At 58.3% G+C, this 112,176-nt stretch carries 98 protein-coding genes, 2 tRNA genes and 1 riboswitch (1 of these 101 cut by a window edge); of the genes, 53 read left to right on the plus strand and 47 right to left on the minus strand.

Going from position 1 to position 112,176, the window contains the following annotated elements:
• Nucleotides 1–1,615 carry the 3' portion of a glycoside hydrolase gene (locus tag ACUTQW_RS08435; RefSeq protein WP_445654836.1) on the plus strand. The gene continues 569 nt to the left of window position 1, outside the view, so the window shows 1,615 of its 2,184 coding nt (coding positions 570–2,184); its start codon lies beyond the left edge, outside the window; the stop codon is at nt 1,613–1,615.
• Nucleotides 1,616–1,679: 64 nt separating this feature from the next.
• Nucleotides 1,680–3,065: a CoA transferase gene (locus ACUTQW_RS08440; RefSeq protein WP_064799892.1), complete on the plus strand. Its 1,386-nt coding sequence runs from the start codon at nt 1,680–1,682 to the stop codon at nt 3,063–3,065.
• 1 nt (nt 3,066) lies between these two features.
• On the opposite strand, the gene ACUTQW_RS08445 is transcribed toward ACUTQW_RS08440, so the two are convergent.
• Nucleotides 3,067–3,939, minus strand: coding sequence for a LysR substrate-binding domain-containing protein (locus ACUTQW_RS08445; RefSeq protein ID WP_037431168.1), 873 nt, complete (start codon nt 3,937–3,939; stop codon nt 3,067–3,069).
• 101 nt (nt 3,940–4,040) lie between these two features.
• On the opposite strand from ACUTQW_RS08445, the gene ACUTQW_RS08450 reads away from it, so the two are divergent.
• Both ACUTQW_RS08450 and rcsA read left to right on the plus strand, forming a co-directional pair.
• Complete coding sequence (locus ACUTQW_RS08450) at nt 4,041–5,456, plus strand: pyridoxal phosphate-dependent decarboxylase family protein (protein WP_062792479.1); 1,416 nt, start codon at nt 4,041–4,043, stop codon at nt 5,454–5,456.
• 765 nt (nt 5,457–6,221) lie between these two features.
• Entirely contained in the window at nt 6,222–6,851 is a 630-nt protein-coding gene (gene rcsA, locus ACUTQW_RS08455) for a transcriptional regulator RcsA (protein ID WP_004946270.1), read from the plus strand.
• Nucleotides 6,852–7,082: 231 nt separating this feature from the next.
• Here the strand turns inward: rcsA and dsrB are convergent, their stop codons facing one another.
• Together dsrB and cspE are read right to left on the minus strand one after the other, a co-directional pair.
• Nucleotides 7,083–7,283 (minus strand): protein DsrB, encoded by a 201-nt coding sequence (gene dsrB / locus ACUTQW_RS08460; RefSeq protein ID WP_004946272.1) that lies wholly within the window; start codon nt 7,281–7,283, stop codon nt 7,083–7,085.
• 346 nt (nt 7,284–7,629) lie between these two features.
• Entirely contained in the window at nt 7,630–7,842 is a 213-nt protein-coding gene (gene cspE, locus ACUTQW_RS08465) for a transcription antiterminator/RNA stability regulator CspE (RefSeq protein WP_004946278.1), read from the minus strand.
• A 548-nt stretch (nt 7,843–8,390) separates the two neighbouring features.
• On the opposite strand from cspE, the gene ACUTQW_RS08470 reads away from it, so the two are divergent.
• From ACUTQW_RS08470 to ACUTQW_RS08485, 4 genes are all read left to right on the plus strand, one after another.
• Nucleotides 8,391–8,762, plus strand: a complete 372-nt coding sequence (locus ACUTQW_RS08470; protein ID WP_004946281.1) for a hypothetical protein — start codon at nt 8,391–8,393, stop codon at nt 8,760–8,762.
• A 249-nt stretch (nt 8,763–9,011) separates the two neighbouring features.
• A complete protein-coding gene (locus tag ACUTQW_RS08475; protein ID WP_006326216.1) occupies nt 9,012–9,128 on the plus strand; it encodes a FeoB-associated Cys-rich membrane protein in 117 nt (38 codons plus the stop codon).
• 142 nt (nt 9,129–9,270) lie between these two features.
• Entirely contained in the window at nt 9,271–9,480 is a 210-nt protein-coding gene (locus ACUTQW_RS08480) for a hypothetical protein (protein WP_006319262.1), read from the plus strand.
• A gap of 160 nt (nt 9,481–9,640) precedes the next feature.
• Complete coding sequence (locus ACUTQW_RS08485; protein ID WP_006326218.1) at nt 9,641–10,648, plus strand: NAD(P)H-quinone oxidoreductase; 1,008 nt, start codon at nt 9,641–9,643, stop codon at nt 10,646–10,648.
• Nucleotides 10,649–10,686: 38 nt separating this feature from the next.
• On the opposite strand, the gene ACUTQW_RS08490 is transcribed toward ACUTQW_RS08485, so the two are convergent.
• Both ACUTQW_RS08490 and ACUTQW_RS08495 read right to left on the minus strand, forming a co-directional pair.
• The gene (locus tag ACUTQW_RS08490) at nt 10,687–11,769 is read right to left on the minus strand and encodes an endonuclease/exonuclease/phosphatase family protein (protein WP_006326219.1); all 1,083 of its coding nucleotides are present in this window, start codon (nt 11,767–11,769) and stop codon (nt 10,687–10,689) included.
• Nucleotides 11,770–11,879: 110 nt separating this feature from the next.
• Nucleotides 11,880–12,932 (minus strand): SDR family oxidoreductase, encoded by a 1,053-nt coding sequence (locus tag ACUTQW_RS08495; RefSeq protein WP_020439277.1) that lies wholly within the window; start codon nt 12,930–12,932, stop codon nt 11,880–11,882.
• Between the two features lie 111 nt (nt 12,933–13,043).
• Between ACUTQW_RS08495 and ACUTQW_RS08500 the strand changes: the two genes are divergently transcribed.
• The gene (locus ACUTQW_RS08500) at nt 13,044–13,976 is read left to right on the plus strand and encodes a LysR family transcriptional regulator (protein ID WP_198640660.1); all 933 of its coding nucleotides are present in this window, start codon (nt 13,044–13,046) and stop codon (nt 13,974–13,976) included.
• A gap of 3 nt (nt 13,977–13,979) precedes the next feature.
• Here the strand turns inward: ACUTQW_RS08500 and ACUTQW_RS08505 are convergent, their stop codons facing one another.
• The 5 genes from ACUTQW_RS08505 to ACUTQW_RS08525 all read right to left on the minus strand — a co-directional run bounded on the left by ACUTQW_RS08505 (nt 13,980) and on the right by ACUTQW_RS08525 (nt 17,005).
• Nucleotides 13,980–14,372: a YidB family protein gene (locus tag ACUTQW_RS08505; RefSeq protein ID WP_020439279.1), complete on the minus strand. Its 393-nt coding sequence runs from the start codon at nt 14,370–14,372 to the stop codon at nt 13,980–13,982.
• 93 nt (nt 14,373–14,465) lie between these two features.
• Nucleotides 14,466–14,714, minus strand: coding sequence for a GlsB/YeaQ/YmgE family stress response membrane protein (locus ACUTQW_RS08510; RefSeq protein ID WP_020439280.1), 249 nt, complete (start codon nt 14,712–14,714; stop codon nt 14,466–14,468).
• A 15-nt stretch (nt 14,715–14,729) separates the two neighbouring features.
• Nucleotides 14,730–14,927, minus strand: a complete 198-nt coding sequence (locus ACUTQW_RS08515) for a glycine zipper domain-containing protein (RefSeq protein WP_020439281.1) — start codon at nt 14,925–14,927, stop codon at nt 14,730–14,732.
• Between the two features lie 350 nt (nt 14,928–15,277).
• Nucleotides 15,278–16,180: a LysR family transcriptional regulator gene (locus ACUTQW_RS08520; RefSeq protein WP_006326223.1), complete on the minus strand. Its 903-nt coding sequence runs from the start codon at nt 16,178–16,180 to the stop codon at nt 15,278–15,280.
• Nucleotides 16,181–16,231: 51 nt separating this feature from the next.
• A complete protein-coding gene (locus ACUTQW_RS08525) occupies nt 16,232–17,005 on the minus strand; it encodes an SDR family oxidoreductase (protein WP_004946306.1) in 774 nt (257 codons plus the stop codon).
• A 268-nt stretch (nt 17,006–17,273) separates the two neighbouring features.
• Between ACUTQW_RS08525 and ACUTQW_RS08530 the strand changes: the two genes are divergently transcribed.
• Nucleotides 17,274–17,690, plus strand: coding sequence for a VOC family protein (locus tag ACUTQW_RS08530; protein ID WP_006326224.1), 417 nt, complete (start codon nt 17,274–17,276; stop codon nt 17,688–17,690).
• A gap of 53 nt (nt 17,691–17,743) precedes the next feature.
• On the opposite strand, the gene ACUTQW_RS08535 is transcribed toward ACUTQW_RS08530, so the two are convergent.
• Nucleotides 17,744–17,938, minus strand: coding sequence for a hypothetical protein (locus ACUTQW_RS08535; protein WP_064799890.1), 195 nt, complete (start codon nt 17,936–17,938; stop codon nt 17,744–17,746).
• A gap of 153 nt (nt 17,939–18,091) precedes the next feature.
• On the opposite strand from ACUTQW_RS08535, the gene ACUTQW_RS08540 reads away from it, so the two are divergent.
• Nucleotides 18,092–19,654 (plus strand): sensor domain-containing diguanylate cyclase, encoded by a 1,563-nt coding sequence (locus ACUTQW_RS08540; RefSeq protein WP_006326226.1) that lies wholly within the window; start codon nt 18,092–18,094, stop codon nt 19,652–19,654.
• A gap of 41 nt (nt 19,655–19,695) precedes the next feature.
• Here the strand turns inward: ACUTQW_RS08540 and paaZ are convergent, their stop codons facing one another.
• Nucleotides 19,696–21,768 carry a phenylacetic acid degradation bifunctional protein PaaZ gene (paaZ, locus tag ACUTQW_RS08545; protein WP_445654837.1) on the minus strand — a complete coding sequence of 691 codons (2,073 nt, stop codon included), beginning with the start codon at nt 21,766–21,768 and terminating at the stop codon, nt 19,696–19,698.
• 318 nt (nt 21,769–22,086) lie between these two features.
• On the opposite strand from paaZ, the gene paaA reads away from it, so the two are divergent.
• The 13 genes from paaA to pdxR all read left to right on the plus strand — a co-directional run bounded on the left by paaA (nt 22,087) and on the right by pdxR (nt 33,885).
• Entirely contained in the window at nt 22,087–23,025 is a 939-nt protein-coding gene (gene paaA, locus ACUTQW_RS08550) for a 1,2-phenylacetyl-CoA epoxidase subunit PaaA (protein ID WP_004946318.1), read from the plus strand.
• A gap of 15 nt (nt 23,026–23,040) precedes the next feature.
• A complete protein-coding gene (paaB, locus tag ACUTQW_RS08555) occupies nt 23,041–23,328 on the plus strand; it encodes a 1,2-phenylacetyl-CoA epoxidase subunit PaaB (protein ID WP_004946321.1) in 288 nt (95 codons plus the stop codon).
• A gap of 8 nt (nt 23,329–23,336) precedes the next feature.
• On the plus strand, nt 23,337–24,095 hold the full coding sequence (gene paaC / locus ACUTQW_RS08560) for a 1,2-phenylacetyl-CoA epoxidase subunit PaaC (RefSeq protein ID WP_004946325.1): 759 nt from the start codon (nt 23,337–23,339) through the stop codon (nt 24,093–24,095).
• Between the two features lie 10 nt (nt 24,096–24,105).
• Nucleotides 24,106–24,603, plus strand: coding sequence for a 1,2-phenylacetyl-CoA epoxidase subunit PaaD (paaD, locus tag ACUTQW_RS08565; protein ID WP_020439286.1), 498 nt, complete (start codon nt 24,106–24,108; stop codon nt 24,601–24,603).
• A 63-nt stretch (nt 24,604–24,666) separates the two neighbouring features.
• Entirely contained in the window at nt 24,667–25,725 is a 1,059-nt protein-coding gene (gene paaE / locus ACUTQW_RS08570) for a 1,2-phenylacetyl-CoA epoxidase subunit PaaE (protein WP_261149369.1), read from the plus strand.
• A gap of 9 nt (nt 25,726–25,734) precedes the next feature.
• Nucleotides 25,735–26,508, plus strand: coding sequence for a 2,3-dehydroadipyl-CoA hydratase PaaF (paaF, locus tag ACUTQW_RS08575; protein ID WP_020439288.1), 774 nt, complete (start codon nt 25,735–25,737; stop codon nt 26,506–26,508).
• A gap of 3 nt (nt 26,509–26,511) precedes the next feature.
• Nucleotides 26,512–27,303: a 2-(1,2-epoxy-1,2-dihydrophenyl)acetyl-CoA isomerase PaaG gene (gene paaG, locus ACUTQW_RS08580; protein WP_020439289.1), complete on the plus strand. Its 792-nt coding sequence runs from the start codon at nt 26,512–26,514 to the stop codon at nt 27,301–27,303.
• Nucleotides 27,304–27,305: 2 nt separating this feature from the next.
• Nucleotides 27,306–28,826 (plus strand): 3-hydroxyacyl-CoA dehydrogenase, encoded by a 1,521-nt coding sequence (locus ACUTQW_RS08585; RefSeq protein WP_235195884.1) that lies wholly within the window; start codon nt 27,306–27,308, stop codon nt 28,824–28,826.
• On the plus strand, nt 28,826–29,266 hold the full coding sequence (gene paaI, locus ACUTQW_RS08590) for a hydroxyphenylacetyl-CoA thioesterase PaaI (protein WP_006326239.1): 441 nt from the start codon (nt 28,826–28,828) through the stop codon (nt 29,264–29,266). The genes ACUTQW_RS08585 and paaI overlap by 1 nt, the downstream gene beginning before the upstream one ends.
• A gap of 126 nt (nt 29,267–29,392) precedes the next feature.
• On the plus strand, nt 29,393–30,700 hold the full coding sequence (paaK, locus tag ACUTQW_RS08595; RefSeq protein ID WP_006326243.1) for a phenylacetate--CoA ligase PaaK: 1,308 nt from the start codon (nt 29,393–29,395) through the stop codon (nt 30,698–30,700).
• Between the two features lie 78 nt (nt 30,701–30,778).
• Nucleotides 30,779–31,723, plus strand: a complete 945-nt coding sequence (paaX, locus tag ACUTQW_RS08600) for a phenylacetic acid degradation operon negative regulatory protein PaaX (RefSeq protein WP_006326257.1) — start codon at nt 30,779–30,781, stop codon at nt 31,721–31,723.
• A gap of 2 nt (nt 31,724–31,725) precedes the next feature.
• Complete coding sequence (paaY, locus tag ACUTQW_RS08605; protein ID WP_037433106.1) at nt 31,726–32,322, plus strand: phenylacetic acid degradation protein PaaY; 597 nt, start codon at nt 31,726–31,728, stop codon at nt 32,320–32,322.
• A gap of 81 nt (nt 32,323–32,403) precedes the next feature.
• Nucleotides 32,404–33,885 (plus strand): MocR-like pyridoxine biosynthesis transcription factor PdxR, encoded by a 1,482-nt coding sequence (gene pdxR / locus ACUTQW_RS08610; RefSeq protein ID WP_020439293.1) that lies wholly within the window; start codon nt 32,404–32,406, stop codon nt 33,883–33,885.
• A gap of 57 nt (nt 33,886–33,942) precedes the next feature.
• On the opposite strand, the gene ACUTQW_RS08615 is transcribed toward pdxR, so the two are convergent.
• The 8 genes from ACUTQW_RS08615 to ACUTQW_RS08650 all read right to left on the minus strand — a co-directional run bounded on the left by ACUTQW_RS08615 (nt 33,943) and on the right by ACUTQW_RS08650 (nt 41,888).
• Nucleotides 33,943–34,905 carry a GlxA family transcriptional regulator gene (locus ACUTQW_RS08615; protein WP_006326260.1) on the minus strand — a complete coding sequence of 321 codons (963 nt, stop codon included), beginning with the start codon at nt 34,903–34,905 and terminating at the stop codon, nt 33,943–33,945.
• Between the two features lie 104 nt (nt 34,906–35,009).
• The gene (locus ACUTQW_RS08620) at nt 35,010–35,786 is read right to left on the minus strand and encodes an MBL fold metallo-hydrolase (protein WP_006326267.1); all 777 of its coding nucleotides are present in this window, start codon (nt 35,784–35,786) and stop codon (nt 35,010–35,012) included.
• A gap of 187 nt (nt 35,787–35,973) precedes the next feature.
• A complete protein-coding gene (locus ACUTQW_RS08625) occupies nt 35,974–36,891 on the minus strand; it encodes a DMT family transporter (RefSeq protein ID WP_020439294.1) in 918 nt (305 codons plus the stop codon).
• 94 nt (nt 36,892–36,985) lie between these two features.
• Nucleotides 36,986–38,386, minus strand: coding sequence for an amino acid permease (locus tag ACUTQW_RS08630; protein WP_037433110.1), 1,401 nt, complete (start codon nt 38,384–38,386; stop codon nt 36,986–36,988).
• Nucleotides 38,387–38,404: 18 nt separating this feature from the next.
• The gene (locus ACUTQW_RS08635) at nt 38,405–39,592 is read right to left on the minus strand and encodes an amino acid aminotransferase (protein ID WP_006326270.1); all 1,188 of its coding nucleotides are present in this window, start codon (nt 39,590–39,592) and stop codon (nt 38,405–38,407) included.
• 60 nt (nt 39,593–39,652) lie between these two features.
• Entirely contained in the window at nt 39,653–40,024 is a 372-nt protein-coding gene (locus ACUTQW_RS08640) for a RidA family protein (protein WP_006326271.1), read from the minus strand.
• Between the two features lie 3 nt (nt 40,025–40,027).
• Complete coding sequence (locus tag ACUTQW_RS08645; protein ID WP_006326278.1) at nt 40,028–40,822, minus strand: alpha/beta hydrolase; 795 nt, start codon at nt 40,820–40,822, stop codon at nt 40,028–40,030.
• Between the two features lie 166 nt (nt 40,823–40,988).
• Nucleotides 40,989–41,888: a LysR family transcriptional regulator gene (locus tag ACUTQW_RS08650; RefSeq protein ID WP_064799883.1), complete on the minus strand. Its 900-nt coding sequence runs from the start codon at nt 41,886–41,888 to the stop codon at nt 40,989–40,991.
• 98 nt (nt 41,889–41,986) lie between these two features.
• Between ACUTQW_RS08650 and ACUTQW_RS08655 the strand changes: the two genes are divergently transcribed.
• Both ACUTQW_RS08655 and ACUTQW_RS08660 read left to right on the plus strand, forming a co-directional pair.
• The gene (locus ACUTQW_RS08655) at nt 41,987–42,604 is read left to right on the plus strand and encodes a glutathione S-transferase family protein (RefSeq protein ID WP_064799882.1); all 618 of its coding nucleotides are present in this window, start codon (nt 41,987–41,989) and stop codon (nt 42,602–42,604) included.
• A gap of 5 nt (nt 42,605–42,609) precedes the next feature.
• Nucleotides 42,610–43,524, plus strand: coding sequence for a pyridoxamine 5'-phosphate oxidase family protein (locus ACUTQW_RS08660; protein WP_064799881.1), 915 nt, complete (start codon nt 42,610–42,612; stop codon nt 43,522–43,524).
• 47 nt (nt 43,525–43,571) lie between these two features.
• Here the strand turns inward: ACUTQW_RS08660 and ACUTQW_RS08665 are convergent, their stop codons facing one another.
• Nucleotides 43,572–43,787, minus strand: coding sequence for a glycogen synthase (locus ACUTQW_RS08665; RefSeq protein ID WP_037433119.1), 216 nt, complete (start codon nt 43,785–43,787; stop codon nt 43,572–43,574).
• A 190-nt stretch (nt 43,788–43,977) separates the two neighbouring features.
• Between ACUTQW_RS08665 and gabD the strand changes: the two genes are divergently transcribed.
• The gene (gene gabD / locus ACUTQW_RS08670) at nt 43,978–45,453 is read left to right on the plus strand and encodes an NADP-dependent succinate-semialdehyde dehydrogenase (RefSeq protein WP_004946385.1); all 1,476 of its coding nucleotides are present in this window, start codon (nt 43,978–43,980) and stop codon (nt 45,451–45,453) included.
• Nucleotides 45,454–45,552: 99 nt separating this feature from the next.
• Nucleotides 45,553–45,921 (plus strand): glyoxalase superfamily protein, encoded by a 369-nt coding sequence (locus ACUTQW_RS08675; protein ID WP_020439298.1) that lies wholly within the window; start codon nt 45,553–45,555, stop codon nt 45,919–45,921.
• Nucleotides 45,922–45,984: 63 nt separating this feature from the next.
• Here the strand turns inward: ACUTQW_RS08675 and ACUTQW_RS08680 are convergent, their stop codons facing one another.
• From ACUTQW_RS08680 to ACUTQW_RS08690, 3 genes are all read right to left on the minus strand, one after another.
• Nucleotides 45,985–46,380, minus strand: coding sequence for a (R)-mandelonitrile lyase (locus tag ACUTQW_RS08680; protein WP_006326302.1), 396 nt, complete (start codon nt 46,378–46,380; stop codon nt 45,985–45,987).
• Nucleotides 46,381–47,318: 938 nt separating this feature from the next.
• Nucleotides 47,319–57,356 carry an amino acid adenylation domain-containing protein gene (locus ACUTQW_RS08685; protein WP_445654838.1) on the minus strand — a complete coding sequence of 3,346 codons (10,038 nt, stop codon included), beginning with the start codon at nt 57,354–57,356 and terminating at the stop codon, nt 47,319–47,321.
• Between the two features lie 227 nt (nt 57,357–57,583).
• A complete protein-coding gene (locus ACUTQW_RS08690) occupies nt 57,584–58,000 on the minus strand; it encodes a hypothetical protein (protein WP_144080241.1) in 417 nt (138 codons plus the stop codon).
• An 89-nt stretch (nt 58,001–58,089) separates the two neighbouring features.
• On the opposite strand from ACUTQW_RS08690, the gene ACUTQW_RS08695 reads away from it, so the two are divergent.
• Together ACUTQW_RS08695 and ACUTQW_RS08700 are read left to right on the plus strand one after the other, a co-directional pair.
• A complete protein-coding gene (locus tag ACUTQW_RS08695) occupies nt 58,090–60,465 on the plus strand; it encodes a glucose/quinate/shikimate family membrane-bound PQQ-dependent dehydrogenase (RefSeq protein WP_006326305.1) in 2,376 nt (791 codons plus the stop codon).
• Nucleotides 60,466–60,661: 196 nt separating this feature from the next.
• On the plus strand, nt 60,662–61,234 hold the full coding sequence (locus ACUTQW_RS08700; protein ID WP_006326306.1) for a hypothetical protein: 573 nt from the start codon (nt 60,662–60,664) through the stop codon (nt 61,232–61,234).
• 79 nt (nt 61,235–61,313) lie between these two features.
• Here ACUTQW_RS08700 and ACUTQW_RS08705 read toward each other — a convergent pair whose 3' ends face one another.
• Both ACUTQW_RS08705 and ACUTQW_RS08710 read right to left on the minus strand, forming a co-directional pair.
• Complete coding sequence (locus ACUTQW_RS08705) at nt 61,314–62,570, minus strand: MFS transporter (protein ID WP_020439301.1); 1,257 nt, start codon at nt 62,568–62,570, stop codon at nt 61,314–61,316.
• A 79-nt stretch (nt 62,571–62,649) separates the two neighbouring features.
• On the minus strand, nt 62,650–63,957 hold the full coding sequence (locus ACUTQW_RS08710; RefSeq protein WP_006326308.1) for an alpha-glucosidase/alpha-galactosidase: 1,308 nt from the start codon (nt 63,955–63,957) through the stop codon (nt 62,650–62,652).
• Between the two features lie 199 nt (nt 63,958–64,156).
• Between ACUTQW_RS08710 and ACUTQW_RS08715 the strand changes: the two genes are divergently transcribed.
• Entirely contained in the window at nt 64,157–64,996 is an 840-nt protein-coding gene (locus tag ACUTQW_RS08715; protein WP_004946410.1) for an AraC family transcriptional regulator, read from the plus strand.
• Nucleotides 64,997–64,999: 3 nt separating this feature from the next.
• Here the strand turns inward: ACUTQW_RS08715 and ACUTQW_RS08720 are convergent, their stop codons facing one another.
• Entirely contained in the window at nt 65,000–66,469 is a 1,470-nt protein-coding gene (locus ACUTQW_RS08720) for an EmmdR/YeeO family multidrug/toxin efflux MATE transporter (protein WP_062792451.1), read from the minus strand.
• A gap of 275 nt (nt 66,470–66,744) precedes the next feature.
• On the opposite strand from ACUTQW_RS08720, the gene iolE reads away from it, so the two are divergent.
• The 3 genes from iolE to ACUTQW_RS08735 are packed head-to-tail and all read left to right on the plus strand — an operon-like array spanning nt 66,745 to nt 69,875.
• On the plus strand, nt 66,745–67,665 hold the full coding sequence (gene iolE / locus ACUTQW_RS08725) for a myo-inosose-2 dehydratase (RefSeq protein ID WP_064799876.1): 921 nt from the start codon (nt 66,745–66,747) through the stop codon (nt 67,663–67,665).
• The gene (locus ACUTQW_RS08730; protein WP_006326312.1) at nt 67,662–68,834 is read left to right on the plus strand and encodes a Gfo/Idh/MocA family protein; all 1,173 of its coding nucleotides are present in this window, start codon (nt 67,662–67,664) and stop codon (nt 68,832–68,834) included. Before iolE ends, ACUTQW_RS08730 begins: the two co-directional genes overlap by 4 nt.
• A gap of 9 nt (nt 68,835–68,843) precedes the next feature.
• Nucleotides 68,844–69,875: a Gfo/Idh/MocA family protein gene (locus ACUTQW_RS08735; RefSeq protein WP_006326313.1), complete on the plus strand. Its 1,032-nt coding sequence runs from the start codon at nt 68,844–68,846 to the stop codon at nt 69,873–69,875.
• Between the two features lie 34 nt (nt 69,876–69,909).
• Here ACUTQW_RS08735 and ACUTQW_RS08740 read toward each other — a convergent pair whose 3' ends face one another.
• Nucleotides 69,910–70,917, minus strand: coding sequence for a Gfo/Idh/MocA family oxidoreductase (locus ACUTQW_RS08740; protein ID WP_006326314.1), 1,008 nt, complete (start codon nt 70,915–70,917; stop codon nt 69,910–69,912).
• Nucleotides 70,918–71,021: 104 nt separating this feature from the next.
• Here ACUTQW_RS08740 and ACUTQW_RS08745 point away from each other — a divergent pair, with 104 nt between their 5' ends.
• From ACUTQW_RS08745 to ACUTQW_RS08760, 4 genes are all read left to right on the plus strand, one after another.
• Entirely contained in the window at nt 71,022–72,041 is a 1,020-nt protein-coding gene (locus ACUTQW_RS08745) for a LacI family DNA-binding transcriptional regulator (protein ID WP_004946422.1), read from the plus strand.
• A 268-nt stretch (nt 72,042–72,309) separates the two neighbouring features.
• Entirely contained in the window at nt 72,310–72,690 is a 381-nt protein-coding gene (locus ACUTQW_RS08750) for a hypothetical protein (RefSeq protein WP_020439305.1), read from the plus strand.
• A gap of 198 nt (nt 72,691–72,888) precedes the next feature.
• A complete protein-coding gene (locus ACUTQW_RS08755) occupies nt 72,889–73,569 on the plus strand; it encodes a Crp/Fnr family transcriptional regulator (protein WP_020439306.1) in 681 nt (226 codons plus the stop codon).
• 163 nt (nt 73,570–73,732) lie between these two features.
• Nucleotides 73,733–74,359, plus strand: a complete 627-nt coding sequence (locus tag ACUTQW_RS08760; RefSeq protein WP_020439307.1) for a Crp/Fnr family transcriptional regulator — start codon at nt 73,733–73,735, stop codon at nt 74,357–74,359.
• Between the two features lie 399 nt (nt 74,360–74,758).
• Here ACUTQW_RS08760 and ACUTQW_RS08765 read toward each other — a convergent pair.
• Nucleotides 74,759–74,848, minus strand: a tRNA-Ser gene (locus tag ACUTQW_RS08765).
• Between the two features lie 92 nt (nt 74,849–74,940).
• Between ACUTQW_RS08765 and mtfA the strand changes: the two genes are divergently transcribed.
• Both mtfA and ACUTQW_RS08775 read left to right on the plus strand, forming a co-directional pair.
• Entirely contained in the window at nt 74,941–75,729 is a 789-nt protein-coding gene (gene mtfA, locus ACUTQW_RS08770) for a DgsA anti-repressor MtfA (RefSeq protein ID WP_006326322.1), read from the plus strand.
• A gap of 102 nt (nt 75,730–75,831) precedes the next feature.
• Nucleotides 75,832–75,907 (plus strand) — tRNA-Asn (locus tag ACUTQW_RS08775).
• Nucleotides 75,908–76,080: 173 nt separating this feature from the next.
• Here the strand turns inward: ACUTQW_RS08775 and ACUTQW_RS08780 are convergent.
• The 4 genes from ACUTQW_RS08780 to ACUTQW_RS08795 all read right to left on the minus strand — a co-directional run bounded on the left by ACUTQW_RS08780 (nt 76,081) and on the right by ACUTQW_RS08795 (nt 80,178).
• Nucleotides 76,081–77,100, minus strand: coding sequence for an NADP-dependent oxidoreductase (locus ACUTQW_RS08780; RefSeq protein ID WP_020439308.1), 1,020 nt, complete (start codon nt 77,098–77,100; stop codon nt 76,081–76,083).
• 167 nt (nt 77,101–77,267) lie between these two features.
• A complete protein-coding gene (locus ACUTQW_RS08785) occupies nt 77,268–78,086 on the minus strand; it encodes an oxidoreductase (RefSeq protein ID WP_006326326.1) in 819 nt (272 codons plus the stop codon).
• 142 nt (nt 78,087–78,228) lie between these two features.
• Nucleotides 78,229–79,011 (minus strand): SDR family NAD(P)-dependent oxidoreductase, encoded by a 783-nt coding sequence (locus tag ACUTQW_RS08790; protein WP_020439309.1) that lies wholly within the window; start codon nt 79,009–79,011, stop codon nt 78,229–78,231.
• Nucleotides 79,012–79,086: 75 nt separating this feature from the next.
• Complete coding sequence (locus tag ACUTQW_RS08795) at nt 79,087–80,178, minus strand: alkene reductase (protein WP_004946443.1); 1,092 nt, start codon at nt 80,176–80,178, stop codon at nt 79,087–79,089.
• Between the two features lie 138 nt (nt 80,179–80,316).
• On the opposite strand from ACUTQW_RS08795, the gene ACUTQW_RS08800 reads away from it, so the two are divergent.
• Nucleotides 80,317–80,877 (plus strand): TetR/AcrR family transcriptional regulator, encoded by a 561-nt coding sequence (locus ACUTQW_RS08800; RefSeq protein WP_006326329.1) that lies wholly within the window; start codon nt 80,317–80,319, stop codon nt 80,875–80,877.
• 59 nt (nt 80,878–80,936) lie between these two features.
• Here the strand turns inward: ACUTQW_RS08800 and ACUTQW_RS08805 are convergent, their stop codons facing one another.
• From ACUTQW_RS08805 to ACUTQW_RS08825, 5 genes are all read right to left on the minus strand, one after another.
• On the minus strand, nt 80,937–81,896 hold the full coding sequence (locus tag ACUTQW_RS08805) for a GGDEF domain-containing protein (protein WP_006326333.1): 960 nt from the start codon (nt 81,894–81,896) through the stop codon (nt 80,937–80,939).
• Between the two features lie 407 nt (nt 81,897–82,303).
• Nucleotides 82,304–83,104, minus strand: coding sequence for a hypothetical protein (locus tag ACUTQW_RS08810; RefSeq protein WP_231106911.1), 801 nt, complete (start codon nt 83,102–83,104; stop codon nt 82,304–82,306).
• Nucleotides 83,105–83,117: 13 nt separating this feature from the next.
• Nucleotides 83,118–83,945, minus strand: a complete 828-nt coding sequence (locus ACUTQW_RS08815; RefSeq protein ID WP_004946461.1) for an acid phosphatase — start codon at nt 83,943–83,945, stop codon at nt 83,118–83,120.
• A 55-nt stretch (nt 83,946–84,000) separates the two neighbouring features.
• Nucleotides 84,001–84,834 carry a MipA/OmpV family protein gene (locus tag ACUTQW_RS08820; RefSeq protein ID WP_020439312.1) on the minus strand — a complete coding sequence of 278 codons (834 nt, stop codon included), beginning with the start codon at nt 84,832–84,834 and terminating at the stop codon, nt 84,001–84,003.
• Nucleotides 84,835–85,349: 515 nt separating this feature from the next.
• A complete protein-coding gene (locus ACUTQW_RS08825; protein ID WP_037431182.1) occupies nt 85,350–86,372 on the minus strand; it encodes a DUF1254 domain-containing protein in 1,023 nt (340 codons plus the stop codon).
• A 407-nt stretch (nt 86,373–86,779) separates the two neighbouring features.
• On the opposite strand from ACUTQW_RS08825, the gene ACUTQW_RS08830 reads away from it, so the two are divergent.
• Both ACUTQW_RS08830 and ACUTQW_RS08835 read left to right on the plus strand, forming a co-directional pair.
• Nucleotides 86,780–87,346 carry a hypothetical protein gene (locus ACUTQW_RS08830; RefSeq protein ID WP_445654839.1) on the plus strand — a complete coding sequence of 189 codons (567 nt, stop codon included), beginning with the start codon at nt 86,780–86,782 and terminating at the stop codon, nt 87,344–87,346.
• A 218-nt stretch (nt 87,347–87,564) separates the two neighbouring features.
• On the plus strand, nt 87,565–88,620 hold the full coding sequence (locus tag ACUTQW_RS08835; RefSeq protein WP_004946469.1) for a 2,3-butanediol dehydrogenase: 1,056 nt from the start codon (nt 87,565–87,567) through the stop codon (nt 88,618–88,620).
• A gap of 81 nt (nt 88,621–88,701) precedes the next feature.
• Here the strand turns inward: ACUTQW_RS08835 and ACUTQW_RS08840 are convergent, their stop codons facing one another.
• The 3 genes from ACUTQW_RS08840 to ACUTQW_RS08850 all read right to left on the minus strand — a co-directional run bounded on the left by ACUTQW_RS08840 (nt 88,702) and on the right by ACUTQW_RS08850 (nt 92,752).
• A complete protein-coding gene (locus tag ACUTQW_RS08840; protein ID WP_198640651.1) occupies nt 88,702–89,475 on the minus strand; it encodes a lipoyl protein ligase domain-containing protein in 774 nt (257 codons plus the stop codon).
• A gap of 32 nt (nt 89,476–89,507) precedes the next feature.
• Entirely contained in the window at nt 89,508–91,451 is a 1,944-nt protein-coding gene (locus ACUTQW_RS08845) for a sigma-54-dependent Fis family transcriptional regulator (protein WP_020439317.1), read from the minus strand.
• A 260-nt stretch (nt 91,452–91,711) separates the two neighbouring features.
• Nucleotides 91,712–92,752, minus strand: coding sequence for a LacI family DNA-binding transcriptional regulator (locus ACUTQW_RS08850; protein ID WP_006326356.1), 1,041 nt, complete (start codon nt 92,750–92,752; stop codon nt 91,712–91,714).
• Between the two features lie 217 nt (nt 92,753–92,969).
• Here ACUTQW_RS08850 and ACUTQW_RS08855 point away from each other — a divergent pair, with 217 nt between their 5' ends.
• The 4 genes from ACUTQW_RS08855 (at nt 92,970) to ACUTQW_RS08870 (ending at nt 98,206) form a co-directional block, all read left to right on the plus strand.
• Nucleotides 92,970–93,998 (plus strand): ABC transporter substrate-binding protein, encoded by a 1,029-nt coding sequence (locus ACUTQW_RS08855; protein ID WP_020439318.1) that lies wholly within the window; start codon nt 92,970–92,972, stop codon nt 93,996–93,998.
• A gap of 107 nt (nt 93,999–94,105) precedes the next feature.
• Nucleotides 94,106–96,334, plus strand: coding sequence for an ABC transporter permease (locus ACUTQW_RS08860; protein WP_020439319.1), 2,229 nt, complete (start codon nt 94,106–94,108; stop codon nt 96,332–96,334).
• Entirely contained in the window at nt 96,331–97,392 is a 1,062-nt protein-coding gene (locus tag ACUTQW_RS08865) for an ABC transporter ATP-binding protein (protein ID WP_004946487.1), read from the plus strand. Before ACUTQW_RS08860 ends, ACUTQW_RS08865 begins: the two co-directional genes overlap by 4 nt.
• Nucleotides 97,393–97,417: 25 nt before the next feature.
• The gene (locus tag ACUTQW_RS08870) at nt 97,418–98,206 is read left to right on the plus strand and encodes an inositol monophosphatase family protein (RefSeq protein ID WP_020439320.1); all 789 of its coding nucleotides are present in this window, start codon (nt 97,418–97,420) and stop codon (nt 98,204–98,206) included.
• Nucleotides 98,207–98,299: 93 nt separating this feature from the next.
• Here ACUTQW_RS08870 and gap read toward each other — a convergent pair whose 3' ends face one another.
• From gap to ACUTQW_RS08890, 4 genes are all read right to left on the minus strand, one after another.
• Nucleotides 98,300–99,310, minus strand: a complete 1,011-nt coding sequence (gene gap, locus ACUTQW_RS08875; RefSeq protein WP_020439321.1) for a type I glyceraldehyde-3-phosphate dehydrogenase — start codon at nt 99,308–99,310, stop codon at nt 98,300–98,302.
• Between the two features lie 80 nt (nt 99,311–99,390).
• Nucleotides 99,391–100,365 (minus strand): GlxA family transcriptional regulator, encoded by a 975-nt coding sequence (locus tag ACUTQW_RS08880; RefSeq protein ID WP_041417737.1) that lies wholly within the window; start codon nt 100,363–100,365, stop codon nt 99,391–99,393.
• Nucleotides 100,366–100,442: 77 nt separating this feature from the next.
• On the minus strand, nt 100,443–101,177 hold the full coding sequence (locus ACUTQW_RS08885; RefSeq protein WP_020439323.1) for an SDR family NAD(P)-dependent oxidoreductase: 735 nt from the start codon (nt 101,175–101,177) through the stop codon (nt 100,443–100,445).
• 27 nt (nt 101,178–101,204) lie between these two features.
• Nucleotides 101,205–102,227: an LLM class flavin-dependent oxidoreductase gene (locus ACUTQW_RS08890; RefSeq protein WP_006326363.1), complete on the minus strand. Its 1,023-nt coding sequence runs from the start codon at nt 102,225–102,227 to the stop codon at nt 101,205–101,207.
• 159 nt (nt 102,228–102,386) lie between these two features.
• Nucleotides 102,387–102,489: riboswitch (TPP riboswitch) on the plus strand.
• Nucleotides 102,490–102,551: 62 nt separating this feature from the next.
• Here ACUTQW_RS08890 and ACUTQW_RS08895 point away from each other — a divergent pair.
• From ACUTQW_RS08895 to ACUTQW_RS08910, 4 genes are read left to right on the plus strand one after another with little or no spacing between them, the layout of a single operon-like run.
• Nucleotides 102,552–103,232 (plus strand): TenA family protein, encoded by a 681-nt coding sequence (locus ACUTQW_RS08895; RefSeq protein ID WP_020439324.1) that lies wholly within the window; start codon nt 102,552–102,554, stop codon nt 103,230–103,232.
• Nucleotides 103,229–103,969: an ABC transporter ATP-binding protein gene (locus ACUTQW_RS08900; RefSeq protein WP_020439325.1), complete on the plus strand. Its 741-nt coding sequence runs from the start codon at nt 103,229–103,231 to the stop codon at nt 103,967–103,969. The genes ACUTQW_RS08895 and ACUTQW_RS08900 overlap by 4 nt, the downstream gene beginning before the upstream one ends.
• Complete coding sequence (locus ACUTQW_RS08905; RefSeq protein WP_004946512.1) at nt 103,966–104,733, plus strand: ABC transporter permease; 768 nt, start codon at nt 103,966–103,968, stop codon at nt 104,731–104,733. Before ACUTQW_RS08900 ends, ACUTQW_RS08905 begins: the two co-directional genes overlap by 4 nt.
• A 26-nt stretch (nt 104,734–104,759) precedes the next feature.
• Nucleotides 104,760–105,695: an ABC transporter substrate-binding protein gene (locus ACUTQW_RS08910; RefSeq protein ID WP_198640649.1), complete on the plus strand. Its 936-nt coding sequence runs from the start codon at nt 104,760–104,762 to the stop codon at nt 105,693–105,695.
• A 69-nt stretch (nt 105,696–105,764) separates the two neighbouring features.
• Here the strand turns inward: ACUTQW_RS08910 and ACUTQW_RS08915 are convergent, their stop codons facing one another.
• Nucleotides 105,765–106,496: an ABC transporter substrate-binding protein gene (locus ACUTQW_RS08915; protein ID WP_445654840.1), complete on the minus strand. Its 732-nt coding sequence runs from the start codon at nt 106,494–106,496 to the stop codon at nt 105,765–105,767.
• Between the two features lie 298 nt (nt 106,497–106,794).
• Here ACUTQW_RS08915 and opgB point away from each other — a divergent pair, with 298 nt between their 5' ends.
• Together opgB and ACUTQW_RS08925 are read left to right on the plus strand one after the other, a co-directional pair.
• Nucleotides 106,795–109,098 carry a phosphatidylglycerol--membrane-oligosaccharide glycerophosphotransferase gene (opgB, locus tag ACUTQW_RS08920; RefSeq protein ID WP_202291872.1) on the plus strand — a complete coding sequence of 768 codons (2,304 nt, stop codon included), beginning with the start codon at nt 106,795–106,797 and terminating at the stop codon, nt 109,096–109,098.
• Nucleotides 109,099–109,376: 278 nt separating this feature from the next.
• Complete coding sequence (locus ACUTQW_RS08925) at nt 109,377–110,837, plus strand: AMP nucleosidase (RefSeq protein ID WP_004946522.1); 1,461 nt, start codon at nt 109,377–109,379, stop codon at nt 110,835–110,837.
• Nucleotides 110,838–110,878: 41 nt separating this feature from the next.
• On the opposite strand, the gene nac is transcribed toward ACUTQW_RS08925, so the two are convergent.
• On the minus strand, nt 110,879–111,802 hold the full coding sequence (gene nac / locus ACUTQW_RS08930; RefSeq protein ID WP_004946527.1) for a nitrogen assimilation transcriptional regulator NAC: 924 nt from the start codon (nt 111,800–111,802) through the stop codon (nt 110,879–110,881).
• Nucleotides 111,803–112,176 lie beyond the last annotated feature (374 nt).

A 112,176-nucleotide genomic window follows, 5' to 3' on the forward strand; every position in this document is an offset into this window, starting at 1 on the left:
TCAGCAACAGACTTTCGACGTGTTGCTGCATGTGGGTGAAACGCCATTATCCGGGGCGCGTCGTTATCGCCAGTATTTGCAGCAAAGCGGCCAGTTCAGCAGTCTTCGCGATAAAATCCGCTCGGCCCCGGAGGGCGAAAAACTGATTGGCGCCACGCATATCTATCTGTGGGGCGACAAACTGCTGGCACCCGCTGACGTGAAAAACTGGCCGGGCTTGCTGTCCTGGCTTATCTCCCCGCCTGGCGAAGCGCTGCGGCAAAAAATGGATGCCGAAAACCAGCAAACACTGCGCCAACTGGCGGGAAAAACGCCGGAAGGCTGGCAACAACTGACGCTGATCGACGCCCTGAACCAGGCGCTGGTCGCGCTGACGCCGCTCAACGCTACGCCGGATGACCCAGACTTCCTGGAAGCGCAACATCGGCAGGCCGCCAGCCTGCGTGAACTGGCGCAGCGGCAGCTTGGCGCCTATCTGGCTACGGCAGATAGCTGGGGCCAGGGGTTGGCGAAACCACTGATCGAGGCGCTGCATCAGGCCGGGTTGCCGCGCCTGTGGTTGGGCACCGATAATTGGACCGCCGAGTTTCTGCATCCGCAGGCGGTGGAGAGCGCCAAGACATTGGGCTATCTCATCGCCAGTTACGACTCTTACGACACGGCGATTCCCCGCGGAGTCAACGACAGCTGGCTGACGGCCCAGTTGCCGGCAGCGCTGCGTGAAGACTGCGCCATCGTACGCGCCGACGGCACTAAAAAACCCGGTTTCGGCAAGCAAGGCTACTATCTGAATCCCGGTTGCGTACTGCCCTATTCCCAACAGCGCATGCGCAGCCTGGTACAACTGGCCGGGCTGAACAGCCTGTTCCTTGACGTTGACGGCACGGGAATGGTGTCTGATGACTATCAGCCCAATCATCCTACCGGCACTGCGCAAATGGCGCAGGCGCGCAACGCGCGGCTGGCCTGGTTCAGCGACACGCTAAAACTGCCGCTTGGTTCTGAGGATGGCAATGCGGTGACCGCCCGCCACATCATGTTTGCCCACGGCATGGAAACCTGGGGCTTCGGCTGGGGTGATAAGCAAATGAATCAGGATAAATCCTCGCCCTACTATCTGGGTGCCTGGTGGCCAAACGCGCAACCGGCCTTTTTCTTCAGCCCGGCCAAGGTAAAAGAACCCTACCGAACGGTGGAGTTTGACCCGCGCTATCGCCTGCCGCTTTATCAGGCGGTATTTCACGATGCGATTATCAGCAGCCACCACTGGAATTACGACAACCTGAAGTTCAGCGATGTCAAAACCCTTCGCAGCCTGCTCAGCCAGTTGTACAACACCGCGCCGATGTTCCACCTCAGCCGTGCCACCCTGCAGGCACGCCTGCCGGAGATCAAACGGAGCGATGCGGCGTTCCGCCCGCTGCATCAGGCGTTGTGGGATAAGGCGCTGACGGACTTCCGCTGGCTGGATACGGCGGGTTGGGTACAGCAAACCACCTTCAGCGACGGCTCAACGTTAACCGCCAACTTTGGCAACCAGCCGTTCGAGGGCATCGCCGCCCATAGCCTGCGTGCCAAACTGGCGGACGGTCGCACCCTGAACATCACGCAATAGCAACTCCGGCCGGGGTGAACTACGCTAGGCTCAGTCCCCCGATCGGCAACGATGGAGTTTACTGATGCCTACCCTTACCCAAAAGCTGCTCGAAGAAATCTGGCAAAGCCTGAGCCACACCCCTCCTCCTGTGAGCCAATTGGCGGTCAGCGGCGAAGGTGAACTGGCCAGCGCATTCCCGGTGACCGAACTGGCTACGGCCTGTTGGGGCGCCGCCGGCCTGGCCTGCGCCGGGCTGTTGCAACAAAGCAAAGGCGGTATGCAGCAGGCATTGGTCGATCGTCGGCTGGCTTCGCTGTGGTTCGGTTGGACCTTACGGCCGCTGGGGTGGCAACTGCCTGCCGCCTGGGATGCGCTGGCGGGCGATTATGCCACTCGCGACGGCTGGATCCGTCTGCATACCAATGCGCCGCATCACCGCAAAGCGGTCGAGCGGGTGCTGGGGCCGCATCAGAATAAAGGCACGCTGGCGCAACGGGTGCTGGGGTGGCAAAAAAGCGAATTGGAACAGGCAGTGATAGAAGCCGGTGGCTGTGCGGCGGAAATGCGTTCGGTCGAGGCGTGGCGGCAGCATATTCAAGGCAAAAGCGTCGCACAAGAGCCGTTAATCCATCAAACGCGGCAACCTGAAGCCCCGCCCCCTGCCTGGACGTTGCCGGCCGCCAGACCGCTACACGGAGTGCGGGTGTTGGACCTGACGCGGATTATCGCCGGGCCGATCGCCACCCGCTTTCTGGCCGGGTTGGGTGCAGACGTATTGCGTATCGATCCCTACGGCTGGGATGAACCGGGCGTCGAGCATGAAGTACTCCTCGGCAAACGCTGCGCGCGCCTGAATCTGAATAACGCCCACGATCGCCACACCTTTGAGCATCTACTGCAAAACGCCGATGTCATCGTTCATGGCTACCGCGCCGGCGCGCTGGAAAAATTGGGCTATGGCGCGGAACAACGGCGTACGTTGTCACCGGGGTTGATCGACGTCTGTCTGAACGCTTACGGCTGGAGCGGCCCGTGGCGTGGGCGACGCGGTTTCGATAGCCTGGTGCAAATGAGTTGCGGGTTGGCGGCATCAGGTATGACGTGGAAAAACGCCGCCATGCCGGTGCCATTGCCGGTACAGGCACTGGATCACGCTACCGGTTACCTGATGGCGACGGCGGTGCTGCATGGCATGCGCGAGCGGCTGGCGCGCGGCACCGGTTACAGTGCACGGCTTTCCCTGGCCCGCACCGCACAGATGCTGTTCGATAATCCTTATCCGCTGGAGCACCTGTCAAAGCCGCTGGCACCGGTCACCGAGGCCGATGAAAACCCGGAAACCGAGTTGACCCATTGGGGTGCTGCGCTGCGCCTTTGCGCCCCGCTGCATCTGAACGGGACTGCGCTGCAATGGGCCCTGCCCGCTACCGCTCTGGGCACTTCCCAGCCGGAGTGGCTGCGTCGCTGATTCAGGCCAGTTGGCGTTGTAACCAGTGTAATAACTCTTCGACCGCCGGCGTCAATCCTGCGGTCTGTGGCCAAACCAGGTAAAAATCGCCATTATCCAGATGCCTGGCCTCGGCCAGCGCCACCAGCCGCCCCTCCGCCAGGGCATCACTGACCAGCAGCCTTTTCACCAACGCAATGCCGAATCCCTGCTCTGCCGCACGGATCAGCAAACCGGCATCATTGAACAACGCCATTTGCTGGCCGCACTCCCCCCGTTGGTGCGCCGCGAACCACCTGCGCCACGGCGTAACATCATGCTCCAGCAGCGGCGTGCGCGGTGAACCCTTGTCGAATGCCGCCTGCCACTGTCGCGCCAACTCAGGGGTGGCCACCGGTACCACCTCTCCGGAAGCGATACGCTGTGCCTGCAAGTTCGGCCATTGGCCCTCGCCAATACGGATAGCCGCATCAAACCCCTTACGCGACAGATCCTGCACCGCCAGAGAAGCGTCGATATCCAGCGCAATGCCGGCGCAGGCCTCGCGGAAAGCGGGCAGTCGCGGCATTAACCAATAGTGTGCGAAGGAAGGCAGTACGCTGATGTGCAGCCTGTGGCTTTGCGCAATACGCCTGACGCGACCAATCCCCTGTTGCAGCGCCTGCAGCGCCGGTTCCGCCACCGCCAACAGTTCGCGGCCGGCGGCGTTCAAACGCAACCCGCGCCCGTGTCGTTCAAACAACGGGCAGCCGATCGCCTGTTCGAGCTGCTGGATCTGTTGACTAACCGCTCCGTGGGTCAGATGTACCTGCTGCGCGGTGGCGCGCAAATTCTCCAGTTTGGCGGCAATCACAAAAGTCGGCAGGGTATGCAAAGGAACACGCTCATTAAGCATTGGTTAGTCCAGCTATCCAAAAGGGTCATTTTTCATCGATTTTCGCACTAAAGCAAATGGTCTAAGGTGTCACCCTTATCCTCTTCTCTCCGGAGCCACAGATGCACCCTCGCTTACAACAGGATCTTGACCAATTTCCACAGATACTCGACCGGACCCGCCAGTTGGCAGAGGGGTTTCTTGCCGGGTTGAAACAGCGTCCGGTTTACCCTCCTCTTGAGGCCCAACAGCTGCAGTTGGGCGACGACCAACTGGCGGACAGTGGCAACGGCGCTTTGGCGACGCTGGAGGATTTCTGGTTACGCTATGCCGAGGGCCTCTCAGGCAGCGCCGGGCCGCGTTATTTTGGCTTTGTCACCGGCGGCGCTACTCCGGCCGCGCTGGCGGCGGATTGGCTGGTTAGTGCCATAGACCAAAACAGCCTACTGAGCCACGACACCGTGGCCGCAGCGATTGAGCTGGCCACTATTGAGCAATTGAAGTCGTTGCTAGGTTTACCGAAAGCATTTAGCGGCAGCTTTGTCAGCGGGGCGACCATGGCCAACTTTGTCGGCATCGCTATTGGCCGCCAGTGGCTAGGGCAACAACGAGGAATTGATGTCGCCGAACAGGGATTGGCGGCATTAGGGCCAATACAGGTGCTGTCGGCGAATGCCCATTCCAGCAGCGTGAAGGCACTCAGCATGCTCGGGATCGGCCGCGATGCGCTGAAAATCGTCGATTGTCTGCCGGATTCCGAAGCCATGGACACCGCAGCGCTGGAACGGCACCTGGCCGCCAGCAATGGCGCGCCTGTCATCGTGCTGGCCAGCGCCGGCACGGTCAACACCGTGATCTTCGACGATTTGCCGCGTCTGCTGGCACTGCGCGAGCGCTACCCGTTCTGGTTGCACGTTGATGCCGCGTTTGGCGGTGTCGCCGCCTGTTCACCGCACTACTCCCCGCTGTTGACCGGCTGGGAGCAAGCGGATTCAATCACCGTTGACGCACATAAATGGTTGAATGTGCCCTATGACAGCGCCATTCAATTCACTCGTCATTTGGAACTGCAGATGCAGGTTTTCCAAAACCATTCGGTCTATATGGAAGCGCCGACGTTGCGCCCGGACGACTACCTGCACCTGACGCCGGAAAACTCACGGCGTTTCCGCGCCCTGCCGTTATGGATGGCGCTTAAGGCCTATGGCCGCAGCGGCATGCAAGACATGGTTGAGCGTAATATCCAGTTGGCGCGCCGGTTGGGCGCAGGGTTGGATGCCAGCGAGGGTTTTCATCTGCTGGCGCCGGTCAATTTGAACGTGGTGTGTTTCGCTCTCAGTAACGTTGAAGGGGATGCCGCGGCCGCGCGGGATCGCTTTATCGACCGGCTCGATCGACATGGCATAGTGCGCTGCACCCCCACGCATTATAACGGACAACCCGGGATCCGCGCCGCCTTGGTCAATTGGATGACGGAAGAAGAAGATATCCTCATGGCGCTGGAATCGTTGCGGCACTGCCTGCCTGAAGCGCTTTAATCACAGAGTTTAAGGGCGCTCCTTGCGGCGTCCTGCTTTTATTGTTATTGCTACCAACAGGCGGCAAGCAGCAGGCCCGGCGCATTGTCCCCTAATCGCCCCTCTTCGGCACCATACTAGCCACAATGGACAAAACAGTTCAGAGAAACCAATTAATCACTCTCTGACATTTCTCACATTTTGTGGAATAGCACATATAGCTACATCAACTCGTTGTTATAACGCCCGTTTCCTTAACAAAGAACCGATTCCATGTTAACTCAATGTGACTATCGGATATCGCAACTGATAAAAAAAGAAAAAATTCTTATTATCAAATATGAAAATAAGACAAATAAGAAATTGATATATAACGATAAAATCACACAAGCAAAGATTTGATAGCCCTCGATGTGTTGAAAAATTAGACTGAAAAATGTTAAAAAAACAACACATGAATTTTTTTTAAGAATTTTCCTAGCAATTTAAAATTTCATTTCGTGACATGATGCGCAGATTCAATCATAACGATGCCCACAGGCACGCAGCTCAAGCATAAGTTAGCGTTCTAGACTGGCTATTTGTCGGTTAGCAGATTATTCTGACTTAAGCTAAACTTATAGGTTCATGCAATTAATTAGTTTAGAAAGAAAATATCGTTGAGTGCCGCCGTGTTTATTGATAGAACACTGGCTATACGTGAAATTTTGTTCCATTTTTTGCCTTTAGGCTTCAGGCTTTTTCTCTTTGTTACCGCGGTAAAACGGATTTAAGTGGGGGTGCGATATGCCAACGATCATTATGGATTCATGCAGCTATACCAGATTGGGTTTAACAGACTACCTGACAACACATGGAGTAAAAAAACGCCAAATTAATGCCATCAACGATATCGACGATCTGCATGAAAAATGCAGCAAGTTGAAACCCAGCCTGGTGTTTATTAACGAAGATTGCTTTATACACGAAGCCGACGCGACGGAACGTATAAAACGGGTGATTTCACTGCACCCGGACACCTTATTCTTCATCTTTATGGCTATCACCAACGTACATTTTGACGATTATTTATATGTTCGTAAAAATGTCATCATCTCGTCAAAATCCATCAAGCCAGAGACTATGAATCAGCTACTTAGTCACTATCTTGAGAAAAAAGCCACTCGTACGGAAAAGACCTCATTTGACCAAACGCCCGTTACGCTGAGTCAAACAGAATCAAACATGTTGCGCATGTGGATGTCGGGTCAGGGAACCATCCAGATATCCGACCAGATGCAAATTAAAGCCAAGACCGTCTCTTCCCACAAGGGAAATATCAAAAGAAAAATTAAAACGCACAACAAGCAAATTATTTATCATGTTGTCCGTTTAACCGACACCTTAACCAGTGGGATATTTGTCAATAGCCGCTAGGTAAAGAGATTTACCGTGTATTCTGCTCAGCCTTGGTTTTAAATGTCTTACAACCAGTCATCCTCGATATAAAACATTTAAATAACCTCATACCTGCTCGCGACGACATTTTCGGCCGCGGCGGGTATTCCCGCAGCAAAAATAGCCCCTACCCTCCGAAATAGTAACCTTGCGAAAAACTTGCTGATTAAATTAATCCGTTGGAGAGATATTGGCTCTTTGCCGAGCGGCCTACCGGGTTCCGCCCTGTCTCAGCTCGACGAAGGTGCCGTCCCGGCTGTCAATCTCGTTGAAAAACCAGACGCCGGCAGGATAGTCATCCAACGCGACCAGGTACATTATCCCTTCATTGAATTCTTCTACCGCCAGTATCACCCCTTCACGCCTCAGTTCACCGTCAGTTTTAACCGTTACCAGATCGTTAACTTTCATACTGTGCCCCATCATTTATCATTGATGTCAGTGTATTACAGAATAAGGTGCGAAAAACACTGTGCAGTGCCGGTAAACCCGCAGCTCGCCCGTTTTAGTGCTTTTCTAAAGCGTAGCAGGCCACCGCACCAACCTGTTTTTTCACTTTCTTAACGTTTTGACCGCAGAATCTTAAGACCGTAAAGGATAGGCTGTTCACAGGTGCTTCCCCCCAGAGAGGTGCCTGCAAATGAAGAAGTAACAAGGAACTTTTGCCCGCAGACTTGCGGGCTTTTTTTTGCCTTCGGCAAATTGCAGGCACAAAAAAACCCGCCTTGGCGGGTTTTTGTTAATCAGCAGAAGCCGATTAGATAGCGGTAACGTTAGCCGCTGACGGACCTTTAGCACCGTTCTCGATAGAGAACTGTACGTTCTGGCCTTCAGCCAGGGTCTTGAAGCCTTGATCCTGGATAGCAGAGAAGTGTACGAACACATCTTTGCTGCCGTCTGCTGGAGTGATGAAACCAAAACCTTTAGACTCGTTGAACCACTTCACTTGACCTTTGATCATGTTAGACATGTCTAATTCCTTCAATATTAAATGTAAGCCACCATGGGCATATGATATAGCCGGTCATCAGTTACTTATGGAGGCACTAGAAAGGAAATTCGTCAGAGAAGAGCTATCTAGGATAACGCTTTAAATTTGAACTACTTTACTCAAAATGTCGTGCATAAATAGGTCTGTACCACAGGCCGAGAAGCATTAACTCATGACAGGACTTTAATAGCAACTCTTTTTATCAGCCCCTCTGTAGAAACGGGGTTAAACGCACAGAATTTAACCCAATTTGTTTAATTTATCAGCGTTATCTGCCGTATTTGCCCGATAATGACGGCCAGGCACAGCCAAAAATTTTTTTAAATTTCGCCCAGGCCAAGTAGCCACCTTGTTGAGATTGAACACAATTTCGCCTTTCAGGCCGTCAACGAACCTGGTCCGATGCCTGATAAAGAGAAATTGTTTATGGCGCAGCCTCAAAAGAAGGCATCCGCCCCCATAAATGATAGTCATTCTCGTTGAGCTGTTTTATAGTTGCGCCGCGTAATTATGAAGGGAGATCGACCATGCTTAGAAAGCGTACGCTGGCAGCATCCTGCTGCACTGCCCTGTTGATGCTGAGCACCTACTCAGCCCAGGCGCTCGATTTATCTTATACCGCGCCGGAGCCGAGCCCCACTCCTGCGCCCGTGCCGCAGAGCGCGCTTGGCCCGGCAGCTAAAACGGCCAAGCCACCGGTATCCTGGTCTGAGTCCGAAGACAAAACCGGTTTTCGCGTTCAAATAGAATGCGATCACCCCGGTTGCAGCCGTCCGCTTACCAAACCCTATTCGGCACTTAGCGGCCCGGTGAAAAAAACCGATCGCCTCCGCCAGTCCGATCCTTACTCCACCAATCAGGATCCCGATTACAGCCTGAATATGGGCTATCAGTGGTAGCTGAGCTTTAAGAGTTATCCCTATATCTGCCGCTGCGGGGAGTTCATACAATGGCCCCGTGTTCACCACTCCTCCTGGTGCTGGGCATGACAAGCTGTGTTGTAAATTTTTATGCGCCTTCCTATAGGCGCTTTTTTTATGTCTAAATATCAACACCCTGCTGCGTTACAGAATGGTCTCATTGCGCGATAACGTGATAACTGTCACAAATAGCGGCTCCTTAGCCACTCTTTATCGGAGGTTAGTCTCATGGCGACAGAATATATGTCTTTACTGGCGGTTTTGGCCGGCATTGCAGGATATGCGCTGTACAAACACTTTAAATCGCAGAAGAAAAGCACGCTGATTCGTCCGCACGATCGTTGACAGAACAGAGGGGAGCATAACCGCCGTGTTATGCTCCAGGCCACACAACCGTTCACTGTCATGCTTCCATCACAAAATTGTCACAATTCAGCCATATGATGGTCCACGATTATCCGCACTGGCTTACACCAAGGATTTCGTTATGACCACCATTAAAGCAACAAACCACCAGGAAGCAGAAAAGCTGATCCGTTATGGAACAGCCAAGAAAATCGAACTGGCTTATGACATCGACAGCGACGACTTTTTCCAGCTCGCCAGTCTGTGGTGTGATAAAGGCGCCAAGATCTCCAAAGGGAAAGAGCACTTCATCGTCTCACTCAAAGGTTTCCGCATTCCGCCAAACGACTGATACCATGCCGCCCCTGCGGCGGCTCCCCTCCTCTCCCCCTAAAAACCGCCCTATGATCCACATTCTCCCGTCGGCATTTCTGTAAGATAAAATATGAATTACAGCAGGTGCTTATCTACACTGTTCACTGTGCCTGAACGCCAATCGGAGGAGAATGACCATGTCAGCAAACCCGCCACTGCCCAACACCATGAAAGCGATCGAAATCAGCCAGCCGGGCGAACCGGAGGTGCTGGTTGTCGCCGAGCGGCCATTGCCGACGCTGCAACAAGGTGAGATTTTGGTGAAGGTCGCCGCCGCCGGGGTTAATCGGCCCGACGTTATGCAACGCCGTGGCCAATACGCGCCGCCACCCGGTGCATCGGATATTCCCGGCCTCGAAATAGCCGGTGAAGTGGTTGCCATCGGCGTTGGGGTGAAAAATTACGCCATCGGCGATCGCGTGTGCGCCCTGATTGCCGGCGGCGGCTACGCCGAATACTGCAAAGTGCATGAAAGCAATGCGCTGCCGGTGCCTCAGGGCATGAGCCTGACGGAGGCGGCAGCCATCCCTGAGACCTTCTTTACCGTCTGGGTCAACGTGTTCCAGCGCGGGCATCTAAAGGCCGGTGAAACCGTGCTGATCCACGGTGGCACGTCAGGTATTGGTACCGTCGCCACCCTGCTGGCGAAAGCGTTCTGCGCCCGCGTGATCACCACCGTCGGCTCCGAGGAAAAACGTCAGGCCAGCCTGGCGCTGGGCGCCGACGTAGCGATTAACTACCGTAACGAAGACTTCGTCGAGCAGACCAAACACGCGACCAACGGCAAGGGCGCAGACGTGATTGTCGATCTGATCGCCGGGGATTACGTGGCGAAGAACTACCAGGCGGCGGCGATGGATGGACGCATTGTGCAAATCGGCACCCAGAACGGCGTGGCCAAGGAATTGAACCTGATGCCGCTGCTGCTCAAACGTCTGACTCACACAGGTTCCACGTTGCGCGCGCGCAGCGTGGAAGATAAAGCGCTAATTGCCGCCGATTTGCAGCAAAAAGTGTGGCCGCTGCTGGAGCGCGGCGCGTTAAAACCGCAGATATTCAAAACGTTCCCGCTGGAACAAGCGGCCGCAGCGCATGCGTTGATGGAGTCCAGCATGCATATCGGCAAGATTATGCTGACCCTCTAAAGAGAGACACCCCGCAGCCGATGCCGCGGGGTGATGTTTCAAGCGCCCGGCGTATGCACGTCCTCTGGCGAAGAACCGGTGTTGGCCAGTTTTTCTTGCGCCAACGCCTCATCTTCGCCGTCTTTCTCCAGGCTTTCCTGTTCAGCCCCCTGCTTGGGCGCGTACACCAGTTCCACCAGAATCGGGAAGTGATCCGAACCGACGTGGGTTAAACGACGCAGCGAGCCGAGCACAAAATCATCGCTGTGGAACACATGATCCAGCGGCCAGCGCAGGAACGGATAGCCGGCATGAAAGGTGCTGAACATGCCGCGACCGCGACGCGGATCCAACAGACCGCTGACTTTAAGGAACAAGCGGGTCGTGGTCGACCAAGCTACATCGTTCAGATCGCCGGTCACAATCGCCGGGAACGCCGATTTGGCAACGCTTTTTCCCACCATGACCAGCTCGGCGTCACGATCTTCCGACTCGTCATTCTCGGTGGGGCTTGGCGGCATCGGATGCACGCAGTGCAAGCGCACCTTCTGCCCTTGCGGCAAATGCACCATCATGTGCATCGACGGAATCTCTTTATCCACCAGGTACTGAATTTCCGCATCGCTGAGTTTCAGTCGCGAATAAACATGCATGCCGTAAAGATTATCCTGCGGACATTTCAAACTGTGAGGATAATCCTGTTCCAGCGGCGCCAGCCGCTGCTCCCACCAACTGTCGGTTTCCACCACCACCAGCACGTCCGGCCGTTCGGTCGCCACCAACGCCAGCAGTTTATCCGCCTGCCGATTGGGGGTTAACACATTGCACACCAGAAGGCGCAAACGCGGCTTGTGCCGGTAGCCGGTAAAGTCCACTACCTGGGGTTTGCTCAGTCGGGTATAAGGGAAGATCCATGCCCCCTGATACGCTACGCAGACCAGATTCACCGCTATCATGCCCCACACCAGCGGCGAGGACAGAGGCAGAAAAAGCAGGTTAAGCAATAACACCGATAATGACAGCGCCAGTATTTGCAGGCGCGGAAAATCCCACACCCGAATCCACCAGGCTGCATGCTTTGAGAGTGGCGCAATGGTCACCAGCGCCAGCAAAAGCGTCAGTATGGCGGTAATCCCTGTCACGTTTATTTCCTCATCATCCCCCGGGCCGATCGGGCTGACGGCCTCTCTGGCCGCCCGACCGGGCGGCAGCCAAAGAGTGCCATAAAAAGCGCCCGCCCCGCCAGCAGGCGCTAGGGAATAATCCTTCTCCGCCGGAACTCGTCAAACAGCGTGAAGAACATCGCCTCGGTTTCGACGAATTGGGTGAAACCAAAACGCCTCGCCTTGCTGCCGTCGGCAAACATGTCGTAATCCCACGAGAAAACAAAATCGGCAAAGCGCCAGCCGGTCACCGCACGGTAATCAGTCACCGCCAAATCATGCTGCTGCGCGAGGGCCTGCCACAACGCGGTTTTATCCGCCATCATCTGTTCCAGCGGCATCGGCAGCGGCGGCGCCGTCTCCAGGCCAAAATAATCGGCAATTTTCGGCCACATCTCGCTCCAACGGAACAGATCGCCATTATTGATGTTAAACGCCTGATTGGCCGCTGCAGGCTCGGTCGCCGCCCACAGCGTAGCCCGCGCCAGCAGGCCGGCATCGGTCATTTCCAACAGGCTGTGGTAAGCCCCCGGTTTGCCGGGAAAACGCAGCGGCAGCCCCAGTGCCTTGCTGATTGAGGCATAAACGGCAACGGTCAGCGCCAGGTTCATTGGATTGCCGAGCGAAAACCCGCCGACCACGCTGGGGCGAATCGCGCTCCAGCGCCAACGTTTGCCCTGCTGTCGCCGCTCAAGGTAGCGCTGCTGATCCACGTTGAACTCCGGCGGCATATGCCCGGCGTCACTTTCACGAGCCGGGGTTTTAAATGGCCCCAGATGCGCGCCATAAACCTTGTAGCCCTGCATCAGGCTGATGTGCTCCAGCCCTTGCGCTACCGGCTCCATCGCATCCACCACGTTCGTCAACATCGCCAGATTCGGTACCACCAGCCCCGCCCAGTCCGGCGCGTCCTGATAAGCGGCATAGAAAATGTGGCTGACCTGCGTTAGAGGTTGCAGCGCCTCGCGCGTCGCCTGCGCATCCAGCAGATCAACCGCCAGATAACGCACTTGCGGTCGGTCCACGCCCCCGCGCCGCGACAGGCCGACCACTTGCCACCCCTGCACGACCAGTTCCTCAATCAGTTTATGGCCGATGACGCCATTAGCGCCGACCACCAGCGCCAGTTTGCCGCTTTGCATGTTATCTCTCCTGCCAGGTATGGATGCACCTACTGTGATCGATTAGCAAAACTTGCGGTAGACGCCATTTTTAACTAACACTTATAAGCAAAACCTATAAATGGATCATCGATGGACAAGCTTAGCGCCATGAAGACTTTCGTCCGCGTAGCGGAGCTGGGCAGCCTCTCGGCGGCGGCCCGCGATCTTGGGCTCACGCAACCGGCGGTCAGTCAGCAGATCGCCGGGCTGGAGCAGCAATTGGGCACGCAGTTGCTGTTTCGCAGCACCCGCGCCGTCTCCCTGACCGATGCCGGCGGTGGTTATTACCGGCAAATCAAACCGATTTTAGCGGCGGTAGACGAAGCGGAAGAGGCGCTGCACGGTCTGAACCGGCGGTTGCAAGGAAACTTACGCATTCATGCACCAACGGGGTTCGGCCAACAACATCTGACGCCGCTGGCGATCGCCTTTCAACAGCGCCATCCGGAGCTGAATATTGAGTTACTGCTGGACGATCGTCGGGCAGATGTCATCGGCGAAGGCATTGACGTAGCGATTCGCTTTGGCGAACTGAGCGCGCCGGGCACAGTGGCGCGGCGGTTGGGGGAATTGCAGCGTATTCTCGTGGCTTCGCCGGCTTATCTGGCGGCGCATGGCATGCCGCAAACGCCGGCCGCATTGACGGCCCATGCACATATTCGCTACAGCGGCCTTAGCGATGGCGATGCGCTGACGTTAATCGGCCCTCAGGGCGCCGAGATGGTGAACGTACGGCCGGTATTCCGCGCCAACAACACCTTCTCGCTGCTGGCCGCCATCGAGTCTGGTTTGGGTATCGGCGGTGCGCAACGGCCGCTGATTGGCCGGCAGTTGGCGGCCGGTACGCTGGTACAGGTATTGCCTGCCTGGCACTACCCGCCGATGGCGCTGCATGCCGTTTACCCCGCCGCGCGGTTTATTCCCGGCAAAGTACGGGCATGGGTAGATTATTTGCTGGGAGCGTTGGAGGGCATTGAAGGCATTAGAGTAAACAAGGCCCCCGACCAGCCGCCGGGGGCCTAAGCGTTATTTGAACAACTTACCGACCATATCGCCCAGCTCGTTGCTGTCCTGCTGCACTTCGCCATTTGGCGATGCGGCGTCAGTCACCGACGGCAGGAACTGCGCGATGGCGCTGGAAGCCTCGGCAGGATCGATCCCCAGTTTTTCGGCCAACTGGTTGATGGCATCGCTGCCCAGCGCCTGCTGAACGTGATCGCCGCTGATCGGCTGGTTTTCACCGTTGCCCAACCATGAGCCGACCACATCGCCGAATTGCCCCTGGCGGAATTTGTCCAAAATCGCCTGCAGGCCGCCTTGTTGCTCGACCCATTGCAGGATCGCGACGTAATCCAGGCCTTTGCCGCCGTTAGCGCCGCCACCCAGAATACTGCCCAATACGTTATCAAACAGACCCATGCTCATCCCCTTCTGGCCGCCGGCCCAGGCCGCGCGACCGCTATGATTTAACGAAAAAGGGTCGCCTCAGCGACCCTGTTGATCAGCATCTGACTAGTTTCTGATCTTTCTGTAGACAAAAAGTACCACCAGGGCACCGATTATTGCGACAACGAAGCTGCCCAGGTTAAAGCCATCTACGCGACCCATACCGAAGAAGGTACTGATATAGCCGCCAACTACCGCACCGATGACCCCGAGGATAACAGTCACGATAAAGCCACCGCCGTCCTTGCCCGGCATGATCCATTTAGCCAGGATACCGGCGATTAAACCAAAAATGATCCAGGAAATGATGCCCATTTTTACTCTCCCTATTTACTTTTTGCCTAAAAGAAAACCTACCACCAGGCCCACAACGGCGCCGGCGCCAACCCCAGCCCAGGGGTTGTCCTTAATGTAAGAACAGGAGTGACCGGCAACGTCTTTCAAACCGGCCCGCACTTCGCATGCAGCAGATTTTGCACTGCCGCACAGCTGTTCCACATTGTCTTTAACGTCATTTTTAACTGACATTTCATATCCTTAAGTTAACATAGCCGAAAAGTTCACACCTATGTTTCCCTATGCTTGCCGTCACCGGCAGCGCGATACAGGGTGATTCGCGACAAACACGCAGCTTCACACTGTTACTATAGTCAAATATCAGCAGTTTACACATTTCCGTCTGTCTGAATTTGGCTGTACAAAAAACGATCTAATTCATCTGACTGTCATTTCCGCGGGCTATACTTGAAGTGAATATTTCCGCAGGAGATAGGCAATGAACAATATGCCATTCATGCTGATACTGGCTGTCATCTATACCTTTGCCGCCGTCTGGGATGGGTCTGCCGCGCAGTTGTTGATGTAATCCCGCGCCCCGCTCAGCTTTCGCAAAACGGTTTGATTAAACGGCCGAACCACTCGGCAAACGCCGTGAAACGCGCCGAACGCTGTCGCCGGTGGGGATAAAGCAGCGCAATGCTCATCGCCGATGGCCGGGCCTGCGGCAGTATCTCTCGCAGGCTGCCATCATCCAGATGATGCTGGAGATCGAACCGCGGGTTCTGAATCATTCCCAACCCTGCCAGGCAGCAGCCGATATAATTCTCCGCATTGTTGACCGTCACCCGGCTACGCAGCGTTTTTTCAACCGATTGCCCTTCCTGCTCCCACTGCCAGGTCTCCGCGCCCGCCAGATTGGGCTGCGCGTACCCCACCACCCAGTGCTCGTCCAGTTGATCGGTATGCTCCGGCGTCCCGTAGCGCCGCAAATAATCCGGGCTGGCGCAATTGACCATGCTCAAACGGCCAAGCGGCTGGCTGACCAGGCTACTGTCGCTGAGGCTGCCGACACGCACCACGCAGTCTACCCCCTCCTGAATCAAATCGATCGAGCGGTCGCTGGCGCTAAGGAAGAGTTGAATATCGGGGTATTGCAGGAAAAAATCAGGCAGCGCCGGCACGATGATTCGCCGGGCAATGCGGCTTGGCACATCGACCGTCAAGCGGCCGCCTATCGGCCCGTTTTTCTGCTGAAACAGCGTGTCCAGCACATTCACGTCGAACAGCAGGCTGCGCGCTTTGTCGAGCAGCAGCTCGCCGTCGCTGGTCAACTGTACCTTGCGGGTAGTGCGATGAAACAGGCGCGCGCCCATTTCATGTTCCAACTGTTGGATCGCCGCCGACACCGTGGTTTTTGGCATCAGCAGGATGTGTGAAGCGCGGATAAAACTGCCCACCTCGGCAACCTGGATAAAAACCCGTAATCTCCCTATCTTGTCCACCGGCTGTGCATCCTGAAAAAAGCTGCGGCGCTTTGCCGCAGCAAATTGATATTAACGGGTAGTATAGCCACCGTTGGCGAACAACGTCTGCCCGGTGATCCACCAGCCGTCGGTGACCAAAAACTTGACGATAGGCGCGATGTCCTCAATATCCGTCAGACCGGTTTTCGAGAACTTGCTCAACGCGGCGGCACTGCTATGGTATTCCACCGCCTCCTTGCTTTCCTGCCCATAGAAGAACGGCGTATCCATCGGGCCGGGGCCGATGGCGTTCACGCTGATGCCACGCTCGCCAAACTCCTTGGAAGCCGCGCGGGTAAAGTGTTCCACCGGTGCCTTGCTGCCGGGGTACACCGCATAAAACGGCGTATAGGCCGCCAGCAGCGAACTGACGATGGTCACGATACGGCCATTGTCCGCCAGGTGTTTGCCTGCTTGCTGAATGAAAAAGAATGCCGCTTTGGCATTGACGTCAAAACTGGTGTCGTAATCCGCCTCAGTCACCTCGGCGATCGGCTTTTTGATCACCAGACCGGCGGTATTGATCGCAATATCCACCTTACCGAACGCCTTAATCCCCTCCTCAAACAGATGCGCCACGTTGGCCGGCCGGGTCAGATCGCCCTGCACCGCTATCGCCTGCGCCCCCGCCGCTTTCACCGCGGCCAGGGTTTCTTCCGCCGCCGCACGGGTCGCGTCGCTGTTGTAATGCACCACTATGGCCGCCGCGCCGTTGGCCGCCAAATCGCGTGCTACCAGGCCGCCCAGGTTCTTCGCGCCGCCGGCGATCAACACCACTTTTCCATTCAAAGATTGCTTACTCATGACCATGACTCCGTTAGTGAAAGTTGCAATGAGTATAGGAAGCCTGACCGCTCAGATAATCTGTCCAAATTGGGATGAACCATCCCACTTTTTCGCTCAATTCGTTTGGCCGCGTACCAAAGCGCCAGAGCGTGATCGTCCACCGGGCATTCACTGCGAATCGCACTACACTTGTAAGTCACCTGCGGCAATAGTTGCCCAGAGAAATTATTTATCCCCGCCCTCGGGCCGGTTTACAGCCTGACGGGCCATAACCGAGGTCAATGTCATGTTGATTCAACCTTATTTATTTTTTAACGGTAATTGCGAGCAAGCGGTGAATTTCTACGCGCAGCAACTGGGCGGTAAAATTGAAGTCATCATGCGTTACAAGGAAATGCCCGAGGAAGCAAAACAAGGTGGCCCACAGGATGCCGATCCGGAATCCATCATGCATGCAAGATTGCTGATTGGTGAAAGCGCGCTGATGGCTTCCGACAGTTGCCCGCAGGATGGCGCCGACGCGTCACATAAAGGGTTTTCCCTGTCGCTCAACCCAAAAGACGTGGAACAAGGGCGTGAACTGTTTGAAAAGCTGTCGCAGGGCGGACAGGTAACCCTGCCTTATGGGCCCACTTTTTGGGCCAAAGGGTTTGGCATGCTGACCGACCAATTTGGCGTCAATTGGATGATTAACGTTGAATAATGCCACCTTATCGCGGTGCCCACGGCCTCTGACGGACACCGCGCCTTCGGCAATCAGCTATAGTGATGCCAGTCGTAGGCTGCCATGGCGAACAGTGCAAACAGCACCGCCAGCAGCACCAGCCCCAAGCGCCAGTAAGGCGATTTACGTCGCCGCCAGGCAAAAAACATCATCACCGCCAGCACGCCCAACGTGACCGGGTAATACACCGCCAGCGTCAGTAAAGTAATAATGATGGTGTCAGACACACTCGCGATCCTCTGGTTTTCGGGCGGTTTTGAACGAATCGTAACATCTGCCGAGGGTAACTTGTTTAAGGAAGTAGTGGTCAGCAGAATTAACGAATAAGATGTAAGATAGTTCTTAACTTTATTTAAAAATCACACAGTAAAAAGGGTTACATGACACAGCAGCAACCGCAGGATGCCGATCTGCCGCGCAACGGTAAAAATTCCCCGTTATTATTTCAGGCTGGCGTGTTTGTCATCATCGTTGCCGCCACGCTGATTCTGTTTAACGTTTGGCAAATTTGGAATGCACATCAGCGCGATCTGAAAAGCGCCGAATATGAATCCGCCAATCTGGCACGCTCGCTGGCGCAACATGCCGATGACACTTTCTTGCAAGTGGACAGTACGCTGTCCGATCTGACCGAACGCATTCAAACCGACGGTCTGGGCCAACCGCAGCAATTGCGGCTGCAAAAGTTGATGCAAGGACAGGTCGGCAATCTGCCTCAATTACATGGCCTGTTTATTTATGATTCGCACGGCAGTTGGATAGTCACCTCTTCAGGCAGGTTCGTGCAGGGCGCCAACAATGCCGATCGCGAGTATTTTAAATACCACCTCGAGCACAACAGCAACGCGATTTATATCGGCAAGGTGGTGCGCAGCCGTTCAACCGGCGATTTGATCATCCCGGTGTCACGCCGTTTAAATCACCCGGACGGTAGCTTTGCCGGCGTGGTGCTGGCGACGCTGTACGTCGATTATTTCCGCCAATTTTACGATACCTTTGCGCTTAACAGCGACGCCGCGCTCAGCCTGCTGCTGGCGGATGGCACCATTCTCTACCGCCGCCCTTATTCCGCCGCGTCGATCGGCAAAAATATCTCTCAGGGTGTGCTGTTCCGCGAAATCCTGCCGCATTCCGAATTCGGTAATGCCACCATCACCTCGCTGTACGACAAGGTGGAAAGGATTTATGGCTATTCAAGGGTCAGCCGCTATCCGTTGGTGATCACCGCCGGGCTGTCGAAGGAAGACGCGCTGGCCGACTGGCGCAACGATTCCGGCCTGTTTGTAGCCGGAGGCGCCACGCTGCTGGCCATTCTGTTGGCGTTGGGGTTGGTGTTGATGCGGCAGATAAACCACAGCGTGCGCACCGAAGCTGAACTGATGCGCACCCGCGATCAGCTCACCAGCATCAACCTGCGGCTTGAAGAGCTGGCGTTGCTGGACGGCCTGACCGGGCTGGCCAATCGCCGCCAGTTTGATATCGCCTTAAAGAACGAACTGGCGCGCGCGGCACGAAACTACCGCAGCGTGGCGCTGCTGATGCTGGATATCGACTATTTCAAGCAGTACAACGATATCTACGGCCACGTCGCCGGCGACCAATGCTTGCAGCAGATCGGACAAATGCTCAAGGGGCTGGCCAGCCGCAGCAATGACATCATGGCCCGCTATGGCGGCGAAGAAATGAGCATCATACTGCCGGACACCGACGCCCAGGGGGCGCTGATTTTCGCCGAACGCGTGATGCAGGCGGTGCGTGAACTGAAGATACCGCATCAGGGGAATCCGCACGGCGTTATCACTCTCAGCATTGGCATCTGCGCCAAAGTGCCGCATATGTACAACGACACGCCAATTGGTTTTATCAATATGGCGGACAGCGCGCTGTATCAGGCCAAAAAAGAGGGTAAAAACCGCATCGTCTGCAACAGCGCGGCGGTTTAACCCAGCCCCATAGTGATACATGACCGGCAACCTGTTGCCGGTCAGCTTACCACCCCAACGTCGCCTTCCTGACGCGCCACCAGCGTCAAAATGCTGTACAGCGCCACCGCCTGCTGATGCTGATTCAACACCTGAACATCCCACACCACGACCCCATGCGGGCGATCCTCTGCGGTTTTCTGCGGCTTGCGGATTTTCTTTTTGCAGGTCAGGCGCACCTGGAGCGTATCGCCGATTTTCACCGGTTCGATAAAGCGCAGGTTTTCCATGCCATAGTTGGCGATCACCGGCCCCACGCCAGGGTCGACAAACAGCCCGGCGGCGGCTGAAACCACAAAATAGCCGTGCGCCACCCGCTCGCCAAACAGCGACTCGGCAGCGCCGATCTTGTCCATGTGGGCGTAGAAATGATCGCCGCTCAGGCAGGCAAAATTCACGATATCGGCTTCGGTCACGGTGCGGCGGGCGGTCAGCAGGCTTTCGCCCAGTTGCAGCTGTTCAAAGTATTTGCGGAACGGATGAACCGGCTCCTCTATCACCGGCGCTCCGCGCACCCACTCACGACCAATCGCCGCCAGCATCGCCGGGCTGCCCTGGAGGGCGGTGCGTTGCATATAGTGTTTCACCGCACGCAACCCGCCCAACTCCTCGCCCCCCCCGGCACGCCCCGGCCCGCCGTGCATCAGCATCGGCAGCGGTGAGCCGTGGCCGGTGGATTCCACGGCCGCGTGGCGATCCAGGATCAGCATACGGCCGTGGGAACAGGCGGTAGCGCGGATAAAGCGCGTTGCCAACGCCTCATCGGCAGTCACCAATGATCCCACCAGGCTACCCTGGCCCAGCAGCGCCAGCTCAATCGCCTGCTCGGACTGTTGATACGGCATCAGCGTCGCCACCGGCCCGAAAGCTTCGGTGCCATGTACCGCCTGGTGCGAAAACGGATCGGGGCAATACAGCAGCGTGGCCGGATAAAACGCGCCGTTCTGCACGCCCTCACCGACCAAATCCAGTTTATCGAGCGCCGCACCGCACAGCGGTTCGCAGCCGTGGTGCAGCAGGAATTCCACCTTTTGCTGCACGTCATCGCGCTGCTCGCGGCTGACCAGCGCCCCCATTCGCACCTGTTCCAGCTTGGGATCGCCCACCGTTACCCCGGCCAGCCGTTGCAGTAGCGCCTGTTGCACCTCAACCACCCGCTTCGCCGGCACGATAATCCGCCGGATGGCGGTGCATTTCTGCCCGGCCTTGGCGGTCATTTCACGGCACACCTCCTTGATGAACAGCGCGAACTCCGGCATTTGCGGCGTGACGTCCTCCCCCAGCACGCAGCAGTTGAGCGAATCGGCCTCCATCGTGAAAGCGATAGATTTTGCCAGCAGGCGCGGGTGCGCGCGCAGGTGTTGGCCGGTCTGCGCCGAGCCGGTGAAGGTCACCGCGTCCTGATAATCCAGGTGATCGAACATGTCGCCGATGCCGCCGCACACCAACTGCAAAGCCCCCTCCGGCACCAGCCCGCTGTCGATAATCAACCTGACCATCGCCTGCGTCAGTTGCGCGGTGGCCGTCGCCGGTTTAATGATGGCCGGCATGCCCGCCAGCCAGGTCGGCGCCAGTTTTTCCAGCATCCCCCAGCAGGGGAAGTTAAAGGCGTTGATATGCAGCGCCACGCCCGGCCGCGAGGTCAACACGTGGCGAGCGGCGAACTGCGCCTGTTTGGATAACGAAATCGGCTCGTCCTCCGGCCACAGGGTATCGTCCGGCAGTTCACGCCCCGCCAGGCCGGCATAGGCGAACAGCGTCGCGATACCGCCTTCGATGTCCACCCAGCCGTCGCTGCGCGTGGCGCCGGTCTGGTATGAAATCTCATACAACGCCTCTTTGTGCGCCAGCAGGTGTTTGGCCACGGCCTTCATCATTTGCGCGCGCTGCTGGAATGTCATCTGCGCCAGCGCCCTGCCGCCTTTATGGCGCGCATAGTCCAGGCTGGCGGCCAGCGGCAGGCCGTCGGAGCAAACCTGATACAGCGGTTCGCCGGTAATGGCGTGATGGATTTCGCGGGCTTGCCCCTGGCCGAACACCCAGCCGCCAGAAAGGTAACTGTGTAACTGCTGCATGTGCATCTCCGGAATTCATAAATTTACATTAGATAGCTTAATTACGTATCACATATTGTCCAGTTTATGCCCGGTCAAAATTTAACAAAAACCAAACAACGCTACCGCGGCGCGAACTAAATACATCGAAAACACGCCAAAATTGATTTTATAAAAACCTATAAAACAATTAATTAACAAAACCCATTGTGAGTGGCATCGCAAAATCACATACAGGTCCTTTGATCTTTTTGTTATCAGTTTGTAGCCTTAAGGTGAATAAACGTGATTCACATTTTTATATTTAATGTGAAAAATACGAATCACCAAGAGGCAAGCATGACAACTGACGCGCAACATCAGCAGCACTTCGACGCCAAGATTGCGGCGGATACCGCCATCGAAGCCAAAGACTGGATGCCGGACGCCTATCGCCAAAATCTGATCCGCCAGATTGGCCAACACGCCCATTCCGAAGTGGTCGGCATGCTGCCGGAAGCCAACTGGCTGACGCGGGCACCGACCCTGCGCCGCAAGGCGGTGCTGCTGGCCAAGGTGCAGGACGAAGCCGGACACGGTCTGTACCTGTACAGCGCCGCCGAAACCCTGGGCTGCTCGCGCCAGGAGATCTACCGAAAAATGCTCGACGGCAAGATGAAGTATTCCTCCATCTTCAATTACCCGACGCTCAACTGGGCGGATATCGGGGTGATTGGCTGGCTGGTCGACGGCGCAGCCATCGTCAATCAGGTGGCGTTGTGCCGTGCCTCTTACGGCCCCTATGCGCGGGCGATGGTGAAAATCTGCAAAGAAGAAAGTTTCCACCAGCGCCAGGGTTACGAAGCGGCGATGGCGATGGCTAACGGCAGCGAGCAGCAAAAAGCCATGCTGCAGGACGCCATTAACCGCTTTTGGTGGCCGGTGCTGATGATGTTCGGCCCGAGCGACACCGACTCACCGCACAGCGCGCAAAGCATGGCGTGGAAGATCAAACGCCACAGCAATGACGAGCTGCGGCAGAAATTTGTCGACAACACCGTGCCGCAATTGGAAGCGCTGGGCATGACCGCCCCCGATGCCGATTTGGCCTGGGATGAGGCCGCCGGTCACTACCGTTTCGGCGCTATCGACTGGAGCGAGTTGCATGAGGTGATCAAGGGGCGCGGGCAATGCAACCACGAACGCCTGCAGGCCAAGCGCCGCGCCTGGGACGACGGCGCCTGGGTGCGTGAAGGCGCGCTGGCCCACGCGACGAAAAATGCCGCCACCGCCGCATAGATGAAGGAATCGAAAATGACTCACGCTGAATGGCCGCTGTATGAAGTGTTTATTCGCAGCAAACAAGGGTTGGCGCACCGCCATGTCGGCAGCCTGCATGCCGCCGATGACCAAATGGCGCTGGAGAATGCCCGCGATGCCTATACCCGACGCAGCGAAGGCTGCTCAATCTGGGTGGTGCAATCGAGCCATCTGATCGCTTCGCAGCCGGAAGATCGCGGGGCGTTCTTCGATCCGTCCGATGACAAGATCTACCGTCATCCGACGTTCTACACCATTCCCGACGGCATCAAGAACATGTAGAGGCGGCCATGACCTTTAACGATCCGCGAATCACCTATGTCCTGCGTCAGAGCGATACGCCGCTGATCCTCGCCCAACGACTGTGTGCCTGGTGCGGCCACGCGCCGGAGCTGGAAATCGATCTGGCGCTGGCGAATATCGGCCTGGATCTGCTCGGGCAGGCACGTCACTTTCTCGGTTATGCCGCCGAACTGGCCGGGCCGCAATACGGCGAAGATCGCCTGGCCTTTGGCCGCGACGAGCGTGAATTCCACAACCTGCTGCTGGCGGAACAGCCGAACGGCGGTTTCAACGACACCCTGGTGCGGCAGTTTTTGCTCGACGCTTACCACGTGCAGTTGCACCAGGCACTAAGCCGCAGCCGTGACCCACAGCTGGCCGCCATCGCCGCCAAATCGCTGAAGGAAGCGGATTATCACCTGCGCTTCAGCCGCGGCTGGATGATCCGCCTGGGCGATGGCAATGCGGTCAGCCATCAAAAAATCCAGCAGGCGCTGGATAACCTGTGGCGCTTTACCGCCGAACTGTTCCACGCCGATGACCTTGAGCTGGCGTTGGCGGAACAGGGCATCGCCGCCGATCCGCGTCAGCTTGAGGCCCCCTGGCGGGCGCTGGTGGACGACACCCTGCGCCTGGCCACCCTGACGTTGCCGGAGGAACAGGCGTTCCGTCACGGCGGCAAACAGGGGCGGCACAGCGAACATCTCGGCCCGCTGCTGGCAGAAATGCAGTTTCTGCAGCGCGCCTATCCCAACAGCACCTGGTAAAGAGGCCGCCATGAACATCACCCGGCTGCAGGCCGCCGAAATCCCGCAAATCTGGCACTGTCTGCAACAGATCAGCGATCCGGAACTGCCGGTACTGTCGATCACCGATCTGGGTATGGTGCGCGACGTAGAGCCGGACGGCGCAGGCTGGCGCATTACCTTTACGCCGACCTACTCCGGCTGCCCCGCCACCGAATTTCTGCTCAACGCCATCGAGCAGCGGCTGGCCGAAGCCGGTTTCAGCCCGGTGAAGGTGGCAATCCGCCTCAGCCCGGCCTGGACCACCGACTGGATGAATGCGGCTGCGCGTGCGCGGTTGCGGGACTACGGCGTCGCGCCGCCGCAGGGCCACACCTGCGATAAACCCGAAGCCCACGGACCGGTGCCCTGCCCGCGCTGCGGCAGCACCCGCAGCGAAAAAATCAGCGAGTTCGGCTCCACCGCCTGCAAGGCACTTTACCGCTGCTGCGAGTGCCGGGAACCGTTCGACTATTTCAAATGCATATAGGCTGCGTCCTGCAAGAGTTCGCGAGCGCCCCAAATATTACAGGGCACAGCCCAGGAGAACACCATGACGCTCTTCCATCGCCTTAACGTCGCCGCCATCGAGCGCGAAACGCCGGACGCCGTGGCCATTACGCTGCGCGTGCCCGATGAGCTGAAAAGCCATTATCGCTACACCCCCGGCCAGCATCTGACGTTAAAGGCGTGGGTCAACGGCGAAGAGCTGCGCCGCTGCTATTCCATTTGCAGCGCCCCGCAGGAAGGGGTGCTGCAGATCGGCGTCAAAGCGATTCATCAGGGGCGTTTCTCCTCGTTCGTCAATCAAATGCTACAGGTCGGCGACGCGCTGGAGGTGATGGTGCCGCAGGGGCGTTTCAGCTATCAGCCGCAGGCGGAAAACTGCGGCAACTATCTGGCGATTGCCGCCGGTTCCGGCATCACGCCGATGCTGTCGATCATCAAAGCCACGCTGCAGCTGGAAGCCAACAGCCGCTTCACGCTGATCTACGGCAACCGCAGCAGCCGTTCGGTGATGTTCAAAGAGGCCTTGTGCGACCTGAAAAACCGCTATCCGCAGCGCTTTCAGCCGCTGTACCTGTTCAGCCAGGAGAGCCTCGACAGCCCGCTGCTCAGCGGCCGCATCGATCGCGAACGCCTGACGGCTATCGGGGGTGCGCTACTGGATTACCGCGACTACGACCACGCCTTTATCTGCGGGCCGGAGGCGATGATGGACGACGCGCAAACCGTGCTTGAACAAGCCGGCGTACCGGCTGCCCATATCCACAGCGAACGTTTTAACACCAGCGGCATTGCCGCCCGCCCGCTCAACGACGGCAGCCGCAACGCCACCCAGGTAGAGATCCTGCTCGATGGCCGCCGCTTGAATATCGAGGTTGGCGCACAAGACGACAGCATTCTGGACGCGGCGCTGCGCCAGGGCGCGGACCTGCCCTACGCCTGCAAAGGCGGGGTATGTGCTACCTGTAAATGCCGGCTGAAGGCCGGCCAGGTGGAGATGGCCGTCAACTACAGCCTGGAGCCGGATCAACTGGCCGCCGGCTACGTATTGAGTTGCCAGTCGTGGCCGCGCGGCGACGGCGTGGTGTTGGACTTTGACGTCTAGGAGACGGTAATGGAAACCCCTTTGATCTTGCAACAACAGCAGCGACGCGTGGTCACCCTGACGCTGCATCGCCCGGAGGCGCGTAACGCTCTGAGCACCCCGTGCCTGGAACAGTTGGTGTATCGGCTGGAACAAGCCGATGCCGACGCAGGCGTGGGCGCGGTGGTGATAGCCGGTGCCGCGCGCTTCTTTGCTGCAGGTGCCGATCTGCGGGAGCTGCAACAGCAGGACCTGCCCACGGCACTGGCGGATCGCCGACCGTTGCTGTGGCAGCGGCTGGCGCAGTTCAGTAAACCGCTGCTGGCGGCGGTAAACGGCTACGCGCTCGGTGCCGGCTGCGAGCTGGCGCTGGCCTGCGATCTCATTATCTGCGGCGAAAGCGCCCGCTTTGGTCTGCCGGAAATCACCCTTGGCCTGATACCGGGAGCGGGTGGCACCCAGCGTTTAATTCGCTGTGTCGGGAAATCCCTGGCCGGCCAGATGGTGTTGACCGGTGAGGCCATCAACGCCACTCGCGCGCTGCAAGCCGGGCTGGTCAGTGAAGTGTGCGTCGACGCGCTGACGCTGGAACGCGCTCAGCAGATCGCCGAGCGCATCAGCTTACAGGCCCCGCTGGCGCTGCGTGCCGCCAAGCAGGTGCTGAAACAGGCGGAAGAAGTCGGCCTCAGCCAGGGTCTGGCCTTTGAGCGCCAGCAGTTTGTCGCGCTGGCCGCCACCGACGATCGCCGTGAAGGCATCGCCGCCTTCTTCGAAAAACGTACGCCAAACTATCAGGGGCGCTGATTTATGGATAACGCATTGATTCTCACCCACCTCGACGCCGGGGTTCTGACCCTGACCCTCAACCGGCCGGACCGGCTGAACAGCTTTAACGACGAGATGCACCACCAGCTCAGCGAGGCGTTGACCCGTGCCGAACGTGACGACCAGGTGCGCTGCTTGCTGATCACCGGGGCAGGACGCGGTTTTTGCGCCGGGCAAGATCTGAGCGATCGTAACGTCAGCATTGAGCAACAGGCGCCGGATCTCGGCCTGTCGGTCGAACGTTTCTATAACCCGCTGATCCGCCGCCTGACCGCCTTGCCCAAGCCTGTGGTGTGCGCCGTCAACGGCGTGGCGGCGGGTGCCGGGGCCGCGTTGGCATTGGCCTGCGATATCGTGATCGCCGCCGACAACGCCAGCTTTATCCAGTCGTTCTGCCGCCTGGGGCTGGTGCCGGACTCCGGCGGCAGCTGGTTCCTGCCGCGTCTGGCGGGCCATGCCCGCGCCATGGGCATGGTGCTGCTCGGCGACAAAGTCAGCGCACAGCAGGCGTTGGAATGGGGCATGATCTGGCAGGTAGTGGCCGCAGGCGAATTGACCGACCACACCCAAACGCTGGCGCGGCATCTGGCTACCCAGCCGACCTACGGGCTGGGGCTGATAAAAAAAGCCCTCTACAGTTCGGCGACCAACAGCCTCGATCAACAGCTTGAGCTGGAGCGGGATCTTCAGCGCCTCGGCGGCCGCAGCGACGATTATCGCGAAGGCGTCAGCGCCTTCTTCGCCAAACGCACACCCAATTTCAGCGGGAAATAACCATGAGCCTGCCGAACTTCAACGGAACCGTGGCGGTGATTGGCGCGGGCACCATGGGCATCGGCATTGCCCAGGTGGCGGCCCATGCCGGGCATCAGGTGAAACTGTTTGATATCGCCGCAACCGCTGCCCAAAACGCGCTGGACGCCTTAAGCCTGCGATTGCGCCGGCGTGTGGCGGCCGGCAAGGCCGATGCGAAAACCACCGAGGCATTGCTGGCGCGCATCCAGCCGGTGGATACGCTTGAACAACTGGCCGACAGCGCACTGATCATAGAGGCGGTAGCCGAAAAACTGGCGATCAAGCAAAGCCTGTTTCGCGAGCTGGAAACCCTGTGTTCACCCGCCACGCTGTTTGCCAGCAACACCTCGTCGCTGTCGATTACCGCCATCGGGGGGGCGCTGCGGCATCCGCAACGCCTGGCCGGACTGCACTTCTTTAACCCGGCACCGCTGATGAAGCTGGTGGAGATCGTCAGTGGGCTGGACACCGGCGCCGATACCGTCGCCACCCTGCAAACGCTGGCCCGGCAATGGGGCAAACAGAGCGTGCTGTGCCGTTCCACGCCGGGGTTTATCGTCAACCGCGTGGCGCGGCCTTTTTACGCCGAAACCCTGCGCGCGCTGGAAGAACGGGTGGCCGATGTCGCCACGCTCGATGCGGTGATGCGCGATGCCGGCGGTTTCACCATGGGGCCGCTGCAACTGACCGATCTGATTGGCCAGGATATTAACTATGCCGTCACCGAGTCGGTGTTCCAGGCCTTTTTCCAGGACTCGCGCTTTACGCCGTCGCTGATGCAGCAAGAATTGGTGGCCGCCGGGCGGCTGGGCCGCAAAAGCGGCTGCGGCTTTTATCGTTATGATGGCGAACAAACGTCGTCGACCGCCGTCTGCCTGCCCCTCTCGCAGGCGGAGCCGCCACGCAGCGTCCAACTGCACGGCGACGAAGCGGGCGTGGCGTTTTTGGCCGGATTGCTGACGGGAAATGCGGAGGCGATCATACAACCTGGCCAGACCAGCGCCTTTGCCCGGATCGACGAAGTTACATTTATGTTAACCAATGGTAAAACAGCCAGCCAGATTGCCGAGGAAACCGGAACCCCCGTGGTGCTGTTTGATCTGTCCGCCAACTATTCGCAAGCCCCCTGCGTCGCCATCAGCTGCGCAATGCAAAACGACGCACGGCACAACGACAAGGTAGTGCGCCTGCTGCAATCGTTCGGTAAGCAATTGATTTTGCTGCCGGATTACCCTGGCCTGTTGGTGATGCGAACCCTCGCCATGCTGAGCAACGAGGCGCTGGACGCGGTAAATAAAGCCGTCGCCAGCGCCGAAGATATCGATAGCGCCCTGCGTTGCGGCGTCAACTACCCGCGCGGCCCGCTGGAATGGGGGGCTGCGCTCGGCTGGCGGCAAATCCTCGCTACGCTGGAAAACCTGTATCGCTACTACGGCGAACCGCGCTATCGGCCAATGCCGTTGCTGCGCCACTACGCTTTCCTCTCTTCAGGAGCCGAATGATGAACGCCAATACGCCCCATGCGCTGGCGCAGCGCTGCGCCGAACGGATGTTTCAACAAGATACCTGCGCGCAGGCGATGGGTATGCAGGTAGAAGATGTCGACGCCGGTTTCGCCAGGGTCAGCATGACCGTTGGCCCGCAGATGCTCAACGGCCACCGGACCTGCCACGGCGGCCAACTGTTCAGCCTGGCCGATACCGCCTTCGCCTATGCCTGCAACAGCCAGGGGTTGGCTGCGGTGGCATCCGGTTGCAGCATCGATTTTATCCGCCCGGCGTTGGCGGGCGATCGCCTCACCGCCAGCGCCGAGCTGCGTCATCAGGGCAAAACCACCGGGCTGTATGACGTAGAGATAGTCAACCAGCAGGGCAAAACCGTCGCCTGGTTCCGCGGCCGCGCGCACCGCCTCGGCTACCCTGTGTTAGGGGAGCAGCCATGAGTCAGGCATTTATTTGCGACGGCGTCCGCACGCCGATGAGCCGCGACGCGCTCTACCCCCAGCGTATCGACGCCGGTCAGGGTATTGCTATGATCATTGAACGGGCATGACACTCCGAGGCTAACTATGACAACCCTTCCACGGCCACTCGACACCATTGAGTTCGCCTCGCGCGATGAAATAGAAACGTTGCAGCTGGAACGCCTGAAATGGACGCTGCATCACGCCTACAACAACGTGCCGATGTATAAACGCAAGTTCGATCAGGCAGGCGTACATCCTGACGACCTCAGGCAACTTAGCGATATAAGCCGCTTCCCCTATACCACCAAGCAGGATCTGCGCGACAACTACCCGTTTGACACCTTCGCCGTTCCGATGGAACAGGTGGTACGCATTCACGCCTCGTCGGGCACCACCGGGCGACCGACGGTGGTCGGCTATACCCAACGGGATATCGATAACTGGGCCGATATCGTCGCCCGCAGCCTGCGCGCCGCGGGCGCCACCGCCAAAGACAAGGTGCATGTGGCCTACGGCTATGGCCTGTTCACCGGCGGCCTGGGCGCCCATTACGGCGCGGAGCGGCTCGGGGCGACGGTGATCCCGGTGTCCGGCGGGCAAACCGAAAGGCAGGCGCAGTTGATCCTCGACTTCAAACCCGATGTCATCATGGTGACGCCGTCTTATTGCCTGACGCTGATCGACGAACTGGAACGCAAAATGGGCGGCAATGCCCGCAGCTGTTCGCTGCGCCTCGGGGTGTTTGGCGCCGAACCCTGGACCGAAGCATTGCGCCACGAGATTGAATCCCGTCTGGGCATCAGGGCGCTGGATATTTACGGCCTGTCCGAAGTGATGGGGCCGGGCGTTGCGATGGAGTGCGCCGAAAGCGGCGGCGGTTCGACCATCTGGGAAGACCACTTCCTGCCGGAGATCATCTGCCCGGAGAGCGGCGAAGTCCTGCCGGACGGCCAGCACGGCGAACTGGTGTTCACCACCCTGACCAAAGAGGCGCTGCCGGTGATCCGCTACCGCACCCGCGACCTCACCCGCCTGCTGCCGGGCGATGCGCGCCAGATGCGGCGCATGGGGAAAATCACCGGCCGTTCGGACGACATGCTGATCATTCGCGGCGTCAACGTGTTCCCATCGCAGGTGGAAGAGCAAATTATGCAGTTCGAACAGCTGTCGCCGCACTACCAGTTGCAGGTCAGCCGCAGCGGGCATCTGGATACCCTGGCGGTACGCGTTGAGCTGAAAGAGTCGGCGCTCAGTCTCAGCCACCAGCAGCGCTGCGAGATCTGCCACCAGTTGCGTCACCATATCAAATCGATTATCGGCGTCAGCACCGACGTCAGCATCGCCAACTGCGGCGATATCCCGCGTTCGGAAGGCAAGGCCCAGCGCGTGGTCGATCTGCGACCGCGTTAATTCAGCCGGCGTCACGGATGACGCCTCAATGAATTGTGTTAATGTTGTGTCTCATCGACGGCTAACCCATGGAAAAATATGGAACATAAACTGGATGAGTTTATCCGCCATGCTGTAGACGCCCAGCCGATCAGCGGCACTTCACTGATTATCTCCCTGTATGGCGATGCGCTCAGCCATCGCGGCGGCGAGGTATGGCTCGGCAGTCTGAGCGCGCTGCTGGAGGCGCTGGGTTTCGGCGATCGCTTCGTGCGTACCTCGGTGTTCCGTCTGCAAAAAGAGGGTTGGTTGGCGGTGGAGAAAATAGGCCGACGCAGTTTTTATCGGGTGACCGATCAGGGCATGCGCCAGTTCCGCCATGCCGAGTCGAAAATCTATCTCAGCGAACCGCCGGCCTGGGACGGCAAATGGGATTTATTGCTGCTGGAAAGCGCGGAAAAAAGCGAGCGGGCGCGGCTGAAAAAAGAACTGGGCTGGCTGGGTTTCGGCCAGATCGCCAATAACCTGATGGCGGCGCCCACCCACGCGCAAACCGACGTGACGGCACTGCTCGGCGAGCTTAACGCCAGCGAGCAGGTGATCTATTTCCGCGCCGACTACCCGTACAACCGCTCCGAACCTACCCTGCAACAGTTGGTGGCCACCTGCTGGTCTCTGGCAGACGTGGCGGCCGGTTATCACGAGTTTATCGTCTCCTTCCGCCCGCTGATGCAACTGCTGCGCGAAGCCGACGACGCCCTGCTGACGCCCCAGCGGTGCTTCCAGATTAAGCTATTATTGATCCACTTCTTTCGCCGCGTGGCGCTGAAAGATCCGCTGCTGCCGGATGCCCTGTTACCGGCGCAGTGGGAGGGGCAAATCGCCCGCAATTTGTGCATCAACATTTATCAGCGGGTAGACCGCGCCGCGACCGACTATGTCAGTGCGCTGGCGGAAACCACTATCGGTTCCCTGCCCGCCCCGGCAGCAAGTTATTACCGGCGCTTTGGCGGCCTGCCACGCGATACTCTCAAGGAGATTTAACTATGCCCGTGTATCAGATTGACGGCCTGACGCCGGTGGTAGATCCGAGCAGCTATGTGCATCCGACGGCGGTGCTGATTGGCGACGTGATTATCGGCAAGCAGGTCTATATTGGCCCGAACGCCAGCCTGCGCGGCGATTTTGGCCGGCTGGTTATCTGCGACGGCGCCAACATTCAGGACAATTGCGTGATGCACGGCTTTCCGCAACAAGACACCGTAGTCGAGGAAGACGGCCACATCGGTCACGGCGCAATCCTGCACGGTTGCCGCATCCGCCGCAACGCCATGGTCGGCATGAACGCGGTGATCATGGACGGCGCAGAGATTGGCGAGAACAGCATCGTCGGCGCAATGGCTTTCGTGAAGGCGGCGGCGGTGATCGAGGCCAATAAACTGGTGGTCGGCAGCCCGGCGCGGGTCCTGCGCGACCTGACCGAACAGGAGCTGGCGTGGAAAGTGACCGGCACGCGTGAATATCATGATCTGGTGCTGCGCTGCAAATCCACGCTGAACGAGGTCGAACCGCTGGCCGAAGTGGAGCCCGGCCGCCAGCGCCTGAGCTTTGGCGATCACCTGCTCCCCAAAAGCCGACTTTAAGCGGGACGGGCTACCGCATTCCGATCAAAAGTGGTTTACAGTTAATACCCTGTATCGCCACTGACTTCTGGACCGGAATCCATGCCAAGAACCGCCAAAACCGTTGAAATCCCCGCCATCGGCGAACTTGACCGAAACGCGGGGCAGCTCAGCCGCCAACTTGCCCAGGCGTTGCGGGCCGCCATTCATAAAGGCGAGCTGAAAGCAGGCGATCTGCTGCCCTCGACGCGGGTGCTGTCGGGCGCCTTGCAGCTCGCCAGAGGAACGGTGCTGGCCGCCTTTGAGCAGCTAACCGCAGAAGGGTTTCTGGAAGCGTTGCCCGGTTCGGGTACCCGCGTGGCCCTGTCGCTCAATCGCAAAACCCCGCCACCGGCCAAAAAACCGCAGACCTGCGACATTCCCCTGACCGCCCAGGCGCAGGCGCTGGCACAATTCTCCGCCCAACGGGCGCCCTTGCCACCGGTCCCTTTCACCGTCTCGGTACCGATCAATGATACTGCCCCCGATGACGTCTGGCGCCGGCTCGGCAACCGGATCCGCGCCCGGGGGCCTGGCGCCCCATCAGGCTACGGTGATCCTCTTGGCGAGTTGCCGCTGCGCAAAGCGATTTGTGAATACGTGCGAAAATCACGTTCGGTGCTCTGTACGCCAGAGCAGGTGATCATCACCTCCGGCACCCAGCAAGGGCTTTATCTCGCCACGCAAATCCTGCTGGACGCCGGCGACGCCGCCTGGGTTGAGAACCCCGCCTATCGCGGTATCACCGCTATCTTTGACAGCCTGCTCAGGGACCGGCACATGGCGCGGGTGCCGGTCGATGACCAAGGCATCGACGTGGCGGCGGGCCGAAGAATAGCGCCACGGGCCAGGGCCGCTTTTGTCACCCCGTCTCACCAGTATCCGCTGTGCATGCCGATGAGCATGTCGCGCCGGCTTGAGCTGCTGGCCTGGGCGAAAGAGCAAAAAGCCTGGATTGTCGAAGACGATTACGACAGTGAAATGCGCTACGCCGGCCACCCTTTTCCCTCTCTGCAAGGGTTGGATCCCGCCAGAGTCGTCTACCTCGGCACCTTCAGCAAGATCCTGTTCCCGTCATTGCGGCTGGGTTACGCCATCGTCCCGGAACCGCTGCTGGCCGCCTTCTGCGGTGCGCGTGTGCTGATGGACCGCCACCCACCCACCGCCGACCAGCACGTACTGGCCAGCTTTATGGCGCAAGGGCATCTGGATCGTCATATCCGCAGAATGCGCGGCGTCTATGCGGAAAAGCGGCGCGTGCTGACCGACGCCGTCAACGCGCATATTTCGCCGCATCTGGCTACCTTGCTCCCCAGTGACCAGGGGATGCACCGGGTATTGTGGTTGAAAGCGGGACTGGATGACCGGCAAGTGACCGCCGGTGCCGCCGAGGCCGGAGTGGCGGTCAGTGCGCTGTCGCCAATGTACGCCCCCGGCAGCGGAAAAAGCGGGTTGATCCTGGGGCTGGGAGGTTACGACGACGAGGCTATCCACCGCGCCGCCCAAAAGTTGAATCAGGTACTGGTGTCGATAGCGGCCTCCTGAGCATCAGGCTTAAAAGGGCTGCATTGAATTGAAAGGTAATGCAACCCTGCCACTGACTCATTTCTCTTTTCGTGTACCGCGAAACGCCCGGCGCCATTCGCTGGGGCTAATATCGAACCGCGACCGAAAGCGCTGGCGGAAGGAAACCGGGGACTGAAAACCCGACAATTCCGCCACGGTCTCTACGCTGTGATCGGTACTTTCAAGCAGTTCCTGACTGCGATGCAACCGTTCGGCATTTAGCCACTCACCGACGGGGACACCGGTGGCTTTGATAAAATGGCGGGTAAAGGTACGCCGGCTCATATTGACAAATCCCGCCAGCGAATCGAGGTCGTGGGGTTTATCGAGATTGCGGCGCAAATAATCCAGCAGTTCGTTGATTTTGTTATCGCGCGTGGTTTCCGGTACCGCACGTTCAATATATTGCGCCTGCCCCCCTTCGCGATAAGGAGGCGTTACCATGCGTCTGGCCACCCGGTTAGCCAGCGTGCTGCCGTAATGTTTACGAACAATGTACAGGCAACAGTCTATCCCCGCCGCGGTTCCGGCCGAGGTAATAAGACGATCGTCATGGGTATAAAGCGCATTGCTATCCAGATGCACTGCGGGGAAACGGCGGGTAAAGTCCCGTTCAAATTCCCAGTGGGTTGCCGCACGACGATGATCCAGCAACCCCGCGTAGGCCAATACGTAGGTTCCCAGACACAGACCCACAACGTCTGCGCCGCGCCGCCACGCGGCTACCAGAGAGGCAAGCAAGGCTTCGGAAGGTTTGCTTTCTGGGTGGTTCCAGAACGGAACAACGACAATATCCGCCGAATCGAGCGCCTCCAGTCCTTCACCAACGTTGATTGATACCCCAATATCAGAATGCACTACGCCAGGATGCTCCGCACAAATGTGCAGATCAAACAGCCCCGGCTCCGGCATTGCCTGACCAAAAATGATGCAGGGTACCGAAAAATGGAACGGGCTAAAACCATGGGTGGCAATGACAGCGACGGAAAGTACAGACATAGATTTGGTTCTCGTTTCTCGTCGGCCTATTTTGTTTACCGGCACACCGCGCCCCCCTTTTCAGCATCAAAGGGCGTTGCGCGGTTACTGGGCCGAGAATGTTATCAGAACGTACAGGTTTCACCGTCTGCCGGGATCAGCACGCTGTCCTGAATACCTTTTTCAATGGCATACTCGCGCAGCTCATCACGGCTAAGGATACAGTGGTTAACGGCTTCCATGTGGGAGGCCACGATCATAGCCTGCGGCATAAGCTCATGCGTACGCAGCACATCTTCTTTACCCATAATAATCGCGCCGATCCCGTCAACCTGAGCAAAACCGGTATTTAACACCACCACATCAGGCTTCCAGACGCTCAGGCTGTCCACGTAAGGCTTAACCCAGACGGTATCGCCTGCAATATATAACGTTTTTTCATCGGCGTGCTTGAATACCAGACCACAGGCATCACCCAGCCGAGCAGCGATATCGGGATTAGCATAAGCCTCATCGCTTCCGTGCTGACCGCCAGTTTTGATAATGGTCATGCCCGCAAACTCATTGCTGTCTTCAAGAACGCGCACATTACTGAAACCCTGAGCGCGGATCAATTCGGCATCGCTGTCGTTTTGAGTCAGGATGAGGCTATCTTTTGCCACTTTATCCTGTGCGGCTTCATCCCAGTGATCCCTATGAGTATGGGTCACAATGATGGCATCGACATTCAGCAGTACATCAATCGATAGCGGTAGCGCCACCAGAGGATTACGCAGATGAGAACGCGCCGTACCGGCAAAACCGTCCCAAGCCTCTTTGTCAGACAGCATAGGGTCAATCAGAAATTTAGTACCGGCGTATTCAAGCAACAGCGTGGCATTGCGAATTTGGGTCAGTTTCATGCTTTCGGCTCCGAATGGGGGTCGTCTCGACAGGTCGAATGCGGGTTGCTCGGCAATCAAGCACTCTGCTGTAGGTAGAGAAGCCAGTATAGGGAGTACCTGAAAAGAAGGTGAGTAGCCCGAAGGCCAAATAGCGGTGAAATCGGGTCAACCCTCTCGTCCGGCATGGGGCATGACCTGGCCGGATTTAGCGCGAAAAACGCTTGGCGCCGAACACGCAAACCACGACGCCGGCCATCACCGCGATCATCGAAGGCTGGACGGTTTCATGCAGCACCAGCCCCGCCAGCGCCAGGCCAAAGAACGGTTGCAGCAATTGCAGTTGCCCCACCGCGGCAATACCGCCCTGCGCCAGGCCGCGATACCAGAAAATAAAACCTATCCACATGCTGAACAGCGAAATATAACCCAGCGCGAACCAGGCCCCGGCGCTCACCCCTGTCCAGGCTGCGGGTGCCGTCCAGGCCGCGACCGCCGCCGCCAGCGGCAACGCGATCACCAGCGCCCAGGAGATCACCTGCCAGCCGCCAAGCCGGCGCGACAGCACCGCCCCTTCGGCATAGCCCAATCCGCAAAGCAGCACCGCGACCACCATCAGCGCATCACCTGCCCAGGAACCGCCAGAACCCTGGCTCAGTGCGAAAGCGCCAACCAACAGGCCGCCTACCAGCGAAAAGCCCCAGAAGGCCGCTCTCGGGCGCTCCCCGCCGCGCAAAACGCCGAAACAGGCCGTCGCCAGCGGCAGCAGGCCGATGTAAACCATTGAATGCGCCGAGGTGGTGTGTTGCAAGGCTAATGCCGTCAGCAACGGAAAACCGATCACCACCCCGACGGCGACAAAAATCAGCGGCGCAATATCAGCGCGCCGAGGCCAACGCTGGCGCATCAACAACAGCGCGCTCAGGGCCAGCAGCGCGGCAATCGTCGCCCTCATCGCCGTCAGGAATACCGGATCAAACTCCAGCACCGCCACCCGGGTGGCGGGCAAGGAGCCGCTGAAAATCAACATCCCCAAAAAACCGTTGACCCAACCCTGCGCCGAACGCGTGGCGCCAGCATGCACTCCGCCAACCTTAACCCCGGTTTTTGCTGTCTGACTTGTCATTCCAATAAGGCTCCACACGCTTCAAAGAGGGGTCATTCTCCGGATAAAGTGGTTTATTGCCAGAGCCACATAGACACATTTTCAACAGACCGGTTTACTCTGCGCCCGTCGTTTCCACCCGGCCCGGCACGGGCTGGTGACGGCTATAGAAGAAATAGACCGCCGCCAGCAGCAAAGTGAACGGAATGCCAAACCACAGCGTCATTTTGAAAAACTCGGTGAACGCCGTCGAGATCAGCAACGCGGCCATCAACCCGGCCCCTGCCAGCGTAGTGTACGGGAAGCCCCACATGCGGAATTTCAGGTGGGTTTTGCGGTGCCGGCGGCGGAAAAACAGATGAGTGACAAAGATCATCAACCAGGTGAAGCAGGCGCCATACACCGAGATCGACATCATGGCGGCGAACGATTTTTCCGGATAAACCAGGCTCAGCACGATCGACACCACAATGCCGATACAGGACATTGCCAGCGCGCTCACCGGTATGCCGCGTTGGCTGACGCGGCCCAGCGCAGCGGGAGCCTGCCCGGCGCGGGAAAGTGAAAACATCATGCGGGTGGTGATGTACAGTTGGCTGTTCATCGCCGACAGCGCGGCCACCAGTACGATGAAGTTGAAGATACCGGCAGCGGCGGGCAGATGGATCACGTTCATCGCCACCAGGAACGGGCTTTCGCCGGTACCGGACTGCCGCCAGGGTACGATCGCCAGCATCAGCGCAATCGACAGCATGTAAAAGATGAACAACCGCAAAATGGTGCCCTTGAAGGCGGTTTTGACCGCAATCACCGGGTTTTTGGCTTCCCCGGCGGCCACCGCAATCATCTCAATGCTCAGGTAACTGAAAATGGAGACGATCACCGCGAACCACATGCCTTTGACGCCAAACGGGAAGAAGCCGCCGTTGTCGGTAAAGTTTTTAAAGCCAAAGGCTGGGTTGGTGGAAAAGGCCAAGATGCCGATGCCAATGGCGATAAAGGCTGCAATCGCCACCACCTTGATGGTCGACAGCGCATACTCCACCTGGCCGAACGACTTGACGCCAATCACATTGATGGCGATCACCGCCGCAGAAAACAGCAGCACCCAGGGCCAGATTGGCGTGCCGGGGAACCAGAACTGCATGTACATGCCGATGGCGGTCACTTCGGTGCCTACCGCCAGCACCACGCAAGACCAATAGGAATAGCGCACCAAAAAACCGAACAGCGGGCTGATATAAAACTCGGCGTAGTCGCCAAAAGAACCGGGCGTCGGGTGTTCGGATGTCATCTCCGCCAGACATCCCATCAGTAATAAAGCCACCACGCCGCCGATAAAATAGCTCAGCAACACGCTGGGGCCGGCCATTTGTATGGCGTAGGCGCTGCCGAGAAACAGCCCGGTGCCGATCGCGCCGCCTATCGCCAGCATCGACATCTGCCCGGCGGTGAGCTGCTTTTTCAACCCGCCCTGCCGCCGGGCTATTTCGTCAAAACCTTTCATCTCTTTCATGGCAATGTCCTACCTTGTTCACACAGCGCGGGTGACGTCCAGAATGGCGGCAGTAACGTAATCGACATTATTTTGGTTCAGGCCAGGCAGGCACATGCGGCCGGGCGCGACCAGATAAATGGCATACTCTTGCCGCAGCCGGGCAAGTTGCTGTTGGTTCAGCCCGGTATAGCTGAACATGCCTTTCTGATCGCGGATGCGACGGTGATCCAGCCGTGAACCGCCCTGCTCCAGCCCTGCGGCCAGAATTTGGCGCATCTGCTTAATGCGCTGGCGCATACCGGCCAGTTCACTCTCCCACTGATGCCGCAGCGCCGCGTCCGCCAACAGGGTCTCCACAATTCGGCTGCCGTGGGTCGGCGGGCAGGAGTAGCTGCGACGGATCAGCGTTTTCAGAGCGCCCTTCACGTTCACCGCGCTTTGCGGGCTGCCACAGCGCACCGACAAGCCCCCCAACCGCTGGCCGTACAGCGCGACATTTTTAGAAAACGAGTTGGCGACCAAAAATTCCAGATCGGTTTTCAGCGCCTCCTTCAACGCAAAACCATCTTCTGCCAGGCCGTCGCCAAACCCCTGATAAGCGATATCGAAGAACGGCAGCAACCGGCGGCGTTGCAGCACCTCGATCGTGGCGCGCCACTGCGCCTGAGTGAGATCGGTGCCGGTCGGGTTGTGGCAACAAGGGTGCAGCAGCACCACGCTGCCTTCCGGCAGGCTGGCGAGCGTATCGAGCATGGCGTCAAAACGCAGACCCCCGCTGGCCTCATCAAAGTACGGATAGGTGTGAACCTTCAGCCCGGCCCCCTCGAAGATGGCCCAATGGTTGGCCCAGGTCGGGTCAGATACCCAGATATCGCGGCGGGACAAATAGTGGTGGATAAAGTCCGCCGCCAGCTTCAAGGCGCCGGAGCCGCCGAGGGTCTGTACCGTGGCGATAGCGGAGGTCTCCTGTTCGCCAAACAACAAGCTTTGCACCTGTTGGGTAAACAGCGGCGAACCTTCTATCGGCGGGTAACCGTGGGGAGTGCGCTGTTCAAGCAAGCGCCGTTCGGCCGCTTCAACCGCCTGCATCAACGGGATCCTGCCCTGCTGATCATAATAAAGACCAATACCCAGATTCACTTTCTGCGTATTTTCATCCTGTAAATAAGCTTCCATCAACGACATAATAGGATCGGGCGCAGACGCGCCGATATGATTAAACATAGCGATACCTTAATTCATTATTTAATGAATTTACTGGTGAAGGTGATAATTAAATGCGACTCAGGCCATGGCGCTGACGGTTATTTCTATTTTCATTCCCGGCACTACCAATTTATCGACAATCACGGTTGAGCGATTGGGGTAAGGATAATTAAAGTATTTTTTATAAATCTCATCGAGCAATTTAACGTCATTCACATCGGTGAGATAAACAATCACCTGCAATACGTTATCGCTGTGGCTATTGGCCGCTTTCAGCGTTTGCGCCAGATTATCGAACGTCAGGGTAATCTGGCTTTCCGGCGCACCGGTTTCAATACTGCCGTCTGGCCTGACCGGGCCGTGGGCAGTGAACAACATGCCCCCGCCTTTGGTGGCCCAGGAAAAGGGTTGCCCAATCTCCGGCAGGCCGGTATCAACGATGCTGCGCATGGTTTATTTCCCCGTGGTGATTAACTGCCGGATCAGCGCCCCGTCAGCGGCGAACAGCTGATCCAGTACGTTGTAATGATTGGCTCCCGCTACGGCAACCAGCTCAGCCGGCAGGTTTTTCTCCCGCAGCGCAGCGTAATAATGAAGCGACTGCCCTATCAGCTCCGGCAGCTCGGCTGCACCGTAAAACAGCGTCATGGGTTTTAGCTGTTCAGGAATATGGCGCGCCGGACTCAGCTGCGTGATTTGCCGCCGGGTCAGTTGCAATTGCCGATTTACGTAAGTGCTTAACAGCGGTTCCAGTTCAAAAATGCCGCTGATGGGCAATACTGCGTCAACAACCGCATGCTGTTGCCAATAACTGGCCAAATGCCCGCCGGCGGAATGGCCGCACAAATAGACCGGCGCGTTTTTTTGCGCTGCCAGCCGCAGTTCAATGGCATCCAGCGCCGTGCCGATTTGCCGGCAAATATCCTCCAGTGTCGCCACCGGCGCCAACGTATATTCCAGCAACACCACGTCAAAGCCCAGCGCCAATGGCACCTCGGCAATAAAAGCGAAGTCGTCTTTACGGCAAAATTGCCAATAACCGCCGTGAATAAATATTAATGTTCCTTTAGAGGGCGCATCGGAATATAACCAATCAAAAACTTCCCGTTCCGAATAACCATAGGCAATATTAAGTTCGCTGCGTACTTTCTGATAAACGGCCTGACTGCGGGTTTGAAATGAGTTCAGGATCTCATCTTCATTGTCTACCGTCGAACCGTTATCGTAACTTCCCGGGACAAGTTTCATATATTAAACTTCGTTTATTATTTAAGATAAGATATGCGTTAACTATTAGCACCGGCCAAAATATTGTCAAGAAGGGAACCGCAGCAATGCGTGCGCGGTAAAATAAATCTTATTTTTGCGCCAAATAAGTTTAACCAGTGAAACTTATCGGTATTGATTCGCCGGTTTATGCCGGCTGAATTTGCGCCAACCGGCTTAATTCTTGCCAGGCGTAGTCCCAGAAGGTACGCACCTTCAACGGCATGCGCTGCACGTTCTGCGCCACCAGTTGCACCGGCATCGGCAAGGGTTCATACGCCGGCAGCAAACGCACCAGCGTGCCCGCCGCCAGATCGTCCGCCACCTGATACGACAATAATCGGGCGATGCCCTTGCCCGCCCGCACCGCCAGCAGTTGGGTTTCCACCTCGTTGATCAACAGCCTGGGCGTCAGCCGTACCCGCTCGCCATTTTCCTGCGGGCCAAAACGCCATTCGCGCAGCGACGCACGTTGGGTACCGACAATGGTATCGTGATCGGTCAACTGCGCCGGGTGTTTCGGTTCACCGCGCCGCGCCAGATAAGCCGGGCTGGCGACCGTGACCCGCGACACCTGCCCCAACCGGCGCGCCACCCGGGAAGAATCCTGCTGATGACCAATACGCACCGCCACATCCAGCCCTTCGTCGATCAAATCCAGGTTGCGATCGTTGAGCACCATTTCAATCTGCATCTGCGGATAGCGGTCAAGAAACGCCATCACCAGCGGCGCCACGTGTTTGCGCCCGAACTGCACCGGCGAGGTGACGCGCAACATGCCGGAGAGCTGGCTGTCCGCCGTGTCCAGCACCGCCGAGTCATAGTCATGCAGCAGCAGGCGCGCACGCTCCGCCAGCCGCAAACCCGCCTCGGTCGGAGCCAGCCGCCGGGTGGTTCGCTCCACCAAGCGGGCACCAAAACGCTGCTCCAGCGAGGCAATCGCACGGGTGATCGCCGGCGCGGAACGCCGCAGCTTGCGCCCGGCCGCAGCCAGGCTGCCGTGCTGAATCACCGCCACAAAGATAGCCAGTTCGTCCAACCTATCCATAGATTCTTCCAAAATGTGAAATTATCAATTTCTACATTGCCGGATTCCGCTCGCTGCCCGCAAGAGTATGCTGATAAAAATTATTCAGGAGCCTCATTATGCAAACCCTCAAACTGTACGGTACCCCGCTTTCCGGCCACGTTCATCGCGTGGCGTTGCTGCTGCGTATGCTTGACCTGCCCTACGAATTTATCGAGGCTCCCGCCGGCGTGCGCCAGAGCGAGGCTTTCCGCCGCCTCAATCCGCTTGGCCAAATCCCGGTGCTGGTGGATGGCGACTTGGCGCTCGCCGACAGCAACGCCATTTTGGTGTATCTGGTCAAACGCTACGCGCCGGGCAGCCACTGGCTACCGGAAACCCCGCAGGCTTCGGCGCAGGTGCAAGTATGGTTGTCCAAAGCTGCCGGAGAGGTCCGCTACGGCCCGGCCTCCAGCAGGCTGATCGCCCAATTTTCCGCTCCGGAGGATTATCAGGCTGCGCTGGCGATCGCGGCGCGCTTCCTGTCGCAGATGGAACAGCATCTGGCGGAACGTGATTTTCTGGCGACGGAACACGCCACCATCGGTGATTTGGCCTGCTACAGTTACGTGGCAGTAGCGCCGGAAGGCGGCATCTCGCTGGCGCCCTATCCGGCGATCCGGCGTTGGGTTGCGCGCATCGCCGCTCTGCCTGGTTTCTTCGCCATGCCGGCGCTGCCGGAACCCACCGCGAGGTAACGCTGATGACACAGCCGCTGTTCCACCCCGATGAAGTACGCGCCCAGGCATTGGCCGGTTTTGACCGCGTGGGCGCAGGTATTTATGCCGCCATGCCCGACCAGCACCGCGAGTTTTTCGCCGCGCTGCCCTACCTGTTCGTCGCCACGCTGGACGATCAGGGCTGGCCGGTCGCTACGCTGTTCAGCGGCCCGCCCGGTTTTCTGCGCACGCCGGATGACACCCACCTGCGGATCAGCGCGCCGCGCCGCAACGACGATCCGGCGCAGGCCGCATTGCAAAGCGGCAAACTGGTTGGCGCGTTGGGGCTGGATTTCAGCAACCGCAGGCGCAACCGCGCCAACGGCGTGATTGGCCGCACCGACAAGAACCGCATTGAAATCGAGGTCCGGCAAAGCTTTGGCAACTGCCCGCAATATATCCAGCGGCGCGAGCTTTACCCGGTGGCCGCTGAATCTGCGCCGATTGAATATCTTCCTGTGTTGGATGCTGGTGCGCAGGCGCTGATCCGGCGGGCGGACACCTTTTTCGTCGCCAGTTGCGCTCACACCGGGCTGGCGCAGGGCGGCATGGATATGTCGCACCGTGGCGGCAAGCCGGGGTTTATCCATCTGGCGGACAACCGCCTGTGGATCCCGGACTTTCGCGGCAACCGCTATATGAACACCCTCGGTAATCTGCTGGCCCAACCCCGGGCGGCGCTGTTGTTTGTCGATTTCGACAATGGCGATATTTTGCATCTGCAAGGGGAAACGCAGATCCTCTGGCAAACGGATATCGACCACGGGGTGGAGGGGGCGGAACGTTACTGGCGGTTTGATATGCACAGTGCGTGGCGCTTCCCGCAGGCTTTGCCCTGGCGCGGCCGCAACCTGGAATACTCCCCGGCCACGCTGAACACCGGGGTGTGGCCGGTGTAAATCGCCATAAAAAACCCCGCGTTGGCGGGGTCGGGTTCAATGAGGATTTATAGGCTGTGTTCCGCCATCGAGGTGGCCTGATAAAGCTGGCGAAAATAGTTCAGGCGCTCGAAAAACAAACGACTTTGCGAATCCGACATATTACCGGCCACCTTGCCGGCGTCGATTTCGCGTCCCTGCCACTCCATCAGCGCAATGCTGGAAGCGAGAAAATCCATGTTGCTGCTGTAAGCCGCAAGGTGCCGATTCACTGAATTTACCATTCTGCACACTCCTTTTTGTTATCTCGAAAAGGGTCATATGCTCACTGAGTTCAGTATCGTCCCGGCGACGACTGTTTTTTGTACAGAAGGTGCGCATGGCAGCAAATGGATGCGAAAAAGTTTGCTAGGGTAAAGAGGACTATTTGGGACAGGCCATACTGTTTGGAATTCTGAAAAAGGAAGATAACCGATGAGCACGACCTTCTCCGCCACCCTCAAAGATCCCGCGCTATTTCGCGAAGCAAACTACATCGATGGGCAATGGCTGCAGGCCAAAGACGGGCAAACCATCAAGATCCATAACCCGGCCACCGGCGAGTTGGTCGGCCAGGTGCCGGCCTTTGGCGCCGAAGAAACCGCACAGGCGATAGCCGCCGCCAAAAAAGCCCAGCCGGCCTGGCGCGCGCTGACCGCCAAAGAGCGTGCCGGCAAGCTGCGCCGCCTGTTCGAACTGATGATGGAACACCAGGACGATCTGGCGCGCATCATGACCGCAGAACAGGGCAAACCTCTGGCCGAAAGCCGCGGTGAGATTGCCTATGCGGCTTCGTTTATCGAGTGGTTCGCCGAAGAGGGAAAACGCGTTTACGGCGACACCATTCCGCAAAACCTGCCCGGCCGGCGCATTATCGTGCAAAAAGAACCCATCGGGGTATTTGCCGCCATTACGCCGTGGAATTTCCCGGCGGCGATGATCACCCGCAAAGCCGGCCCCGGCTGGGCCGCGGGATGCACCGGGGTGATCCGCCCCGCCAGCCAGACCCCGTTCTCGGCGCTGGCGATTGCAGTGCTGGCCGAACGCGCCGGTTTACCGGCGGGCGTCTGCAACGTGATTACCGGGCCCAGCAAAGCGATCGGCGGCGAACTGACCGCGAACCCGGACGTACGCAAGCTCTCCTTTACCGGCAGCACAGAGGTAGGCGCGCAGTTGCTGGCGCAGTGTGCGCCCACCATCAAAAAGACCAGCATGGAACTGGGTGGCAACGCGCCCTTTATCGTGTTTGACGATGCCGATCTGGACGCCGCCGTCGCCGGGGCGGTAGCCTCCAAATACCGTAATGCCGGCCAGACCTGCGTGTGCACCAATCGCTTTCTGGTGCAGGACGGCGTCTACGACGCTTTTGCGGAAAAGCTGAAAACCGCGGTGGCGAAGCTGAAAGTGGGCAATGGCATGGACGAGGGCGTCACTATCGGCCCATTGATTAACCGGGAGGCGGTGGAAAAAGTCAGCGAGCATATCGCCGATGCCGTGAAACGCGGTGCTTCGGTGCTGCTGGGTGGCCAACCCCATGCACTGGGCAATAACTTTTATACGCCGACCATCCTGACCGACGTACCGAGGCAGGCCAAAATTTTCCATGAGGAAACCTTTGGCCCGGTGGCGCCCTTGATCCGTTTTGAGCACGAAGCCGAAGCCATCGAACTGGCGAACGACACGCCGTTCGGCCTGGCCTCGTACTTCTACAGCCGCGACATCGGCCGGGTGATGCGCGTGGCCGAAGCGCTGGAATACGGCATTGTCGGCATCAATGAAGGGCTGATCTCTACCGAGGTCGCCCCCTTTGGCGGGGTTAAAAACTCCGGCCTGGGGCGCGAAGGATCGAAGTACGGCATCGAAGATTATCTCGAGATCAAATATCTGTGCCTTGGCGGGCTGGATATCTGAATCTGTCGCCGGCCCCCGCAAGGGGGCTGAGCGCTGGCTAATCCGCTGCCATTTCTGCTAATTTTGCTTTCCCGTCAGGGGGCTTACAAGGACTCTCACATGGAACTCTCCGCCGCCATTCCCATTATCCGTATCTTCTCGGTCGAAAAAGCCAAAGAATTTTATCTGGATTTTCTCGGCTTCACGCTGGATTGGGAGCACCGCTTTAGCGAAGACCTGCCGCTTTATGCCCAGATATCGCGCTCAGGTCTGACCCTGCATCTCAGCGAGCATTACGGCGACAGTACGCCCGGCTCAGCGGTGTTTATTCCGACCCGCGATATCGATGCCCTGCAGCAGGAGTTAATGGCGAAACAGTACCGTTACGCCCGTCCGGGGGTTGAAACCCTTGACTGGGGAAGACAGTTGAACCTCACCGATCCCTTCGGCAATTGCCTGCGCTTTTGCGAGCAAGCCGACAATGCGTAACCGCCGTTAAACAGGCGTTTATCGCTTCAGCACGCGGGCAATTCGCCGGTAATACCGCCGCTCTTATTGCCGGTATTGCTCGTCGCTAACCTTCTCCATCCAGTCAACCGGGCTGCCGTTGAGGGATTCGGCAATCGCGATATGGGTCATGGCCGTTTCCGGGGTAGCGCCGTGCCAATGCTTGACCCCTTCGGGGATCCAAACGATATCGCCCTGATTCATCTCCTGGATTGGGTCGCCCCACACCTGGATCCAGCCGCGCCCCTGGGTGACGATCAACGTCTGCCCCAGCGGATGGGTATGCCAGGCGGTGCGGGCACCGGGTTCGAAGGTCACGGTGGCGCCGCCCACGCGGGCCGGTTCAGTACCGGCAAAAGGCGCATCAATCCGTACTTGGCCGGTAAAGTAATCCTCGGGACCCGGCCGGGATGGCAGGGAACCGCTGCGTTGAATTTTCAATTTTTCCTCCGTTTCGGCAATGGCTGCCGGTGCTGACATGGACAAGATAAGGGTAGACGCTGCGAGTCATTTCACTGACTGCTCCCGTTAAGATAGCGCGAAAGAGAAAGATAACGCCGCACCGCTACCGGGACTAGATAGCAAAATACGCAAGGACCTATGAGTTGAATTCATGAGTGATCGGGTGTGATGGCACGGACAAGCATATACAAAGGATTTGAGGTTCAATCGCGCGTGCAACAAACCACAATAAGAACATAGTTTGCTGTTTTTATTGATTTAACTGCTCTCAATTTAAAAGGGTCCCAGAAAGACCCTTTACATGCTCTGAGGATATCAGACGCTACTCTGTGTAAGGGCTGCGGTAGACCTGAACCACTAGGCTATCTGGCGAAGTGTATTGAATGACTGTCACAACATCCTTAGAACGCTGAGCTCTCCAGCATTCTGCTTCAACATCACATTGAGCTTGCACTTTATAACCCACAGAAGTCAGGTAGTTGCGAACCTTACTCGTATCAGGAGTGCCATAAAATCTCACAGTAAAAACATGAGCCTGTGGGCCGCTAACATTTCCGAATTCAAACTTGTAAGTGCCGGCTATTACCTCTATTACCCCAGCCGCAAACAGCACACCGCCACTGCACCGAGGTTTTCGGTCAGATGAGGGAGTTAGTGGTGCCGGGCCGTAACCAAAGCTCAGGCCCATGCAACCCAGCCCTAACGCCGAGACTTCCAGGCCGCCGTTGCCCAATTTGCGTGTTTGCATTTCATTCCTCCGGGTGAATCGCACAGGCCCCCGACGTGCTTGCCGGAGGCCGATTATCGTGTGATGACTGTAGAAGAGCGGGATGGCGGTGACTATGGAGCGAATCCGCTTGAGTTTATGAGTTTGGCTCATAAATCAGACGATGGCGCCTACCGTCTTCCCCATAGCGTCATTGCTCCGCGTTAAGCGCCGCCTTTATCTCCTCCCCGCATCGCAGAATGTTGTGGTGGTGGCAGGCCAGCGGGATCACCGTCAACTGTTCGCAAGCGGCGCTCAGGCCGTTGTCCGCTACCGCCAGCAGCGGCTCCATCACGCCTTGCGGCAGTTGCGGATTCACCTGCATCGCCTTGAACAGGGTCACCTGAGTGGTTTGCAGCCTGCGGCTGAGCCTTCCCCCCGCCAGGCGCTGTTCAGCCTGCGCCACCGCCGTAGCGCGCCGGGCCGCATCGCCCTCAATGCCCAACGCCGACAGCAGTTGCTCAAGCGGCAGCTCAGCCGACGTTTGCCGATAGAAGCTGTCCAGCAGACAGAGACGGACGCCGCAGTGCCCGCGCGCCTCCAGCCTGGCGGCGATCTCCAAGGCAATGATGCCCCCCAATGACCACCCCAAAATGCGTATCGGCCCCGCCGGGTTCAACAGGCCGTTGGCGGTCATTTCACTCAGATACAGCTCGGCGATGTTACCGAGAGAATCTATGGTCTGACTGTGGTAAAGATTATAGTTATCAACACCATAACAGTTTATTTCCCCCTGCAATTCCTGAGCCAGGGAGTGAAAGGCTTCCGCACCCACCAGCGCCGGGTGAATCATCCACAGCGCAGGCGCATCGCCGGCCGGCCGATTGAGCGGCATCACCAAAGGCTGCTCACCCGCCGCCAGCAGGTTCTTCAACGTACGGTGCTGGAACAGCCTGACCACCGGAACCGGCGTGCCCAGCAGTTCCGCCATGCTGAGGCACAGCGAGATCGCCCGAATTGAGGTGCCGCCCAGTTGGAAGAAGTCGTCCGTCATGCCGACACGATCGCACTGCAATGCCTGTTGCCACAGCGCGCACAGCCCTTGTTCCAGCGCATTTCCCGGCGCAACATAGTCATTGAGTTCACGCGCCGCCGGCGCAGGCAGCGCTTTACGATCCAGCTTGCCGCTGGAGTTGTACGGCAAGGCCTCCAGGCGCATCAGCGCGGTAGGGATCATGTACAACGGCAAACGCTGGCTCATAAACGCCAGCAGCGCCGGTTCCGCCAGCGCTTCATCGCTGACGTAGTACAGCGCCAGCCGATGCTGTGACGCCTCCTGCAACACCATGGCGCAACAGGACTTTATCGGGCCAAACGCCAGCGCCCGCTGTTCGACCTCTGCCAGTTCCACCCGGTAACCGTTGATTTTGACCTGGAAATCCATCCGCCCCAAAAACTCCAGATTGCCGTCCGGCAGGTAGCGGCCTGCGTCGCCGGTGCGATACAACCGCTCCCCCAGTTCAGGATGATAAATAAACTTTTCGTCGGTCAGCGACGGGTTGCGATAATAGCCGCGAGCCACACCGGCCCCGCCGATGTATTGTTCGCCCGGCAGGCAAGGCGGCAGCAGCCGCAGATGGCGATCCAGCACATAGAAGCGCTGGTGCGCCATCGCCTGTCCATAGGGCACGCTGGGCGCGGTTATCGGCGTTTCCGGGATGTCATACAGGATCGACCAAATAGAGCTTTCGGTGGCGCCACCGGCGCTGATCACCCGGCAACCCGGTCGCCACTGGCGAATGCGGGCAGGCAGTTGCCGGGAAATAACCTCGCCCACCAGCACCACGTTGCGCAGCGCTGGCCAACAGGCCTCTGCGGCCCCGGCTTCAAGCTCCTCGACCAGCAGGGTCATCACCGAAGGCGCCGAATTCCAGAAGGTCACGCCCTGGGTCATCAGCAAACGATGCCAGGCCTGCGGCTGATAGCGTTCGGCTTCGGACGGCATCACCAGGGTGCCGCCCACCGACAGCAGGCCAAAGAGATCGAACACCGAGATATCAAAACTCAAGGCACTGAGCGCCAGCGCCCGATCTTCCGCTCCGAGATCCAGTTGGCGCAGGGTATCGATAATGCTGTTCACCGCGCCGCGATGCTCTACCGCCACCCCTTTCGGCGCACCGGTGGAACCTGAGGTGAAGATCACATAGGCCAGCGCGGAAGGTGGCGGCAACAACGGCGCCCCCGGCGACGCAGGCGGCAATTCGGCCACCGCGCCCTGCGGATCGACCACCAGCACTCTGGCCCCGCCGGTCTCCCGCCACGGCCTGCTGCTGAGGATCACCCGGGTCTGCGACTGGTCGATAATGTCCAGGCAACGGCGTTCCGGCCAGGCGCCGTCCAGCGGCAGGTAGGCCTTGCCGGACATGACCACCGCCAGCACCGCGATAATTTGCGCCCGCCCTTTGTCGACCATTACCGCCAAGGTTTCGGCCGTCATATCCGCGTGTTCACGCAGTTGCAGCGACAGAGTCAACGCCGCCCGGTACAGTTCGCCATAACTCAGTTCGCCCAGGCTGTCGACGATCGCCACTCGCTGCGGATACCGGACGGCCTGCTGGATAAAATCATGATGGATGGCGCGTTCAAAATCATAGTGCGGCAGGCAGGACTGGCGGAGAGCCCGTTGGTGCGCCACCTCCTCTTCCGACACCAGCGCCAGTTGGCTGACGAGCAGTTCGCCTCGTTCGACGATTTGCCGCAGGATTGCCAGATAATAGCCGGACAGCCGCTCCAGCGTGGCCGGGCTGAACAACGCGGTGGCGTAGTTGAATACCGCTTGCCCGGTGCCCTTCGCCAATTGGATGCTCAACGTCAGGTCAAACTTCGCCGCCTGATAATGTTCCATCAGGCTTTGCGGCTTCAGCCATTCCGGCGGCGACGGCTGCGCGCCGTCATCCTCCAGCACGAACAGCACCTGGAACAGCGGGTGACGCGAAAGATCGCGCGGCACCTGCAGCAGATCGATCAGGTGATCCAGCGGCAGGTTCTGGTATTTCTGCACCTGTAGCACGCCATCGAATACCTGATGCACGTAGCCGGCCAACGGCTGGCCGTCGTCGATCTGCGAACGCAGCGGCAGCGTGTTGACGAAGAAGCCGATCGCCGAGCGAGTTTCCTCCGTCGGGCGATTGGCGACCGGCGTGCCGACCAGAATGTCCTGCTGACCGCTGAAACAGCCGAGCAACAGGTTGAACGCCGCCAGATACAGCGCAAAAGGCGTTACCCCTTCACGTTGCGCAAAATTTTCCGCCTGCGCGATCAACGCCTCGGGCAGGCTGATGGCGTGATTGGCACCCTGGTGGTCGAACTGGGCCGGGCGCACAAAATCGAGCGGCATCTCCAGCGTTTGCCACCCCGCCAGCCGTTGCCGCCAATAGGACCTCAGCCCTTCGGCCTGCGTCGATGCCAGGTACTCCTGCTGCCAGACGGCATAATCGCCATACTGCAGCGCCAGCGCCGGCAACGCCGCCGGTCGCCCCTGCCGCTGCGCCTGATACAGGCCGTCCAGCTCTTGCACAAATAGCCGCTGCGACCAGCCGTCGAACGCCAGGTGGTGCACCAGGATCAGGCTGTAACGTTCGCGGCCCCCCTCGGGGTGCGTGAGCTCATAGATAAAGGCTCGGATCGGCAACTCGGTATCCAGCGCGAACGGCCGGTCGATATCCTGCTTCAGCCGATCCCGCCAGCGCGGTGCGTCGATCGTCAATCGCTCCACGCACAGCGTCTGCGTGCAAGAGTGAGAAACGGCAGTGTGGGAGTGCGTTCGGTCAATCAGGCTGTGCAGCACCTGATGGCGGGCGACGATCGCCTGCAGGCTGTCGGTATAGGCCGTCAAGCAGACATCCTCGTCGAGGCGAAACTGCATCGGCACATGATAGAGATTGCTGCTGCCGTTCAGATTTTCGATAAACCACAGCTGCATCTGCGCAGACGACAGCGGGTAAGCCTGCCGCTGCAACGCCGGTATCGATAGCGGCGCTTCGCCGCCGCCGAGCCGGCGCAGGGCCTGGCACAGGGAGCGAATGGTCGGGAACTGCCCCAGTTCGCTCAGCGTGACCTCACGCTGCAAGCGTCGGCCGATCTGATAGCAAGCCTGGATCGCCAGAATCGAATTGCCGCCCAGCGAGAAGAAGTTATCCTCCACGCTGATGTCCGGCCGTTGCAGCAGTTCGCGCCAGATGGCAACGCAGGCGCTCTCCCAGGCATTTTCCGCCGCGGCGAATTCGCGCGCTTCCACCTCCGGCAGCGGCAGCGCCTGGCGGGCAATTTTACCGTTCTCGGTCAGCGGTAACCGCTCCAACTGGATAAACGCCTGCGGCATCATATACTGCGGCAGTTGGCTGCTCAGATGCTGCGCCAGCATTCGGGTATCTGTCGCTTCGTCGGCGACAAAATAGGCGGCCAGATAGGGCTGCGGCTGGGTAATCAATGCCACGCAGCAGGCGGTGACGGCGGGATAAGACAGCGCAATATTTTCAATTTCCCCCAGTTCGATACGGTAGCCGTTAAGCTTAATCTGCTGATCGAGGCGCCCCAAAAACTCAATATTGCCGTCTTCAAGCAAACGACCGGCGTCGCCGGTGCGATAGACGCGATCCTGCAACTGTTCATGCCAAAAGAAACTGTCTGCGGTTCGCTGCAGATCACCGTAGTAACCCCGCGCCAGCCCCGCACCGGCCAGATAAATCTCGCCCCTGACCCCTTCAGGCGCCGGTCGCAGCCAGGCGTCCAGGATATAGCAGCGTTGGTAGGCCAGCGGTTTGCCGTAGGGGATGCTGGCTGACAAAATCGCTTGCTCGCTTTGCACCTCGTACAACATCGAGAATATCGCCGCTTCGGTGGCGCCCCCTGCGCTGAAAAAGCGGCTGCGCGGCGCCCACTCGCGACAACGCGCCGGCAGCGAAGTGGCGATCCAGTCGCCGCCCACCATCACCGCACGCAGCGCCGGCTCAGGCCCGGACATCAGCCCTGCTCCTTTGACATAGTCCAGCAACAGCTCCATTAACGCCGGGGCGCTCAGCCATACCGTAACCCGGTGATCAATCATCAATTGATGCCAGGCCTGCGGGCTGACCCGGTCCCGTTCGGCCGGCATGACCACCGCACCGCCTGCGCTCAGCGGGCTGAAAATATCGTAGATCGACAAATCAAAACTCAGTGCGCTGATCGCCAGGCTGCGATCCCGCTCATCGAGGGAAAAATGGCGCCGGGTGACGTCGAGCGTGCTCACCACGCTGCGGTGCTCGATCGCCACGCCTTTTGGCGTCCCGGTCGAACCCGACGTAAAAATGATATACGCCAGGCTGTCCGGGGCGGCGTCGATCGCCGGCAGCAGCGGCGCGGACACCGGCAGCCCCAGGGCGAGGCCGTCGGCACCCAGTTCGATAACGTTAATCTCGCGGGTCGGCCAGGGCGCGCTGCTCAACAGCGTATTGATCCCGGCCTGCGCCATCACCGCCAACCGCCGCTGCAACGGCCAGCTCGTATCCATCGGCAGAAACGCCTTGCCGCACATCAGCGCCGCCAACATGGCGACCGGTTGTCGGCGCCCTTTGTCGGCAATGATAGCAATGGCCTCGCCGACGATTGGCTCCTGCCGCCGCAGTTGGGTGGCAAGCGTCAGCGCCGCCTCGTACAATTCGCCATAGGTCATTTCGCCCAGCTCATCGATCACCGCCACCGCCTGCGGATTGCGCCGGGCATGGCGGATGAAGTCATCGTGCAAGGTGCGCTCGAATGCGCCGGGAAATGCCGGCACCGGTTGCGCCGGCGGGCGCTGCGGCTGCAAGCTGATGTTTTCCAGCGGCCACTCGTTATGCTGCGCCATTTGCTGCAAAATGGCGACGTAGTAACCCGCCAACCGCATTATCGACGCCTGGCTGAACAGCGCCACGGCAAAGTTGAAACGGGCACGCAGCCGCTGCTCATCCGGCGCCAGCGTCAGGGTCAGATCGAACTTGGCGGTCCGCTCGTGGTCGCTCAGATCGACCACCGACAACCAGTCCGGGCGCTCCGCCGCATTGGCGTCGCTTTCCAGTGCGAACATCACCTGAAACAGTGGATGACGTGAAAAGTCGCGCGGCAGCTTCAGGCTGTCGACCAACAGCTCCAGCGACAACTCCTGGTGCTGCTGTGCTTGCAGCGTGGTAGCCGCAACCTGGCGGATAAACGCCGTTACACTGTGCTGATGATCCAACCGGTTGCGCAGCGGCAGCGTATTGACGAAGAACCCGATGACCCCCTCCAGCTCCGGCCGGCCGCGATTAGCCAGCGGCGTACCCACCATCACGTCATTCTGGCCGGTATAGCGCGACAACAACAGGGTGAATCCCGCCAGCAGCACCGCATGCAGCGTAACCCCTTCTCTGCGCGCCAGCCCGTCAAGCGAGGCCACCAGTTCCGCCGGCAGCGTCACTTCGCGGCTGTCCCCACGCACGTCGAAAGCGGTGGGCCGGACATAATCCAAGGGGATGTCGAGCTGCTGGCAACCCTCCAGCTCCCGCTGCCAAAAGGCCAGATCGTCCGTTTGGCGGCTCGAGTTCTCCGGCGCACGCTGCCAGAGCGCGTAGTCGAGATACTGCAGGCCCGGCGTCGGAGGCCGGCTTGTCGGCGAACGCTGGAAATGGCGATAGAGCGCGTCCAGCTCTTTCAGCAGCACCGCCAGTGACCAGCCATCAAAAACGATATGGTGGAAAACCAGCAGGCAGGCGGTTACCTCGCCCCCCGTAGGCTCAGGATAGCGGTAGAGCGCAGCCCGCAGCGGCAACTCGCAGGTGAGATCCATCGGTTGTTGCAGCGCCTGCGACAGCGCCACGGAAAACGCCTCGGCGCTCAACAGGCGTAGCGATACCGGCAATATCTCCTCGCTTACCCATTGACTGGCCTCCCCTCGTTCATCCTGGCGGATCAGACTGCGCAGCACCTGATGACGGCTCACCAGCGCCTGCAGGCTTTTAATGAAAAGCTCGCAATCAACCCCGGTGGACAGCCGCAACAGCACCGGGGAAAGATAGTGCGTAGCGCCGCCCGACAGCTGTTGCATAAACCACAGCCGGGATTGCTGGAACGACAGCGGCGCTTCCCGCAGCCCGCTGGCGACAATCGCCGTATCCGCCGATGCCTGTTGCTGCCGGTCGATATGTTCGCTTAATGTCGCCACCGTCGGGTGCCGGTTCAGCGTCAACGCCGAGATCTTCACCCCCAGCAGCTTATTGACTTCGTGGCAAAGCCGGATGGCCATGATGGAGTTGCCGCCCAAGCGGAAGAAGTGATCGTCTACGCCCGCCTGGCAGCCCAGCAGCCGGTTGAACAACGCCAGCAGTTGGCTTTCCAACGGGGTGCCCGGCTGGCGGAACGCGCCTTGTCGTTCGAACGGGGTCGGCTCCGGCAATGCCCGGTAATCCACTTTCCGGCTTACCGTCAGTGGGATCGCCGGCAGCGCCATCAGCGCCGTCGGCAACATATAGTGCGGCAACTGTGCCGCCAGCCGTTGAAGGATCTCGTCGGCGGTCAACCGGCTGCCGGGCTGCAGCACATACCAGGCCGCCAACTGCGTCGCCGCTTCCGGACGCGCGGCCACCACAGCTTCGGCCACCTCCTCGATGGCGCGCATCTGCATTTCTATTTCACCCAGTTCAATACGATAGCCGTGGATCTTGATCTGCTGATCGTGGCGGCCAAGATACTCCAGGCTGTTATCGGCCAGGCGACGCACCCGATCGCCGGTGCGGTACAGGCGCCGGTAATCCGCCTCTTGGCTGAAAGGATTGGCAACGAAAACGGAGGCAGTGAGCTCCGGCAGGTTCAGATATCCCCGCGCCAGGCCGATGCCGGCCAGGCACAACTCGCCTTCGCCCCCCAGCGGCAGCAGATTAAAATGCTCATCCACTACGTAACAGCGCATGTTGGCGATAGCCTGGCCGATATTGCGCGCGCCGTTGCGGCGATAAAGGTTGAGACTGACGCTGACCGAGGCTTCGGTCGGTCCATACATATTGACCACCTGCAGGCCGCTCGCCAGATAATGATCGAGCACCGTCCGTGAGGCCGCCTCTCCACCCATCGCAAGATGACGCACCGAGGGCGGCAGCGCCGGCAGCGTGTGGAGCAATGCCGGCGGCAGGAAGCAAAAATGAATTTGCCACACCGCCATTTGCCCGCACAGCAACGCGGGATCCCGGCGTTGTTGCTCACTGGCGATAAACAGGCGGTGTCCGTTGCCCAACGCCACGAACACTTCGAACACATGCGCATCGAAGGCCAACGAGGCGAACTGCAAACAGTTGAGCACAGCTGGCTCCCGGTGCAGCAAGCGCCGGGTATGCCCCTCGATCATATTCACGGCCCCCTGATGTTCGCACAGCGTGCCTTTTGGCCGCCCGGTGGTGCCGGAGGTGTAAATCACATAAGCCAGCTGTTGCGCCCGCACGACAGGTAGCGCGATCGCCCCTTCTTCCCGCAACTGCACATCCGCCAACAGACAGTGGCTGGCTGGCGACAACTGCTGTGCTGCGGCTTGCAGCGCGGTTTCGGTCATGATAATCGGGCTGTTCACGTCCTGCAGAATATAAGCCAGCCGCTGTGCCGGCGCATCAGGATCCAGCGGCACATAGGCGCCGCCCGCCTTCATGATGGCCAACATCGCCACCACCGCATCCGCACTGCGGGGCAAATACAGCGGGATCGGCGTATCCGGACGCATCTCTTCGCCGTTCAGTCTCAGGTACTCCGCGCGCAGCCGCAGCGCGAGTTGGTCGCTGCGCTGCGCCAACTGCCCGTAGCTCAGCTCAACGCGGGCGTCGGTCAGTGCGATGCGCTCAGGATAGAGACGGGCATGCCTTTCAACGCCGGCGAACAAGGTCATTGCCTGCCGCGATGGCGCGTCCTGACCGCTGGCCCAGTGATCGTTCAAACGGCGGGTCTGCGGCGGCGTCATCTGCGGCAGCGAAGCGATCGGCGCATCCGGTTCGTTCAGGGCATTGCGCAACAGATGACAGAACTGTTCCGCCATTTCAGCCATCTGCGTCTCATCGAACAAATCCGACCGGTAACGCAACCTGAATTCAAAAGCGCAATCGGAAGGTTGGTACTCCAGCAACAGCTCGGAACCGGCCAGATCAACGTTGAAACGGTGATTAACGCCAACCCTGCACCCTCCGAGACTCAACGGCGCATCCTTGAGATAAGCCTGAGTAAAGTTGACGTTCAACTGGCGGATCTGGCTTTGGCCCAAAATGTCGTAAATCGGCAATTTGCTGTGCCGCAGTTTGCCCGTGGCTTTTAGCGCTTTGCTGTAGCCCAGGGTCGCCCGGTATAGTTGGCTGAAGGTGGCCTCCGGCGACAGCGTCAGCGGAAAAACGGCGGTGTTGACCTGAGCGCCGTAGTACAACGCGCTCCCGCCCTCCGCAGCGATGGGATAACCGATATACACCCTGTCCTGCGGCGACAGGCGAGCAATCAGCAGCGCCCACAGCGTTTTGAATATCAGGAAAGGATTGGCGTATTTGATGCCGGACTTCAGGCTTTGCCACTCGGAAAAAGGCAGCGCGAAACGGACTTCGCCGGCGCTGCCCGCTGGAACGGACGGATCGGGGAGATAAGGCAGCTCCACGCGTGGCGGGCAGTCAGCCAGCAGATCGCGCCAGAAGGCGCGCGAATCGAATTCTTGTCTGAGCCCTGAAATATCCTCTTCATATTGTCGATACAGCCCATTGAGGCTATCGATGCTGCCGGCCGGCAATTCCGCTGCGCTCGGATTATTGTAATAAGTGGAAATGGCGTTATAAAACTCTTGGCCGGCAAGACCATCGACCAATACATGGTGGACAACACTAATGAAATTATAGCGTTGCGGCGCCAGTTCAATCAGATAAAACCGGCACAGCGGCCCTTCTCTGAGATCGAAAGGCGTATTAATCAATTTGCTGACGTCGCAATCGGCAGCGACTATTTCAAGGGTGATGTTCTTGGTCGTTTTTACCCACCGCAGTTGCGGGTGTTTATCATCCAGCACATGGTGAAAAAGAAGATAATTTCGGCTCATGCTCTCCACCGCAGCACGCAGGCGATGGATATCCAGATCGCCCTCAATAGTTTGGTCGAGCACCAAGTTGTATTCACATGATTGTGGGTTAAGAATATATTCATTCCAAAAAGTTTGGGTATACGGTGAGGCGAAAATCACTTTCATTAATTCAATCCCTTTTAATTATAATCCATAGTTATATATTTTTGGGCATTGGCACAGCACGGCAGCGCCTCCGCATGCAAAGTAGGCGACCAGTTAATGTAAACGCTTAAGAAAATAGGAGATCGAATATTATTTTATTTTTTACACAAATAACACGCAAAATAAAAATAAATAAAATACATTTAAAACAATAGATAAGATAAAAAACAGGCATATTGCGGCCAGATTTATAACGTAATAAAAAAACAGTAGAGATAATAACAACCAAGAATAAATAGAATTTTAAAATAAAAAAAATCAAAGCATTGATTATTTATATTTAAATTTAAGCGTAAAGAAAATTCATCCTGTGATGAGAAAGTTCCGTGATGAAACAAAATAATTGAAAGCCGTCCCTCAAGCCCAATGGCGACCTGCCAGATATCCCCTACATCTGTACGGAAATAGCTTTGGAAATAAATTGTCGGGCATTGACACCTGCTGGAAGCATCCGGATACTCTCGCACCGTTACCGGTAACAATGATCGGTTGACCAATGATAAAACCAATACCGGGCGGCAACCAAGGCTATCACCTGTGGCAGCGCCCCCTTTGGAGAAGGCAAAGTGCCCCGAGGCAAAAACGCGGGACAGGGTTTGCGTCACCCTGGTTTTTTAAGGAGAAACCGCGTGTTTTTTTTGATTTAGCTTAATCTCTAAATCGGGGACTTTTCATTTTTGGTAAGGATAATACTATGCAAAATAAAGCGTCATTGTCGCCGCTCGTCATCATAACGGCACTGTTCGCCGTGTTGAGCGGGCTCTATCTGCTGGCCGGGGGCATCTGGTTGGCTAAGCTCGGCGGTTCGTTGTACTACATCATCGCCGGGGTAGTATTGCTGGTCACGGCCTGGCTGCTGTTCCGCCGCCGCGCCACCGCGCTGTTGTTGTACGCCCTCTTCCTGCTCGGTACCACGGTCTGGGCGCTGTGGGAAGTCGGCCCGGATTTCTGGGCACTGACGCCGCGTCTGGACGTCACCTTCTTCTTCGGCCTGTGGCTGGTGTTGCCCTTTATCTATCGTCGGCTTATCGCCAACGGCAAACTGGCGTACGGTGCTTTGAGCATCGCGCTGGTGATCACCGTGGGCGTTCTGGCCTACGCGGTGTTTAACGATCCGCAAGAGATCCACGGCACCCTGGAACCGGCGCAGGCCAAAGCCGAAACGGATGCGTCTGCCGCAGACTGGCCGGCTTATGGCCGCACGCAGGAAGGCACGCGCTATTCCCCTCTGAGCCAGATCAACGACAAAAACGTGGGCCAACTCAAGGAAGCCTGGACCTTCCAGACCGGCGACCTGAAGACCGCCAACGATCCGGGTGAAATCACCAACGAAGTCACCCCGATTAAAATCCGCGACACGCTTTATCTGTGTACGCCTCACCAGAAGCTGTTCGCGCTGGATGCCGCCACCGGTAAAGAGAAGTGGAAGTTCGACCCTCAGTTGAAATTCAACCCGACCTTCCAGCACATCACCTGCCGCGGCGTGTCTTACCATGAAACCACCGCAGCGGCCGGCGCAACGGCAGAAACCTCTCCTGCACAGTGCGCACGCCGCATTATCCTGCCGGTGAATGACGGCCGTCTGTTTGCTCTGGATGCGGAAACCGGCAAGCCTTGCGCCGATTTCGCCAATAACGGCGAGTTGAATCTGCAAAGCAATATGCCGTATGCGACTCCAGGCCACTATGAGCCGACGTCGCCGCCGGTGATCACCGATAAGGTGATTGTCGTTGCCGGTGCGGTTACCGATAACTACTCCAACCGCGAGCCTTCGGGCGTGATCCGCGGGTTTGACGTCAACAGCGGCAAGCTGCTGTGGGCCTTTGATCCGGGCGCCAAAGATCCGAACGCCATCCCGGCGGACGAGCACCATTTCACGCCGAACTCGCCGAACTCCTGGGCGCCTGCCGCCTATGACGCTAAACTGGACATTGTCTATCTGCCGATGGGCGTCACCACCCCGGATATCTGGGGCGGCGACCGTACGCCGGAAATGGAGCGTTATGCCAGCGGCCTGCTGGCGCTGAATGCCTCCACCGGCAAGCTGGCCTGGTTCTATCAGACCGTGCACCATGACCTGTGGGACATGGACGTGCCGGCTCAGCCTACTCTGGCGGATATCACCGACAAGAGCGGCAACAAGGTGCCGGTGATTTACGTACCGACCAAAACCGGCAATATCTTCGTGCTGAACCGCACCAACGGCGAGTTGGTGGTGCCGGCGCCAGAAAAACCGGTCCCGCAAGGCCCGGCCAAGGGCGATCGCTTGTCACCGACCCAACCGTTCTCCGAGCTGACTTTCCGTCCGGAGAAAAAACTGACCGGCGCGGATATGTGGGGCGCGACCATCTACGACCAACTGGTCTGCCGGGTGATGTTCCACAGCCTGCGTTACGAAGGCACCTTCACTCCGCCTTCCGAGCAGGGCACGCTGGTGTTCCCGGGCAACCTCGGCATGTTCGAATGGGGCGGCCTGTCTGTCGATACCGACCGTCAAATCGCCATCGCCAACCCGATCGCCCTGCCGTTCGTTTCCAAACTGATCCCGCGCGGCCCGGGCAACCCGATTGAACCGCCAGCCGGCGACAAAGGCGGCAGCGGCACCGAAGCCGGCGTGCAGCCACAGTATGGCGTGCCGTTTGGCGTGACCCTGAACCCGTTCCTGTCGCCGTTTGGTCTGCCATGCAAACAGCCGGCATGGGGTTATATTTCCGCCGTAGACCTGAAAACCAACGATATCGTGTGGAAAAAACGCATCGGTACCGTGCGCGACAGCTCTCCGTTGCCGCTGCCGTTCAAGATGGGCATGCCAATGTTGGGCGGACCGGTTTCTACCGCCGGTAATGTGTTCTTCATTGGCGCAACCGCAGACAACTACCTGCGCGCCTTCAGCGTCACCAACGGTGACAAACTGTGGGAAGCACGTCTGCCGGCCGGTGGCCAGGCAACGCCAATGACCTATGAGGTTAACGGCAAGCAGTACGTGGTGATTTCCGCAGGCGGACATGGCTCCTTCGGCACCAAGCTGGGCGACTACATCGTCGCTTACGCTTTGCCGGACGAGAAATAATCGCTAAGAGAGCCCTACCCTGGAGCACGCCATCCGGCGTGCTCTATCCCCCGCCCGCAGCGCCCCCGAATCTCAATACGCAATAAATTCCCCCCTCAGACAGCAAACGGATGAACATCCGGTGCGCCAGACCGTGCAAACCGCTGCCGACACATCGGCACTGTGCCATAATGCGCCGCCGAAGGGAGGGCGATAAATGGACATCATTCTACTGCGTCACGGTCAGCCGAACATCGATACCGACAAGCTGCAGCGCACCCACGAGATGCGCGCCTGGATCGATCAATACAATCTTGCGGGCATCGCCGATACGCCGCCCGAACACGCCAGGTCGCTCACTTCGCAACCCCGGTATGTCGTCGCCAGCACCCTGCCAAGAGCCTTGGCTTCCCTGGCTTTGCTGGGCCTGCCCCCCCACGAGAGCGACGCCCTGTTCTGCGAAGCCGAGCTGCCGGTTTTCTCTGTACCGCTGTTACGTTTACGCCCCTTGCATTGGGTGGTGATTTTTCGCCTTCTGTGGCTATGCGGCTACGCGAAAAATGTCGAATCCTTGTCATCAGCCAAAAAACGCGCCGCGGCCGCCAGCGGCAAACTGGCCGATCTTGCGGCGGCTCAGGGGGCAGTACTGCTGTTGGGACACGGCGTAATGAACAGCCTGATTGCCAATAAATTGAAGAAGGCCGGCTGGAAGCTGCACAGCCAGTCAGGCAACAGCTACTGGAACGTCAAGGTGTATCGGCTTGCCGACCCCTTAACGACATCTGCCTGAATGACTGCCAACAAATACATAGCCCCTTCAGCCACAGCAGCTTGGGGGGCCACAAGCACAACACCTGATGCAGTGTTCGCTATCTCACCGCCAGCGGCAGTGTGCCTTCCCCCTTCAATACCCGCGCCTTGCCGGTCAAGGAAAAGGCCGAGATCAGGGTAAACAGCAACGCGATGCAGCCAAGGATCAGGTAAGAGGTTTTGAAGCCGTAATTGACGTACATCATCCCCGCCGCATAGGACATGCCGATGGCCGACAGTTGTTTGAAGAAGCAAAAGCCCCACAGGTAGATCGACGCGGAAAGGTTAACGTTAAATTGGGTGGTGATGTATTTGAAGATGCCCACCAGCAGGAACGGCACCTCAAACATATGCAGGGTTTTGAGGACAATCACCGCCGTCACCGAGTCCGCCTGCGACGAACCTATGATCCGCACCGACATAATCACCCCGGCAATCAGCAGCGCATTCTTGCCGCCGATGCGGTTGATGATCAACGGCGCAAAGAACATGATAAAAGCATTAAGAAACTCGCCCAGCGTGGTGACATAGCCAAATGCCTGGGTACCGGCATGCCGATCGCGGAAAAACGAGGTGAAGAAGTTGGCGAACTGCTGATCAAACACATCGTACACGCAGGCCACCCCGACGATATACATCACCAGACACCAGAATTTGCGCATTTTCAACAGCCCCAGCGCCGCTTTGAGCTTGATGGGATTGTGGTTCAGCGCCAGGCCGTCCGCCACCGCCAGCGTGTTGTTCTCTTCCGGCTTGAACAGGTAAAGCAAGCCCGCCAACACCAGCGCGAAACTCGAGGCCAGCCAAAACGCGAATTGATTGTTAATGGTAAACATGTAGCCGACGATCGAGGCGCAGATCGCCCAGCCGATACAGCCAAACAACCGGGCGCGACCATATTCGAACTGGCTGCGGCGGCTCACTTTTTCGATATAGGCTTCAATCGCCGGCGAACCGCCGCTGCACACCAAACCGAGATAAATGCCGCACAGCAGCGCGCCCAGCAAAAAGTTGCTTTGCAGCAGCGGCGAGAACACATAGATAAACAGCGGAGCCAGAAACAGCAGCAGGAAGATGATCATCCACAGCAGGTGTTTCTTCAGGCCAAACTTGTCGGTGACGAAGCCAAAAATCGGCTGGAACACCAGGGCAAACAGCGCCATGCCGGCGAACACCAGCCCGGTTTGTCGCTGATCGAGATGATTGACGTCATGCAGCCAGATCGGAAAGAACGGCAGCACCGCGCCCATGATAAAGAAATAGAAAAAACAGAAGGCACCGAAGATCCAAAAGTTCTTGTTTTTCAAATAAAACATGGCTCACCATCCCATTTTTAACGGCGCGGGAAGCCCCGCGCCTTGTGCGTTTTGAGGAGGTATCGGGGTAATGCGGCGATTAATGGTAGGCGGGAAGCCAGTTGCCGTGCGCTTCAATCAGTTCGTCGCACAGCTTGCGGATATCATCGATAGAAAGCTCGGCTGAAGTGTGCGGATCCAGCAACGCCGCATGGTAGATCGCTTCGCGTTTGTGCGTGACCGCCGCTTCGATGGTCAACAGTTGGGTGTTGATATTGGTGCGGTTCAGCGCCGCCAGTTGCTCCGGCAAGTTTCCGACGTAGCAAGGCGTGATCCCCTGCCCATCCACCAGACAAGGCACTTCGACGCAGGCCTCCGCGGGCAGGTTGGTGATCAACCCGGTGTTGAGCACGTTGCCGCCAATCTTGTAAGGCCGATCGGTCTCCATCGCTTCGATGATGTAAGAAGCATATTCGTGGGTACGGCTGTGGGTGAGGCTGGCGTCATGGGTCAGCGCCACTTTCTGTTGCTGCCATTGTTCAATCTGCTCAATACACCGGCGCGGGTATTCATCCAGCGGAATATTGAAGCGCTCAATCAGTTCCGGATAATTGCGTTTGATCCAGTAAGGCATGTATTCGGCATTGTGTTCTGAAGATTCGGTCACGTAATAGCCGAAGGTTTTCATGATTTCATGACGCACCATGTCATCATGCTTGCCCTGCAAGGCATTGGCGCGGCGCTTGATTTCCGGGTACAGGTCTTCGCCGTGGCGGCGAACGTCCAGCAGCCAGGCCATATGGTTGATGCCCGCGATGTGGAATTGCACGTCGTCGGTCGGCATATCCACGCTTTTCAGCAGCGTCTCGGCGCAAACCTGAACGCTGTGGCACAACCCCACGGTTTTCACTTCGGTATGGCGCAGCATGGCGCCGGTTATTGCCGCCATCGGGTTGGTATAGTTCAGCAGCCAGGCGTCCGGGCAGACCGCTTCGATATCCCGGGCGAAATCAAACAGCACCGGAATGGTGCGCAGCGCGCGAAAGATACCGCCAATGCCCAGGGTATCGGCAATGGTCTGCTGCAGGCCGTATTTTCTGGCAATGGTGAAATCGGTAATGGTGCAAGGATCGTAGCCGCCGACCTGGATGGCATTCACCACGTAATTGGCGTTTTTCAATGCTGCACGGCGGTTTTCTACGCCGAGGTAAGGGGTAATCTTCGCCCTGCCCGCATTGGTATTGCGGTTGATATTGCTCAGCATGGCTAAGGATTCGTTGAGACGGGCGCTGTCGATGTCGTACAGCGCAATATCCACCTCTTTCAATGCCGGCGTCGCCATGATGTCGCCGAGTACGTTCTTGGCGAAGATGGTGCTGCCCGCGCCCATAAATGTCACTTTAATCATCGTATTTCTCCGCTGCTGCCGTTGTCGATAAGCTGAAATTACCCTGCAACGCCGGCACGCGATATGGATGAATGTGACCTTTTTATGGCGAAAAATGACGCACTGCAAAAAGTGTGAGCCAGGTCGGGATCTGGTCATATCCCGGCGGCTCCGCTGCAACTACACTGATAAAGTGGAGATAAAACGGAGGCCATGACTGATGCACAAGAGTTTCACCCTCAATCGCACCGACAATATTGAGCTGAACCTGTACCAGTATGGGGAGGAGAATTGTGATAAAGGCCACAGTTTTGGCCCCGCCGTGCGCCAGCACTATCTATTCCATTATGTGATAAGCGGGACCGGCGTGCTGCACAGCGAATACGGCTCGTTTCCCGTCGTGGCAGGAGAAGGTTTTCTGATCCATCCGCACGACGTAACCACCTACTGCGCCGACAAAAAGGATCCCTGGCATTATATGTGGCTGGAGGTCGACGGGCTTATCGCCGGCAAGATTTTCGAAGAATGCCATCTGAGCCGTCAATTCCCAATTTATCGGCCCAACCTACAGGACGATAACGCCGACGCCCTGGGCTACCTGCGACAGATCGTTGCCCAGGGCGATGAGCATCGGCTGAAGGTGCTCGGGCTGAGCTACCTGTTTTTTTCCGCATTAATCGGCAATAGGCTGCAGGGCACGGCTGCACATCCCGATGACAAGGCGCAGCATCTGCGTAAAGCGGTCAAACAAATTGAAAACCGCTACCATGAACATTTGACGATTGAGAGCCTGGCCGCCTACTGCAATATCAATCGCAGCTACCTGTGCCGGCTGTTCAAAAACGCCTACGGCATCGGCCCCAAGGAGTATTTGCTTAATTTTCGCATGAGTATCGCCGTCAGCCTGCTGAGCAATGGCCCTACGGCGATCAAAGTGGTGGGTATTTCGGTCGGCTATGAAAACCAGTTGCACTTTTCCAAAGCCTTCAAGCAGGTGCACGGCGTATCGCCGGCCAGATGGCGGCAGGAAAACCTTCAGGCACCGCAGCCTGGCAGGTGACGTTCAGCCCCCCGTTCGTCTGGCGCGGGGGATTGCCTGCTCCGCAACCTCTTCTTGTTTTATACGCGGGTATTTCCACAACCAACGCCCGCTGACCATGCGCCAGTAGAAGAGCGCACCACGCACCGCCCAATCCATAAACATGCCGAGCCAAACGCCGACCACGCCCATGCCCAACACAATGCCCAGCGTGTAACCCGCCACCACGCGGCAGCCCCACATGCCCAACATCGACACCCACATGGCAAAGCGGGCGTCGCGCGCACCTTTCAACCCGGCGGGCAGCACCCAGGAGGCGGCCCAGATTGGCATAAAGGCGGCGTTGAGCCAGATAAGCACTTTCACCACCTCTTTAACATCGTCCTGCCGGCTATAAAACGAAGCGAACACCCCGGCCAGCGGCGCCGTTCCCCAGGCGATAGCCGTCAGCCCAATCGTCGCCAGCCAGAAAATGTGGCGCAGTTGCCGCTCCGCCTGGGCTATCTGCCCTTTCCCCAAGCGTTTTCCCACGATAATGGTCGACGCCGATCCCAGGGCGTTGCCCGGCAGGTTAATTAACGAGGCGATGGAAAAGGCGATGAAATTACCGGCAATGACGTTGGTCCCCATGCCGGCGACAAACATCTGGGTCAGCAATTTGCCGCCGTTGAACAACACCGATTCGATGCTGGCGGGGATGCCGATCCCCAGCACTTCCCAAAGGATGTTCAGTTTTAACGGCGTAAAGTAGCTTTTCAGCGTGATGTGCAGCGCCGGGTTAAACCCAATCATCAGCACGTAAATAATGGCGATGGCACCGATATAGCGGGAAATGGTCAGCCCCAGCCCGGCGCCGACAAAGCCCAGCCCATGCCAGCCCAGCATGCCGTAAATCAGAATGCTGCTGATGATGATGTTCAGGATATTCATGCCGCCGTTGATCAGCAGCGGGATCTTGGTATTGCCCGCCCCGCGCAGCGCGCCGCTGCCGATCAGCGCAATGGCGGCGGCCGGGTAGCTCCACACCGTAGTTTGCAGATAAGAAAGCGCCAACGCCTTGACCTCCGGGGTGGCGGCGCCGGCGATCACGTCAATAATCTGCTCGCCCGCCAGATGGATGCCCACCGCCAACACCAGGGCGACCAGAGTCATCAACACCAACGACTGGCGCGCCGCCGACCGCGCTCTTTTGCGATCCCGCTTGCCGAGGCTGAAGGCCACCACCACCGTGGTGCCCAGATCCACTGCGGCGAAGAAAGCGATAATCACCATATTGAAGCTGTCCGCCAGCCCCACGCCGGCCATCGCTTCCTTACCGATCCAGCTCACCAGGAAGGTGCTTAGCACCCCCATCAGCAAGACGCAGGCGTTCTCCATAAAGATCGGCACCGCCAGCGGCGTGATCTCACGCCAGAACAGCACACGGTAGCTTTTTCGTTTGGCATACCAGGGCGTTTTTTCCACGCGCTGACGCAGGGCGGCAAGTAAATTCAAGATGAACTCGGATAAAAGTGAAACAACATTTCAAAGGATGAATGACAGATCGTTATCCTGCAAAGAATTTTTTGTAAGAGAGGTTCTGAAAAATACGCGGCGGATGGGAGGGGTTTTATCGCTGATTGAACGCCACGTCACCGCCGTACCCCGTTAACCGTTTTTTCGTAAAAATTGCCGATATCAAGGCTGATGGAATTCCATCATCAATCCCATACCCCTCTCTTCAGGTGGCTGATTATAGTGACGCCATCACGACGACAAGGAGAGCAGCAATGGCGTTTTCCCACCTGAAACTGGGCGTTAGCCCGCTGTGCTGGACTAATGATGTATTAGAAGATCTCGGTGGCGATATTCCTCTGACGACATGCCTGCAGCAAGCAGCGCAGGCGGGCTATCAGGGTATAGAGCTGGGCCGCAAATTTCCGCGCAACGCGCATGAATTATCCCCCCTGCTTGGCGCAGCAGGGCTGCAACTCGCCTCCGGCTGGCATAGCGGTTTTCTGGCCGATCGCAGCCTGGATGATGAGCTCGAAGCCGTGCGCCCACATGCACAACTTTTGCAACAATTGGGCGCCAACGTCATGGTCTACGGTGAATGTGGCCAACTGCCGCATGACGCGCCTCTCGATGACCCCATCTCTTTGTCCCCCGCGCTCAGCCGCATCGACCTGACGGCCTATTGCAACAAACTGAATGCTTTCGCCGACGTATTACTGCGCGATTTCGGCCTGAAACTGGCCTACCACCATCATCTGATGATGCTGGTAGAACATGACGATGAAGTGCAGGCATTTCTTGCTCAGACACAAGATAACGTGGGGTTGGTATTGGATTCAGGCCATGCCTTTGCTGCGGGCGTTGACATGGCATCGGTATTGGAAAAATACGGCCATCGTATCTGCCATATTCATCTGAAAGATGTGCGCCCGCACGTGCTTCAGCGGCTCTACGGCGAAGATCTCAGCTTCAACGATGCCGTACGCGCCGGATTGTTTACCGTGCCGGGGGATGGCGGCATCGACTATGCCCCCTTGATCCGTTTCGTCGAATCAAGCGGCTATCGAGGCTGGTTAATTGTAGAGGCCGAACAAGATCCCGCGACCGCACCGCCGCTGGCGACGGCCAGCCGGGCATTCAAATGGGTGAGCGAACATTTTCCTGTCAATACCCCCCTCAAGGGAGACGCGCGATGAACAACCGGTTAAACATTGGTCTGATTGGCTCTGGTTTCATGGGGCAGGCGCATGCCGACGCGTATCGCCGCGCAGCGATGTTCTATCACAATCTGCCAAAACGTCCGTATCTCTATGCGTTGGCCGATCAAAACCAGACGATGGCAGAGACCAATGCCGCCAAATTTGGCGCAGAGAAAGCCTATGGCGATTGGCGTGAGTTGGTGAACGATCCGCAAGTGGACATCGTCGATATCACCTCCCCCAACCATCTGCATTATGAAATGGCAATGGCGGCGATTGCGGCGGGTAAGCATGTTTACTGTGAAAAACCCCTGGCAGTCAGTGAGCAACAAGCGCGTGAAATGACCACTGCGGCAACGCAAGCCGGAGTGAAAACCATGGTGGCCTTTAACAACATAAAAACGCCCGCCGCGCTGTTGGCCAAACAGATTATTGAACGCGGTGACATAGGCACCCCCGTTCGTTTCCGTGGCACCTTTGACCAGGGATTTTACAACGATCCCCTCCTGCCCTGGTCCTGGCGTTGCTCGAAAACGCTGGGTGGCAGCGGCGCTCTGGGCGATCTGGGCGCGCACACTCTCTCCGTAGCGCAATTCCTGATGGGCGGTGTCCGTCAGGTGACCGCCAATGCACAAACCTTCATGACTAAACGACCGGTGCCGCAGGCTGATGCCGGCTATGCCAGTAAAGTCGACGGCAGCGCAGAATGGCGCGAAGTGGAAAATGACGATCAGATACAGTGTCTGGTGAATTTTGACAGCGGCGCCTCCGGCGTGATTGAAGCCTCGCGCATTGCTGCCGGGCGCATTTTTGGCGTCTATTGGGAAGTCTCAGGCACTGAAGGGACCCTTTACATGGACGGTGAGCGCTTCAATGAACTGCAGGTTTACCGTTTTAACGATCACAAACACGATCGTGGTTTCAAGACGTTGTATGCCGGTAGCCAAATCCCCTCCTACTCCGGTTTCTTTGGTTTCGACTTTGGCGGCGGCGGCCTGGGTTATTTCGATGTGAAAGTTATCGAAGTCCATGATTTGGTTCAGGGGATTTGCAGCGACGGCGATTGTTATCCCAACTTCGCTTTCGGTCTGGAGAACCAACGCATTCTGTCCGCCATTGAGACCTCAATGGCTAATCATTCCTGGATTGACGTGATAAAAGAGTAAGGAGCCGCTATGTTTCCCTCTGTCTTGCCCACACCTCGCAGCCAACCTGCAGCCTCTATTCCGTCACTACGATGGGGCATTATTGGCCCCGGTTGGATCGCCGAACGTTTCGTGAAATCGCTGAAAGAACAGAGCCGGCAACGGATACTGGCCGTCGCTTCCCGCTCCCAGGAAAAAGCAGATCGCTTCGCTGCAACCTGGGGCATTCCTTTGGCATATGGCGATGCGAATGACCTGCTCGCTCGCGATGATATCGATGCTGTCTACGTCGCTACGCCGCATAACCATCATTTCCCGGATGGCTGTCGGGTGCTGAGAGCGGGCAAACATGTCCTGATCGAAAAGCCCTTCGCGCTTAACGCCCGCGAAGGGGCTGCGCTGCAAGAGCTGGCACAGTTGCACGGCAAACTGGCGATGGAGGCGATGTGGTGCGATTACCTACCCAAATATGATGTCATCCGTCAATTGCTGGAAGACGGCGTATTGGGCGATGTGCACACGTTACTGGCCGACCATGGCGAGTTTTTCACCCCCGACCACCGTATTTTTAACGCGGATTTGGCCGGTGGCCCAATGATGGACCTAGGCAGCTATCTGGTCTCATTCAGCGTCCTGATAGGCGGTGCTCCCCAAGAGATTATTGCGCGGGGTGAGCCGGCCCCGGGCGGGATCAATGGCCAAGCCTCAATGCTGTTCACCCATGACCGCGGGCTGCACAGCGTACTGAATACCACGCTATTCAGTAACACGCCGGGCGGCGCCGTCGTGGCGGGACGAGATGCAACCCTCACCCTTGATGGGCAATTCTATGCGCCGGGTCACTTCTCGTTGACCGCCAGCCAGGGCGGAAAAACGCTGCATTGGGAAGAGCCGCGCAACCGCTACACACAGCTGTTCCATCAAGCGGAACATTTTGCCTGGTGCGTCGGTCAGGGGGTAAATGACTCGACGATTCGGCCGCTAAGCCAGGTGCTGACAACGTTAAAAGCCATGGATGAAGTGAGACGTCAGATGGGCGTGGTTTTCAACGAGGAACGTTGAGCCGGTAGCCCCACCAATGGGGCTACCCTAAGGATTAGGCCAATTGCTCCACAGCGACAAACTGCCCGGTTCGCAATGAAGTAACGGCCGCTTCGGCGATGGCTTGCGCTTGCAGGCCATCCAGCAACCCCGGCAGATCGGGCACGGACTCACCAGCCAGATGGCGAACAAAGGCATCCAGATGCCTGTAATAGGTATCTTGCACCCTGCTGAACCAATCTCCCCACAGCCCCGGTTGAATGCGCTGGTTACCGCGCCAGAGTGTAGCGCCCTGTGGCGACTGACTGCCTGACTCCAGCGCGCCTTCCGGCCCCATCAGATTGATTCGCTCGTCATAGCCGTGGCCGGTACGCCGAGTGTTATCCAGTTGCGCCAAGGCTCCCGACTTCATCCTCATCATCAGGACAGAGGTATCGACATCCCCAAACTCGGCGATTTCCGGCAGTGCCAGCGCAGCGCCCATCGCAGCGACAGTGTGAACTTCCTCTGCGGTGAGAAAACGCAGCAGGTCAAAGAAGTGGATCGCCTGATCACGCATCTGCCCGCCGGAGCTGCGCAGATAACTGACCGGCGGCATTTCAGAGGCTCGGCACACCATCTGTATCAGCTCAAGGTTACCGATGACGCCTTGCTCCACCTGGCGTCGCAACTGTTGATGGCTGTGATCGAAACGCCGGTTGAACCCCACCGTTATAGGGACGTTTAACGGCAAGACTTTTTCCACAACCTCACGGGCACGGGACAAAGACAGGTCGATGGGTTTTTCGCAGTAAACCGCTTTGCCGGCGCGGGCAGCGGCTTCCAACAATTCCGCGTGCGACGGCGTAGCGCTGGCGATCAAAACGGCATCGATGGCATCGCTGTTAATCGCGTGCGCAACCGCCACCGCGCGAGCGCCGTACTGGCTTGCCAACGCCTCGGCGCGGCTGTGATCGACATCCGCCACCATCGCCAATTCCGTTCCTGGGTGCCGTACAATGCTGGCCGCATGAACCTGTCCGATAAATCCGCTACCAAGTAAAGCAAAACGTTGTTTAGCCATTCTTTTCTCTCCAGAAAATGCGATTAGACGTTGTCAAAATACCTGTGATAACTACACTGACTAAACATCCATTTTGATGGACATCCATCATTCAGAGAGAGACGATGAAGAGTATCTCGCTTGAAACGCTGGCTAAGCAGATTGGCGTGGGCGTCGCCACTGTGGATCGTGTATTAAACGAGCGAGGGGGCGTATCTCCGGCGACCACGCGTAAAGTGCTTCAGGCTGCGCGTGAGGCCGGGTTGAAGCGGATTCTGCCGGAGGAGCATCGTTTCCCGTGGCAAATCGAAGTTTTCCTCAGCGCCAACGACGCCTTCTTTTTTCAGCAACTGGCGCAGGATTTTGCGCACGTTGCCGATGTACTGGGCTATCGCCGCCTGACGCTGCATCGAACCTTTGTCCCGGAGTCCCGGCCGGAAAAACTGGCGCAACTCATCGTCAACGGCAGTAAAAAAAGGCATGCGCTGATCGTCTTCGGCAATGAACATCCGGCGATATACGATGCACTGGAACAATGCCGGGAAAGAAATATTCCCGTGATTACCTTAGCGACCGACCTTCCGGGTGCCGCCCGATTGTGCCATGTCGGGATAAACCAGTTACAGGCGGGGCGCACCGCCGGGATGATGATGGGCCGTATGGTGCAACAGACTGGAGAGATCTTGGTGCTCAGCGGGCGCACCGATTACAGTGCCCACCGCTTGCGTATTCAGGGATTCCGTGAGGTGCTGGCGCAACACTTTCCACAATTGCAACTGCGTGAACCCTTGGCTGGGCAAGAAGACCGCGCAACCATCACGCGCCTGCTGGAAAAGTCGCTCAGCCAAAACGGCAACCTGGCCGGCATTTACAATACCGGTTTGGGGAACACGCAAGTCGGCGAAGCGTTGGCGCGTCATCGTCGCTACGGGGCATGTTGCTGGATCACGCATGAACGTTATGCCACGACGCGCGAACAGTTGGCAAAAGGTGGGCTGGCGTTAACGTTGGACCAGAATACCCGCCAGCATGCCCAACTGGCGATCGACCTGATTTTACGGCACCTCGAACAGGGCATCCAGCCCCATTCCTACGCAGACGGCAAGGTCGATTTTATTCTCTATACCTCAGAGAATGTCGAATGACCGCTCTTCAGAACGCCCACTTCACAGTGCCCGACCTTAAGCTCGCCCATGGCTTAACCCCGGCCATCGTTTCTCGACCGCCCCTGCGTACCAGGAAGGCGCTCAACATCCCGAGGATTTTATCGCTTCGTATCATGATGGCCGAAAGCCTGGGAGGTTCAATGAAAGTGGCCAATCTTCTGCGGGATACGCCGCATCTGACCTTCAACCTGAGGCGAGTTGTCTTGCCGGGTAACGCTGCGGTTAACACATCGAGAGCATCAAACCCATGCTAACCCCCACCTTAATGCGGTACTTTCTGGCCCTGTGCCTCATCGTCGCGACCCTCAATCATATTATCGCCGGCGTGAAGTTTGGTTTTCTCTGGGATTATGGCTATGGTGAGCAGGCTTTCCTGGCCAGCCGCCTTTTTTGGGGTAGCCTGACACTTTTGGATCCGCTGGTGGCGTATTTTCTGATCGTCAATTCCAGGATTGGCCTGCCGGCCACATTAGCCCTCATCACCCTCGACGTGCTCCACAACGGCTATTACGTTTATCTCAATAACCAATGGCTTGCCCCCTTTTTTCTGTTCCAGTGCGCCTTTCTTGCCATCGCCTGGGCATTTTCATTCAGGATAAAAAGAGGCTGCCCGAACCAGGCAAAATGAGGTCATAACGCGCAAAGTCGCCAAGTAGCCGGGGCATGCGCCCCGCCCAGCGATTTTTTGCCGCCGGTTGGGTTGAAATCGGCTTGAGATTCCATCGCCGTTTAATTCGATACCGTGTCATTTTTTCTTGATCAATATGCGTTTACTACCTAATTTGCCTATTGATCATTGTGTCAAACAGGACAATTGGGAAGAAAAATGCCGGATATGTCGCGTGAGGTGGCAGAACGTTTGATCTGTGAAAGAGGCTGGTTGTCTCATATGCCCGAGCCATTCAGGATCCGATTGCTGCAAAATGCATTGCTTTTGAAATTTGAAGCCGGACAAGTGATCTTTAGAAGAGGCGAGCCGGCCGGTGGGATCTACGGGTTGGTCACAGGCACAGTGATTGTCAATTCGGCGCCCCCTGATTCCGCCCCAAGGTTGATTCACATCGCTCGCCCCGGAGGCTGGACGGGCGAAGACAGTTTTATGACAGGCCAACCGCGACGGATTGAATTGGTCACGCAGAGCGATACCTGGGTCATGCACGTCCCTCTTAAGACAATGGAACAAATGGTGGCGTTAAACCCCAATGATATTCGCGCTTTTGGTACGATCTCTATTCTGGCATCGGATTCACTGCTCAGGATTGTGCATGATCTACAGAAAAAAGATGTCAGCGCCAGGATCGCCTCCGCATTACACCGCATGTCCTGGGCGACAGATTCCCCGGTTACTGTTTCTCAGGAAAACCTCAGTCTCATCACCAATACCTCCCGCAAACAGGTTAACAGCGTTATTCAACGTTTTGTCGAAGAGGGTTGGGTGGAGACGAGTTATCGCGCCATCACGGTCACCAACCCTGCGGCTTTACGGCAATACTCGGAAAAAAGGTAACGGAATAATTTATAGCGAGCAGGACAATAGCCGAAATCTCGTTTACCGCTAGCGAACATGAAGCAAGATAAGTTCATACAGGGCACCTTGGGGATAAATCATGGTACAGATGTCGCGAAAAAACGCAGAAAGCATAATGAGTCAACGAGGCTGGTTGTCTCACATGCCCGAATCCTTCAGGCACAGACTTTTTCAGCATGCCTTGTTGGTGAAATGCGCCCCCGGGCAAGTCATCTTCAGCCCGGGCGATCCTGCGGAGGGGATCTACGGTTTCATCAAAGGAATGGTGATCATCAAGACGGCCCCTCGCGACTCAACGCCGCGGCTGATTGACCTTGCCGTGCCAGGCGACTGGACGGGTGACGACGGCTTTATGACCGGACAGCCGCGGAGGTTTCAACTTGTTGCGCAGAGTGGGTCCTGGATGATGCACGTTCCCCTGGTTGCAATGGAACAGATGGCCGCGCAAAACCCCAATGACATGCGTGCCTTCGGCGTGATTTCTATTCTGGGGTCAGACTCACTGCTCAGAGTCGTGAATGATTTGCAGAAAAAAGATGTCAGCGCCAGAGTGGCATCGGTGCTGCACCGCATGTCCTGGGCGACAAACTCCCCGGTTACCCTTTCTCAGGAAAATATCAGCATTATTGCCAATACCTCCCGTAAACAGGTCAACAACATTATTCAACGCTTCGTGGAGGAAGGGTGGATTGGGGCGGGTTACCGTTCCATCACCGTCACCAACCCTGTGGCGTTACGGCAACATGCAGAGCAGGACATCGATAACTGAAAGGGGCTGAACGGGCGCTCGTTTGACCGATTCCATTCGCATTGCCATACGCCGGGCAAAACCTCTCAATAGCCGCTGCCGTGGAAGGGCGGGCTGCCTGGCTATGCGCCCTCACCCGCAATGTAGCACTCTGGCAAATATCGGCCACATGGCTTATCGCTGCGGAAACCTGCTGCAGAACGATCAAATCTTCGGGTTTAGTTCACAAAATGAATAACTTAATTGCAAAATACTACCCGATAGTGCTGCCGGGGTTATAATGCGAGAGGAGAGAGAGTCGTCCCGAGGTAAGCTGATTCAAACTCAAGCAAGCCTGAACATGATGGCATATCGAATAACATGCCGGAAAAGTGAATATCATAATAATCACTTTTAAATCAAAAAATTGAAATAATTAAGTGGCGGAGAGAGGGGGATTTGAACCCCCGGTAGAGTTGCCCCTACTCCAGTTTTCGAGACTGGTCCGTTCAGCCGCTCCGGCATCTCTCCTGATAGTGCTTGTCATCATGCCCCTTTTTGCGGCATTTTTACAGAGTTAGCCTCCAGCCGAATGTTCAAGTGACTACTTTACGAGCAACGCGATGATTAAATGGCCGTGGAAAACGCATCAACCGCAGGCGGAAACGCTTGCTCAGTGGCAGGACGCGCTGGCGATCCCCCTGCTCTCTCCGCTGGACGAGCAGGAACAACAACGCCTGATCGTCGTTGCCGGGCAGATTTTGCAGCAAAAGCGCATCGTGCCGCTGCAGGGGCTTGAGCTGACGTCGCAAATGCAGGCGCGCATCGCCCTGCTGTTCGCCCTGCCGGTGCTGGAACTGGGGGCGGAATACCTGGACGGCTTCAATGAGATCCTGCTCTACCCTTCACCGTTCGTGGTGGAGGATGAATGGCAGGACGACATCGGCCTGGTCCACTCCGGGCCGGTGGTGCAGTCCGGCCAGAGCTGGGAACAAGGGCCGATCGTGCTCAACTGGCAGGACGTGCAGGACTCTTTCGATCTCTCCGGCTTTAACCTGGTGATCCACGAGGCGGTACACAAGCTGGATATGCGCAATGGCGGCAGCGCCACCGGGATACCGCCGATCCCGCTGCGCGATATTGCCGCCTGGGAGCATGACCTGCATGCCGCAATGGAAAACCTGCAAGACGAGATCGACATGGTCGGCGAAGAGGCCGCCAGCATGGACGCCTACGCCGCCACCGATCCGGCCGAGTGCTTTGCCGTGCTGTCGGAGTACTTTTTCAGCGCGCCCGAACTGCTGGCTCAGCGCTTTCCGCTGTTGTATCAGCATTTTTGCCGTTTCTATAAGCAAGATACCTTGGCGCGCCTGCAGCGTTGGCAAGCCGAAAGCGGCGCAGAAACGCCATAAGCGACCGCACATTGCTCGCATACTGAGCAGTCGCGCCGAATCGGCGAATTTAGCGTTGACACACTCTGGGTGGCTGGATATGATGCGCCCCGTTCACACGATTCCTCTGTAGTTCAGTCGGTAGAACGGCGGACTGTTAATCCGTATGTCACTGGTTCGAGTCCAGTCAGAGGAGCCAAATTAGAGAAGCCCGCTTAAGGAAACTTAAGCGGGCTTTTTGCTGTTGTGGCGCCAATCGCTCAGTCTGGGTGCATGGGGTACCGCACGCAAGAACATCGCCCAGGGCATTGCCAAGTTCTTAACGCTTATGCCCCACCACAGACCGGCACCCTGGTTGCTAACTGAAAAGGATTACTCCTGCATCTTGACGACAACTTTTCCCTTCGCATGCCCTTGGTCAAGGTAGGCAAGCGCATCCTCTGTGTCTACAAAGGAGAAAACCTTGTCGATCACGGGTTTGATTTGTTCAGTTTCCAGCAGTTTGCCGATTTGGCTGAGTTGCTCGCCCTCAGGGCGGACAAACAGAAATGAATAGGTGATACCTCGCTTTTTCGAAAGACGCATAATCTTGCGGCTCATCAACCCAAAGACAAAAGTCAAAAAGAAGTTTAACCGTCGAACCCGTGCAAACGCGGCATCTAACGGCCCGATGAGAGAAACGATCGTTCCCCCGGGTTTAAGAATTTTGGTGGATTTCTCAATCGCATCGCCTCTGATAGTGCCGAGTACGATATCGTAGCCACTCAGCACGTTGTCGAATTCCTGCTTTTTATAGTCAACCACTTCGTCGGCGCCAAGGCGACTGACCCACTCGACGTTGCCCGTACTCGTGGTCGTTCCTACCGTTGCGCCAAGGTACTTCGCCAGTTGAATCGCAAACGTGCCAATCCCCCCCGATCCTGCGGGGATGAAAACCTTCTGGCCAGGCCGAAGCCCGGCACGCTCTTTCAGCGCTTGCCAGGACGTGAGGCTTACCATCGGCAGAGACGCCGCCTGCACGAAATCCAGGTTCGCGGGTTTCATCGCAGCAGCGTTCTCAGGCACCACGGCAAATTCGGCAAGCGATCCCCTGCCCATATCGAAAATGCTGGCGAAGATGGCATCGCCGGGCTTGAAACCCGTCACGCGACTTCCCACCGCGGTGACTACGCCAGACAGGTCGCTGCCAAGGGTGGCAGGTAACTGAAAATTGAGCACCGGCTTAAATATTCCCGTTGGGATCATATTGTCGATAGGGTTCAGACCCACAGCGTAAACCTTTACAAGGATTTCATTAGCGTTGAGTGTAGGAAAATCCACGTCATCGAAACCTAAGTTAGGCGACTTGCCATAGCGTTTGAAAGTGAAGGCTTTCATCGTCTTATTGTTCATTTGTTGTTTACCCTATCGTGTTTGTCGATAAAACGTTCATTTAGCCGCCCTATTGGACCGTAAAAAAGCCACGCCCAGGAGACCCTCGATAGATACGGCAAACAGGATCTGCCCGTTAAAAAACAAAGTAGACGTCAGAATCGCCAATCGAGAAAATTTCATTGTTTTTATTCTTTGGTATCAAGCTGAAGATTGTTGCGTACCACCTTATCCAGGAGTTTTGCCGGCGCAAATCTGAGCAAAAAATTCAATCTGCCTGCCAATTTTCCCGCCGTGTAACGCAACTTTGGCTGTAAAGTCTGAGCCGCTTTAACGACCACATCCGCCACTACCTCCGGGCTTTCCGCTTCAGCCATCGCCTTGCTGACCACTTTCGTCAGCTTGGCCCGAATAATTTCATACTCTTCCAGCTTGGCATCCGGCTCTATATTATTGGCTTCAAACTGCGTTTTTGTGTAGGCAGGTTCGATAACGGAGACTCTTATGCCCTGCGTGCGCAGTTCATGATCCAGCGCTCCCGAATACCCTTCAATCGCATGCTTACTGGCGGCATAAAGTGCCACGTACGGCAACGGAACGATGCCCAGTATCGAACCGATGTTGATGATACGACCGCTGCCCTGACGGCGCATGTGCGGCACTACCGCCCGGGTTAACCGGACTACCCCGAGAAAATTCGTGTCGAAAATGTCCTTGGCCTGTTTGATGGAGCTCTCTTCCGCTGCCGCCGGAGCAACGCCAAAGCCGGCATTATTCACCAGGATATCGATCCGCCCCTCCAACTTCAGCAATTCATCAATGGCGGCCTGAACAGAAGCGTCGTCCGTTACGTCAAGCGCCAACAAAGGAAAGGGATGTTTACCCGCCAGGGAACCACGGCGGCTTGTGCCGTAGACCCTAAATCCTGCGGCCAACAGTTTGTTGGCCGATGCCTCGCCAATACCTGATGAGGCACCCGTCACGAGCGCTACACGTTTATTTGTCATGCTGAAATAAGACCTTCATAAGCGGTTTGGGGTTTATCATCAGTGGTGCGATGACAAGCGATACGGAATATATTTGGCTTTAACACTCTGCAGGAGGGTTCGAAAGATCGTTATCCGTGTCCTGCAGAGCGTCACTCATCGATTAAACGTTTTTATATCGCTCTGCGGCTTCGGCTTGTTTAATGTCCGAAAGCAGAGCCTGCCGCGCGGTATCCAGGGCGTCCCAGCGTGCCGCATTATGCAGGGGGGGAATGGTGACGAGTTCACGGCGATCAAAGCCAACCAGAGCCGCATCAACCAGTTCGCCCACTTCCATCATTTTGGACGAGTTGCTGATGTCGATACCTGCGCGCTCCCAAATTTCCGTGTAAGTTCCGGCAGGAAGTACCGCCTGGACGTAAATGCCCTTGGGCGACAGCTCCAAACTCATTCCCTGAGACAGGAAAAGGACAAAGGCTTTGGTTGCGCCATAAACCGACATTACAAATTCAGGGGCCAGGCCAACGATAGAGCTGATGTTGACGATCGATCCTTCACCCGCTTGTACGAATCGGGGGGTCACCGCACTGGCAAGGCGCGTCAGGGCAGTGACGTTAAGCGCAATGAGTCGCTCAACCGAATCAGGCGTCTGCTCAACGAAGCTGCCCGACTGCGCGATCCCCGCGTTATTAATAAGAACGCCTATCCGCAAGTCGTCGCGAAGACGAGCTTCGACAGTGGCCAAATCACTCGATTGCGTGAGATCCGCCGGCAGAACATCGACAGAAACAGCATTTTCTTGTCGCAGACGTTCTGCCAGGAGATCAAGTTTTGTCTTGTCGCGAGCGACCAGCACAAGGTCGTGGCCCCGGCGCGCGAACCGCTCGGCGTAAACCGCGCCAATACCCGTAGAAGCGCCTGTAATGAGGACTGAAGATTTGGTCATGGGTTGATTGCCTTTATTAATGAGTCAATAGAATCCGCAATGTGCGATGTATAGAGAAGCGAGCCACCCGCAGAGCTACTTGCCGCTCGCGGAAAGCGGCGGGTAATCGGTGTACCCTTCTGCGCCGCCGCCATAAAGCGTTTCGGGAACCAGCGTGGCCAGCGGCGCTTGCGTTTTCAGTCTTTCGACCAGATCGGGGTTGGCGATGAACGGACGTCCGAAAGCGAACAGGTCCGCTTTACCTTCAGCAAGCTGGCTGGAGGCTAACGCCAGGTCATAACCGTTGTTGCCAATATAGGTATTTTTAAAGCGCCGACGCAGAGAGCCATAATCGAACGGCGATACGTCACGGGGGCCCCCCGTAGCGCCTTCCACAACGTGGAGGTAGACGATGCCTAATGCGTCGAGTTGTTCAACGAGATAGTCATATTGCGGCTGTGGATCACTGATCGAAATCGCATTAGCGGGAGACACCGGTGAAATGCGGACGCCAGTGCGCTCAGCCCCGATCTCATCTTTAACGGCAGCCACGACCTCTAACAGCAGCCGTGCGCGATTCTCGATAGAACCGCCGTATTCGTCGGTACGCTGATTGGCGCCATCTTTGAGGAACTGTTCCAGCAGATAGCCATTCGCGCCATGAATCTCAACACCATCAAATCCAGCGGCAATGGCGTTAGCGGATGCCTTTCTGAAATCCTCGATAATGTCCTTTATTTCGTCCAGCTCTAGCGCACGAGGCTCAGAGACGTCAGCAAAACCGTTGTTCACAAAGGTTTTCGTCTCGGCACGGATGGCCGAAGGGGCAACGGGCGCTGCGCCACCAGGCTGCAAGTCGACGTGGGATATGCGTCCTACATGCCACAACTGCACAAAGATATGCCCACCTTTTGCATGCACTGCGTCAGTCACTTTACGCCAGCCGTCAATCTGCGCTGGAGTATAGATCCCCGGGGTATCCTGGTAGCCCTGAGCTTGCGCCGAGATCTGCGTGGCTTCGGTAATCAACAGCCCCGCAGTGGCACGCTGCGCGTAATAGGTCGCCGCCAGTTCACTGGGTACCAGACCCGCTCCGGCACGATTACGCGTTAACGGCGCCATCACAATATGGTTGGTGAGCGAAATTGGCCCAAGATTATAGGGTTGAAATAAAGGTTGGTTCGCCATGTTTGTACCCCTGCTAAATGATGTGTGAAGCGACGAGTGCAATGATGATGATCATAATCTAAAAAGTCAAACGGTTTGATTATGATCATCATCAATGTATACTTGCGGCATGCATTTTTAAGAGAGGGCCCGGAAACGATGAAAGTTTCAAAAGAGCAGGTTCGCGAAAATCGCATGCGCATTGTCGAAACTGCCTCAGTGCTGTTTCGTGAACGGGGCTATGACGGCGTGGGGATAGCTGAGCTCATGTCAGCCGCAGGGTTAACGCATGGCGGGTTTTACAAGCACTTCGGTTCCAAGGCGGATTTGATGTCGGAGGCGATGAGCTGCGGTTTCTCGCACTCTGTAGAGAGTACCGTGGGTATGGATATGGCTGGTTTTGTAGAGCAATATCTCTCACGCAAGCACCGTAATGCCAGGGGAAATGGCTGCGTGATGTCGGCACTGGGTGTCGATGCCGCGCGCCAGTCGGCGTCAATCAAAGAAAGCTTTGCGGCCGGCCTTGAACGTCAGTTGGCCACATTAGAGCATGAGAATGGATCGGGAGATGAAGCACGCGCCGAAAGAATCAGCACCATTGCGCATCTTGTCGGCGCCCTGGTGCTGTCGCGTGCCTGTCCAGATGACTCTGCCCTTGCCGATGAGATTCTGGAGGTTTGCCGCTCCCGGATTCTCGGTCAGGAAGTCCATGAGAATTGAATGTCCGGGTACAATCGCAATAGGATGGCGGCGGTAACCTCTCTGCAAACATGCCCGTTTTAACTGACCGCGTTTTCGGGGCAGGCCTGAGCAACCCCATGTTCCGGGGAGGATGCCCATTCGATTCGGTTCCTGCCCCAAGACTTTGCCTGATAGAGCGCGATGTCCACACGCTTGAGCAAGCTTTCCTGGCTTTCATTTTCTCTTTTATTTCCGGCACCAATGCTGACAGTGAGGCGAACCTCATCATTAACCACCAATTCTCTGGCGCGGGTTAATATTTTCTCTGCCGTTGACTGTGCTTCTTCAAATACCGACGTTTGCACTATTACGGCAAACTCTTCGCCACCGATTCTGGCGGCAATGACATTATTTTCATACAGATCGCCCAGCATCTGCCCAAAAGCTCTGAGGACTTCATCGCCAATATCGTGCCCGTATTTGTCATTTATCTTCTTGAACAAATCGATATCAATAAAAAACACATAATGATTCACATTCTGCAAATCCAGCAGCACGCGTCGAAAATAACGCCGATTGGGTAAATTCGTCAGTTCGTCGCGATAAGAGTCGATGCTGGCATCGGCATATTTATCATTAACATAGTGCACGATTAAATACACGCCAACGGCGACGCAGAGCATCCCTATGAGCCTGGTGAGGTCCTCGATGTAATAGCCTAACCACTGGGGCTGGCGGATGATTTCGTCCATAAAATCACACGCCGCAGAGAGGATCCAGACAAGCAGGCCGACGTTAATCCACCGGCGCTGGCTGGCTTTTACCGTTAGCCGGTTAAAACTCCATAAGATAAAATTAAGTATTAACAACTGGAATAAATCAAATAACCAGCCTGAATTTTGTATCCAGGAATGCCCGATTTCTTTTGCCGGGAAGTACGCCAGGTGAATGATCATCACCAAAATACACAGCGCCCCGGATAATACCAGCGGCATATACAGGGTTTTTCGCGATTCGTTTTTGGTAAAAAGCCCGTTCTCATTTTTCACGAATGGCATAGTAGCCCCCTGACACACACTGAAATAAAAATCATTCTCATGTAGATTTATTGGTCTACCCCTCTCTTAATTTACACGCCTGTGGCGGCGCCGGAAAGAAATCCAATGCGTCTGGCTGAAAACGTCATTTCGAGTGGATGCCACGCTGCGGGCATGGCCGGAGAAAGTCCGCACGGCGTTTGTGATGGCGCAGATTCGTGGGCTGACTTACGCGGAGATCGCTACCTGACTATGAGCATGAGCAAACCGAAGACGATGTGTTGAGATGAACCGGCGCCCTCGCTGGCGGATGCTCGCCGCCATTCACAAGCCGGCAATGCAGGCGCCCCCCCAGGAGCCTGCATTGCCGGACGAAACAACCGCATCACGCCGACCAGCGCCTGATGCTGTGGGGAGGATTCGCGGCCTCAGAACCTGCCGTTCATCCCCAATATCGGCCCCTGCTGCACCACATCATACACAAAGCCGTTATGCCGATAATCGACCCCCATGGCCCGGTATCCCGCCACGGCAGAAAAACCGGGGGTAAACTCCCAACTCAGCAGCGCCGCCGCATCCCAGTCCAATCGGGACTGCCCGCCACCGGCCAATCCCCAGGCCGAAAGCCTGACGGTTGGCGTCAGAGCATACTGGCCGCGCAGCCCCGCAACGCCATCCACCCAGGTGGCGCGGTCGCTGCCCGACGCCCCATCGATAATCCCTCCCTGAAAATGCAAGCTGGTGCTGCTGTACCACACCCGAACGCCGCCGGTGGCATCAAGGCGAGCGCCGCCTTCCTCCAGCAAGGTATATCCGCCACCGAGGAACCCGGACACCGTCCGGCTATCCACTTTCAGGCGTGATGCCGGTGCCCCATCCGGCAAACCGTTCCGCGTCGTGGTGTCGATGAACATCAGGTCCATCAGCAGGCTGTAAGGTCCTTTACGGGCCTCCCCCATCCCCATCACCGCCACATCGAGATCACGAGCAATGGCGGAGAAATCCGTTTTCATAAATTGCGTGCCCGTTGACCGATGGCCGACATCTCCGCGAATGCCTGCCGCCCAGAGATAAGGAGAGAGGGTGAACTGCCACTCCTCCGCCGGCTGATAGGCCGGTGGCGCCACTTGAGCCGCCTCTGCCGGGAGACTCAAAACGCCGGACGCGAAAAGCGCCGCAGGCAGAGTCCGCCAGGCGAGTCTGTTTTGCAGATTGTCACAATTCATCATGGCCATGCTCTTCTCAGTGCATACTCAGGGAGAGAGCAACACGTTCAGCCGCGCAGTCCTCGGTGGGTTTCAGGTTCGCTTTGGTGGCGTCCTGCACTTCGCGCTTGGCAGCGGCCAAATCGGCCAGGAAAGCCGGGTTGTCATGCAGCACGGCTACCGTGGCGGCCCCCATGATGCGCCCTGCATCCACGTCGCTTTGCCAATGCGCATTGCAGACGACCCGGCTCTGACCAAACGCCAGACCGCGCGCCAGCAGCTCGGTCGCCCGTGCCGGCTGCACTTCGGCCAACACCAGGCCCCAGGCCCAGCCAGCCGCCGAGTGGCCGGACGGCCAGGAGCCGTCGGTACGCAGCACCGGCTCCATGTCTTTGCGACAGGTTCCCTCGTCATGCTGCACAAACGGGCGAGTACGGTTATACGCGTTCTTTCCTGCGTAGGTTGAGCCACCCGCATCCGTCAATACGTGCTGCATCATGGCGTAAAGGTGCGGCGTCTTTTTCTCGTTGATATCGGTGCCCAGCGCGCACGAGAACGATTTTGCCGGCGCAGGAAAGGTCAACTCGGCGTCCGTTGCGGCCAGTTTTTCACGGGCAGACCCACGTAACGCCAATGCCGCCCGCCGTGCCTCTTCATCGCGAGCGAATGCCGCAGAGTCCGGTTTTGGCGGCCCTCCGAGCAGGGCTAAGCGCACCGGCAGGCTGGCCGGTTCAAGGTAGCCCGGCGCCAGCTTAAAATGCGGGTCCGTTACCGTCGGCCCGGTATCGCTCGCCGCCGCCAGGCCGGAACACAACAGGCCGGCCAACGGCGCTATCAGGTACAAAGGGACGCATGACTTTTTCATTTATGATGATCTCCAGAGTCGGTCGCTGCCGCAGAGGGCAGCGCTATCAAGGCACTCAGAATTGGTACACCGCATTCAGGTAGAAGCCCGCCCCCACCGTCTTATCCGTCAACGGGCTGCTACGCGCATCCGCCGTCAAGGCGTACAGCTTCATCCCGCCCTGCAGGGCAATATGAGGCTGTAACTGGACGGTCAGGCCGGTTTTTAACGTCACATTCCGCATACCGCCGCCGGCATGATATTCGCTGAAGCCGCTACGATCGGCCTGCTCTCCCGTCACCCCGAAACGCGCCATCATGTCGTCTCTGTCGCTCCAGGTCCCGTACAGCGCGGAATCCAGCGTCAGTGAGGAGGACAGCGGCAGCGAGTAGTCGGCACCGGCTTCAAGGTATGCAGTGTGCCCCAGATCCTCGCCGCCGTATTCGCGGCTGCGGGTAGCCTGCCAGCCACGAACGAACAGCCGGCCGGCCGGCAGACGCCAATAGGCTTCCGCACCGAGCATCGCGCTGCCGTCCAGATCGCCCATCCCCTTCAGATGATTATTGCTGCCTCCCAGGGTACGGATTTTTTCCTTGCGGCCCATGTCATATCCGGCCAGCAGCGCCAACCCCACGGAAGAAGCCCCCGGCAAGTCCCAGCGCAAACCGTCAGGAAAATCTGCCGTGAAGGTTCCCCAGTTCTGCGTCGGCATCACCGCCTTCGCCACCAGAGAAGGAAAGGCTTCATAACGCGAGGAGCCTTCATACAACGGGCTCACCGCCACCCCGCCGCCCAGCGTTATACTCTGGTCCCCATCGGAAGCGGCCTGTACGGACAACGGCAGCGCCGCCATCAGCGCAAAGGCAGGAAGCCCGAACGATTTATAAATCCCGTTTTTCTTGCTTGTCATATCCTTGTTCCTTTCTCTATTTTCTTTTCGTTTTTATTCTGATTCATCGGCATGTTTAACCTCTATCCGGGATATATTCCCGTCATCCATTCCCTTGACCGGAAATAGGTTTTGGCTAATTACTTTTTATTTTTTCAGTCATGGCATAGCCAACCCTATGCCTGCGGATAACCCTCCTGCCCGGAAAAGGGCGCAAAAAACCCCGGTGCGCGAGGGGCTGCTTAAAAGCGCCTGCACAGCTGGAAAAAGCATTATGTCTTTGCACCGCTTGCCGAAAAGTGCAATTCGACAGGCTAAAAGGGGTGATTGAAACAAAGAGAGAGTGAAAACACGCTCTCACTTCCCGCGCCCATCATTAGCGAACGTCATGTCCAAAGACGGCGTTATCCCTGTCGTCCATCCCTGTTTCTCCCTGACATATTTTTAATACAGATTTTTCTTATTCCTAATTGTGTCAAACGGCACAATTAAGGGAGAAAAAGTAAAAAAACAGGTTCAGGAAAATACCGGGCGGATCACTGCGGCTCCGGGAAATGCCATTGACCATTCAGGATTTCGTCCTCAGGCTGATAAAGCCTGACCGTGTAGTTCCAACCGGGCATGGTCGGCAGACAATTCGCAATTTTGCCGTCGCAACCACCAAATTGGATCACAATCGAACCATCATCGCTTTTTTGGGCGGTGAGGTTATTTAGCGAATAGGCGTCATACGGGTTTTTCTCGAAGTAACCCTTGGCGTTATAAACGCTCACGGACCAAAAACTCTTCACCGGTACATGCCCGACCTTGAGCCGATAAACGGTTTTCCCGTCATTCTTCGGCATCACGCCGCCGAGATAAATCGCATCCTTGCTCGGATTGCCTCCCCATCCGGACGCCGTCGCGATCAAATGCTGAATAGGATCGACCGTGCTCTTGGTGCCAAATGCCTGGTTGTAGTTGGGGAGCGTATCCCCGAGAACCAGCAAGGCATCGCGCATCTTTTTCTGACTCGCCGGATCCCATTTCGGTACCACGAACTCCCCTATCTGAGCCTGACTAACCTTGATGGCATCTTGTAGTGCATGCACCTGCTCAACGTCTTGGCGATCGGCAGGATCGACCAGCGTACGGATAGCGACGAAAACATAACGAGTGCCGACCTCCTCCTTCGTCAACGTATGGCGACCGGCGCCATAAAAGACGGCGGGAACGTAGTGGTCTTCGTTGACCACCAGCATCGACATGAATCGCTTACCGGCCTCCGGCAAGGTGATCGTGACCGGGCCGGCATCGAGATCGAACACCGCACTCGAGTAGAGCGTGTCCCGATTCATGCGGATGACGCTCTGCGCGTCAATGGAAATCGGTTCGCGGCTATGCACAAAGCGCCCCAATCCGCCGTCCGCCACCATATTGCCCATATAAAGATCGGACTCGGCACGGACAAAATTATCGACACCAACCGATATCGTCTCACCGGAAGATGATTGCGCACTGGCGCACCCCAACGTTGCCAACGTCAGTGCGACGATGCGGGCCGTAGATGAATATGACATGTAACCCCCTGATCTTATGAAAATGAATCCCGCTCCCCAGCGTCACACTTTTCTTGTGCGAATCGCTTCCTTGCACCGCCAGCGGGCTTTGGCATTGCCTTTGCAGACGACAACCGTGATGGCAAACCAACCTGTCGACCTTACGTCCACAGACGGCTTTATCCCTGTTATCCATCGCTATTTTTCCTGAGCCACTTTTAATACAGATTTTTCTTATATGAAATTGTGTCAAATCGCACTATTGGGTGAGAAAAAGTGACACGCATGCCCCGAGTTCCCCCGGACATAGCGATATCGGCTATCGCGCCATCACCGCCGCCGTCCATTGCGCATTGCGACAATTTGCCGGGCAGGGCCCGGCGGGCTGACCGGCTTTCCATTGCCCCTGCATTTATTGACGGCCATTAATGACCGAAGCAGAATATTACCTGGGTGCCCGTTGGCCTCCGCCCATTGAGGTGGCTATCAATGACAAGGATGAAATGTCTATGTTGAAACTACGAAATTTATTATTTCTTATCCCCTTTTCTTCCGGTGTTTTCCTTTCCATACCGCAATCAAGTGAGGCCAGAACCTCGGTCGCCATTCAGCTCTCCGCCTGCGAAAGCCAAAACGGCCAAAACGGGCAAGACAACTCCCCTAACGGTCAGAACGGTAAAAACGGCGTCCCTGGCTCGGGCTGTCAGGATGGTGGGAAAGGAGGCGACGGAGCCCCCGGCGACGGCATGGGTGGCGGCATGGGTGGCATAGGCGGCAACGATGCAAATGGTGGAAACGGAGGAAATGGAGGAAATGGAGGAGATGGAGGAGATGGTGGCAACGGTGGCAACGGCGGCAACGGCGGCAATGGCGGCAACGGCGGCAACGGGGGCAATGGCGGCAACGGTGCTGGAGCGGTTCCCGGCTCGCATCACAAACATCACAAACACATGAACACCGGCGCCGACGGGGATAAGAGGGTTCACCAGGTATAAGCGCCCTGTTACACCCGCATCTGTTACAGGTGTCTCATCACACACCTGTAACGGGTAGCACCTTTAACAGAAACAAGACAACTCGCTGAAATAACATCACTTTTCCCTGTATCGTCACATTGGCACGTTTTTCGCTATCTCCTGCGTTGAGTCTCTGCCTCGGCCACCGACGTATCGGCCGCCGAGGCAGGTTTACGGTTAATTTCAAGGGGAAGATGATGAAAGCAGCTCGTTGGTATCAGGCGCGCGACATCCGTATTGATGATATTGAAGAACCTCAGGTTTCCGCCGGTAAGGTGAAAATCAAGGTAGCCTGGACCGGAATTTGCGGCAGCGACCTGCACGAATACCTCGCCGGACCGATTTTTGCCCCGGTAGGCAAACCTCACAAGCTAAGCCATGACATCGCGCCTATCGTCATGGGCCATGAGTTTTCCGGTGAAGTGGTGGACGTCGGTCGCGGCGTGACGAAATTCAAAGCCGGTGACCGCGTGGTCGTAGAGCCGATCCTGGCTTGTCGGCAGTGCGAAGCCTGCCGCGAAGGCAAATATAACCTGTGCGCCGATCTGGGTTTTCACGGTCTGTCCGGCGGTGGCGGCGGCTTCTCCTCCTTTACCATGGTAGACGAGCATATGGTACACCGCATGCCCGATGCGCTCAGCTATGAGCAAGGTGCGTTGGTAGAACCTGCGGCGGTAGCCCTTCATGCGGTGCGGATGAGCAAATTGAAAGCCGGGGATAAAGCGGCCGTCTTCGGTGCCGGCCCCATCGGCCTGCTGGTGATTGAAGCATTGCGCGCAGCCGGTGCGGCAGAAATTTATGTGGTCGAACTGTCACCTCAGCGGGCAGAAAAAGCGCGCGAACTGGGGGCGAAAGTGGTTATCGACCCCAGCAAAGACGATGCCGTCGCCACAATACGCGAGCTGAGCGCGGGTGGCGTTGACGTGGCGTTTGAAGTGACCGGCGTGCCGGTGGTGCTAAAACAGTGCATCGACAGCACTCGCTACGAAGGCGAGACGATTATCGTCTCCATCTGGGAAGGGGAAGCGGCATTCCATCCGAACAAAGTGGTGCTCAGCGAACGTTCAGTCAAAGGGATTATCGCTTATCGCCATATTTTCCCGGCGGTGATGGATCTGATGACCCAGGGCTACTTCCAGGCCGACAAGCTGGTGACCAAGCGTATCGAACTGGCTGATTTGGTGGAGCAGGGTTTTGAAGCGCTGGTGAAAGAAAAACAACAGGTTAAAATCCTGGTGCGTCCACCGCAGTAAAAGGTATCGCAGGTATGACGAGATGGCGGCCCCTCGGTCCGCCATCTAAGCTCAAGACGCAATTCCGAGCGCCCCGCAAAGTTACAACGGTGCCGGGGAACGCAGGATCGCCGCCCCTAGCGCATCGACTATCTCGTCGCGGAGATCGTGGGTAACGTCCGGCGCCATTTGCGCCACGCTAACGGTTTTCTCCGCTTGATAATACCGCCCACTGCCCAATGCCGCCTCAAACTGATTGGCATAACGGTGCGCCGCCGCCAAATCACAATCCACCAACAGCGCCGCATGGGCCAGCACCACGTGCCGCCGCGGCTCGTCGGCAGGTTGACTCGCCACCGGCCGCCAATATTGGGCGGTACCGGCGATTTTACGTGCCGCCGCCCCGTCGCCGCAGGCAAGATTGAAGCGCCCGTCGCAGAAGGATCCTTCCACCGCCTGCCAGTGGGCCACCACGCCCCGGGCGGCCAGCGCACTGCGGAGAATGGCGCACAAATGCTCATACACCTCTTCTGCCGCTTCACCCAGAGTGCGCGCTATCGGGTATGCCAGGCTGACATTCACGATGCCGGGCCCCTGCGGTACCAGCCCGCCGCCGGACTTACGCAAAAACACCGGACACCCGTCTGCGGCAAACTGTTGGCGCGCCGATTCCAGCGAGGCAAAACGCTTATAGCTGCCCGGAACCACCAGCGACAGCGGCGAGTGCCACAGCTGTGCCACCGCCTCTCCGGCGGCAGCGCGGGCAAACAGGCCGGCTTCGGCCTGCGTAGGGTCCGGAAAAAACATCAGCCGCGATGGCTGCAGTGAAAACCGGCCGCCGTTAACGGCGGCAGCCTGAGAAACATCCTTCATCATCTCCCCTTATCCACCACTCCTATAAGGCGGGGTTAGTCATGCACCGGCGACTGAATGCCGAAGCGCTGCATGCGGCGATAGAGCGTCATTCGGCTGATGCCCATTTGCCGTGCGACGGCGCTGTGGTTCCAGCGGGCGGCACGCAGATATTGGATCAACAACTGTGCCTCCGGCGGCAGTGCCGCATCGGCTTCGGCGTTAACCATCGGCAGCGGGCTGGCGGGGATCGCCGCCGTCAACCCTTCCGGCAGATCGGTGGCCTCGATGCGGCCCCCATCGCAGAGTGCGGCGGCGTAATCCAGCGCATTGCTCAGTTCACGCAGGTTGCCCGGCCAACGGTGCTGATGCAGGCGGCGACGCGCGGCGGCGGAGAGCTGCGCCTTACCGGCCAGCAGTTTATCCACCAGCCAGTCGAGGTCGCTGCGCTGGCGTAACGCAGGCAGCGAGATACGCGCCCCCTGCAAACGGTAGAACAGATCGGCACGAAAACGCCCTTCCTGCACCAGTTGATCCAGCGCGTGGTGCGACGCGGAGATCACGCGGATATCCACCGATACCGGACGCGAGGCCCCCACCGGCAACACCTCCTGCTCCGCCAACACCCGCAGCAACCGGGTCTGCATCTCCAGCGGCATATCGCCTATCTCATCAAGGAACAACGTGCCGCCGTCGGCTTCCTGGATCAGCCCGCGCCGCCCTTTACTGCCTGCGCCGGAGAAACTGCCGGGCAGATGGCCGAACAGTTCGCTCTCAATCAGCGCCGCCGGGATCGCCGCGCAGTTCACCGCCACAAACGCCCGATGGCGGCGGTTGCTTGCCTGGTGAAAGGCTTTGGCAAAAAACTCTTTCCCGCAGCCGGTTTCACCGTGAACCATCAGGTGCAGCGGCGCCTCCAGCAGCCGGGCGGCACGCTGGAGCTGGAGCTGCAACGCCGCGTCGCCGCCGTTCAGCGCGGCCAGCGCCGGAGGTAACGCGCCCTGGCCGGCTGCGGCCTTACGTGGCGCACGCCGAACGGGCTGCACGGCGGTAACGTAGAGTTTCTCCCCGCTGCGGGCGCGTTCGAGCGTACCCTGCTGCCCGCTGGCGCTGGCCAGCCAATCGGGAAGACTGTCGATGGACGTATTAAACAGTTGTTCAATCGGCCGGCCGAGCAGCGTGCTGCGGCAGTGTACCGGCGGCGCGGCGATGCCCAGCTCGTTTTCCAGCATGCGCTGGGCGCGGTGGTTATGCCCCACCACTTTGCCGGCGGCATCAAAGGCGATCAGGAAATCCGGGCTAACCTCAACAAACGACGATGCCGGGCTGAGTTTCAGCACCCAATCGCCGCGATGCCGGTGCTCAAACCAGGCATTTTCAATCTGATGCGCATAAATTTTAGCGAGCTGTAGCGCCAACTGCTGGCTGGATTTTGGTTGCGGCGAGCTGAGCGCGGAAATATCAAGAATGGCGTTTAACTGCCCCTGCGGATCGAACAGGGGAACGGCGGTGCAGGTCAGCGGGATATGGGTGGCGTCGAAATGATCGGCCTGATGCACGGTCAGCGCCTTGCCGGTGGCCAGCGCGGTGCCCACGGCGCAGGTGCCTGCGCAGGCTTCCGTCCACTGCGCCCCGAGGAACAGCCCGGCACGACGCAGGCTGATTTCCGCATTGGCGTCCCCCAGGTAATCCACGGTGATACCGCGCGCATCGGTCAACAGCACCACGTAGCCGGCGGCGGCAATCTGCTGATACAACACCGTCAGGCCGTGATGGGCAATGTGACGAAACTCTTCCATTTCCTGGCGGTGTTCCCGCAGCTCATGCCACGGCAAGATGCGCGCTTCCTGCATGCGGCGGGGATCAAGGCCATGATGTTCCACGCAGCGCTGCCAGGAGTCGCGAATAGTCTGTTCATGGAAACGCGAGGCCAGCAAATGCGCCTTGTTGCTGAGGCTGGCCATTACCGTAGCAATGTGTTCGCGCTGGCTCTGATTCACGGGTCGTTCTCCTGTGGCGGCACGGTGGGAATAACCGTTGCTGATGCGGGCCCTCATCATACACTGGGTTGAGCGCCCGGTGCAGGGGCATGGCCGGCAGGTATCAGCGCACCGGTTATCAACGGTTGGTTATCTCAGACTAAATACCGGGGAGAACTTTTCACCGCGTCCGGGCGCAATTTGTGATCGGCCACACGGCGCGGCCGCATTATTTGCCGAAAAAGAAACATACGCGGGGAGCAGGCTGAACCGCCCCGCTCTCAGCCGCCGCGAATGGTGCTGCGCCAAATGAAGTCGGCATGGTACATCCGCGTTTCGCCCGGCATTTCCTGCCCCAGCGCCGGCGCCATGTTCTCTTCGTTCTCCTCTTCCGCCACCAGCCATGCCACCGCTTCCCGAGCGAACTGCTCCACCGGTTGGGTAAAGGTGGTGAGGTTGTAGGATGACCAGCCCGCCTGCGGGATATCATCGAACCCGGCCACGCAAAGATCTTCCGGAATGCGCAACGCAAAGCGATGGCGCGCCTCATCCATAAAACCGCAGGCCAGCAGATCGGTGACGCAGAACACCGCATCAGGCCGCTCCCGACGGGTTAACAGCCGGTGCGCCAGAATTTGCCCGCTCTCGTACGACGTGGTGCCAAAGCGCTCGACGCTCACCGCCAGCCCCGCCGCTTCCGCCGCCTGGAGAAAACCGCGTTCGCGGGCCATCAGGCTTGGCGTGCCCGCCAGCGAGTTGGCAAAGGCGATCCGCCGGCAACCGGCGCGGACAAACGCCATCATCACCGTGCCGGCCGCTTCTTCGTTATCCAGGTTGATGCTGAGCGAACCCGGTAGCGCATCGTTGCGGTTAATCAGCACCAGCCGCTGGCCGTGCCGGTGGCACAGGCGGGCGATGGCGCTGTCCGGCATGCCGGAGAGGACAAAAGACGCATCGGCGCGGAAGTTAATCGCCTGCTGCAACGCCTGGGACACGCTGTCGTCGGAACGATCGGTGTTAATCAACATGGCGATCTTTCCCGCCGCCTGCAAATGCTGGGTCAGCAATCGCACCAGGCTGGCCCGGTAAGGGGTCGCCAGTTCGGACACGATCAGGCAGACAATGCCGCTGCGATTGCGCACCAATCCCCGCGCCAAATGATTAACGTGGTAGCCCAGTTGCTCCGCCGCCCACATCACCCTTTCGCGGGTTGCCGCCGAGACGCTGGCACCGGGCGTATAGGTGCGCGACACCGCCGATCGGGACACGCCGGCCAGCTCCGCTACGTCTTTGGCACTGATCATTGCCTTGTCTACCGCCATGGTTACATCCATCCGTTACGCGTTCCGATAAAGTTTGCCGCACTTTGCAAAGCTGTGCAAATTTATTGCAGAAATTTTGTTTCATTTTTGTGACGAATAGGTTGAATTGTTCTATATCGCAATTGACAGCACAATTTTTATCCTCTAGTTATTTGCACACACGTGCAAAAAAAATGGCGACAACGTATCGCCACCCTACACAAACCAGGAGAACACCATGCATCGAGTCACCCTGATGGCGCTCATCGCCGCCGGCTCCGCGCTCTCGGCCCTGCCGGCTCACGCCGCCGGAAAACTGAATATGATCTGCTCCGCCGATGTCGTGGTCTGCGAGCAAATGACCACGCTCTTCGAGAAACAGCACCCGGATGTCAACGTCAGCATGGTGCGCCTGTCCGCCGGAGAAGCCTATGCACGCATCCGAACCGAAGCGCGTAACCCGCGCACCGATATTTGGTGGGCAGGCACCGGCGATCCCCATATGCAGGCCGCCAACGAAGGCTTAACCCAGCCCTATAAATCGCCGCTGCTTGACCAACAACACGACTGGGCGCGCAAGCAGGCGGAGAGTGCCGACTACCGCACCGTGGGCGTTTACGCCGGTGCGCTGGGCTGGGGCTACAACACCAAGCTGCTGGCAGAGAAAAAACTCAAAGTCCCGGCCTGCTGGGCCGATCTGCTGGATCCGGCCTACAAGGGCGAGATCCAGATGGCCAACCCGAACTCCTCCGGCACCGCCTACAACACCCTCGCCACGCTGGTGCAGATCATGGGCGAAGACAAGGCTTTCGATTACCTGAAAAAACTCAACGCCAATATTTCGCAGTACACCAAATCGGGTTCCGCACCGGTTAAAGCGGCGGCCCGCGGCGAAACGACGGTAGGCATCGTCTTTATGCACGATGCGGTGGCGATGCAGGTCGATGGTTTCCCGGTGAAGGCCATCGCGCCCTGCGAGGGGACCGGGTTTGAAATTGGCTCCATGTCGATTGTCAAAGGCGCGCGCAACCTTGCCAATGCCAAGCTGTGGTACGACTGGGCGCTCGGTGCCGAAGCACAATCGCACATGAAAGACGCCAAATCCTTCCAATTGCCGTCAAACCGCGAAGCGGCGATCTCGGAATATGCGCCGCGCTTCGAGAACATCAAACTGATCGACTACGACTTTAAAACCTACGGCGCCACGGAAAAACGCAAAGAGCTGCTCAGCCGCTGGGATAAAGAGATCGGCTCCGGCGCGCAGTAATTCCCGTCCATTCCCTCTCGCACTTTCTGCCGTTGCCGATGAACCGGGCGTGGCACGCCGCGCCCGCACGGCTCGCAGAAAAGGAATAATGAACGATCGAGGTTACGATGAATGCTCAAAACCGCCGCTTAGACGTGGCTCTTGTGCTGGGCGCGCTCGCATTGCTGCTGCTGCCCTGGTACAGCCAGGAAGCCGGATTCTTCGACTTCAGCTGGTTGAATACGCTGTGGCAGGATCGGGAAAGCGCTCCTGCGCTGTGGCAAATCCTGGCTTTTCAACGCCCGTGGCTGGCTATTGCGCTGCTGTTGCTGCTGGTTTGCTCGCTGGGCCGCCTGCTGCAGGTGGGCCGGTTGCGCTCGCAGTTACTGATGTCTGCCGCCGCCGCAGGCATCCTCTTCCTGCTGTTTGAAGGCCACGCCATAGGTTACAGCGGCTGGAACTGGCAATGGAGCGAGCAGTTGTTTGGTGCGCTCGGCGACGGCCAACCCGCCTTTGGCGCCGGCGCTATTGCGTTGCTCACCGCGTTTTTGCTGCTGTTCTCTTTTGGATTGGCCGAGCGTGGCGTGCTGAAGGGGGATGCCTTTGTGGTGTCCTCGATCGTGCTGCTGGTCGCGTTGGTCAGCTCCTTCGTGCTTTACCCGGTACTGAGCATGTTTGTCGCCTCGGTGCAGGACGCTGACGGCGCGTTTAAACCGGACGGCCTGATCGCCAATATGCAGGATCCGGCGATCTGGAGCCTCGGTTGCCTGAAAGGCGGCAGTTGCGGCACCGCCTGGCGCACCCTGTGGCTGGCGCTGATGACCGCCGGCGGATCGACTCTGCTCGGCCTGGCCTTTGCGCTGGCCGCCACCCGCACGCCGCTGCCGTTCAAGAAAGGGCTGCGCCTGCTCAGCGTGCTGCCGATCATCACGCCGCCGTTCGTCATTGGCCTGGCGCTGATGCTGCTGTTTGGCCGTTCCGGCATCGTCACCGAGCTGCTTTCCACCCTGTTCGGCATCGAGCCGGGGCGTTGGCTGTACGGCCTGACCGGGATCTGGATTGCCCAGGTGCTTTCTTTCACCCCGATCGCCTTTTTGGTGCTGATTGGCGTGGTGGAAGGCGTCAGCCCTTCGCTGGAAGAAGCCTCGCAAACGCTGCGCGCCAACCGCTGGCGCACCTTCCGTTACGTTTCGCTGCCGCTGATGGCGCCCGGCCTGGCCAATGCTTTCCTGATCAGTTTTATCGAAAGCATGGCGGATTTCGGTAACCCTATGGTGCTCGGCGGCAGCCACGGCGTGCTCTCGACCGAGATCTTCTTCTCGGTGGTAGGGGCGCAAAACGATCCGAGCCGCGCGGCGGTGCTGGCGATCATCCTGCTGTGCTTTACCCTCAGCGCCTTTGTGTTGCAACGCCTGTGGCTGGCGGGAAAAAGCTTCGCCACCGTGACCGGTAAAGGCGATTCAGGCATGCACTGCGGCCTGCCGCGCGGGCTGCGCTATGGCGTTTACGGGCTGGTGATCCCCTGGGGCCTGTTCACGCTGGTGGTGTACGGCATGATTTTAATCGGCGGTTTTGTTCAGTCGTGGGGGCTGGACAACAGCCTGACCCTGGCGCATTACACCCGCGCATTCGGCTTCCAGTGGAGCGGCGGCCAGATCCTCTGGACCGGCGTCGCCTGGAACTCGTTCTGGACCACCCTGGAAATCGCGCTGATCGCCGCGCCGCTCACGGCCATCGTCGGCCTGCTCACCGCCTGGCTTATCGTGCGGCAGAAGTTTGCCGGCCGCCAGACCTTCGAGTTTATGTTGATGCTCAGCTTTGCCATCCCCGGCACGGTGATCGGCGTCAGTTACATCATGGCGTATAACCTGCCACCGCTGGAAATCACCGGCACCGCCCTGATCCTGGTCGCCTGCTTTGTGTTCCGCAACATGCCGGTGGGCGTGCGCGGCGGCATCGCGGCCATGAGCCAATTGGACCGCAGCCTGGATGAAGCGTCGCTGACGCTGCGCGCCGGCAGCTTCCGCACCCTGCGCAAGGTGATTTTACCGCTGTTGAAACCCGCCATCAGCGCAGCCCTGGTCTATGCCTTCGTGCGGGCGATTACCTCCATCAGCGCGGTGATTTTTCTGGTCAGCGCCCAGTACAACATGGCCACCTCCTACATCGTCGGGCTGGTCGAAAACGGGGAATACGGCGTGGCTATCGCCTACTCCTCCGTGCTTATCGTGGTGATGCTGGCGGTGATCCTCACTTTCCAACTGCTGGTCGGCGAACGTCGCCTGCGCCGCGTATCCCGTATCGCCACACCGCCGGTGGCATCGCCGCCGGCCTTACAACAGGAGACTGCCGTATGACCGCCATTCGTTCCGGCTCGGTGGTGTTTGAAAACGTCACCAAACAGTTTGCCGATTTCACCGCCCTGCCCGGCCTCTCGCTTACCGTCGAACCAGGCACGCTGGTGACGCTGCTCGGCCCCTCGGGCTGCGGCAAAACCACCACCCTGCGCCTGCTGGCTGGCCTGGAGCACCCGACCGCCGGGCGCATCCTGATCGGCGGCAAAGAGGTGACCCATCTGCCCGCCAACGAGCGCGACGTGGCTATGGTGTTTCAATCCTACGCGCTGTTCCCGCATATGAACGCGCTGGACAACGTCATGTACGGCCTGCTCGCCAGCAAGCTGCCGCGCAAAGAAGCGCTGGATCGGGCGCACGAAGGGCTGAAGCTGGTCGGGCTGGAAAACATGGGCAAGCGCCTGCCCGCCGAGCTGTCCGGTGGCCAGCAGCAACGCATCGCCGTGGCGCGCGCGTTGGTGCTGGAGCCGCAGGTGCTGCTGCTCGATGAGCCCTTATCCAATCTTGACGAGCGGCTGCGGCGCCGCGTACGCACCGAGATCCGCGATTTGCAACAGCGCCTCGGGTTCACTGCGGTGTACGTGACCCACGATCAGGAAGAAGCGCTGGCGGTGTCCGATAAGATTATCGTCATGAAAGAAGGGCATATTGCCCAGCAGGGTGCGCCGCAGGAGCTTTATCACTCGCCCGCGTCGGTGTTTATCGCCGATTTCATGGGTGAGGCCAATATCCTGCCCTGTGACATTGAACGGGTGGACGGTGGCGAAGCGCTCATCAGCCTGGGTAGCCGTCAGTATCGGGTGCCGGGTGCCAAAGCGCGCCCCGGCGCCGCGCAACTGTCCGTGCGGCCGCAATTCATTACTTTGCATGCGGAGCAGAGCGGTGCATTGAACGGCGAGGTGACCCACAGCACCTGGCTCGGAGACCATATCGAGTATGAAGTGAAAACCGACCTCGGCGCTCTGTTTATCGTCGATGTGCAGATGGAACGCCAACTGGCGCCGGCCACGCGCGTGGCCATTGATTTCAAACCTCAGGGGCTGGCGCTGATTGCCCAGTGACGGCCCGCAACTTTAAGGATCTGCTATGAACGAACAAATCTCCCGGCGTCTGGCGCTGGCCGAACGGGTGGCGCGCGAGGCGGGAGCCAAGGCGCTGGACTATTTCAACCGTCGCGAAAGCCTGGTGATCGAAACCAAACGCGATGCGCAGGACGTGGTATCGATCGCCGATCGCGAGGTCGAGCTGCTGATCCGCGGACAGATCGCCCAGGCGTTTCCGGACGACGGTTTTCTCGGTGAAGAGTTCGGCCTGCAACCCGGGAATTCAGGCTATCACTGGGTGGTCGATCCGATTGACGGCACCAGCCCCTTCGTCAACGGCATGCCGAACTGGTGCGTGTCCATTGCCGTCATTTATCAGGGCGAGCCGGTGATCGGCGTGATCATGGCACCCTGCCAACAGGAATGCTTCATCGCGGCGCAAGGTGCGGGTGCCACGCTCAATGGCAAACCGCTGCATGTGGATCCGGCGCGCACCTTGCAAAACCACATCACCGGGTTTGGCGCCAACAGCTATGTGGCACCTGAACGCGTCGGTGAAATCGCCGCCGAGATCACGGCGGTCGGCGGCAATTTCTTCCGCAACGGTTCCGGCGCCATGATGCTGGCATGGGTCGCCGCCGGGCGGCTGGTCGGTTATTACGAACCTTATATGCACGCCTGGGACTGTCTGGCGGGTTATTGCCTGGTGAACGAAGCCGGCGGCTGGACGCATCCGTTTAACGCTCAAGGGGAACAGCTGTTGCGCGGCGCGCCGGTGCTGGCGGTGGCCCCTGGGGCCAAAGACGAGTTAATGCGTATCGCGCGGTTATGATACTGCGCTGAAAAAAATCGTCCCCTGAGGGGACGATTTTCTGGCGTCTGGCATCGCAGGCGCAGCATGCAGCGCCCCTGCTCGGGTAACCGACTACAACCCGCGTTTTTCCATCAGCAACGCGAGATCGACCAGGCGGTTGGAGAAACCCCATTCGTTGTCATACCAGGCCAGGATCTTGACCAGCTTGCCGCCGATAACCAAGGTAGACAGCCCGTCGATAATGGACGAACGCGGATCGCCTTTATAATCGCTCGACACCAAAGGTTCATCGCTGTAGCCAAGGATCCCCTTGAGCGGCCCCGACTCCGCCGCCTGGCGGAAGGCGGCGTTGATTTCTTCGCTCGTCGCTTCGCGTTTCAAGGTCACCGTTAAATCAACGATAGACACCACCGGGACCGGCACCCGCAGCGAGTAGCCGGTCAGGCGGCCATCCAGCTCCGGGATCACCTTGCCGAGCGCTTTGGCCGCGCCGCTGGAGTAAGGCACAATCGACTGAGCGGCAGCGCGCGCGCCACGTAAATCTTTTTCCGGCTGATCGTGCAGTGCCTGGCTATTGGTGTAGGCGTGGGTGGTGTTCATCAGGCCGTATTCAATGCCGAAGGTCTGATGCAGCACCTGCGCGGCAGGCGCCAGCCCGTTGGTGGTGCAACTGCCGTTACTGACCACCCGATGCCTGGCCGGATCGTAATCCTGATGGTTAACGCCCATCACTATGGTGATGTCGTCGTTCTTGGCCGGCGCCGAGATGATAACGCGCTTGGCACCGCCTTTCGTGATGTGCACCTCGGCCTGGCTTTTGTCGGTAAAAAAGCCCGTCGCTTCGATCACGATGTCGACGCCGACGCTGTTCCACGGGATTGCGCCAGGATCTCTTTCAGAGAAAACATGAATCGGCCGGCCATCCAGCTGCAGCTGGTTTTCACCGGCCTCGACGCTGGCGGCCAAGGTGCCTGACAGCGAGTCGTATTTCAGCAGATGCGCCAGAGTTTTGCTGTCGGTCAAATCGTTGATCGCGACAACCTGAAAGTCACTGCGCCCTAATGCCGCACGTAAAACATTGCGCCCGATTCTGCCGAAACCGTTAATGCCTACTTTGACCATGATCTACCCCTTCGTTATTGTCTCTGCCTGCCAATCTAGCCGGGAGAGACACATGGCGCAAATGACGTTTATAGATCAATTTACGCCAAATTGCGCGAATGGAAACGATCGCGGTACTCGGTAGGCGTCAGTTGCAGGTTTCTTTCGAACACGCGCCGCAGGTTGAGGCCATTGCCGAAGCCGGTGGTCACGGCGATATGCTCGATGCCTTCCGCACTCTGCTCCAGGCGCTGCCGGGCGGTATGCAAGCGCCCTTCTTCGACGAATTTGGCGGGAGAGATGCCGGTCTCGCGGGTGAAGACGCGCGTAAAGTTTCGCGGGCTCATGGCGACCCTTTCGGCCAGTTTCTCAACGGAAAGATCGCCGTCCAGGTTTTCCAGGATCCAGGACTGGAGATCGCGGATCGGGCCAGGCGTTTTGGCCTGATTCAACGGATAGCGGCTGAACTGCAACTGCCCGCCGGGGCGACGAAGAAACATCACCAGATCTTGCGCCACTTCGCGTGCCTGAATAAAACCGTAATCGTCTTCCACCAGCGCCAGAGTGAGATCGAAACCGGAGCTGACGCCGCCGGAGGTCCAGACGGGCCCGTCCTGAACGTAGATCGGCCCGTTTTCGACCTTCACCTTCGGGAAACGAGATTGCAGGGTATCCAACAAGCGCCAGTGCGTCGTCGCCCGGCGCCCTTCGAGCAAACCGGCCTCGGCAAGCAGCAGGGCCCCACCGCAAACGGAAGCGATACGGCGTGCGTTGGGGGCGGCGCGACGCAGCCAGCCTGCGACAAACGCGCCTTCTTCCTCGGTCGCCCCCTTTCCGGTGACAATGACAGTGTCACGTTCCTGTTCAGGGTCGAGATCGGCAAGGCGGTGATCGGCCAGCAAATTCAATCCTGATGACCCATGCACCACCCGATGAGATTGCGTGGTGGCGACCTCAATCCGATAGAGCGGAGCGTCGTTGGGCCTCAAGCGGTTGGCTTGCATCAGGATATCGGCGATACCCGCCGACTCAAACAGCATGCCCCCTTCGGGGACGATAATCAGGAATGTATGCATGGCTTTAAAATACAATTTGAGCAAAATAAGTCAATAACGCGCATTTCATGCCACCCTGGCCGCCACCGATTTTCCGCTCAGGATATCGCCAGCGCAACGCCGGTAACGCGTTCGAGTTCCGCCAACAGCGCATCCTGAAAAGCCGGATCGCCCGCGGCGGCATGCGGCTCCAGACGGCGCTGGTGATGCCAATAACCGCCGGAAACGCCGGCCTGCGCATCTTCGCTGGTGACCAGCCACTCTTGCGTCAGGTGCCCCAGGCGCAGATCGCCGGGCGCATTTTCGCCGCCCATTTTGGTCGGCACCCAGCCGGGATCGACCGCGCTACTGACCACGCCCGGCCAACGCCGGGCTACGGCGGCGGCGAGCGCCGTCACCCACAGTTTGCTGTCCGAATAGGAGACGGCCGCGTGCCCGCGCCAGTCCACCTTTTCCAACGCGGCGCGGCCGTCAAAATGCATGCTGCTGCTCAAATACACCAAACGCGACGGGCGAGCGATAAGCGCCGTCAGCAGATAAGGCGCAATCACGTTGACCGCCAACACCTGCGGCCCGGTGAAGACACCGGCATTGTGAATGACCGCATCCGGACGCCCGATGCGGTTCACCTGTTCGGCCACCTCTCGGGTCTGCTGCAGATCAGACAAATCGCCGGTGACCGCCAGCGCGCCGCGGTCCAGCAAATCGCGCACGCCGTGAAGCCGGCCTGGCTCGCGCGCGTGAACGATCACCTGATGCCCTTCGCCCAGCAAGGTTTCCGCTGCCGCGCGCCCCAGCCCGTCCGCCGAGCCGGTAATGAAAATACGAGACATGGCCAGCTTCCTTTTATTGTTGAGACATCAACGCCAGCCCAGCGCCGGAGCGACATGGGTGAGGATCGACTCAATCACGTGCGCGTTGTAATCGACGCCCAACTGGTTAGGCACGGTTAACAGCAAGGTGTCCGCCTCGGCAATGGCTTCGTCCTGCGCCAGCTGTTTGATCAGTTCTTCCGGTTCGGCGGCGTAGCTGCGGCCAAAAATCGCCCGGGTTTGCTGGTCGATATACCCGACCTGATCGCCTTCCTTGCCGCTGCCGCCGAAGTAGCTGCGGTCCTGCTGGTTCAACAGCGCAAAGATGCTGCGGCTTACCGACACGCGCGGTTCACGCGGGTGGCCCGCCTCTTTCCAGGCGGCGCGGTAAGCGCGGATCTGCTTGGCCTGCTGAATGTGGAAGGGCTCGCCGGTTTCGTCGTTTTTCAGCGTCGAGCTTTGCAGGTTCATCCCCAGTTTTGCCGCCCACACCGCCGTGGCGTTGGAGCTGGCCCCCCACCAGATGCGATCGCGCAGGCCGGCGGAAAAAGGTTCGATGCGCAGCAGCCCCGGTGGATTGGGGAACATCGGCTGCGGGTTCGGCTCGGCAAAGCCCTCACCGCGCAGCGCGTCGAGCAACACCTCGGTGTGGCGACGGGCCATATCGGCCTCGGTCTCGCCTTCTGCGGGCGTATAGCCAAAATAGCGCCAGCCTTCGATAACCTGCTCGGGCGAACCGCGGCTGATGCCGAGTTGCAGCCGTCCGCCTGAAATCAGATCGGCGGCTCCGGCGTCTTCCACCATATAAAGCGGGTTTTCATAGCGCATATCGATCACGCCGGTGCCGATCTCTATGCGCTGGGTTTTGGCGCCGACGGCGGCCAGCAGCGGGAACGGGGAACTGAGCTGGCGGGCGAAGTGATGCACGCGGAAATAGGCGCCATCCGCCCCGAGCTCCTCTGCGGCGACCGCAAGATCGATGGATTGCAGCAGCGCATCCGCCGCCGAACGGGTGCCGGACTGTGCCGAAGGCGTCCAGTGACCAAAAGAGAGAAAACCGATCTTCTTCATGGGAGTGTTCCTCAGAGTCAACATTACCGGATTACAGTGCAAAAATGCCGCCGCCGGTGCCAGAGAAATCGTCGCGAACCGCACTAAACGAACCGATTGCCGCTCCCGTCGTTCCCCCTCGTCCGAGCATTGTAATCAAAAAGCAAATATCGTATAACAGGCTCCTCCGAGGGGTGTCCTGTTACGGGCTGAGATGGCGCAAGCCGAACCCTTTGAACCTGATCTGGGTCATGCCAGCGAAGGGACGGGTCGGCAATCACTCCCTCGGTCATTGCCTGTTCATACCTCAGCGCGCCCGGATCTCCACTCACTTTTGGAGGTCCCATGTTTACTCCCCTTTTCGATAACGGTCTTTACGGCCGGCTGCGCCAACAGGCAGGCCCGGACTGGCAGGACTACGTTGCTCATCCTTTTATTCGGCAACTGGCCGCCGGCACGCTGCCTGAATCCGCGTTCCGCCGCTATCTGACCCAGGATTATCTGTTCCTGATCCACTTCGCCCGCGCTTACGCCCTGCTGGTGAGCAAGCTGCGCACGCTGCCGGAGATGCGCGCGGCCACTGCTTCGCTCAATGCCATCGTCGCCGAACTGCCTTTGCATCTGGCTTACTGCGCCGGTTGGGGGCTGGGCGAACCCGAGATTGCCGCCGAACCCGAGGTGGCGGAAACCCTGAACTACACCCGCTATGTGCTCGATATCGGCCACTCCGGCGATGCGCTGGATCTGCTGGCGGCGCTGATGCCCTGCGTCGCAGGCTATGCCGAGATTGGCTTGCGCCTGCTTGACGACCCGGCGACGGTGATGGAAGGCAATCCTTACGCCTCGTGGATCCGCAACTATGGCGATAAAAACTATCTGGCCGGCGTGCAGGCGGCCCTCGACCTGCTGGAGAGCGTGGGCCGGCAGCGTGGCGCAGAAAGCCGCTTTGCCGAGCTTGCGGGGATTTTCACCACCGCCACCCGGCTGGAGTCCGCCTTCTGGCAGATGGGGTTGAACGCCTCATGAGTGACCGCATCGCGCCGCCCGGCATTCAGGTGCGGGATCTCAGCCTGCGTTTTGGCCGGCAGGTGATTTTCGATCGGCTGAGTTTTGATATCGCCGGCGGCAGCGTTGTCGCCCTGCTCGGCGCCAGCGGCGCGGGCAAAACCAGCCTGCTGAAGATTATCGCCGGGCTGATGCGGCCCACCGCCGGCGAAGTGACCGGCAGCGATGGCCTGCCGATAGCCGGCCGCATCGCCTATATGGGGCAAAAGGACCTGCTCTATCCGTGGCTGACCGTCGCCGAAAACATCAGCCTCGGTGCGCGGCTGCGCGGTGAAAAAACCGACCGGGAATGGGCCGGGCATCTGCTCGAGCGCGTGGGGCTGAGCGGTTACGCCAAAGCCCTGCCCTCGGCGTTGTCCGGCGGCATGCGCCAGCGCGCCGCCATCGCGCGCACGCTGTATGAACGCCAGCCGATTGTGCTGATGGACGAACCCTTTTCGGCGCTGGACGCCATCACCCGCGCCATGATCCAAACCCTGGCGGCCGAGCTGTTGGCGCAGCATACCGTGCTGCTGATTACCCATGATCCGATGGAGGCCTGCCGCCTGAGCCATCGCCTGCTGGTGCTCTCCCGCTACCCTGCCGGCATTGACGATACGCACGTCATCAGCGGCCTGCCGCCGCGCGCGCCGGACGATCCCCATCTGCTGAAAAGCCAGGGCGAGCTGTTGCAGCAACTGATGAGGGCCGCCGAATGAAGCTACGGGTTGAAAACCGCCTGTCGCGGGTGCGCCGCAGCCTGACGGTGTTCGCCGGTTTACTGCTGCTGTGGTGGCTCATCACGTTGGGCGATATTCCCGCCTTTTTGCTGCCTTCCCCCTCTGCGGTGGCGCAGGCGCTGTGGAGCGGGCGCGCCTATCTTGCTTATCACACGCTGATCACCGCCTCGGAGATTGCCTGCGGGCTGGGGATTGGGGTATTGCTCGGCGCCGCGCTGGCGCTGTGCATGATCTATTCGCCCCGTCTGCAACGCTGGCTGATGCCGCTGGTGCTGACCAGCCAGGCGATACCGGTGTTTGCGCTGGCGCCGCTGCTGGTGCTGTGGTTCGGCTTCGGCATGAGCGCCAAAGTGGCGATGGCGGTACTGGTGATCTTCTTCCCGGTCACCTCCGCATTCTTTGATGGGCTGCGCCGGGTCAATAACGATTATCTCGATCTGGCTCGCACCATGGGCGCTTCCCCCTGGGCGCAACTGCGCCATGTGCGGCTGATGGCGGCGCTGCCGGCCTTTGGTTCCGGGTTGCGCATGGCCGCCGCCGTCGCGCCCATCGGCGCGATTATCGGCGAATGGGTCGGCTCGGCGGAAGGATTGGGCTACGTGATGCTGAACGCCAACGCGCGCATGCAGACCGACGTCTGCTTTGCCGCGCTGTTTATTCTGGTGCTGATGACCGTCTTGCTGTGGATGACGGTGGATGCGCTGCTGCTGCGCCTGATCGACTGGGCGCCGGAAAACGACTGATAACTTTTTAACGACTGGGGTAAGAAATGATCAAGCAAACCTTCTGCGGGCTGATGCTCAGCGCCGCTCTGGCCGGCAATGCTGCCGCCGCCGAAAAACTGACGCTGGTGCTCGACTGGTATATCAATCCCGATCACGCACCCATCATGGTGGCCGAGCAAATTGGCGCCTTCAAGGCCGAAGGCCTCGAGGTCAAGATTGTGCCCCCTTCCGATCCGGCGCTGCCGCCGCGCCTGGTGGCGGCAAAACAGGCCGACCTCGCCATTACCTATCAGCCGCAATTGCACTTCTTCGCCGATCAGGGCCTGCCGTTGGTGCGCGTGGGCACCCTGATTAACTCGCCGCTCAATACCCTGATGACGCTGGATAAAAGCATCACCTCGCCGGCGGATCTCAAAGGCAAAAAAATCGGCTATTCCGTCAGCGGCATCGAGCAGGCCACGCTGGCCACCATGGCCAAGCATGCGCATCTCGACCCGAACGACATGAAGCTGATTAACGTCAATTTCCAACTGACCAGCGCCCTGTTGGCGGGCCAGGTCGATGCGGTAATCGGCGGTTATCGCAACATTGAAGCGCTGGAGCTGAAACTGCAGGGGAAAAATCCGGTGGTGTTCAACGTCGAGGACTACGGCGTGCCGGCCTATGACGAACTGATCATCGTCGCCAACCGCGACGCGGTAGCCGAGCCGAAGATCAGGAAATTCCTCGCCGCGCTGAAAAAAGGCAACGATTATCTGCAGGCTCACCCACAGGAAACCTGGCTGGCCTTCGCCAAAACCCATCCGGAGCTGAACACCGAACTGAACAAGCAGGCGTGGCAAGCGAGCTTGCCGCTGTTCGCCACCGATCCGGCCAAACTGGACACCGCGCGCTACCAGGCTTACGAACAATTCCTGTTCGACAACAAACTGATCAAGAAAATCACCCCGGTGGAACAATACGCCGTGGAACTGCATTAAAGGTTATTCGCGGGGGCGCTGTATGCAGCGCCCCTACCCTTGAACAACGAAAGCCCGTTGCCAGCCGCCTCACGCCGCAGGCGCCACCGTCACCTCGCCCTGCCCGCTGCGCTTCAGCGCCTGCTGCACCAACCCGCTGGCCTTGCATCTTTCCACAAAACAGCGCACATAGGCTGCCCCCTGCTCTTTACCGCGCGGCACCGCCATCGCCTGGTGAATCGCGGTAAAATGCCCGTCCAGCACCCGGTATCCCGGGTTCGCCGCAGCGGCGGCAAGCAGCGGTTGACGCACGCCCGCAGCGGCGTCCAACGCTTGCTCGAAGAATAAGGTGATCGCTGCGGGAGAAGTCTCTGCCCGCACCAGCTGCGCCTGCTTTAAAGTACGCGACAGATACAGGTCATAGGCCGCGCCCTGGCCCACCGCAATGCATATGCCAGGCCTGTCGAGCTCGGCAACCTGCCGATAAGGCGCCTCCTGCGCCACCAGATAGGTGCCCTCAATAATGACGTAAGGCGCACTGAAGGCGATTTGCTCCGCCCGCACCGGTTCGATGGCCATAAAGGCGACATCCCAGGCGGCGGTTTCCAGCGCGGCGAAAACCTTGCCCGCCGCATCATAGGTCACCAGCTCCAGCGCTACGCCCAGCTCATGCGCCAGTGCGCCGGCCAGCGTGACCGACACGCCTTGCGGCTCCCCATCCGGCCCCCATTGCGCCAGCACCGGATTGCCTAAATTGATCGCCGCGCGCAGTACGCCCTGCGGCGCCAAATCATCCAGTACGGCAGTGGAAATGCTCTGCATGTTTTCTCCTGAACAGGTTAATGCGCCTCGCCGGTCTGCAATCAGCGCCATTCATTAATGGTAGAGCCAAATGCCCGGTGAGCAATATTTCAGCGACCCACGCCTCTCAGCAGTGACCAGGGTCACAATATTGTCACAAAATTGTTCATTCGCGCCTGGCGGCCACCCCGCTGTGCAAACGCGCATTGACCCTGGCGCGTTCAATGCGCTATACCCTTCCTCTTTCGCGCTGCGACAGGGCCAGCAGCCTTTGCCAGGGCAGTTAAGATTTTCTTTTTAACCAGACAGGGTACGGTGGATGGTTTCAGCATTAGTCTCGTTCGCACTTTTTTTAGCCTCAATCTTGATCTACCGGAACAAGGCCGCCGCCAACCGCTGGTGGCTTTCCATTTTGCTGATCCTGCTGGGCAGCTATCTGATCCTCAACGTTATCCTGATCGCCAGTAACTATTTTACCGGCGACGGCATCACCGATGCGGTGATCTACACCCTCACCAGCAGCCTGAAAGGGGCCGGCGTCAGCAAGTACGTGCTGCCGTTTATCGGCCTGCTGGCGGTGCTGGCGTTGATTTTCGCCGTGCTGGCCTGGAGCCTGGTGCGCCACAAAGCGAAAAGCAGCAGCGTGGTTTACAGTGTGATCGCCGTGCTGTTGGCGCTGTTCTCCGTCGGCACCACCCCGGCTTTTCAGGATATTTCGCTGCTGCTCAGAAGCCAGATTACCGGCGATACCGCCGATTTTTACACCTACTACAAAGCGCCGAAAAAGAGCCTGCAGGGCAAAGCGCCGAACCTGGTGTACATCTATGCCGAAAGCCTTGAGCGCACCTATTTCGACCCGGAAGTCTTCCCCGATCTCGCCGACGAGCTGAATCGGCACCGTGAAAACGGCATCGATTTCAGCAATACCCAGCAGTTGCCGGGCACCGGCTATACCATTGCCGGCATGGTGGCTTCGCAGTGCGGCATTCCGCTGTTCGCCCCGTTCGACGGCAACGCCTCCAGCGCCGTTTCCACCTTCTACCCGGAAAACGTCTGCCTGGGCGACGTGCTGAAAGCCGCCGGCTACGACAATTATTTCTATCAGGGCGCTGAACTGGCCTTCGCCGGCAAAGACACTTTCCTGAAATCGCACGGCTTTGACCACGCCTACGGCTACAAGGAGTTGCGCGAGCAGGTCCGCGATCCGGGCTACAAAAATGACTGGGGCTGGTACGACGATACCGTGCTGGACGTGGTCTTCGACAAGTTCGTCGAGCTGTCGCAGCAGAACAAGAAGTTCTCGCTGTTTGCGCTGACCGTGGACACCCACCACCCGGACGGGTTTATCTCCGCGAGCTGCAGTAAAAAATCTTATAGCCGGCAGAACAAAGAGAACCGTTCGCTGAGCGCAGTGGCCTGTAGCCAGCAGCATATCGCGGCCCTGATCGACAAAATCAAAGGGTCGGAATACTTCAAAAACACCGTGATCGTGGTGTCTTCCGATCATCTGGCGATGAACAACACCGCCTACGACATTCTGACCAAACAAAAGCGCCGCAACCTGTTCTTTATTATCGACGGCAGGCAGCCGCAAAGCGCGCAGCATAACGAAAAGCGCAGCACGCTGGACAACGGCGCCACTGTGCTGGACGTGATGGGCGGCGACAACTATATCGGCCTCGGCCGCAGCAGCCTGTCCAGCCCCACGCTGGCTACCGTCTTCTTGAATATCGAAGAAAAAATCAACGGCTGGAAACCGGCGGTGGTGAAGCAATGGGGCTTCCCGAACAGCATTTCCGACTACCAGTTGGATACCCAGCGCAACAGCTTCACCTTCTCCGGCATCAGCTTTAAGGTACCGTTTATCCTCAAGGTGACGGACAATAAAATCGAACCCATGTTTAACGTCTATCTTTCCACGCCGCTGAAAAAGCAGCTCGCCGGCCTGGGGGCGGGTGAAAAGTTTGTCTGGGTAGATAAATGCTATGAGATTGGCCGGGTGTGGGCGCCCGAACTGGCGCTGAGCACCGACACCTGCGTGGCCTCCGGCAATCTGGCCGCTCCGCCGCATATCGTGCAGGCCAAGGGCGGCAACTACCGCGGCAAAGTCAGCTTTACCGAGCCCGCAGCGGACAGCGTTGCCGCCTACCAGAACGCCGTCGACAAGCTCAAGGTGGACGACGCCGCCGTTAAATATCAGGCGGACGCCATCGCCTTTATGCTGCCGGGCATGCCGCAACAGGTGAAGGCAATCACCGGCGTATCCAGCGTCGAGGACTGGGGCCGCTGGTCGGACGCCAACCTCGCGCCGGCGGTCAACATCGACTATGTCGCCCCGCTGCCGCCGACCTTCGATCTGGTGCTGCGCGCCCGTGCCTACGGCAAAAACGTCGGTGCGCCGATCTCGGTGCGCGTGGGCGAAGAAGAGCAGTTCGTGTCGCTCGGCGAGCAGGACACCACCGTCACGTTGCGCTTCAACAACCCCGCCGGCGCGCAAAACATCAGCATTACGCCACCGGCCCCGACCGAACCGCAGGAAGGCGCCAACGGCGGCTTTACCCCGAAAAAACGCGGCATCGGCCTGGTTTCGCTGAAGGTGGAACAGGCAGAGCCGGCCTCCTGATCGCAACGCCGCAGCGGCAGCCCTGCCGCTGCGCTTTACTTTTTCTCCGGTTCCATTTCGGCAAAGCTTTTGCGCCCAGCTTCAGCTAACCTGTTGTGATAAATTGCTATAACCAAATTAGTTGGCGTTACCTCAAGGCAGCAAGAGCCTGGCACCCCAAGGGCTGACTCACGTCAGTGACGGGGTGAATGCTCGCCGCAAACGCAGAGATAACGTCAAATATGAAGGGTATATCGGCATGCCTCCCGCCGCAGGGACGGGAGAACCAAGGAGAGAGAATGAGTAGTCACCAATCCGGCACCGGCCTCACCCCCGCTCAGGCGATCGACCAGTTGGAAGCGCTGTATGACGCCTCTGTTACCGCGCTGCGCCAGGCGGTGGGCGATTTTATCAGCCACGGCAGCGTGCCCGACATACAAACCCGCGCCGCTGGGCTGTTCGTCTACCCCGAGCTGCGCGTAAGTTGGGACGGACAGAAAACCGGCCAGAGCAAAACCCGCGCTTTCGGCCGTTTTACCCATACCGGCCGCTACACCACCACCATTACCCGTCCGCAACTGTTTCGCAGCTATTTGACCGAGCAACTGGCAATGCTGGCGCACGACTACGACGCCCATATCGAAGTGGCGCCTTCACAGCAGGAGATCCCTTTTCCTTATGTGATTGACGGCTCGAACCTGATGCTGGATCGCTCGATGAGCGCCAGCCTCGCGCAGCATTTCCCCACCACCGAGCTGGCGCAAATCGGCGATGAAACCGCCGACGGCCTGTTCAACGCCACCAGCACCTTCCCGCTGTCGCACTTCGACGCGCTGCGGGCCGATTTCTCGCTGGCGCGGCTGCGGCACTATACCGGCACCCCGGTGGAGCATTTCCAGCCCTTCGTGCTGTTCACCAACTACACCCGCTATGTGGATGAGTTTGTCCGCTGGGCCTGCGCCGAGATAGCCAACCCGGACAGCCCTTATATTGCGCTGTCCAGCGCCGGCGGCATTTACATCACGCCGGAAACCACCGCGCCGGAACAGGCGGTGTCCGATCTGGCCTGGAAAAACCACCAGATGCCGGCCTACCACCTGATTTCGCGCAACGGCCAGGGCATTACGCTGATCAACATCGGCGTCGGCCCGTCCAACGCCAAAACCATTTGCGACCATCTGGCGGTGCTGCGCCCCAGCGCCTGGCTGATGATTGGCCACTGCGGCGGGCTGCGCGAAAGCCAGTCGATCGGCGACTACGTGCTGGCCCACGCCTACCTGCGTGACGATCACGTGCTGGACGCGGTGCTGCCGCCGGATATCCCGATCCCGAGCATCGCCGAAGTGCAGCGCGCGCTGTATGACGCCACCAAAATGGTCAGCGGCATGCCGGGCGAAGAGGTGAAACAGCGCCTGCGTACCGGCACCGTGGTGACCACGGACGATCGCAACTGGGAGCTGCGCTACTCCGCCTCGGCGCTGCGCTTTAACCTCAGCCGCGCGGTGGCGGTGGATATGGAAAGCGCCACCATCGCGGCGCAGGGTTACCGCTTCCGGGTGCCTTACGGCACGCTGCTGTGCGTTTCCGACAAGCCGCTGCACGGCGAAATCAAGCTGCCGGGCCAGGCCAACCGCTTCTATGAGGGGGCGATCTCGGAACACCTGCAGATAGGCATTTGCGCCATCGATCTGTTGCGCGCCGAAGGCGACAAGCTGCATTCGCGCAAGCTGCGCACCTTCAACGAGCCCCCGTTCCGCTAACCTGCCTTTCAGGCCCACCGCGCGTGGGCCTTTTTAAATCCCTATTGCACCAGCGCCAGCGTGCGTTTTTCCTGGCTGCGGCCAGCGGCAATCGACAGCAAAATATCCTTCACCACCAACGCCGGTGCGGAAAGCGATTGCTGGCTGGAAATGCACAGTGAAAGCGGCACGCTCAGCGCCGGGGCGGCGATACGCGCCATCCACGCCTTGGCCGGGCCAATCATCGCCCGCGCAACGGATTCCGGCAGAATGGTCGCCCCCAGGCCGCTGGCGATGGCCGCGCTCAGCGTACTGGGGGATTCGATTTCGCCAATCACGTTAGCGGCCAGCTTGCGCAGCGCCATCGCTTCATCGACCTGCGTGCGCACCACATCGCCCTCGCGCGGCAGGAACAGATTCAGCCGCGCCACGTCCAACAGATCGACGCTGCTACCGGGGCTTGGCACCGCACGCGTCGCCACCAGATACAGATCTTCCTTCATCAACGCCGTGGCCTGCAGGCCGTCGGGCATTTTAGCTCCGTAGATCACCGCCATATCCAGGCTCTGGCTGGCTACCTGCCCGGCCAGCATCGAACCTATGTTCTCGTTCAGGCTGAGTAAAATCCCGGGATGGCGGTCACGCACCGCCTGCAACAGCGGCAGCGCAAGTTGCGCAGCCATGCTGCCCGGCGCCAGCCCGACGGAAACCTGCCCGCTCACCGCCTGGCCTGCGCCTATGACCGCGCTCTGCGCCTGTTCGCACTGGCGCAGAATGGTTTGGGCGTGGGCATAGAGAATGTTGCCGGCTTCGGTGGGCTGCACGCCGCGCTTGGTGCGGATCAGCAATTGTTGCTTCAGCTCCCCTTCCAGCGTCGCCAACTGTTGGCTGAGTGCGGGCTGCGCGATATGCAGCACCTCCGCCGCCTGGGTCAGGCTGCCGATATCGACGATTTTCACGAAATATTTTAGACGTCTGAGATTCATATTGCCTCCGTCGAGCCGCTGAACTGCGTATGGCAAAGCCATGTTGACAACAGAACTGCAAAATCCGGGCCAGCGTAACGGAATAAGAGAAAGCGCTAACTAATCGACGGAAAAATAAGAAAAAATGATATTTTCGCGACCAAACGCCGACACGCAACCAGCGGCCGGTGACGCAGGCTTGCACCACCACAAGGCATCTCGCGGCCCACCGTGGGCCGTTGTGCAGCGCTGCACCAATAAAAGCGATAAAAAGCAGCAGGTTGAATAATCTTGCAGCAAACGGAACGGCGAGACGTTTTCACGCTTTACAAGCCCGGGCCACGCCGCTATTATTCGCCCCGTTCACACGATTCCTCTGTAGTTCAGTCGGTAGA

It is taken from the genome of Serratia sp. TSA_7, from assembly GCF_052692135.1.

Bases quoted from the DNA above. Each gene is read 5' to 3' on its own strand.
- ACUTQW_RS08440 (WP_064799892.1), top strand. From the start codon at position 1,680: ATGCCTACCCTTACCCAAAAGCTGCTCGAAGAAATCTGGCAAAGCCTG.
- ACUTQW_RS08445 (WP_037431168.1), bottom strand. From the start codon at position 3,939: ATGCTTAATGAGCGTGTTCCTTTGCATACCCTGCCGACTTTTGTGATT.
- ACUTQW_RS08450 (WP_062792479.1), top strand. From the start codon at position 4,041: ATGCACCCTCGCTTACAACAGGATCTTGACCAATTTCCACAGATACTC.
- rcsA (WP_004946270.1), top strand. From the start codon at position 6,222: ATGCCAACGATCATTATGGATTCATGCAGCTATACCAGATTGGGTTTA.
- dsrB (WP_004946272.1), bottom strand. From the start codon at position 7,283: ATGAAAGTTAACGATCTGGTAACGGTTAAAACTGACGGTGAACTGAGG.
- cspE (WP_004946278.1), bottom strand. From the start codon at position 7,842: ATGTCTAACATGATCAAAGGTCAAGTGAAGTGGTTCAACGAGTCTAAA.
- ACUTQW_RS08470 (WP_004946281.1), top strand. From the start codon at position 8,391: ATGCTTAGAAAGCGTACGCTGGCAGCATCCTGCTGCACTGCCCTGTTG.
- ACUTQW_RS08475 (WP_006326216.1), top strand. From the start codon at position 9,012: ATGGCGACAGAATATATGTCTTTACTGGCGGTTTTGGCCGGCATTGCA.
- ACUTQW_RS08480 (WP_006319262.1), top strand. From the start codon at position 9,271: ATGACCACCATTAAAGCAACAAACCACCAGGAAGCAGAAAAGCTGATC.
- ACUTQW_RS08485 (WP_006326218.1), top strand. From the start codon at position 9,641: ATGTCAGCAAACCCGCCACTGCCCAACACCATGAAAGCGATCGAAATC.
- ACUTQW_RS08495 (WP_020439277.1), bottom strand. From the start codon at position 12,932: ATGCAAAGCGGCAAACTGGCGCTGGTGGTCGGCGCTAATGGCGTCATC.
- ACUTQW_RS08500 (WP_198640660.1), top strand. From the start codon at position 13,044: ATGGACAAGCTTAGCGCCATGAAGACTTTCGTCCGCGTAGCGGAGCTG.
- ACUTQW_RS08505 (WP_020439279.1), bottom strand. From the start codon at position 14,372: ATGGGTCTGTTTGATAACGTATTGGGCAGTATTCTGGGTGGCGGCGCT.
- ACUTQW_RS08510 (WP_020439280.1), bottom strand. From the start codon at position 14,714: ATGGGCATCATTTCCTGGATCATTTTTGGTTTAATCGCCGGTATCCTG.
- ACUTQW_RS08515 (WP_020439281.1), bottom strand. From the start codon at position 14,927: ATGTCAGTTAAAAATGACGTTAAAGACAATGTGGAACAGCTGTGCGGC.
- ACUTQW_RS08525 (WP_004946306.1), bottom strand. From the start codon at position 17,005: ATGAGTAAGCAATCTTTGAATGGAAAAGTGGTGTTGATCGCCGGCGGC.
- ACUTQW_RS08530 (WP_006326224.1), top strand. From the start codon at position 17,274: ATGTTGATTCAACCTTATTTATTTTTTAACGGTAATTGCGAGCAAGCG.
- ACUTQW_RS08540 (WP_006326226.1), top strand. From the start codon at position 18,092: ATGACACAGCAGCAACCGCAGGATGCCGATCTGCCGCGCAACGGTAAA.
- paaZ (WP_445654837.1), bottom strand. From the start codon at position 21,768: ATGCAGCAGTTACACAGTTACCTTTCTGGCGGCTGGGTGTTCGGCCAG.
- paaA (WP_004946318.1), top strand. From the start codon at position 22,087: ATGACAACTGACGCGCAACATCAGCAGCACTTCGACGCCAAGATTGCG.
- paaB (WP_004946321.1), top strand. From the start codon at position 23,041: ATGACTCACGCTGAATGGCCGCTGTATGAAGTGTTTATTCGCAGCAAA.
- paaC (WP_004946325.1), top strand. From the start codon at position 23,337: ATGACCTTTAACGATCCGCGAATCACCTATGTCCTGCGTCAGAGCGAT.
- paaD (WP_020439286.1), top strand. From the start codon at position 24,106: ATGAACATCACCCGGCTGCAGGCCGCCGAAATCCCGCAAATCTGGCAC.
- paaE (WP_261149369.1), top strand. From the start codon at position 24,667: ATGACGCTCTTCCATCGCCTTAACGTCGCCGCCATCGAGCGCGAAACG.
- paaF (WP_020439288.1), top strand. From the start codon at position 25,735: ATGGAAACCCCTTTGATCTTGCAACAACAGCAGCGACGCGTGGTCACC.
- paaG (WP_020439289.1), top strand. From the start codon at position 26,512: ATGGATAACGCATTGATTCTCACCCACCTCGACGCCGGGGTTCTGACC.
- ACUTQW_RS08585 (WP_235195884.1), top strand. From the start codon at position 27,306: ATGAGCCTGCCGAACTTCAACGGAACCGTGGCGGTGATTGGCGCGGGC.
- paaI (WP_006326239.1), top strand. From the start codon at position 28,826: ATGAACGCCAATACGCCCCATGCGCTGGCGCAGCGCTGCGCCGAACGG.
- paaK (WP_006326243.1), top strand. From the start codon at position 29,393: ATGACAACCCTTCCACGGCCACTCGACACCATTGAGTTCGCCTCGCGC.
- paaX (WP_006326257.1), top strand. From the start codon at position 30,779: ATGGAACATAAACTGGATGAGTTTATCCGCCATGCTGTAGACGCCCAG.
- paaY (WP_037433106.1), top strand. From the start codon at position 31,726: ATGCCCGTGTATCAGATTGACGGCCTGACGCCGGTGGTAGATCCGAGC.
- pdxR (WP_020439293.1), top strand. From the start codon at position 32,404: ATGCCAAGAACCGCCAAAACCGTTGAAATCCCCGCCATCGGCGAACTT.
- ACUTQW_RS08615 (WP_006326260.1), bottom strand. From the start codon at position 34,905: ATGTCTGTACTTTCCGTCGCTGTCATTGCCACCCATGGTTTTAGCCCG.
- ACUTQW_RS08620 (WP_006326267.1), bottom strand. From the start codon at position 35,786: ATGAAACTGACCCAAATTCGCAATGCCACGCTGTTGCTTGAATACGCC.
- ACUTQW_RS08625 (WP_020439294.1), bottom strand. From the start codon at position 36,891: ATGACAAGTCAGACAGCAAAAACCGGGGTTAAGGTTGGCGGAGTGCAT.
- ACUTQW_RS08630 (WP_037433110.1), bottom strand. From the start codon at position 38,386: ATGAAAGAGATGAAAGGTTTTGACGAAATAGCCCGGCGGCAGGGCGGG.
- ACUTQW_RS08635 (WP_006326270.1), bottom strand. From the start codon at position 39,592: ATGTTTAATCATATCGGCGCGTCTGCGCCCGATCCTATTATGTCGTTG.
- ACUTQW_RS08640 (WP_006326271.1), bottom strand. From the start codon at position 40,024: ATGCGCAGCATCGTTGATACCGGCCTGCCGGAGATTGGGCAACCCTTT.
- ACUTQW_RS08645 (WP_006326278.1), bottom strand. From the start codon at position 40,822: ATGAAACTTGTCCCGGGAAGTTACGATAACGGTTCGACGGTAGACAAT.
- ACUTQW_RS08650 (WP_064799883.1), bottom strand. From the start codon at position 41,888: ATGGATAGGTTGGACGAACTGGCTATCTTTGTGGCGGTGATTCAGCAC.
- ACUTQW_RS08655 (WP_064799882.1), top strand. From the start codon at position 41,987: ATGCAAACCCTCAAACTGTACGGTACCCCGCTTTCCGGCCACGTTCAT.
- ACUTQW_RS08660 (WP_064799881.1), top strand. From the start codon at position 42,610: ATGACACAGCCGCTGTTCCACCCCGATGAAGTACGCGCCCAGGCATTG.
- ACUTQW_RS08665 (WP_037433119.1), bottom strand. From the start codon at position 43,787: ATGGTAAATTCAGTGAATCGGCACCTTGCGGCTTACAGCAGCAACATG.
- gabD (WP_004946385.1), top strand. From the start codon at position 43,978: ATGAGCACGACCTTCTCCGCCACCCTCAAAGATCCCGCGCTATTTCGC.
- ACUTQW_RS08675 (WP_020439298.1), top strand. From the start codon at position 45,553: ATGGAACTCTCCGCCGCCATTCCCATTATCCGTATCTTCTCGGTCGAA.
- ACUTQW_RS08685 (WP_445654838.1), bottom strand. From the start codon at position 57,356: ATGAAAGTGATTTTCGCCTCACCGTATACCCAAACTTTTTGGAATGAA.
- ACUTQW_RS08695 (WP_006326305.1), top strand. From the start codon at position 58,090: ATGCAAAATAAAGCGTCATTGTCGCCGCTCGTCATCATAACGGCACTG.
- ACUTQW_RS08700 (WP_006326306.1), top strand. From the start codon at position 60,662: ATGGACATCATTCTACTGCGTCACGGTCAGCCGAACATCGATACCGAC.
- ACUTQW_RS08705 (WP_020439301.1), bottom strand. From the start codon at position 62,570: ATGTTTTATTTGAAAAACAAGAACTTTTGGATCTTCGGTGCCTTCTGT.
- ACUTQW_RS08710 (WP_006326308.1), bottom strand. From the start codon at position 63,957: ATGATTAAAGTGACATTTATGGGCGCGGGCAGCACCATCTTCGCCAAG.
- ACUTQW_RS08715 (WP_004946410.1), top strand. From the start codon at position 64,157: ATGCACAAGAGTTTCACCCTCAATCGCACCGACAATATTGAGCTGAAC.
- iolE (WP_064799876.1), top strand. From the start codon at position 66,745: ATGGCGTTTTCCCACCTGAAACTGGGCGTTAGCCCGCTGTGCTGGACT.
- ACUTQW_RS08730 (WP_006326312.1), top strand. From the start codon at position 67,662: ATGAACAACCGGTTAAACATTGGTCTGATTGGCTCTGGTTTCATGGGG.
- ACUTQW_RS08735 (WP_006326313.1), top strand. From the start codon at position 68,844: ATGTTTCCCTCTGTCTTGCCCACACCTCGCAGCCAACCTGCAGCCTCT.
- ACUTQW_RS08740 (WP_006326314.1), bottom strand. From the start codon at position 70,917: ATGGCTAAACAACGTTTTGCTTTACTTGGTAGCGGATTTATCGGACAG.
- ACUTQW_RS08745 (WP_004946422.1), top strand. From the start codon at position 71,022: ATGAAGAGTATCTCGCTTGAAACGCTGGCTAAGCAGATTGGCGTGGGC.
- ACUTQW_RS08750 (WP_020439305.1), top strand. From the start codon at position 72,310: ATGCTAACCCCCACCTTAATGCGGTACTTTCTGGCCCTGTGCCTCATC.
- ACUTQW_RS08755 (WP_020439306.1), top strand. From the start codon at position 72,889: ATGCCGGATATGTCGCGTGAGGTGGCAGAACGTTTGATCTGTGAAAGA.
- ACUTQW_RS08760 (WP_020439307.1), top strand. From the start codon at position 73,733: ATGCCCGAATCCTTCAGGCACAGACTTTTTCAGCATGCCTTGTTGGTG.
- mtfA (WP_006326322.1), top strand. From the start codon at position 74,941: ATGATTAAATGGCCGTGGAAAACGCATCAACCGCAGGCGGAAACGCTT.
- ACUTQW_RS08780 (WP_020439308.1), bottom strand. From the start codon at position 77,100: ATGAACAATAAGACGATGAAAGCCTTCACTTTCAAACGCTATGGCAAG.
- ACUTQW_RS08785 (WP_006326326.1), bottom strand. From the start codon at position 78,086: ATGACAAATAAACGTGTAGCGCTCGTGACGGGTGCCTCATCAGGTATT.
- ACUTQW_RS08790 (WP_020439309.1), bottom strand. From the start codon at position 79,011: ATGACCAAATCTTCAGTCCTCATTACAGGCGCTTCTACGGGTATTGGC.
- ACUTQW_RS08795 (WP_004946443.1), bottom strand. From the start codon at position 80,178: ATGGCGAACCAACCTTTATTTCAACCCTATAATCTTGGGCCAATTTCG.
- ACUTQW_RS08800 (WP_006326329.1), top strand. From the start codon at position 80,317: ATGAAAGTTTCAAAAGAGCAGGTTCGCGAAAATCGCATGCGCATTGTC.
- ACUTQW_RS08805 (WP_006326333.1), bottom strand. From the start codon at position 81,896: ATGCCATTCGTGAAAAATGAGAACGGGCTTTTTACCAAAAACGAATCG.
- ACUTQW_RS08810 (WP_231106911.1), bottom strand. From the start codon at position 83,104: ATGATGAATTGTGACAATCTGCAAAACAGACTCGCCTGGCGGACTCTG.
- ACUTQW_RS08815 (WP_004946461.1), bottom strand. From the start codon at position 83,945: ATGAAAAAGTCATGCGTCCCTTTGTACCTGATAGCGCCGTTGGCCGGC.
- ACUTQW_RS08820 (WP_020439312.1), bottom strand. From the start codon at position 84,834: ATGACAAGCAAGAAAAACGGGATTTATAAATCGTTCGGGCTTCCTGCC.
- ACUTQW_RS08825 (WP_037431182.1), bottom strand. From the start codon at position 86,372: ATGTCATATTCATCTACGGCCCGCATCGTCGCACTGACGTTGGCAACG.
- ACUTQW_RS08830 (WP_445654839.1), top strand. From the start codon at position 86,780: ATGACCGAAGCAGAATATTACCTGGGTGCCCGTTGGCCTCCGCCCATT.
- ACUTQW_RS08835 (WP_004946469.1), top strand. From the start codon at position 87,565: ATGAAAGCAGCTCGTTGGTATCAGGCGCGCGACATCCGTATTGATGAT.
- ACUTQW_RS08840 (WP_198640651.1), bottom strand. From the start codon at position 89,475: ATGATGAAGGATGTTTCTCAGGCTGCCGCCGTTAACGGCGGCCGGTTT.
- ACUTQW_RS08850 (WP_006326356.1), bottom strand. From the start codon at position 92,752: ATGGCGGTAGACAAGGCAATGATCAGTGCCAAAGACGTAGCGGAGCTG.
- ACUTQW_RS08855 (WP_020439318.1), top strand. From the start codon at position 92,970: ATGCATCGAGTCACCCTGATGGCGCTCATCGCCGCCGGCTCCGCGCTC.
- ACUTQW_RS08860 (WP_020439319.1), top strand. From the start codon at position 94,106: ATGAATGCTCAAAACCGCCGCTTAGACGTGGCTCTTGTGCTGGGCGCG.
- ACUTQW_RS08865 (WP_004946487.1), top strand. From the start codon at position 96,331: ATGACCGCCATTCGTTCCGGCTCGGTGGTGTTTGAAAACGTCACCAAA.
- ACUTQW_RS08870 (WP_020439320.1), top strand. From the start codon at position 97,418: ATGAACGAACAAATCTCCCGGCGTCTGGCGCTGGCCGAACGGGTGGCG.
- gap (WP_020439321.1), bottom strand. From the start codon at position 99,310: ATGGTCAAAGTAGGCATTAACGGTTTCGGCAGAATCGGGCGCAATGTT.
- ACUTQW_RS08880 (WP_041417737.1), bottom strand. From the start codon at position 100,365: ATGCATACATTCCTGATTATCGTCCCCGAAGGGGGCATGCTGTTTGAG.
- ACUTQW_RS08885 (WP_020439323.1), bottom strand. From the start codon at position 101,177: ATGTCTCGTATTTTCATTACCGGCTCGGCGGACGGGCTGGGGCGCGCG.
- ACUTQW_RS08890 (WP_006326363.1), bottom strand. From the start codon at position 102,227: ATGAAGAAGATCGGTTTTCTCTCTTTTGGTCACTGGACGCCTTCGGCA.
- ACUTQW_RS08895 (WP_020439324.1), top strand. From the start codon at position 102,552: ATGTTTACTCCCCTTTTCGATAACGGTCTTTACGGCCGGCTGCGCCAA.
- ACUTQW_RS08900 (WP_020439325.1), top strand. From the start codon at position 103,229: ATGAGTGACCGCATCGCGCCGCCCGGCATTCAGGTGCGGGATCTCAGC.
- ACUTQW_RS08905 (WP_004946512.1), top strand. From the start codon at position 103,966: ATGAAGCTACGGGTTGAAAACCGCCTGTCGCGGGTGCGCCGCAGCCTG.
- ACUTQW_RS08910 (WP_198640649.1), top strand. From the start codon at position 104,760: ATGATCAAGCAAACCTTCTGCGGGCTGATGCTCAGCGCCGCTCTGGCC.
- ACUTQW_RS08915 (WP_445654840.1), bottom strand. From the start codon at position 106,496: ATGCAGAGCATTTCCACTGCCGTACTGGATGATTTGGCGCCGCAGGGC.
- opgB (WP_202291872.1), top strand. From the start codon at position 106,795: ATGGTTTCAGCATTAGTCTCGTTCGCACTTTTTTTAGCCTCAATCTTG.
- ACUTQW_RS08925 (WP_004946522.1), top strand. From the start codon at position 109,377: ATGAGTAGTCACCAATCCGGCACCGGCCTCACCCCCGCTCAGGCGATC.
- nac (WP_004946527.1), bottom strand. From the start codon at position 111,802: ATGAATCTCAGACGTCTAAAATATTTCGTGAAAATCGTCGATATCGGC.